Annotated in this window: 85 protein-coding genes, 2 pseudogenes, 3 riboswitches and 1 other annotated feature (1 of these 91 running past the window's edge); of the genes and pseudogenes, 54 read left to right on the top strand and 33 right to left on the bottom strand. The window is 39.8% G+C overall.

The features are described from left to right. Positions 1–124: 124 nt before the first annotated feature. Together FAR12_RS10860 and mscL are read right to left on the bottom strand one after the other, a co-directional pair. On the bottom strand, positions 125–763 hold the full coding sequence (locus FAR12_RS10860) for a Bax inhibitor-1/YccA family protein (RefSeq protein WP_126408688.1): 639 nt from the start codon (positions 761–763) through the stop codon (positions 125–127). A 64-nt stretch (positions 764–827) separates the two neighbouring features. After that, the gene (gene mscL / locus FAR12_RS10855; RefSeq protein ID WP_126408687.1) at positions 828–1,199 is read right to left on the bottom strand and encodes a large conductance mechanosensitive channel protein MscL; all 372 of its coding nucleotides are present in this window, start codon (positions 1,197–1,199) and stop codon (positions 828–830) included. Positions 1,200–1,307: 108 nt separating this feature from the next. Between mscL and FAR12_RS10850 the strand changes: the two genes are divergently transcribed. Genes FAR12_RS10850 through FAR12_RS10840 form a run of 4 tightly spaced genes read left to right on the top strand, consistent with a single transcriptional unit; the run spans position 1,308 to position 3,410 of the window. Continuing rightward, positions 1,308–1,592 carry a YhdT family protein gene (locus tag FAR12_RS10850; RefSeq protein ID WP_126408686.1) on the top strand — a complete coding sequence of 95 codons (285 nt, stop codon included), beginning with the start codon at positions 1,308–1,310 and terminating at the stop codon, positions 1,590–1,592. Continuing rightward, entirely contained in the window at positions 1,589–3,022 is a 1,434-nt protein-coding gene (gene panF / locus FAR12_RS10845) for a sodium/pantothenate symporter (protein WP_126408685.1), read from the top strand. The genes FAR12_RS10850 and panF overlap by 4 nt, the downstream gene beginning before the upstream one ends. Before the next feature lie 15 nt (positions 3,023–3,037). Continuing rightward, positions 3,038–3,172 carry a hypothetical protein gene (locus tag FAR12_RS23970; protein WP_281275661.1) on the top strand — a complete coding sequence of 45 codons (135 nt, stop codon included), beginning with the start codon at positions 3,038–3,040 and terminating at the stop codon, positions 3,170–3,172. Further along, positions 3,159–3,410: a hypothetical protein gene (locus FAR12_RS10840; RefSeq protein WP_170972167.1), complete on the top strand. Its 252-nt coding sequence runs from the start codon at positions 3,159–3,161 to the stop codon at positions 3,408–3,410. Before FAR12_RS23970 ends, FAR12_RS10840 begins: the two co-directional genes overlap by 14 nt. A 44-nt stretch (positions 3,411–3,454) precedes the next feature. Here the strand turns inward: FAR12_RS10840 and FAR12_RS10835 are convergent, their stop codons facing one another. The 5 genes from FAR12_RS10835 to FAR12_RS10815 all read right to left on the bottom strand — a co-directional run bounded on the left by FAR12_RS10835 (position 3,455) and on the right by FAR12_RS10815 (position 9,486). After that, positions 3,455–3,730: an acylphosphatase gene (locus FAR12_RS10835; protein WP_126408683.1), complete on the bottom strand. Its 276-nt coding sequence runs from the start codon at positions 3,728–3,730 to the stop codon at positions 3,455–3,457. A gap of 156 nt (positions 3,731–3,886) precedes the next feature. After that, on the bottom strand, positions 3,887–5,119 hold the full coding sequence (locus FAR12_RS10830) for an aminopeptidase (protein WP_126408682.1): 1,233 nt from the start codon (positions 5,117–5,119) through the stop codon (positions 3,887–3,889). Between the two features lie 127 nt (positions 5,120–5,246). Continuing rightward, a complete protein-coding gene (locus FAR12_RS10825) occupies positions 5,247–5,966 on the bottom strand; it encodes a YebC/PmpR family DNA-binding transcriptional regulator (protein WP_126408681.1) in 720 nt (239 codons plus the stop codon). 89 nt (positions 5,967–6,055) lie between these two features. After that, positions 6,056–7,297, bottom strand: coding sequence for an MDR family MFS transporter (locus FAR12_RS10820; protein ID WP_126408680.1), 1,242 nt, complete (start codon positions 7,295–7,297; stop codon positions 6,056–6,058). A gap of 101 nt (positions 7,298–7,398) precedes the next feature. Next, on the bottom strand, positions 7,399–9,486 hold the full coding sequence (locus FAR12_RS10815) for a DNA topoisomerase III (RefSeq protein ID WP_126408679.1): 2,088 nt from the start codon (positions 9,484–9,486) through the stop codon (positions 7,399–7,401). A gap of 120 nt (positions 9,487–9,606) precedes the next feature. On the opposite strand from FAR12_RS10815, the gene FAR12_RS10810 reads away from it, so the two are divergent. Then, a complete protein-coding gene (locus tag FAR12_RS10810) occupies positions 9,607–10,062 on the top strand; it encodes a GNAT family N-acetyltransferase (RefSeq protein ID WP_126408678.1) in 456 nt (151 codons plus the stop codon). A 27-nt stretch (positions 10,063–10,089) separates the two neighbouring features. Here the strand turns inward: FAR12_RS10810 and FAR12_RS10805 are convergent, their stop codons facing one another. The 3 genes from FAR12_RS10805 to FAR12_RS24165 all read right to left on the bottom strand — a co-directional run bounded on the left by FAR12_RS10805 (position 10,090) and on the right by FAR12_RS24165 (position 11,576). Further along, positions 10,090–10,413 (bottom strand): YbjQ family protein, encoded by a 324-nt coding sequence (locus tag FAR12_RS10805; RefSeq protein WP_126408677.1) that lies wholly within the window; start codon positions 10,411–10,413, stop codon positions 10,090–10,092. A 99-nt stretch (positions 10,414–10,512) separates the two neighbouring features. Next, the gene (locus tag FAR12_RS23420; protein ID WP_170972166.1) at positions 10,513–10,677 is read right to left on the bottom strand and encodes a hypothetical protein; all 165 of its coding nucleotides are present in this window, start codon (positions 10,675–10,677) and stop codon (positions 10,513–10,515) included. Between the two features lie 191 nt (positions 10,678–10,868). After that, a complete protein-coding gene (locus tag FAR12_RS24165) occupies positions 10,869–11,576 on the bottom strand; it encodes a methyl-accepting chemotaxis protein (protein ID WP_425456158.1) in 708 nt (235 codons plus the stop codon). A gap of 1,011 nt (positions 11,577–12,587) precedes the next feature. Here FAR12_RS24165 and motA point away from each other — a divergent pair. The 3 genes from motA (at position 12,588) to FAR12_RS10780 (ending at position 15,313) form a co-directional block, all read left to right on the top strand. Then, the gene (gene motA, locus FAR12_RS10795) at positions 12,588–13,382 is read left to right on the top strand and encodes a flagellar motor stator protein MotA (RefSeq protein WP_126408675.1); all 795 of its coding nucleotides are present in this window, start codon (positions 12,588–12,590) and stop codon (positions 13,380–13,382) included. Beyond that, positions 13,375–14,151 carry a flagellar motor protein MotB gene (gene motB / locus FAR12_RS10790; protein ID WP_170972164.1) on the top strand — a complete coding sequence of 259 codons (777 nt, stop codon included), beginning with the start codon at positions 13,375–13,377 and terminating at the stop codon, positions 14,149–14,151. The genes motA and motB overlap by 8 nt, the downstream gene beginning before the upstream one ends. Before the next feature lie 918 nt (positions 14,152–15,069). Beyond that, positions 15,070–15,158, top strand: a riboswitch (cyclic di-GMP riboswitch). 26 nt (positions 15,159–15,184) lie between these two features. Then, entirely contained in the window at positions 15,185–15,313 is a 129-nt protein-coding gene (locus FAR12_RS10780) for an anti-repressor SinI family protein (protein ID WP_126408672.1), read from the top strand. Positions 15,314–15,372: 59 nt separating this feature from the next. On the opposite strand, the gene FAR12_RS10775 is transcribed toward FAR12_RS10780, so the two are convergent. Further along, positions 15,373–15,696 carry a helix-turn-helix domain-containing protein gene (locus FAR12_RS10775; RefSeq protein WP_126408671.1) on the bottom strand — a complete coding sequence of 108 codons (324 nt, stop codon included), beginning with the start codon at positions 15,694–15,696 and terminating at the stop codon, positions 15,373–15,375. A 298-nt stretch (positions 15,697–15,994) separates the two neighbouring features. Between FAR12_RS10775 and map the strand changes: the two genes are divergently transcribed. Continuing rightward, the gene (gene map, locus FAR12_RS10770) at positions 15,995–16,744 is read left to right on the top strand and encodes a type I methionyl aminopeptidase (RefSeq protein ID WP_126408670.1); all 750 of its coding nucleotides are present in this window, start codon (positions 15,995–15,997) and stop codon (positions 16,742–16,744) included. Positions 16,745–16,805: 61 nt separating this feature from the next. Continuing rightward, on the top strand, positions 16,806–17,795 hold the full coding sequence (locus FAR12_RS10765) for an HD-GYP domain-containing protein (RefSeq protein ID WP_126408669.1): 990 nt from the start codon (positions 16,806–16,808) through the stop codon (positions 17,793–17,795). Positions 17,796–17,857: 62 nt separating this feature from the next. Here the strand turns inward: FAR12_RS10765 and FAR12_RS10760 are convergent, their stop codons facing one another. Then, entirely contained in the window at positions 17,858–18,082 is a 225-nt protein-coding gene (locus FAR12_RS10760) for a DUF1128 domain-containing protein (protein ID WP_126408668.1), read from the bottom strand. A gap of 167 nt (positions 18,083–18,249) precedes the next feature. Here FAR12_RS10760 and FAR12_RS10755 point away from each other — a divergent pair, with 167 nt between their 5' ends. The 4 genes from FAR12_RS10755 (at position 18,250) to FAR12_RS10740 (ending at position 20,524) form a co-directional block, all read left to right on the top strand. After that, entirely contained in the window at positions 18,250–18,741 is a 492-nt protein-coding gene (locus FAR12_RS10755; protein WP_126408667.1) for a low molecular weight protein-tyrosine-phosphatase, read from the top strand. Then, positions 18,738–19,079: a YtxH domain-containing protein gene (locus FAR12_RS10750; RefSeq protein ID WP_126408666.1), complete on the top strand. Its 342-nt coding sequence runs from the start codon at positions 18,738–18,740 to the stop codon at positions 19,077–19,079. The genes FAR12_RS10755 and FAR12_RS10750 overlap by 4 nt, the downstream gene beginning before the upstream one ends. Positions 19,080–19,134: 55 nt before the next feature. Further along, positions 19,135–19,935 carry a YihY/virulence factor BrkB family protein gene (locus FAR12_RS10745; protein ID WP_246010371.1) on the top strand — a complete coding sequence of 267 codons (801 nt, stop codon included), beginning with the start codon at positions 19,135–19,137 and terminating at the stop codon, positions 19,933–19,935. 130 nt (positions 19,936–20,065) lie between these two features. Next, positions 20,066–20,524: a GNAT family N-acetyltransferase gene (locus FAR12_RS10740; protein ID WP_126408664.1), complete on the top strand. Its 459-nt coding sequence runs from the start codon at positions 20,066–20,068 to the stop codon at positions 20,522–20,524. Positions 20,525–20,918: 394 nt separating this feature from the next. Here the strand turns inward: FAR12_RS10740 and FAR12_RS10735 are convergent, their stop codons facing one another. Then, entirely contained in the window at positions 20,919–22,841 is a 1,923-nt protein-coding gene (locus FAR12_RS10735; RefSeq protein WP_126408663.1) for a heavy metal translocating P-type ATPase, read from the bottom strand. A 191-nt stretch (positions 22,842–23,032) separates the two neighbouring features. Beyond that, complete coding sequence (locus FAR12_RS10730) at positions 23,033–24,199, bottom strand: MFS transporter (RefSeq protein WP_170972163.1); 1,167 nt, start codon at positions 24,197–24,199, stop codon at positions 23,033–23,035. A 128-nt stretch (positions 24,200–24,327) separates the two neighbouring features. Here FAR12_RS10730 and FAR12_RS10725 point away from each other — a divergent pair, with 128 nt between their 5' ends. Together FAR12_RS10725 and FAR12_RS10720 are read left to right on the top strand one after the other, a co-directional pair. Continuing rightward, complete coding sequence (locus tag FAR12_RS10725; RefSeq protein WP_126408661.1) at positions 24,328–24,711, top strand: OsmC family protein; 384 nt, start codon at positions 24,328–24,330, stop codon at positions 24,709–24,711. 113 nt (positions 24,712–24,824) lie between these two features. Then, positions 24,825–25,622, top strand: coding sequence for a YfkD famly protein (locus FAR12_RS10720; RefSeq protein WP_126408660.1), 798 nt, complete (start codon positions 24,825–24,827; stop codon positions 25,620–25,622). A gap of 40 nt (positions 25,623–25,662) precedes the next feature. On the opposite strand, the gene yfkAB is transcribed toward FAR12_RS10720, so the two are convergent. Continuing rightward, positions 25,663–26,784, bottom strand: coding sequence for a radical SAM/CxCxxxxC motif protein YfkAB (gene yfkAB / locus FAR12_RS10715; protein WP_126408659.1), 1,122 nt, complete (start codon positions 26,782–26,784; stop codon positions 25,663–25,665). 209 nt (positions 26,785–26,993) lie between these two features. Between yfkAB and FAR12_RS10710 the strand changes: the two genes are divergently transcribed. The 10 genes from FAR12_RS10710 (at position 26,994) to FAR12_RS10670 (ending at position 35,800) form a co-directional block, all read left to right on the top strand. Then, a complete protein-coding gene (locus FAR12_RS10710) occupies positions 26,994–27,179 on the top strand; it encodes an SE1561 family protein (RefSeq protein ID WP_126408658.1) in 186 nt (61 codons plus the stop codon). 224 nt (positions 27,180–27,403) lie between these two features. Beyond that, complete coding sequence (locus FAR12_RS10705; protein WP_126408657.1) at positions 27,404–28,948, top strand: fumarate hydratase; 1,545 nt, start codon at positions 27,404–27,406, stop codon at positions 28,946–28,948. Between the two features lie 108 nt (positions 28,949–29,056). Then, positions 29,057–30,304: an MFS transporter gene (locus FAR12_RS10700; RefSeq protein ID WP_126408656.1), complete on the top strand. Its 1,248-nt coding sequence runs from the start codon at positions 29,057–29,059 to the stop codon at positions 30,302–30,304. Positions 30,305–30,394: 90 nt separating this feature from the next. Further along, entirely contained in the window at positions 30,395–30,919 is a 525-nt protein-coding gene (locus FAR12_RS10695; RefSeq protein ID WP_126408655.1) for a CueP family metal-binding protein, read from the top strand. Positions 30,920–31,040: 121 nt separating this feature from the next. After that, on the top strand, positions 31,041–31,262 hold the full coding sequence (locus FAR12_RS10690) for a hypothetical protein (protein WP_126408654.1): 222 nt from the start codon (positions 31,041–31,043) through the stop codon (positions 31,260–31,262). A 69-nt stretch (positions 31,263–31,331) separates the two neighbouring features. Then, positions 31,332–32,126, top strand: a complete 795-nt coding sequence (gene pdaA / locus FAR12_RS10685) for a delta-lactam-biosynthetic de-N-acetylase (RefSeq protein WP_126408653.1) — start codon at positions 31,332–31,334, stop codon at positions 32,124–32,126. 91 nt (positions 32,127–32,217) lie between these two features. After that, positions 32,218–33,066, top strand: coding sequence for a DNA-3-methyladenine glycosylase family protein (locus FAR12_RS10680; RefSeq protein ID WP_126408652.1), 849 nt, complete (start codon positions 32,218–32,220; stop codon positions 33,064–33,066). A 24-nt stretch (positions 33,067–33,090) separates the two neighbouring features. Next, complete coding sequence (rlmD, locus tag FAR12_RS10675; protein WP_126408651.1) at positions 33,091–34,473, top strand: 23S rRNA (uracil(1939)-C(5))-methyltransferase RlmD; 1,383 nt, start codon at positions 33,091–33,093, stop codon at positions 34,471–34,473. Between the two features lie 167 nt (positions 34,474–34,640). Continuing rightward, entirely contained in the window at positions 34,641–34,802 is a 162-nt protein-coding gene (locus tag FAR12_RS23415; RefSeq protein WP_170972162.1) for a hypothetical protein, read from the top strand. A 23-nt stretch (positions 34,803–34,825) separates the two neighbouring features. Then, positions 34,826–35,800: a tRNA dihydrouridine synthase gene (locus FAR12_RS10670; protein WP_126408650.1), complete on the top strand. Its 975-nt coding sequence runs from the start codon at positions 34,826–34,828 to the stop codon at positions 35,798–35,800. A 50-nt stretch (positions 35,801–35,850) separates the two neighbouring features. Here FAR12_RS10670 and FAR12_RS10665 read toward each other — a convergent pair whose 3' ends face one another. Beyond that, entirely contained in the window at positions 35,851–36,702 is an 852-nt protein-coding gene (locus tag FAR12_RS10665) for an AraC family transcriptional regulator (protein WP_126408649.1), read from the bottom strand. A gap of 235 nt (positions 36,703–36,937) precedes the next feature. On the opposite strand from FAR12_RS10665, the gene FAR12_RS10660 reads away from it, so the two are divergent. Continuing rightward, positions 36,938–38,281, top strand: coding sequence for a sulfatase family protein (locus tag FAR12_RS10660; protein WP_126408648.1), 1,344 nt, complete (start codon positions 36,938–36,940; stop codon positions 38,279–38,281). Between the two features lie 21 nt (positions 38,282–38,302). After that, positions 38,303–39,460: an anaerobic sulfatase maturase gene (locus FAR12_RS10655; RefSeq protein WP_342772308.1), complete on the top strand. Its 1,158-nt coding sequence runs from the start codon at positions 38,303–38,305 to the stop codon at positions 39,458–39,460. A gap of 68 nt (positions 39,461–39,528) precedes the next feature. Here the strand turns inward: FAR12_RS10655 and FAR12_RS10650 are convergent, their stop codons facing one another. The 3 genes and pseudogenes from FAR12_RS10650 to FAR12_RS10645 form a co-directional block, all read right to left on the bottom strand. Then, positions 39,529–40,203: a L,D-transpeptidase family protein gene (locus tag FAR12_RS10650; protein WP_246010370.1), complete on the bottom strand. Its 675-nt coding sequence runs from the start codon at positions 40,201–40,203 to the stop codon at positions 39,529–39,531. Between the two features lie 27 nt (positions 40,204–40,230). Next, positions 40,231–40,377 (bottom strand): annotated as a pseudogene (locus FAR12_RS23810) (SH3 domain-containing protein); the annotation flags it as partial. Between the two features lie 14 nt (positions 40,378–40,391). Next, on the bottom strand, positions 40,392–40,718 hold the full coding sequence (locus FAR12_RS10645; RefSeq protein WP_126408646.1) for a hypothetical protein: 327 nt from the start codon (positions 40,716–40,718) through the stop codon (positions 40,392–40,394). 256 nt (positions 40,719–40,974) lie between these two features. On the opposite strand from FAR12_RS10645, the gene FAR12_RS10640 reads away from it, so the two are divergent. After that, positions 40,975–41,388 (top strand): transcriptional regulator, encoded by a 414-nt coding sequence (locus FAR12_RS10640; protein WP_126408645.1) that lies wholly within the window; start codon positions 40,975–40,977, stop codon positions 41,386–41,388. Positions 41,389–41,545: 157 nt separating this feature from the next. Here FAR12_RS10640 and katG read toward each other — a convergent pair whose 3' ends face one another. The 5 genes from katG to FAR12_RS10615 form a co-directional block, all read right to left on the bottom strand. Next, positions 41,546–43,750 carry a catalase/peroxidase HPI gene (katG, locus tag FAR12_RS10635; protein WP_126408644.1) on the bottom strand — a complete coding sequence of 735 codons (2,205 nt, stop codon included), beginning with the start codon at positions 43,748–43,750 and terminating at the stop codon, positions 41,546–41,548. Positions 43,751–44,256: 506 nt separating this feature from the next. Further along, complete coding sequence (locus FAR12_RS10630; protein ID WP_170972170.1) at positions 44,257–44,979, bottom strand: amino acid ABC transporter ATP-binding protein; 723 nt, start codon at positions 44,977–44,979, stop codon at positions 44,257–44,259. A 70-nt stretch (positions 44,980–45,049) separates the two neighbouring features. Then, positions 45,050–46,252, bottom strand: a complete 1,203-nt coding sequence (locus FAR12_RS10625) for an amino acid ABC transporter permease (protein ID WP_126408642.1) — start codon at positions 46,250–46,252, stop codon at positions 45,050–45,052. Positions 46,253–46,262: 10 nt separating this feature from the next. After that, positions 46,263–47,429 carry an amino acid ABC transporter permease gene (locus tag FAR12_RS10620; protein ID WP_126408641.1) on the bottom strand — a complete coding sequence of 389 codons (1,167 nt, stop codon included), beginning with the start codon at positions 47,427–47,429 and terminating at the stop codon, positions 46,263–46,265. A gap of 129 nt (positions 47,430–47,558) precedes the next feature. After that, a complete protein-coding gene (locus FAR12_RS10615) occupies positions 47,559–48,656 on the bottom strand; it encodes an amino acid ABC transporter substrate-binding protein (protein WP_126408640.1) in 1,098 nt (365 codons plus the stop codon). Between the two features lie 268 nt (positions 48,657–48,924). Here FAR12_RS10615 and FAR12_RS10610 point away from each other — a divergent pair, with 268 nt between their 5' ends. The 4 genes from FAR12_RS10610 (at position 48,925) to FAR12_RS10595 (ending at position 51,368) form a co-directional block, all read left to right on the top strand. Further along, positions 48,925–49,257, top strand: coding sequence for a hypothetical protein (locus FAR12_RS10610; protein ID WP_126408639.1), 333 nt, complete (start codon positions 48,925–48,927; stop codon positions 49,255–49,257). Next, on the top strand, positions 49,254–49,754 hold the full coding sequence (locus tag FAR12_RS10605; RefSeq protein WP_246010369.1) for a hypothetical protein: 501 nt from the start codon (positions 49,254–49,256) through the stop codon (positions 49,752–49,754). Before FAR12_RS10610 ends, FAR12_RS10605 begins: the two co-directional genes overlap by 4 nt. 100 nt (positions 49,755–49,854) lie before the next feature. Continuing rightward, a complete protein-coding gene (locus tag FAR12_RS10600) occupies positions 49,855–50,451 on the top strand; it encodes a TetR/AcrR family transcriptional regulator (protein WP_126408637.1) in 597 nt (198 codons plus the stop codon). 11 nt (positions 50,452–50,462) lie between these two features. Beyond that, the gene (locus FAR12_RS10595; RefSeq protein ID WP_126408636.1) at positions 50,463–51,368 is read left to right on the top strand and encodes a macrolide 2'-phosphotransferase; all 906 of its coding nucleotides are present in this window, start codon (positions 50,463–50,465) and stop codon (positions 51,366–51,368) included. 65 nt (positions 51,369–51,433) lie between these two features. Here the strand turns inward: FAR12_RS10595 and FAR12_RS10590 are convergent, their stop codons facing one another. From FAR12_RS10590 to FAR12_RS10565, 6 genes are all read right to left on the bottom strand, one after another. Further along, on the bottom strand, positions 51,434–51,748 hold the full coding sequence (locus FAR12_RS10590; RefSeq protein ID WP_126408635.1) for a DMT family transporter: 315 nt from the start codon (positions 51,746–51,748) through the stop codon (positions 51,434–51,436). Then, positions 51,748–52,089 carry a DMT family transporter gene (locus FAR12_RS10585; RefSeq protein WP_126408634.1) on the bottom strand — a complete coding sequence of 114 codons (342 nt, stop codon included), beginning with the start codon at positions 52,087–52,089 and terminating at the stop codon, positions 51,748–51,750. The genes FAR12_RS10590 and FAR12_RS10585 overlap by 1 nt, the downstream gene beginning before the upstream one ends. Positions 52,090–52,142: 53 nt before the next feature. Continuing rightward, a riboswitch (guanidine-I (ykkC/yxkD leader) is annotated at positions 52,143–52,244 on the bottom strand. 56 nt (positions 52,245–52,300) lie between these two features. Beyond that, positions 52,301–53,494 (bottom strand): M20 family metallopeptidase, encoded by a 1,194-nt coding sequence (locus FAR12_RS10580; protein WP_246010368.1) that lies wholly within the window; start codon positions 53,492–53,494, stop codon positions 52,301–52,303. Positions 53,495–53,554: 60 nt separating this feature from the next. Further along, a complete protein-coding gene (locus FAR12_RS10575) occupies positions 53,555–54,382 on the bottom strand; it encodes a MetQ/NlpA family ABC transporter substrate-binding protein (protein ID WP_126408632.1) in 828 nt (275 codons plus the stop codon). 16 nt (positions 54,383–54,398) lie between these two features. After that, on the bottom strand, positions 54,399–55,049 hold the full coding sequence (locus FAR12_RS10570) for a methionine ABC transporter permease (protein ID WP_126408631.1): 651 nt from the start codon (positions 55,047–55,049) through the stop codon (positions 54,399–54,401). Next, on the bottom strand, positions 55,039–56,070 hold the full coding sequence (locus FAR12_RS10565) for a methionine ABC transporter ATP-binding protein (RefSeq protein WP_126408630.1): 1,032 nt from the start codon (positions 56,068–56,070) through the stop codon (positions 55,039–55,041). The genes FAR12_RS10570 and FAR12_RS10565 overlap by 11 nt, the downstream gene beginning before the upstream one ends. Before the next feature lie 90 nt (positions 56,071–56,160). Continuing rightward, positions 56,161–56,266: riboswitch (SAM riboswitch) on the bottom strand. 288 nt (positions 56,267–56,554) lie between these two features. Here FAR12_RS10565 and FAR12_RS23805 point away from each other — a divergent pair. The 4 genes and pseudogenes from FAR12_RS23805 (at position 56,555) to FAR12_RS10545 (ending at position 58,975) form a co-directional block, all read left to right on the top strand. Beyond that, positions 56,555–57,088, top strand: a pseudogene (locus tag FAR12_RS23805) (general stress protein). Next, positions 57,085–57,912 (top strand): DUF1835 domain-containing protein, encoded by an 828-nt coding sequence (locus FAR12_RS10555; protein WP_126408629.1) that lies wholly within the window; start codon positions 57,085–57,087, stop codon positions 57,910–57,912. The pseudogene FAR12_RS23805 and the gene FAR12_RS10555 overlap by 4 nt, the downstream one beginning before the upstream one ends. Before the next feature lie 12 nt (positions 57,913–57,924). Next, the gene (locus tag FAR12_RS10550; RefSeq protein ID WP_126408628.1) at positions 57,925–58,251 is read left to right on the top strand and encodes a YnfA family protein; all 327 of its coding nucleotides are present in this window, start codon (positions 57,925–57,927) and stop codon (positions 58,249–58,251) included. Between the two features lie 58 nt (positions 58,252–58,309). After that, a complete protein-coding gene (locus FAR12_RS10545) occupies positions 58,310–58,975 on the top strand; it encodes an HAD family hydrolase (protein WP_126408627.1) in 666 nt (221 codons plus the stop codon). 63 nt (positions 58,976–59,038) lie between these two features. Here the strand turns inward: FAR12_RS10545 and FAR12_RS10540 are convergent, their stop codons facing one another. Both FAR12_RS10540 and FAR12_RS10535 read right to left on the bottom strand, forming a co-directional pair. Beyond that, positions 59,039–60,484, bottom strand: coding sequence for a nitrate/nitrite transporter (locus FAR12_RS10540; protein ID WP_126408626.1), 1,446 nt, complete (start codon positions 60,482–60,484; stop codon positions 59,039–59,041). A 146-nt stretch (positions 60,485–60,630) separates the two neighbouring features. Then, positions 60,631–61,020, bottom strand: coding sequence for a MarR family winged helix-turn-helix transcriptional regulator (locus tag FAR12_RS10535; RefSeq protein WP_126408625.1), 390 nt, complete (start codon positions 61,018–61,020; stop codon positions 60,631–60,633). A gap of 351 nt (positions 61,021–61,371) precedes the next feature. Between FAR12_RS10535 and nirB the strand changes: the two genes are divergently transcribed. The 6 genes from nirB (at position 61,372) to FAR12_RS10505 (ending at position 69,178) form a co-directional block, all read left to right on the top strand. After that, positions 61,372–63,780: a nitrite reductase large subunit NirB gene (nirB, locus tag FAR12_RS10530; protein WP_126408624.1), complete on the top strand. Its 2,409-nt coding sequence runs from the start codon at positions 61,372–61,374 to the stop codon at positions 63,778–63,780. A gap of 17 nt (positions 63,781–63,797) precedes the next feature. After that, the gene (gene nirD / locus FAR12_RS10525; protein WP_126408623.1) at positions 63,798–64,112 is read left to right on the top strand and encodes a nitrite reductase small subunit NirD; all 315 of its coding nucleotides are present in this window, start codon (positions 63,798–63,800) and stop codon (positions 64,110–64,112) included. Positions 64,113–64,127: 15 nt separating this feature from the next. After that, on the top strand, positions 64,128–66,302 hold the full coding sequence (gene nasC / locus FAR12_RS10520; RefSeq protein WP_126408622.1) for an assimilatory nitrate reductase catalytic subunit NasC: 2,175 nt from the start codon (positions 64,128–64,130) through the stop codon (positions 66,300–66,302). After that, positions 66,302–67,093: a uroporphyrinogen-III C-methyltransferase gene (gene cobA / locus FAR12_RS10515; RefSeq protein ID WP_246010367.1), complete on the top strand. Its 792-nt coding sequence runs from the start codon at positions 66,302–66,304 to the stop codon at positions 67,091–67,093. The genes nasC and cobA overlap by 1 nt, the downstream gene beginning before the upstream one ends. Positions 67,094–67,171: 78 nt before the next feature. Continuing rightward, on the top strand, positions 67,172–67,981 hold the full coding sequence (locus tag FAR12_RS10510; RefSeq protein ID WP_126408621.1) for a uroporphyrinogen-III synthase: 810 nt from the start codon (positions 67,172–67,174) through the stop codon (positions 67,979–67,981). A gap of 48 nt (positions 67,982–68,029) precedes the next feature. Next, entirely contained in the window at positions 68,030–69,178 is a 1,149-nt protein-coding gene (locus tag FAR12_RS10505; RefSeq protein ID WP_126408620.1) for a glycerate kinase family protein, read from the top strand. A 45-nt stretch (positions 69,179–69,223) separates the two neighbouring features. On the opposite strand, the gene FAR12_RS10500 is transcribed toward FAR12_RS10505, so the two are convergent. Further along, positions 69,224–70,897, bottom strand: coding sequence for an FAD-dependent oxidoreductase (locus FAR12_RS10500; protein WP_126408619.1), 1,674 nt, complete (start codon positions 70,895–70,897; stop codon positions 69,224–69,226). Between the two features lie 172 nt (positions 70,898–71,069). Here FAR12_RS10500 and FAR12_RS10495 point away from each other — a divergent pair, with 172 nt between their 5' ends. The 11 genes from FAR12_RS10495 to FAR12_RS10445 all read left to right on the top strand — a co-directional run. Next, the gene (locus FAR12_RS10495) at positions 71,070–71,633 is read left to right on the top strand and encodes a TetR/AcrR family transcriptional regulator (protein WP_170972161.1); all 564 of its coding nucleotides are present in this window, start codon (positions 71,070–71,072) and stop codon (positions 71,631–71,633) included. 13 nt (positions 71,634–71,646) lie between these two features. After that, positions 71,647–72,591, top strand: coding sequence for a Gfo/Idh/MocA family protein (locus FAR12_RS10490; RefSeq protein WP_126408617.1), 945 nt, complete (start codon positions 71,647–71,649; stop codon positions 72,589–72,591). 101 nt (positions 72,592–72,692) lie between these two features. Then, positions 72,693–73,253, top strand: coding sequence for a hypothetical protein (locus FAR12_RS10485; RefSeq protein WP_126408616.1), 561 nt, complete (start codon positions 72,693–72,695; stop codon positions 73,251–73,253). Between the two features lie 177 nt (positions 73,254–73,430). Then, on the top strand, positions 73,431–74,678 hold the full coding sequence (locus tag FAR12_RS10480) for a peptidoglycan-binding domain-containing protein (protein WP_126408615.1): 1,248 nt from the start codon (positions 73,431–73,433) through the stop codon (positions 74,676–74,678). Between the two features lie 117 nt (positions 74,679–74,795). Continuing rightward, positions 74,796–75,072: a binding site (T-box leader), on the top strand. Positions 75,073–75,424: 352 nt separating this feature from the next. Then, a complete protein-coding gene (locus FAR12_RS10475) occupies positions 75,425–76,282 on the top strand; it encodes an SAM hydrolase/SAM-dependent halogenase family protein (protein WP_126408614.1) in 858 nt (285 codons plus the stop codon). Between the two features lie 40 nt (positions 76,283–76,322). Next, on the top strand, positions 76,323–76,880 hold the full coding sequence (locus FAR12_RS10470; RefSeq protein WP_126408613.1) for an ECF-type riboflavin transporter substrate-binding protein: 558 nt from the start codon (positions 76,323–76,325) through the stop codon (positions 76,878–76,880). A 17-nt stretch (positions 76,881–76,897) separates the two neighbouring features. Beyond that, complete coding sequence (locus tag FAR12_RS10465; RefSeq protein ID WP_126408612.1) at positions 76,898–78,604, top strand: ABC transporter ATP-binding protein; 1,707 nt, start codon at positions 76,898–76,900, stop codon at positions 78,602–78,604. Then, complete coding sequence (locus tag FAR12_RS10460) at positions 78,595–79,425, top strand: energy-coupling factor transporter transmembrane component T family protein (RefSeq protein WP_126408611.1); 831 nt, start codon at positions 78,595–78,597, stop codon at positions 79,423–79,425. Before FAR12_RS10465 ends, FAR12_RS10460 begins: the two co-directional genes overlap by 10 nt. A gap of 198 nt (positions 79,426–79,623) precedes the next feature. Continuing rightward, complete coding sequence (rlmD, locus tag FAR12_RS10455) at positions 79,624–81,039, top strand: 23S rRNA (uracil(1939)-C(5))-methyltransferase RlmD (RefSeq protein ID WP_126408610.1); 1,416 nt, start codon at positions 79,624–79,626, stop codon at positions 81,037–81,039. A gap of 323 nt (positions 81,040–81,362) precedes the next feature. Next, positions 81,363–82,046 carry a helix-turn-helix domain-containing protein gene (locus tag FAR12_RS10450; protein ID WP_019155151.1) on the top strand — a complete coding sequence of 228 codons (684 nt, stop codon included), beginning with the start codon at positions 81,363–81,365 and terminating at the stop codon, positions 82,044–82,046. Positions 82,047–82,663: 617 nt separating this feature from the next. After that, a protein-coding gene (locus FAR12_RS10445) for a tRNA dihydrouridine synthase (protein WP_028988130.1) crosses the window boundary here: on the top strand, positions 82,664–83,425 show its 5' portion. The gene runs 201 nt beyond the window's last position; the window shows 762 of its 963 coding nt (coding positions 1–762); it begins with the start codon at positions 82,664–82,666; its stop codon lies beyond the right edge, outside the window.

Below are 83,425 nucleotides of genomic sequence, written 5' to 3'. Positions count from 1 at the left end.
AAAATTCACTGCCATTAACTAAAGTAATAGAAAAATTAACACACAAAAATAGAGAAAGGTGAATTTGAGTACCCTCAAATTCACCTTTCTCATTATTTGAAGCTAGTTATGTCCCAGCCTCTTTCTAGTCTCTGCTTCCAAGGATTCCAAAGATCCGAAGAATGCTAATAAATAGGTTAATAAAATCTAAGTAAAGATTTAGTGCCATTAATGGTACTTCTTCTGCACGTACGCCGTAATGTTTCATACGATTGAAGTCAAATAATACGTAACCGCTAAATACTAATACACCGATAAAGGAGAATGCTAGCATACCAGTTGAGCTTAATGGCCAGAAAATGTTAAAGATTGAGATCGCAATAAGCGCGATGAGGGCAGCCATTAGCATTCCGCCTAAGAATGATAAATCTCTTTTAGTTGTTGAAGCGTAAATAGCTAAGCCTGAAAATACAGCAGTAGTTGTACCAAGTGCCATAATGACTGTATTAGCACCAATTGTCGCCACATAATGCGACACGATTGGATAAGTCGTTAAACCAGAGATGAAGGTGAACACATACAAGAATGTATAAGACATTGCCTTTTTACGTCTTAGGAAAAACGCACCTAGAAGCATCGCGAATTCTAAAATCATAAGTGGCAAGAATAAAGCAGGTGGGACAAATACACCTGTCATTGTGCCAGCAAAGGCGATTGCAAGTGAAATCGCAAACGTTCTTAAGACAGATGGTAAATACTGATTCGTTGTTGGATATGAATACATAGTAACCTTTCTCCTCTTAAATAAATTGGTTTTATACTATTACGGATAGCTTAGACAAGAAGTTTCAATTATTTTTTAGCAAGTCACGAATTTCTCTTAAAAGTTCTTCCTTTTGATCGACAACTGGAGCTACCTCTTTTGGCTCTTCCTTACGTTTAAATTTATTCAGGGTTCGTACAAATAAGAAGATCGAAAAAGCGATAATCAAAAAATCTACGATGTTTTGAATAAATAAACCGTATTCTATAATGGCATCCCCAAATGGAATGGAGAGCTTAGAAAAATCAATACCTCCAATTAAAAGTCCAACTAAGGGCGTGATAATATTATCAACTAGGGATGAAACGATTTTACCAAAAGCAGTACCGATGACAACCCCAACGGCAAGGTCGATCACATTGCCTTTCATCGCAAATTTTTTAAATTCATTCCACATCTCTATTTCCTCCTTAAAACAAGCAATTCTACTCTACTATAATTTAAGACAAAAAGGTTGTACAATAAACATGGCTGTAGAGATAACTTGTTACAAAGGAGATTGAATATGAAAAATGGAATAGATGAAAAAGACCCACGCTTTAAAGTGGCGAACAGAGAAGCCTTGATTGGCATCATTCTAGTTATTATTAACTTCTTATGGTGGTTTGGGTTCGCATATGGCATGGGATCTGAATCAGTAGAAAATTATTCATACATAATGGGACTACCAGCATGGTTTTTTTATAGCTGTGTAGGCGGATTTATTTTGATGGTTATACTTGTAATCTTTGTGGTGAAATTCTTTTTCAAAGATGTGCCTTTTGAGGATGAAGGGGGAGAATCAGAATGAATTGGGCAGTGATTCTTCCATTCCTAATTATTCTATTAGCTTTTTTTATCATCGGTATATGGGCGAGTAAGCCTCTTGCTAAAAGCAACTCGTTTTTACAGGATTATTTTCTTGGAGACCGACAGCTTGGTGGCTTCATCCTGGCGATGACCATGGTGGCGACATACGGCAGTGCAAGTAGCTTTATCGGTGGGCCAGGGATTGCGTATACACAAGGTCTCGGATGGGTGCTTCTATCGATGGCACAGCTTGCAACTGGCTATTTTGTTTTAATGATTCTTGGGAAAAAATTTGCTATTGTCGCGCGTAAATACAAGGCAATCACGCTTGTGGACTTTTTAAAAGAACGATATCAAAGCAAATGGGTCGTACTTCTATCGGCTTTTAGCATCATTATTTTCTTATTCTCCTCTATGGGAGCCCAATGGGTTGGAGGAGGGGTTCTGATTGAATCCTTAACGGGGATGTCTTATACAACGAGCTTATTCATTTTCGCACTTTCAGCGATTGTTTATGTAATTCTTGGAGGATTCCGAGCAGTGGCACTTACTGACGTTTTACAAGGAGTTGTCATGTTTATCGGGACTCTCACGCTCTTGATTGCGACAATCATTGCAGGAGGGGGAATTGACAATATCATTGCAGATCTGACTGCGGAAAATCCGAACTTGATTACACCTTATGGATTCGATGGGGGACTTAAACCACTTTATGTTTCCTCCTTCTGGATCTTAGTTGGAATTGGGGTAGTCGGATTGCCACAAATTACGGTAAGAGCAATGTCTTACAAAAATTCGAAAGCGATGCATCAGGCAATCATTGTAAGTACAATTGTTGTTGGCTTTATTATGCTAGGGATGCATTTAATCGGTGTATTTGCCCGACCAATTTTACCGGGAATCGAAAAAGGCGATACTGTTATGCCGTTATTAGCGATGGAAGTTTTACCACCGTGGTTAGCAGGAGTTGTTTTAGCTGCGCCAATGGCAGCGATTATGTCTACCGTGAATGCGTTGCTCTTACTTGTGAGTTCGGCGATAGTTAAAGATGTTTATTCCAATTACATCAAGCCTGATGCAAGTGAAAAGACGATTAAAAACATAAGCTTGATTGTGACAACGGTAATTGGGATCTTAGTATTTATCATGGCACTAAGTCCCCCAGATTTTATTATTTGGCTAAACCTATTTGCATTTGGCGGATTAGAGGCAGCGTTCATTTGGCCGGTTGTACTAGGATTGTATTGGCAAAAAGGGAACAAGTACGGAGCTGTTTTCTCGATGATTATCGGGGTCGGTTCGTATATCTTATTTGATTCCTTTTATCCGAATGCGTTTGGGATGCATACCGTAACGTTGCCAATCTTATTGTCACTAGTAGCTTATGTAGTAGGAAGCCTGGTGACGAGGCAAGAAGTGAAATTGGGATAAATGGTTTGATGGGGTTTGTCGGTTAAGATCGTAGGGAAACTTGGTGGAGCTGGCCGACAAAAGTGGTTTGTACGTCAAGATGGTGGCGAACCTTGTGGAGTTGACCGACAAATATGGTTTGCACGCCAAGATAAAGGTGAAACTGTTTGAGTTGACCGACAAAAGTGGTTTGCACGCCAAGATGGAAGTGAATCTGGTGGAGTTGACCGACAACAGTAGTTTGCACGCCAAGATGGCAGTGAACCTGGTGGAGTTGACCGACAAAAGTGGTTTGCACGCCAAGATGAAGGTGAAACTGTTCAAGTTGACCGACAAGTCCAATTTGTACGCCATGAAGAGAATGAATCTAATCATAGTGACCGACAAATCAAAATCAACTTTCAAGTAGATCAAAAGAAGCTGTTCATACACCATGTACGAACAGCTTCTGCTTTAATATCTAATTTTAAAAGAATGAAAAGGCTCCGTATCCGTTAATTCATTCATGTTTATATCCGTCACTTTGGAAAATGGATTTCCTTGGCGGAGGCTCTTAATGAATTGATCTAGATTGTCTCGATCTCCGACTGCCACAATCTCAACGGCTTCACCATCAGTTGAATTTCTTACCCAACCATTGATGTTAAATTGTACAGCCTTCATTTGTGTAAAATAGCGGAAGCCAACTCCTTGAACAACTCCACTAACTGTAATATGTAATCGAACCAACCCAATTCACCTCTCAAACCTTAGGTCCATAAGCCTAAAAGTCTTCTCTATACTGTTATCCTCCCATAAACTTAAAAACAATGCAACAATGAAAAAGTGCAAATGAAACAAAAAAAGGATAGCTCACCATCATGGTGAACCATCCTTGCAATCTATTTAAAACGCCCAATCACCTTTACGGAAGACAGGTTCGACTGTTCCGTCAGCGGTGATACCATCAATGTCCATTTCAGCAGAGCCGATCATGAAGTCCACATGTGTGATACTTTCGTTAATTCCAGCTGCAGCAAGCTCTTCACTCGACATTTTCTTTCCGCCTTCAATACAGAATGCATATGCACTTCCGATAGCAAGGTGGTTTGATGCATTTTCGTCAAATAGTGTATTGTAGAACAAAATATTTGACTGAGAAATAGGAGAGTTATGTGGAACTAGAGCAACTTCCCCTAAGTAATGAGAGCCTTCATCTGTATCTACAAGGTCCTTTAGGATTTCTTCTCCTTCTTCAGCCTTCACACCTACAATACGACCATTCTCAAAAGTAACCGAAAACTTATCAATTAAGTTTCCACCATAGCTTAACGGCTTTGAACTAGCTACCGTTCCATTCACACCTGTTTTATGAGGAACGGTGAAGACTTCCTCTGTTGGCATGTTCGCCATGAATTCATGGCCTTTTTCATTAACACTACCAGCGCCAACCCATAAATGTCCTTCAGGAAGCTCGATTGTTAGATCTGTACCAGGAGCCTTGTAATGAAGCGTCTTATAGCGTTTTGCATTTAAATAATCAACCTTTTCATGCAATGTTTCATCATGCTTTTTCCATGCTTCAACAGGGTTGTCTAGGTCAGAACGAGTGGCTTTAAAAATTGCATCCCAAAGCTTTTGTACACTTGTTTCAGGAGCTTCGTTCGGGAATACCATTTCTGCCCATTTTACAGATGGTGCTGCAACAACTGTCCAGCTCACTTTATCTGATTGAATATATTTGCGGTATGTACTTAGGGCTGTTCCAGCAGCCTTTTGGAAGTTTGAAATACGTGCTGGATTCACGCCTTTAAAAAGGTCTGGGCTAGAAGAAACAACGGACATAAATGCAGCGCCACTCTCTGCCAGAGCTACTGTTTCTTTAGCACGAAATTCTGGATATTCATTAAATGCTTCATCTGGAGCAAGATCATATTTCAAGCGAGAAACAGTATCATCATTCCAGTTCACGACAACATTATGAGCCCCTACTTCATAGGCTTTCTTTACAACAAGGCGAACAAACTCAGCTGCATCAAGTGTAGCGTTTACAACTAAAGTTTGCCCTTTCCGGATGTTGACGCCGACTTTAACAGCAAGCTCAGCGTATTTTTCTAAGTTCTTTTGGAAATCGCTCATGGATTATATCTCCTTTTTGTTTGATAATTCATATTTTAACTTTAATTCAAAGAATAAACTAGTCAAAGCAAATCGGTCAAATAAAAAAATCGGTGTTATCGCCGATTTTTAAGATATTGATAATATTCTATTCGCCTAAGTCTACATTATGGTAAACTTGCTGAACGTCTTCTAAATCTTCTAATGCATCAATCATTTTTTCAAATTGTGCAACAGCGTCTTCTGGAAGAGTTACATCGTTTTGAGCAAGCATTGTAAGCTCAGCTACTGTAAATTCAGTTATGCCAGCATTTTTGAATGCTTCTTGAACAAGATGGAATTGGTCAGGCTCAGCGTAAACGATAACAGAGTCATCTTCTTCGATTATATCACGTACATCTAAGTCAGCTTCCATTAATAATTCAAGAACTTCTTCTTCAGATTTACCTTCTACACCAATAACTGCAGTTTTATCAAACATGTAAGCAACAGAACCGCTGACACCCATGTTTCCACCGTTTTTACCGAATGCAGCACGAACTTCAGATGCTGTACGATTCACGTTATTTGTTAACGCATCGACAATGACCATTGAGCCACTTGGTCCAAATCCTTCATAGCGTAGCTCATCGTAGCTTTCTTCACCGCCGCCTTTTGCCTTTTCAATCGCACGGTCAATGATATGTCTTGGTACACTGTACGTTTTTGCACGTTCAAGGACAAAACGTAATGCCTGATTTGATTCAGGATCCGGTTCACCTTGTCTAGCTGCCACATAAATCTCACGGCCAAACTTTGCATATATACGACTTGTATTAGCGTCTTTTGCCGCTTTTTTATCCTTAATATTATTCCATTTACGGCCCATTACTGAACACTCACTTTCAACTTTTGTAGATGTCTATTTTTCACAAATAATATTATAGCAAAAAATAGGCTATCCGGTCACATTCGAAATCAAATAGTCTTGTCTTTTAAGGAAACTTTTTGTAAAACGGCAAACATCATCCAATATAGGAATGAGCTCAACAAAGCTAGTAGACATAGGATGAAAAAAGTCCATTCATAGCCAACCCACACTGTTAAAGGAATGGATATTGGAGCAATTGTTTTCCCGAATGTGTAACGAAGACTCGCTGCTGCAAAGTATTGACCTCTCATATGTTCGGGAGAAATTCTTGAAATAAAAGTTTGCTGGAGTCCAGCGACCATTAATTCTCCAAAGGTAAACAATGCCATTGCCACTAGCAGTCCCCAAATCCAATTGGTCTGCCCGAAAAAGAGGATGGCCATTGCGTACATGACTGATGATAAAACAAACACATTTCTTTCCTTGTATTTCGTCATCCATTTCGTCACAGCAACGGTTAATAAGGCGACAAGCAACCCGTTAAAGGCAAGGATGATTCCGTAGGCTTGTTCTCCACCGACTTTAAAGCTCCCAATCAAGGTCTGGTTGTGGACGACATCCTTGACGTAAACAGGGAAAAGCAAATCTAGCTGCATAAATGTTTGAGAAGCTAGAACACCTCCAATGATAAAAAGGAGGAAGACTTTATCCTTGAAGATAACACCATAATCTTTAATCTGTTCAAGTAAGAAGGAGTACCATTTTGCATCAGTATTATGTCGCTTTACATTTGGTGATGTTTCTCTAGTCCATTTTGCCAATACGAGAGCCAACCCGACGCAAATCGCTCCACAAATAAACAGAAGTTCAGAGAAGTAATTTGTGTAAAAAACAGCACCTAATAATGGACCGATGACGACTGCAATATTAATAGAAGTATAGAAAATCGCAAACACATGACTACGATCTTTTTCCTCCACCACATCTGCCACCATCGCCTGGCTTGCTGGCCAGTAAATCGAGCTAAAGAACCCGACAAAAGCGAAGGCAATGAATCCTATCCATGGCGAGCTTGTCATGGCAAAGAGCAGGAAGCATATTCCTTGTCCAAGGGAAGAGAGGACCATCATTCTTTTTCGACCAAATCGGTCTGCACAATAGCCGCCTAGTAAATTAGCAAAGACGGAAAAGGCTTGCGAGAAAATGAGCATAATTCCAGCCTGTCCTTTGCCAAACTCCTCAGCGAAATAGATTGTTAAGAAGGGGAAGAACATCCAAAATGTGATATTCATTAATGCTTCCCCAAACAATCGAATCTTTAAATTTGTATCCCAATCTCTAATTCTCATGTTGAATATCCTCGATTCTTGATTCTACAAGATATCATACTCTTAACTGTTAATCTTTTACAAGGAAAAAACCAAGCGTGGATGCTTGGTTTTGGTAAAATCTATTCTTTTTCTTCTAACGCTGCCTTCAGTAAATCACCTAAGCTTGTTCCAAAATCATCCTTCTGGGAGTACTTTTGAACGAGCTTTCGTTCTTCACGTTTGGTAACTGCTTTTTTCTTTCCTTCAGCTTTTTCAACCTTGTTACAGGTACGGCATTGGAAGTAGAGTCCAGCTTTGCCTTCGTGCATTTCCATTTTTTTATGACAAGTTGGACAACGACGATTCGAAAGCTTCGGATCCTTTCGCTTGCGATACTTACATTCTAAACTTGAGCACACAAGAACTTTTCCTTCTTTTGTGTTTCGTTCTTTTAAGAAGGAACCACATTCCGGACACTTTGAGCCTGTGAGATTATGAGCACGATATTTCTGATTGCTCTTCTTAATTTCAGAGATAAGCTCTTTTGTTTGTTTACGAATGTTTTCGCGGAACACTTTCGGATCACTTTTTCCACGAGAGATTTGCTCGAGATCTTTTTCCCACTTAGCCGTGAGCTCTGGAGATTTCAATTCATCATTCACAATTTCAATCAACTGTTTACCTTTGGCGGTTGTATAGAAGCGGCCGTTCTTTCGCTCTACAACTTCGGTTTGAATTAAACGTTCGATAATTTCTGCTCTTGTAGCAGGTGTCCCTAGGCCATACTTCTCCATTTGAGTGAGCACATCTGCCTCTGAATAGCGGTTTGGTGGCTCAGTCATTTTGGATTCAACGGCAATGTTTTGGACAGACAAGCTTTGACCCTTTGTGATATTTGCGAGGCTTTGTGCTACCGGTTCAGCTTCTTTTCCAGTGACTTTTTTAAAACCTGGATCAACAACCACCGTTTCATTTACGGTAAAAGTTTCACCTGCTACTTCGATCACTGCTTTAATCCCTTCATAGCGATAAGGCTCATGGAAAAGTGCTAAGAATCGCTTAACAATCATGTCATAAAGCTTTCTTTCATCTGATTCTAGATCGCTTAAATGGGATCGTTCTTCCGTTGGAATAATCGCATGGTGGTCCGTCACTTTTTCATTATTGAACACTCGTTTTGCTAAAACCTTGCCTTTATTCGCAATAAGAGGCTTAACTTCATCTCGGTAGCTTGATGCTAGACCATGAAGGCGATCAAGCATCGTTGCTTCCATATCCTTCGTTAAATAACGGGAATCCGTTCTCGGATAGGTCACTAGCTTATGTTGCTCATATAATTTTTGTAAAACAGACAAAGTCTTTTTCGCCGAAAATCCAAAGCGATTACTCGCATCACGTTGTAATTCGGTTAAGTCATAAGGGAGAGGTTGTTGCTCGCTTTTTTCTTTGCGTTGAATGGCTTGCACAGTTCCTTTTTGTCCATTAACTTTTTCAGAGATTTTTTGTGCTGTTTCAGAAGAGAAGATTCTCTTTTCTCCATTCTGTTCCCAGCTTGTTTTCAGTGGACCAATTTGCGCTTCAATTGTCCAATATTCCTTCGGTACAAAGCTTTGAATCGCTTTTTCTCGTTCTAAAATAAGTGATAGAGAAGGAGTCTGCACTCTTCCTGCAGAAAGAGGATCTTGGTATTTTGTTGTTAACGCACGTGTCACGTTTAATCCAATGAGCCAGTCGGCTTCTGCACGACAGACGGCAGATTGATAGAGGGCTTCAAACTCTTTTCCTGGACGAAGCTTTTGAAAGCCTTCCTTAATGGAACGGTCTGTATGGGATGAAATCCATAAACGTTTAAGTGGTTTATTCCATTTAATTTTTTCTAAAATCCAGCGTGCGACTAGTTCACCCTCACGCCCTGCATCAGTTGCAATAATGCAGTCTTTAACGTCTTTTCTTTTCGCAAGGTTTTCAATTGCCTTGAATTGATGGCTTGTTTGCTTCATGACCTTTGTTCCCATATGGTCTGGGATAATCGGAAGGTCTTCTAAGTTCCAGTTTTGAAATTTTTTGTCGTAATGCTCAGGCATTTTTAATTCGATTAAATGGCCAAGTGCCCAAGTGACAATGTATTGGTTTCCTTCAATATAGCTTTTATGTGATTGATTGCACCCAAGAACGCGCGCAATTTCGCGTGCCACACTCGGTTTTTCTGCAAGTACAAGAGATTTCATGCTTTCACCTCGGGGTTAGATTCCTTTACAGTATAACGGAATTCAGGGGAGATTGGTAACGAAGGCAATTACTTGAGAGATGGGATAATATAAGGGTAGTAATTTTTTCAGGAGGCATTTATGATAAGAGAATTTATGATTGGGGAAAAAGGGGAAGAGGTTCTTCAGTTGCAGATGCAATCGTACAAAGTGGAAGCGGCGTACATCGGTACAGAGGATATTCCACCTTTGAAGGAAACTTTGGATGAGTTATTGCATTGTGGAGAAGAGTTCATTGGCTATTTTCTCGATGATACTCTTGCTGGAGTTTTATCCTATAAGCTAAAAAAAGGGGTCATCGATATTCATCGTGTGATGGTGCATCCTAACTTTTTTAGAAGGGGTATTGCAGGGAGCTTGATTCAATATGTTGAAGATAAAATGAATTCCGCAGAATATGTAATTGTTTCAACTGGTGCTGAAAATGTGCCCGCCGTTAAGCTTTATCAGAGATTAGGATTTGAAGTGCTCGATCAAAGTGTGTTTGGGGATTTAGTAGTGACAAATTTTAAAAAGAAGTTAGAAAAAGACAGGTGATTGTTGTGGGCACCTGTCTTTTGACGTTTAAAGTTTATTCTTAATCGTTACAGCCGTACCAGTCGCGATACACATCATCATGCCATCACGTAAGGTTTCAAAGTCGAGGTCAACACCAACAACCGCATTGGCTCCAAGTCTTCTTGCTTTGTCTTCCATTTCGCGAATGGCGATTTCGCGGCCCTCAGACAATTTGTTTTCATAAGCACTGCTACGGCCACCAATAATATCTGTAATTCCTGCTAAAAAGTCGCGTACGACATTGGCGCCCATGATGGCTTCGCCTGTTACGATTCCCATATAACGTTCAATTTCTTGTCCCTCTACAGTTGGAGTTGTTGTTACTAACATTAAATAGCCTCCTCATTAAGTGCATTAGGTGCACCCGGTAAAATTAATTTCTATATGGTAATACGTATTGAGTTAATGGGAGGTTTCACTAAAATGATGTTATTCCACATCCTCCTGTTCTACCCGGTTTTTAAAGGCTTCTTGAACGACAATGAACTCTTCATCGCCAATTGCCTCTTTCGATTTTTTCTCAACTAACGTATTTTCAGGAAAATCTCCAGGATGTCCTTTGCGTTTGTGGTTAAATTCTTTTCCTCTTGCCATTTTCTACACTCCTTTCGTACTTTTCATAGAATGCCCGAAAAAAGAAAATTTTATGGATAGGATTTTTTGTTTCTAAAAGACCAAAAGCCAAGCTGAAGCAATAGAATGGTAAATAATCCTAAGCCCTGACCAAACCAATACAAAAGCCCTCACGGTAATTAATCGTGAGGGCCAAACTATACAACTACGCATCAAGCGTTCTTAATCTTTTCTGCAGACTGCGCAGTTTCGCCTACATAGCTCGCAATCCTTTGGTTGTCTTCGTTAAGGGTTTCGATGGTCGCGTTCATTTCTTCAAGCCCGGCCGTTGCTTCTTCAATGACGGCTGCAAGCTCCTTTGTCGCAGCTTCAACTGCAAAAGATTGGGATTTCACGTTCTCGACAGTACCACTGAACGAACTGAAGTTTTCATTAAGTGTATCAAGAATCGTACCGACCTCATGAAATAATCCAGACACATGGCCGACCGCCAATAAGCTTTCGTTAAACTTGGTACTACTTTCATTCATTTGGACAAAGGCACTTTGATTCGTTGAATTCACTTCCCACAGATTTTTCGTAATCTGTACGGCGGTCTCTCTTGTCATTTCCGCTAGCTTGCGTATCTCTTCAGCGACAACGGAGAAACCTTTGCCAGCTTCACCAGCACGTGCAGCTTCAATCGATGCATTAAGTGCTAGGAGATTTGTTTGCTCCGTAATCCCTTGAATGTTCACGATAAATCCATTTGTTTCTTCAATTTTCTTTGTTAAATTGGAAAAAATATTCCCCAATTCCTGAATGGAATCCGCTAATTCTTTCATATCCGACTGTAAATCAGTTACCTTAGAAAGACCATTTTTAGAAGCTGTACTCGCTGAAGCAGCATCCGTTGAAAGATTTGATGAAATTAATGCCATGCTGTTCATCATCGTTCTTGTCGCTTCTGCATTTTCCGAAATATGATTGATTTGCTCTGTTTGAACTTGGCTTCCTGCAGAAATTTCGGATACGGCAATTTGCATTTCATTTTGTGAAGCAACATGATTTTGAATCTGTTCATTTATTTTGTTGAGGCTATCTGTAATGACCGAAATCTCACTATGTAAAAATTCGCTGCGGGCAGCTTTTTCTTGCTGTTCTGATTCGGAGTCCATCAAGAATTGCTCAATCTTTTTAAACTGAGCCTGATTTAGTTTAATAAGCACAAATAAGACAATTCCCATTAAGACATAAACAAGAATCGATGCGGAAAAGATTTCGTTCAAAAATTTTTCCGACTCAGGTGCTAATAGAGTATTAAGAATAAGATTCACAAAACCAAGTATATAACCGAGGATGAATAATTTTTGGTCAAAGTGAATGGCTGAAATAATTGTTAGAAATATAATGACCAAAAAGATCGCGCTGGCTCCACCAAAAAGACCAATATTCGTGAAGTTACATGCAAAAACGACAGGAATTGCTAGATAGGGGAACAGCTTTTCTTTTTTTAACCATACTTGTAGGGTTAGGAACAATCCGACAAACAAGACTAACTCACTTGCGTAAAGAATTGTTTTGTTAAAAGAATGTTGTTCAAGCGCGGTAAAAATAGTCGTACAAATTAAGGCGATTGAAAAAGTTGTAAACATCAAGGAGTTTTTCTTTTTCAAATCACTTCTTCTAAGGTCTATAATGGCCTGCAAATCAATCAACTCCATATATTTATATAATTTCAATTTAATTATAAATGATATTTAAACTTTGACTAGATGTTTATTTTTTTGAATAGAAAATATTTTTTGTCAACTTTTAAAAATGTATCCCTTTCTTAAAAACTATAATGGATCGACTAAAAATTCGAAGAATCTTGTCGAAATAAATAATATGATAGATTAAAACAATGATACTTTTATAAATAAAGAAGCTAAGGGATAGGTGGACTATAAATGGATAAAACGTCGTTATTTGGGATTCTGATTGCAGTTATAGGTGTTGGAGTAGGGATGGTTCTTAAAGGAGTAGAACCAGGTGTATTGTTAAATCCAGCTGCAATTCTAATTATTATTATGGGAACGATTGGTACGGTAACGATTGCATTCCCGACAAGCGAAATCAAGAAGGTTCCTAAGCTATTTGGAATCCTATTTAAAGAAAAGAAATTAATGAACCCTACTGAGTTGATCAGCATGTTCTCTGAGTGGGCCCAGCTTGCTCGTAAGGAAGGACTTCTTGCGCTAGAAGCCAAAACGAGTGAAATTGATGATGACTTTTTAAAAAATGGACTTTCATTAGCGGTAGATGGACAAAGTGCAGATTACATTCGCGATGTATTATCGGAAGAGATTGAAGCAATGGAAGAGAGACATCAACAAGGTGCTTTGATTTTCACTCAGGCAGGAACATACGCGCCAACATTGGGAGTTCTTGGTGCCGTTGTCGGATTAATTGCAGCTTTAAAAGATATGAGTGATATTGATGCACTTGGTCATGCCATTAGTGCCGCTTTCGTCGCAACATTATTAGGGATCTTTACGGGGTATGCTCTTTGGCACCCGTTTGCAAATAAGCTAAAACGAAAATCAAAGCAAGAATCGAAATTAAAATATATGATGATTGAAGGTGTATTATCCATTCTTGAGGGGGAAGCACCACGAGTAATTGAGCAAAAGCTGGCTTCCTACTTACCAGCAAGTGACAGGAAGAAGTTCCTAGAAGAAAGCGGTGAGAAGAAGAGTGAGTAGACGAAGAAGGAAAAAGGAGCACCATGAAGAGCATGTCGATGAATCATGGCTCATTCCTTATGCAGATATTTTAACGCTTTTATTGGCATTATTCATCGTATTGTTTTCTATGAGCACCGTTGATGCGCAAAAATTGCAAGCCATGTCGCAGGCATTTAACGAAGCCTTCTCAAGTGGAACCGGAATATTCGAATATCCTAGTCCAATGCCCGAGGAAGAGGCACAGGCTCTTGATGACGTGAAGAGTGAGGATGAGGAAGAAAAGGAAGAACAAAGTGAAGAGAAGGCTAAGCAAATTGAAAAGCTTGAGTTAGAAAACATACAAAAGAAGGTAGAAGCTTATATTGCAGAGAAAAATCTGACAGACAAGCTTGATACCTCGTTAACAGATGAAGGCCTTTTACTAACGATTCGAGACAACGTATTGTTTCCATCGGGAAGCTCAGAAGTGAGACCTGAGGATTTAAAAACGGCAAGTGAAATTTCAGATCTACTCGTCATGAGCCCACCAAGAAATATCGTGATTAGTGGTCATACAGATAATGTTCCGATTAAGAATCCCCAGTTCGAATCCAACTGGGAATTAAGTGTCATGAGAGCGATCAATTTTATGAAGATCCTTTTGAAAAATGACAAGCTCGACCCAGCTTGGTTTAGCGCAAAAGGATTTGGTGAATTCCAACCAGTTGCAAGCAATGATACAGCTGAAGGAAAAGCAAAAAATCGCCGTGTAGAAATATTGATATTACCAAGAACATCGTCGAATTAAGCATACAAAGGAGAGGGAGCCATTAATAGGGTTTCTGTAGGTAGGACATCTATCTACAGGACCGTATTAAACCCCTCTCCTTTTTTATTCATTCGAATCGTCCTGCTTAGCTGTTGGTTTACACATCCTATCTAAGAGAAAGCCGATAGCAATCATCGATGCAATGGGAATCGCAAAATTGAGAACATGAAAGAATGTCATTGCATTACCACCTTTCGTCCTATACTTATAGTAATTATATTCTCTTTGTCACCGATTAGACAAATGATTTTAACAGAATATTCAAAACTTATAACCGGCATAATATAGAAAGAGAAATGAGAGAAAAAGGCGAATTTCCAAGAAAATTGTTCTTTAAAAAGAAAAAATATGACGATTTATCTCTGTGTTAAAACTGTTAGAAAAGTACTAAAATAGAGATATATTCTTTATAAAGAACAAGTCGTCGGTTTATAGAACAATAGAAAAGGGGATTCGCATGTATCGGAAAAATTGTGAGAAATGTAATAGGCCCTCTTTTGGCAGTAGTGAGTTTGGTAAATGGTTTTGTCCTTTATGTGGCAACGATTTAACCGAACGGCCCTTTTTTGACGCTAACACGCTTGAACGGATTCATGTGAAAACCTTCCCAAGAAAGAGAATCCTACAAAACTACCAGAAAATATAGTATTCGGAACATCTCAGATTTTAAGTCCGTAGCAGCAAAAAAATCTTCTCATGCATTTTCGACAGAAAGAAACAGAAATAGTTGTAGTCCTACATAGAAAAGGAGGCATTGATAAAAATTAATTAGTTTTTCTGTTAGGGATTGACGATTTTTGTAGGAAAATAATATTCGAAAAATTCAATCTAATGACAAATACCTACACTTTTATTGCAAGAAAGGAAGTAGACTAAGTTTGGGATAAAAAATATAGGACGCTAAAAAGGCAAACTTATTGAAAAATAGGGGCGCAAAGTCTCAGGTCTAAGGTAGGGATTAATGCTATGACGGCTGGACTGCTGAAATTCGATCCGAATTTTAGGGGGAAATATGGTGATAGAAGTGAGAACGAGCATTGAAGGATTAGACACGGAATGGCTGGAATTAATCAAAGAAGCCAAAAAACTAGGGATAGAGAAAGAAGAAATTCGGGAGTTTCTTAACAAAAAAGAGAATTAAGATAGATTGTTGCTCACTCCTAAATGACCATAAAAAAGCCTGTTCAAAAAATGAACAGGCTATTTGCTTTGATTAATTTTCCATTTGTTAAATTCAAGATACTCTCTAAATTGATCTTTCGTTACACCTGAATCCATCGCTTCTTTTACGATTTTAATCCACTCAGAGTCAAGATCGTCGTCGTTTAAGTGTTCGTGAATAAGGTAATCAACTGGGACACGCAAAACACCTGCAATTTTCTCAAGAAACTGAATGGATGGGTTGCTTTGAAGATTCCTTTCTAAGGAACTTAAATATGACTTTGCCACTCCAGCTTGTTCAGCGAGTTCTGAGAGAGACATCTTTTTTTCTTGTCGGAGTTTTTTTACGCGATCACCAATCATTCAAGTCACACACCTTATCAATATGAATAATTTTATCATAACAAATATTTAGAAATAGTTCCATATTCAGAACGAAAAAGTTTTCTAATATTTTATCACATCTGATAACTGAAAGCCTATATAAGTTTTCGGAGTTATAGCAATTGTTAGAACAATATTTCATCTACATAATAGTATAATTATTTCATTGTGACAATGCTAAAGAATGGATGAGTGGAAAAATTTATTTTGATTGTGAGTTGAAAAGTATTACAATTATGGAGGGTGCTATTTGTACTCGTAATAAGGAGGGTCATAAATGATTGTTTTAAAATCACCAAGAGAGATTGAAATGATGCAAAAAGCTGGTGAATTACTTGCTTCTGTTCATAAAGAAATTGCGAAAATGATCAAGCCGGGAATTACTACTTGGGAAATAGAAAAGTTTGTTGATGCTTATCTTGAAAAGCATGGTGCAACAGCAGAACAAAAGGGTTATAAAGGATATGAGTATGCTACTTGTGCAAGTATAAATGATGAAATATGCCATGGTTTCCCTCGTAAAGAGCCGCTCAAAGAAGGCGATATCGTCACGATTGATATGGTTGTGAATTTAAACGGAGCTCTTGCCGATTCAGCATGGAGCTATGCGGTTGGAAAGGTTTCTGATGAGACAGCGAAGCTTTTAGAAGTTACCAAAGAAGCTCTGTATAAAGGTATTGAGCAAGCACAGGTTGGCAATCGAATCGGCGATATTGGTCATGCAATTCAGACCTATGTCGAAGGAGAAGGCTTCTCTGTTGTCCGTGATTTTATCGGTCATGGGATTGGTGCATCGATTCATGAAAAGCCAGATGTTCCTCATTATGGTTTACCAGGAAAAGGGGCGAGAATTAAAGAAGGAATGGTCTTTACGATTGAACCGATGGTAAACATTGGCGAGTTTTACATGAAGATGGATGATAACGGCTGGACAGCTAGAACCGTGGATGGAACTTATTCAGCACAGTACGAGCATACAATTGCTATTACAAAGGATGGTCCAATCATTCTTACTGAGCAAAAATAAACTTTATCTGAAATTGGCCTGAAATGGTCCCATAGAAAATATGGATTAAAAGGGGAAGTACATGAGACTTATTAGTATTGATGATTATAATCCAAAACTAATGCAGCTGGCACGGCCAATTTATGATAAACACCGACGAGTTTTACTTGGAGCAGGGAGATCTATTCATCCAACGTATTTGCAAAGAATAAAGGAGTTGGACATCCGATACTTATTCGTTGAGGATGCCGTTTCTTACGGGATTACGATGGAGGAAATGGTCGATATTCCAAACTGGATGGATGCTATTGATGTGTTAAAAAAGGCTTATGATGCTGTTGTTGAAAAAAAGGAACTTCCAATTCGGGAGCTTCAAAGACAAGTGCTTTTACTTGTCGATGAGGTCTCGAAACGAAAGGCGATTTTCTTGGTTCCAACCTCTTCCTTAGCAGAGGAGCTAAGAGAATATGCGCATTCTATTAATGTGACTCTTTTGGCGCTCCAATTAGCGAAAAAATTAGGGATCTCCCAAATTCAAATTAAGGATTTTGCGATGGGCTGCCTTCTACACGATATTGGAAAGGTTTTAACGGTTTCCGATGAGTCAGAGCATCATGCAAGGGTTGGCTTTGAATACTTAAGAAAGATACGCGAAGTGAGTCTTTTGTCTGCACATGTGGCCTATCAACATCATGAAGCAGTTGATGGAAGTGGGGAGCCTCGAGGGCTTGATGCAAAAGAAATCCATGAATTCGCACAAGTGTGTGCCTTGGCAAATTTTTATGAAAACAGTCTTTCGAAAGAAGGATTATCGCCACATGAGGCAATGGAGTATGTGATGACCAAAAGCAATACGATGTTTCGAGCCGATTTAATTAGTCTTTTTGTACAACAAGTACCTAGTTATATTCCGGGAACAAAAGTAAGACTTAATAATGGTCGAGAAGGAATTGTAACGAAGATTCTTGGAAATTTACAGCGTCCATATATCCGCTATTTGGATACAAGTGAAGAACTTTCATTAGCGGAGCACCATACACTGCTTATTACCGAGGTTTTACAAGAGGTATAAAATCATGAACATACAAAAGTCCAATTCGCAATGAATTGGACTTTCATTCTAATCTTTGGTTACTATAGCTTGCGTAAGTTTCCTAATTCTTCGGCAAGGGCCTGCATTTCGTTCGGACTGAAGGAATCCTTCTTCATCACTAGCTCATAGATTTCTTTTAATTCTTCATACATATTTTCATCAAAATGAGATGGTTTAATCGCGCCAAAGTTTAGCACTTTTAGCTTTTCTTTGATTTTTTCAATCATAAATTCCACATTTTCAACCGAAGCAACTGATAGATTCATGTTGATCCCCTGCCTTTACCTTATATTCGTTTTAGTATATGCACAGTCCATAGGTGAATATTAACATCTTTCAGGCATTAAATATATGATAATGGCAGAGATTTTTTTAAGAAGTTTTGATGTTGTCTAGAATTTTAAAGAAAATGGAAACAAGGAGGGAATGTCACATGGTTAAAGTATTATTTGTTTGTCTCGGGAATATTTGTCGTTCGCCAATGGCGGAGGCGATGTTTCGTCATGAAGTAAAGAGGGAAGGCTTAGAGAAGAAGATCCAGGTGGATTCAGCTGGAACAGGAGACTGGCATGTTGGACAACCTCCTCATCATGGTACTTTAAAGATACTTGAAAAATATAGCATTAGTGCTGAAGGATTGAAGGCTAGGCAGATCCAAGAGAGGGATCTAGATGAATTTGATTATATTATCGCCATGGATTCAGATAATAAAAGGAATATTGAAATGCTCAAAACAGCTTATCCGAAAGCAAAAATAGAAGTATTGCTGGACTTTGTCCCAGATGTTCAGGTGAAAAATGTTCCAGACCCATATTATACGGGAAATTTTCAAGAGGTTTTTGATTTAGTTGAACAAGGTTGCAAGAATTTATTGGATCATATCAAAACAACTGATTTAATTGGAAAGGAAGGACATGCTAAATGAGTACCAATAAGTTTTGGCAGGGCATTTTGCTTGGAGCTTTAGCTGGAGGCGTGATTAGCCTACTAGATCGACAAACAAGAACGTCTGTTGTAGAAAGCTGTAAAAAAGGAACAAAAGAGGTATCCCATTATATTAGTCATCCTGCTGAGATGGCGGAAAAAATTAAGGCGAAGACTTCTAAACTTCGTTCAGCGGTAGAACAAGTCAGTGAGGATGTATCGTTTATTGCAGAAAAGGTAGAAGAGTTGAGAGATGTAACTCCAACTGTAGTGGGCATCGTCAAAGATACGAAGGAAGCTTTTAGTCATGATGAAGAGGAAATTCCCTATTCACGATAAACCATAAACCATATACCGAGGTGGTGGAATGGAGCTTTTCAGTATAAGAGGGCTGATGTTTTTATGGAAAAGGGTGGAAGAGGATGATGTCTTCGGATTAGCCGCACAGCTGGCGTATTTTTTCCTTTTGTCTCTATTTCCACTTTTGATTGTACTTGTCTCACTGATTCCCTATTTACCAATTACACAGGAAGAAATGCTTGGAGTGGTTGCAGATTTCGCGCCAGGAGAGACGATGGCTTTTATCAATACCAACCTAACAGAAATCATGAGTCACCAAAGTGGTACGTTACTATCATTCGGGATTATCGCAACGATTTGGTCTGCCTCCAATGGCTTGAATGCAATTATACGTGCTTTTAACAAAGCGTATGAGGTGAAGGAGAATCGCTCTTTTATTGTCTCAAGGGGGATTGCCGTTCTATTTACCTTAGCGATGATCTTTGTGTTTATCGTTGCCTTGCTACTCCCTGTGTTCGGTAAGCAAATCGGACTGTATTTGTTTGACACTTTCGGGTATACAAACCTCTTTCTTGCGTTTTGGAATATGTTTCGCTGGTTAGTCAGTGCCATTATCATTTTTATTGTTTTTCTTGTTCTATACTGGCTTGCCCCGAATAAAAAGTTTAAATGTATTGATGCTTTGCCAGGAGCAATTTTTTCAACGATTAGCTGGTTACTCGTTTCAGGTGGATTTTCGTATTATGTCAGTAATTTTGGCAATTACTCGGCGATGTACGGAAGTATAGGAGCCGTGATTGTCCTATTGATTTGGTTTTATCTGTCTGGGATTATTATTATTCTCGGAGGAGAAATCAATGCTTTGTCGAGTTATTTAAAGGATGATAGCTGTTGAAATGACGTATGTGATCTCCATACGTCATTTTGTTGTTATTTGGAGGGGACGTGTATGAACTTTGAATCTTGCAAATTAATCTTTATGTCGATTATTTGGAAAAATACTATACAAATTGGGAAGTGTGATAATGGACCAACACAAAATCTTATTCGCTCCATACGATCCTAAGTATGCTGAGCAAACAGTGAAAATGTGGAGAGAAAGTAAAGAGAGAGCAATTGGTCAGAAAGAAAAGCATAGCTTCGAGAGTCATTTGTATTTTTTAGATCAAATATTACTAGAGCGATTTCAAATAGACTTAGCATTGATTAATGAAAGTGTAGTAGGAATGGTTGCCTACAATAAAACGGAAATAAGCCAGCTTTATGTTCATAAAGATTATCAAGGAATAGGTATTGGTCAAGCATTACTAGAGAGAGCGAAAGCACAATCAGACGGAGTATTAACCTTATACACTTTTGAAATAAATAAAAACGCACAGAGATTTTATGAAAAGAATGGATTTGAAATAATAGGTAGAGGCCATGAAAATGAAGAAAATTTACCTGATATTCAGTATGAGTGGAAGAACGAAAATAACATTTAAAAGGATTTAGATTTAAGAACCGAACCGGATAAACGCCGATACAAAGTGCTTTTGAGTGGCAGAAAATAAATAATATGCAAAAAGCAAACCCACCATTTAAGGAGAGTTTGCTTTTTCAATTAGCTCTGTTAAAGGTGGGGGTTGATTTTATTACATTGAAAAATAGAAGGAAAAATTCCGGCTAAATCAAGAAAATCCTCTTTCTTCCCTATAAATAAGCGGAATTTTTCCTGTTAGGGCTATACATGTTATCTGATTTTAAGGCTTTTTATGTTATTAAGCTGAAAATCTCCGCCTATTTCACTTAATATCCACTAATTTTTCAAAAATAAAAGGAATTTCTCCGGTTAAGTGGGTACAACTGTAGAAAATCAACAATAACAGAGCCTTCCTATTAGTTAGACTTCAATAGCCGTAATCCATTTAAAATAACAAGAATTGTACTACCTTCGTGGCCAATGACACCGAATGGAAGGTCGATAAATTGAAGGAAATTCGTGATGATAAGTAGCATGATGACACTAATCGAGAAAATCACATTTTGCTTGACGATTCGATTCATTTTCTCTGATAGTTTAATAGCCTCGGCAATGCGTGGCAATTCGTTTTTCATTAAAACGACATCGGCCGTTTCGAGTGCCACGCCAGACCCTTCACCCATGGCAATTCCCACATTAGCTGTTGCAAGAGCGGGTGCGTCATTGATACCGTCTCCGACCATTGCCACTTGTCCGAATCGTTCCTTCAGTTTTTTCAATTCATCCACTTTATTTTCTGGCAAGCATTCTGCGATAAATTCATCCACATAGCTTTCTGCTGCGATTGCGCTAGCTGTACTCTGGCTGTCTCCTGTCAGCATGACCGTGTAAATGCCTTTTTTTCTTAATGTCTTGATTGCTTCCTTCGTTTCGTCACGGACGACATCCTTCAAAGCAACAACGCCAACAATGACGTCATTCTTCTTCGCAAAAACAACGGTTTTCCCTTCGTTTGATAATTTCGTTGCAACCCCATTTAAGAATGCATCGGCTTCCGCTTTTCCAACAAAATTGGCTTTTCCAATTTTCCAATTATCCTGTTTAATAGATGCTTGAACCCCATAACCTGAAACGTCTTCAATACTGTCCAGTGTCATAAGAGGTTTTTGAAGTTCCTTTTTTGCATACAGTACGATGGCGTTCGCTAATGGATGGGTTGAATGACTTTCAATCGATGCGGTGATCAATAGAATTTCAACTTTTTCTAATCCTTCTAAAACGAAAACATCCGTAACTTCAGGCTTTCCTTTTGTTAATGTACCTGTTTTATCAAAAGCGATTGCTTTTAAATGACCGAGATTTTCTAAATGGACACCACCTTTAAAAAGAATTCCATGTCTTGCCCCATTTGAAATCGCCGACAAACTTGCTGGCATAATGGATGCCACAAGGGCGCAAGGTGAAGCGACAACGAGTAAAATCATTGCGCGATAAAAGGTTTCCGTCCAAGTCCAGTCTAGTAAGAAATGAGGTAAAAACATCATTAAAGCTACAACGGCAAGAACGACCTTTACATAAGTCCCTTCAAATTTCTCAATGAAAAGCTGTGAAGGGGATTTCTCGCTTTGCGCAGATTGGACGAGCTGAATAATTTTTTGAAAAAGGGTTTCCGTACTCGCTTTTGTAATTTCAACTGTAATTGATCCGTTCAGGTTCACCGTTCCAGCAAAAACATCTTCATCAATCCCTTTTGAAACGGGAATCGATTCACCTGTAATGGCAGCCTCATCCACATGTGTTTGTCCCTTAACGATTCGACCATCTGAAGGAACGCGCTCCCCAGGCTTAACAAGAATCAAATCACCAATTTTTAAATCCGAAACGGCTGTGATTTTTTCAATCCCGTTTGTGACAACTAAAGCTTCCTCAGGTTGTAGCTCCATAAGAGCGGAGATTTCTTTATGGCTCTTGTTCATTGTGTATGTTTCTAAGGCACCACTCATTGCGAAAATAAAGATTAAGATCGCTCCTTCAGTCCAATAGCCAATGATGGCAGAGCCAATCGCGGCAAAAATCATTAACATTTCCACATTGAGTTCTTTGTTTTCAATCGTATCCTCAATGCCTTCTTTTGCTTTTGCAAATCCTCCGATCACAAAGGCGAAAAGAAAGAAGACAATCGATGCTGTCGTTAAATCATTTTTTTCTAATATCCAACCAATTAAAATTAAAACACCACTTAAAATTGCTGCAATTAATTCGGCATGTGGTTTGATTTTTTCAAGTCTACTTTCTTTAGGTGTGTGAACTTCTGCTACTCTGTTCATTTCTGCTTCCATTTCTATGTCCTCCCCTTGTAGTGAGAATTAATATCAATTAAATACTCTAATTGAGAAAAATAATCATCATCAGTACCCTTGAAAAACACGAAAGCTGTCATCAAATGGATGACAGCGGGTTTATTTCTAAAAACTATTAATTTATATTTATTCTAATTATATCAGAAGGTGTTCGTTTCGTGAAGCATTTTTTACAGTGTTAGTCCTTTCATTTCCTTGCGTGGTTTAAAGAAGAATAACGCAATAAAAATGCTAATAAGCATTAGTCCGATCAAATAAAAAAAGCTAACCCCTTCTAAGTATTGAATCATCAAGCCACCGATAAATGGTCCTGTCATACTGCCAATTCCATAAAAAACACTGCACATAATATTCCCAGCAGGGAGAAATTGTCTTGGAAGAAGGTCCGCCATATAGGTGATGCCAAGAGAGAATGTAGAGCCAACTAACATCCCACCAATAAAAAAGCAGATAAACAGTGCTGTTTCAGATGCTTCGAATATTCCAGCCGCGATAAAGGTCAGAAAACCAGCACTCATAACAAAGCTTAATATCTTTTTTCTACCATAACGATCACTTAAATAACCAAGTGGCATTTGAAAAACGATTGTTCCAATGGCAAAAGCAGGCAATATGATCGATACGGAATCGACGTCAATGCCAATTCTTAACGCATACACAGGAAAGTTTCCGTTTAAAGAACCCTCCAAAAATCCGTAGCAGAATGGCGGGAGGAAGGCAATCCAAGCAAATTTCCAAACTTGTCCAAAACGCTTAAAGGTGTTAAAAAAGGATGTATCTTGGATTGAATCTTGAGCAGGAAATTCGTTTTTTAGCAAAAAGATGGTCACCCAAGCGAGCAAGCTTAAAACAGCTGATAGGATAAACGGCAAGCTTTCATTTATTTCGAGTAGTCGTGTCATCATTGGTCCACCAGCAAATCCTAAACTGAAAAATACCCCATAGAGTGCTATGTTTCGCCCTCTGTTGGCCGCAGTGGAGAAGGAGGTAATCCAAGTTTGGGTTCCAAAGTGGAGGAGACTATCCCCGATTCCAATCAATAGTCGCAAAATAAACCAAAACCATAATGATTTCCATACAGGAAAAAGTGCCATCGATAGAATAACAATTATTCCTCCTATAATGATTGTTGGCTTGAAGCCAAGCCTTTGCAATGGCTTTTCCATAAAAGGTGAGATGCCTAATATTCCGATGTAAATGGCTGTTGCATGTAATCCGTTGATGGACGACGAAAGTCCATCCTGTTCAAAAATAATCGCGATAAGTGGCATGAGCATTCCTTGAGAAAATCCAGAAATCGCAACAATACCAACGAGAATCCAAAGCCTTATGTTCATTTTGTGTATACCCCATGATTTCTATATTCTTCCTGATGTTAACTGATAATAGGGAATTTTGGCAAGAAGGAATCTTTGTCAAAAAGAACAACTCTTTGTATTATTAGGGATAAGAAAGGGTGAACAACATGGAGTTTAAAATTAAAGAAGTAGGATTTTATACAGAAACAGCGAATGGAAGATTGAATATTGCTGGTGATGAGAATCATGGGTTCCGCCCATTTCAGTTGCTTGTCTCATCCATTGCTGTTTGTAGTGGTGGCGTCATGAGAAAAATTCTAGAGAAAAAGCGAATTAGCTATGATGATATTCATATAAAGGCGGATGTGGAAAGAAATCCTGAAAAGGCAGACAGAGTGGAGAAGGTACATTTGCATTTTACCATTTCAGGTGCACAGATCGAAGAACATCAAATGGAGAAAATCATGGTGTTAACGCGGAAAAATTGTTCGATGGTTCAATCGGTGATCGATAGCATCGAGATTGAAGAGTCCTTCGAATTAGTAAATTAAATTTTGGATAAGATGGTAGAACTCTGAAAAAACTATGTGTACGAGTTGATTTCTAAAGGATACGTGACGAATGGAATTGACTCCTACATATTGTGAAGGGAGTTCTACTCATTATGAAAAAAATGATACCCTTTTTAGTAGTTGGACTATTCATTTTGCAATTGTCCATACCGAATGCGTTAGCAGCGAAAAAGGTTGAGGATATAAAGGTCCCAGATTCGGTACTCAATATTACGAAGGAAAATACGTACCCAAATCCAACGCAGGATTTGCCAAGATTGCAGCCAAGTGAGCTGACAGCGGATTTAATTGCAACGACAAAAGTGAAAATTGAGAATCCAAATTTAATCCGAATGCTTAATGAGACAAATGTGAATAGCACGCCATTTGCGATCGGTTACCGTGCCGTGATTTATTTAGGCCATTGGCCTTTAAACTATGAATCAACCGAAACGGCTCCTAACTGGGAGTATCAAAAAGTGAATACGAATTATTATGATAATCGTGGCGGAAAGGCGAATTATCAAATTCACTATGTTCAAGAAGCGCAAAAGATTGTGGAGGGTGGCTTAACGGCGAAAGTGCCACAAGCGGATGATGTGAAAAAAATGATGCTCCTAAGAGCAGCGGAAAAAACAAATCTACCTCTAGCATTCCAAACCGTAGTTGGAGCAGGAACGAAGAAAGGTCATATTTATAACATCGCTCCAAAAAGACTTGGATACTTGTATGGCTATGCACCTGCGGTCAATGAAAAAGGCAAGGTAACTTACGGAGAGGTTTATTTAATGCTCAAAGGCAATAAAAAAATGATTGTTGTCAAGAACGTGACTTCACAAGGAATCGGCGCATGGATCCCAATTCAGGATTACATTTCATTTCAGTTTATTGCGTCGGACAAACCTGTATAAAAAAGAACGTCGGCCAGTTCATTGGTCGACGTTTTCTCTATCATAGAGTGATCTTCGCTTTGCGATTTTGGAAATCGATATCTGGATAGTAACTATTTTTCACCAAGACGTTCGGGCCAAGGCATTTGACAGCAGGACAATGGCAATTCAAGCTTCTTGCTAAGTCAGACTGCATCCACTTTTCATAAGCTGCAGGAAGTGTGTCCGTTTGAATATTGCCAAGTGGAGGTGTATCGCCAAAATCAGTCACGATCACATCGCCTGTGAAAATATTGATATTTAAGCGTGAGCGTCCATCGGGATCATTGCGGACAGTTACCTTCTTACTATTGTAAAGGCGTTGCTGAAGCTCCAAATCTTTCTCATTGCTACTACAAGGGTAAAATGGCAATGTGCCAAACAGCATCCATGTATTTTCATCGCGGATATCAAGCAAATGATGAATTGCATCGCGAATCTCATCAAGGCTCAATACCTCTAGGGCCGAGGCGAAATCTGATGGGTACATAGGGTGCACTTCATGCCTTCCACACTTCATTTCTTCCACAATTTGATGATGAATATGCTCAAGGTGAGGCAATGTCCGCTTGCTTAGCATCGTCTCTGCTGATACCATCACGCCTTCTTCTGATAAAGCACGGCTATTTTCAATCATTCGTTGAAAAAGAATAGCACGTTGCTCCACGGTCGGCTTTCGTTCCATCATTGCGAATCCACCTTCGACGAAATCCTCGAGGGTACCCCAGTTATGTGAAATATGTAATACATCTAGGTAAGGTGCTATTTTTAAATAACGCTCCAAATCTAGCGTTAAATTTGAGTTGATTTGAGTACGAACTCCTCGAGAATGGGCATACTGAAGTAAAGGGAGCACGTAATTCTCAACGGACTTTTTCGATAACATCGGCTCTCCACCCGTAATACTTAATGAGCGAAGGGTCGGGATTTCGTCCAATCGTTTGACAAGTAAATCGAAGGGAAGGGCATTCGGGTCCTTTGGCTGCAATGTATATCCGACTGCGCAGTGTTCGCAGCGCATATTGCACAAAGTGGTTGTGGTAAATTCGACATTCGTTAATGTCATCTTCCCGTATTGCTCTACATCCAAATAGGCTTCCCAAGGATCAAAGCTGGGAGTTATTTGTCTTTTAGTTATATTCATGAAGAAAACTCCTTTTTTACTCTTTTCGATCATTATGCGAAAACAGTCTATAGCTAACACAAAATACCTTTATTATCAATTTCTATGTGCGTTATGTCAATGTATTTCTCTTATTTTTCGTTCGATACATGTTGCCTATATGAAAAGGGTATTGTACGATGGAAGACGATGTTTATAGGAAAGTGTTTTATTGGAAGGAGCAAACAACAATGGGTAATCCGATTAAAGAAAAAGGCGACCAGGTCGTTTTCTTAAAGCAACGTTTAGGTATGTTTTTAGACCTCTTAGATGCGATTGAGCCTGAAAGCACAGAGCTAGAGGATATTGATCGTCTAATTTCAATCATTGATGATTTAGAATCAAAATGCCGTGAATTCAAAAACCGAGATGAGTAAATTAAGGAGAGCCGACGGGCTCTTTTTTAATTTCTGAAAAAGGTGAGGAAATTCCGAAATTCTTGCTAAGATTTCCGAAATAAGCTTCTCAAGATGCCCCACTTTCAATCAAAAGCCGATAGGAGTATAATAAAAATCGAAGAATTATTGTAATTTTCACAAACAAAGGTTAAGCGTTTACTTTTTTACAGGCAAAAGGGGATAAAGGGAAAGGGGAAACTTCCATGGACATTCAAAAATTTCAAGACAGTATGTACAAGCTGATTGTTGAAACTTCAACTAACTTACCAAAAGATGTGCGCCGTGCGGTCAAAGCTGCCAAGGAAAAAGAAAGCGCTGGTACACGTGCGGCAATGAGCTTAGCGACGATTACGAACAACATCAAAATGGCGGATGATAATGTGTCACCGATTTGTCAGGACACAGGACTTCCAACTTTTAAAATCAAAACACCAGTTGGGGTTAACCAAATAGAATTGAAAAAAGCCATTCAAAACGCGATTGCGGAAGCGACTAAGGACGGGAAGCTTCGTCCAAACTCAGTAGACTCACTAACAGGGGAGAATAGTGGGGACAACCTGGGACTTGGTCTTCCAGTTGTGAAGTTTGAGCAATGGGAAAAGGATTATATTGATGCGCGCCTGATTTTAAAAGGTGGCGGTTGTGAAAATAAAAACATCCAGTACAGCTTACCTTGTGAGCTTGATGGCTTAGGTCGTGCTGGCCGTGATTTAGACGGGATTCGTAAATGTATTATGCACTCTGTTTATCAAGCGCAGGGTCAAGGATGTAGTGCCGGTTTCATTGGGGTAGGAATCGGTGGTGACCGTTCTTCAGGTTATGATTTAGCGAAGGAACAGCTTTTCCGTTCGAATGATGACGTGAATCCGCATGAAGACCTTCGTAAACTAGAGGAATATATTATGGTAAATGCCAACGAGCTTGGCATTGGAACGATGGGATTTGGTGGAGAAACAACTCTTTTAGGTTGTAAAATTGGCGTTATGAACCGTATTCCAGCAAGCTTCTTCGTTTCTGTAGCTTACAACTGTTGGGCATTCCGTCGCCTTGGGGTCGTCGTTGATGCAGCAACAGGTGAAATCAATGAATGGTTATACCAAGAGGGAGATAAAATTGATTTTGCACCGGAGACTGAAAAAGAATCAGCAGCTGCTATTGAAGCTGAGCCTGAAGTAATCACGTTAAAAGCGCCAATTACGGAAGAGCAGATTCGTGAGCTAAAAGTGGGAGATGTCGTCCGTATTGATGGCAGAATGTACACAGGACGTGACGCGATTCACAAGTATTTATCAGAAAATGACGCACCAGTAGATCTAAATGGTCAAATCATTTACCACTGTGGTCCGGTTATGTTGAAGGATTCAGAAGGCAATTGGCATGTAAAAGCAGCGGGTCCAACGACAAGTATTCGTGAAGAGCCTTATCAAGGGGATATCATGAAGAAATTTGGAATCCGCGCAGTCATCGGCAAAGGTGGTATGGGTCCGAAAACTTTAGCAGCCTTAGAAGAACATGGTGGCGTGTACTTGAATGCCATTGGTGGAGCTGCTCAATATTATGCTGATTGTATTAAGTCCGTTGATGGTGTTGATTTAATGCAATTTGGAATTCCAGAAGCGATGTGGCATCTAAGTGTTGAAGGCTTTACGGCGGTTGTGACGATGGATGCTCACGGAAACAGCCTGCATAAAGATGTAGATAAATCTTCATTAGAAAAACTAGCTCAATTTATAGAACGAGTATTTTAAGTCTCGGCAGGAAGTCGCAAAAAAGAAGAGAATTTAAGTAAATACAGATATTTTTACAGACGCTTGAATATACAATTTCAAGCGTTTGTTGTGTTTAAGGGGGACGAGATGAAGGAATTATTCAAGGATAGAAAGTTTGTGTTTCTTTGGCTCGCACAAGCGGCTTCTGGATTAGGAAGTACGTTTGCTACCTTTTCATTATCTTGGCTCGTGTATGAAATGACTGGTTCGAAGATGGCGATGGGAAGTATTTGGCTAAGCTTCATGCTTCCGAATATCATTATGCAAATGTTTGCTGGTCCTTATTTGGATCGATGGGATCGAAAAAAAGTCATGATTTTTTCAGAATGGTTCCGTGCTGCAGTCTTTCTTATTCCGGCCATTTTATTGCCTTTTGAGTTTTTAGAATCCTGGCATTTATACATCATATCCGTTGCGATTGGACTCGCTCAACCTTTGTTTTATCCTGCCAGCATGGCCTATATTGCGGATATATTGCCAAAGGACAAATTAACAAAAGGGAATTCTATATTAGAGGGAACTGGGCAGTTAATGACTCTTTTGGGACCGACCTTAGGGGGGATTTTGATTTCTGCATTTAGTGTAGAGTTAGTGCTCTATATCCTGATTCTTGCTTTGGGTATAGCAGGACTTCTGTTGATGATGAATCCAAGCTCGAAAACACAACGTGTAGAACAAAAGGAAAGTTGGTTTTTTCAATTTAAAGAGGGACTGCAATTCTATCGTGTCTATCCCGTATTGTTCTGGGTCGGCATCATGATGATGTTCATTAACTTTAGTTCTGGTGCGGCTCAACCAATGTTTCTCCCTTATATTACGGATGAATTAGGTGGAACAGCTTTTCAATATGGATTATTTACTTCAGCTTTTTCTCTTGGCATGTTGGGTGGTTCATTGCTGACAGGAATCCTCAAAGAACCGAAGAATCGAAAAAGAGTGATGTTAGGTTCTTTATTCATAGACGGAGTATTATTTATTGGCCTAGCTTGGACCCCTTATTATTGGCTCGCCCTCGTGTTTTCATTTGGCCAAGGCTTATTTGCAATTATTTTTAACATCAATAATACGACTTTATATCAGCGCAGAGTTCCTGAACATTTACGTGGCAGAGTTTTTTCAGTGAGAATATTGCTTGCACAGGCAGGCATTCCATTTGGGGCAGCATTAGGTGGTATGTTTGCCGAAGCCTTTTCCATTCCTCTATTATTTGTCGTTCTAGGGGGCCTGATGGTCTTAACGAATTTAATCTGCTGGATGCACCCTATTTTTGAGAAGTTGAACGACCAAGAAATTAAATTGGACGTGGATAATAGAGATTTTATGGCGAAAAAATGAAAATATTGTGTCTAGTATCGGAAATCGATTTTCATCTAGGACAGAAATAGTATAATTTTAAAATAAGGGAATGCGAATTGAGGTGACTATATGAAATCAAAGATTTTGACCCTTATTTTGTTTGCTAGTATGTTGTTGGCTGCTTGTAGTGGTGAGGAGAGTACTCCTAGTAATGATGAATCGGTGGACATTAAGCAATTGGTTCATGATTATAGTACATGGAGTATTGAAGACGAAACTGCATCCATTACATCAACGCAATTGATTGTTACCGATCTAGACAAGAAAGAGACATTGTATGACCTTCCGGAAGATGAATTTTTTGTTTCCATCGCACCTTATATCAATGAAACTCATCCTTGTACGAATCATAGCTTGACTGGCTGTCAAGGAGAATTGGTAGAAAAAGAATTCGATGTACATATTGAAAATGAAGATGGCGATGTTGTAGTAGACGAAAAGATGATGTCTCAAGCAAACGGATTTTTCGATTTATGGCTTCCTCGTGATGAAACTTATAAAATTACGATTGCTTATGACGGAAAAACCGTATCATCGGAGTTATCGACTTTTGAAAAGGATGGGACTTGTGTCACCACGATGAAGTTGAGCTAAAAATGAACTGTATCTCAATCAATTTGAGATGCAGTTTTTTGATCCAATTTAGTTCCAGAAGTAGTCTCCACTTGTACAAAACCTGAATATACTAAAGAAAAATGATTCGGAGGAATTCACAATGGATTTCTTATTAGTGGGAATCGGTCTATGGGGATTATTGATTTTGGGTGGATTGTTGTTTCTTTTTGGCCTTTGGAAAAAGTCTTGGCTCGCGCACTTTTTTAGCGGGTTAGCACTGCTCGTGCCAGCCATTATTCTTGCGACGCAAAAAGGAATTTTTATCTTATTTATACTTTTGCCATTTATAGCTTTTGGATTTGCTGTTTCAGCGAAAAGGTAATCATTGTAAATCATCTTTTCCCTCCAATTAACGAAAAATAAGGAAAAAGTGTTAGTAGGAGGAGAAGGAATGAAACTTAAACGAAGTATTTGTTTCCTATTTACTTTTATGCTCGTTACCACCACTGCTTCAGCAAGTGTTAGCAATACAGCTATTCACTGGGGTTTTAAAAAAGGTAGAGATGAGCAGCCTGCTGAAGCGGGGCCAGAGTTAGACCAGCTACTCGAAAAATATGATGCCGTATACAAAGGGGACCCAGAAAGAAAAGATATTTATTTAACCTTTGATAATGGATACGAAAACGGCTATACGGAACAGTTTTTAGACATTCTGAAAAAAGAAAAGGTCCCTGCAGCATTTTTTCTAACAGGACACTATTTGGAAAGCCAGCCTGATTTGGTTCGAAGAATGGCGGAGGATGGTCATATTATTGGCAATCACTCGTATTATCACCCTGATTTAACAAAGGTTGATGATGGTCGGCTGGAGAGGGAATTAGAAAAAGTTCGAAAGAAAACAGAAGAGATCACGGGAATTAGAAATATGGTGTATTTACGTCCACCTCGAGGCGTGCTTAGCGAAAGAACCCTTAAGCTTGCGAAGGAACAAGGCTATACCCATATCATGTGGTCGGTTGCTTTTGTCGATTGGAAGGTCAATGAGCAAAGAGGCTGGCAATACGCCTACGACAATATTATGAGACAAGTTCATCCTGGTGCCGTGATTCTGCTTCATAGCGTATCCAAGGATAATGCCGATGCTCTCGAAAAAGCCATTAAAGACTTAAAGAAGAGAGGGTATACGTTTAAGACTCTCGATGATTTGATGAAAAGTAAAGCAATGAAGAACCCAATCCTTTTTTAAGTGATAAGGCCCATGTCTCGTAAAGTTCGGGAATGGGCTTTTTTTCGTAATTAATGCTATAATATCGGCAAATTGACTAGGTGGGATAACGGTGAAAATTACGGGACCTTATAATTTTGATTTGGTGTTGGACAGGCTTGCTCTTGATCCACTTCATGCGATTGATAGAGTCAATAGAAGTGTCAAAGTTCCGCTTATGGTGAATGAGAGACGACAGGTGGTTGAAGTGAAAGCGATCGGGAGTACGGATGATCCAGAGTTCAGCATTTCTTCAGATAATCCCGAAGTCATCGAAAAACTTGCCCATATTTTTCAATGGAACAAACCGTTAACGGACATTCATGATCATTTTCAAATGACCGATCTATATCCGATTTTTGAAAAACATCGAGGAACACCACTGGTCCTTGATTTTGATGCTTATGGCTGTCTATTAAAATGTATTGTTCATCAGCAGTTAAACTTGAGTTTTGCGCATACGTTAACGGAGCGGTTTGTGAAGACATTCGGCTCTGAAGTAGAAGGCGTATTCTTTTACCCACAGCCTGAAAAAGTAGCGAGTCTTGCTGTCGAGGATTTAAGGGAGCTGCAATTTAGCGGTAGAAAAGCGGAGTATGTCATCGGCATTGCTCAAGCCATTGTAGATGGGACTCTAGATATAGATAGTCTTCATAAGAAAACAGATGAAGAGATTATGAAGGAATTAATCAAGCTTCGTGGTGTCGGACCGTGGACTGTCCAGAATCTATTGATGTTTGGATTAGGTCGTCCGAATCTTTTTCCAGTGGCAGATATTGGTCTCCAAAATGCATTGAAAAAACTATATAATCTTGAGAGTAAGCCAACTCTAAAAGAGATGGAAGAATATAAAAAGGCGTGGGAGCCTTATTTAAGCTATGCTTCCCTATATTTATGGAGAAGTCTTGAGGAAGCAATGTAGAACGAATAGATGGAGTGAAGCATCATGAAAAAAGAACAAACAGTGAAAATCGAACTGAAGCAAACCTTTCCTTTAACGATCAAGCGACTAGGGATCAATGGGGAAGGTGTCGGTTATTTTAAAAAGCAGGTAGTCTTTGTACCAGGTGCTCTGCCGGGGGAAGAAGTCGTAGTAGAAGCAACAAAGGTTCATCCGAAATTTGCGGAAGGAAAGATTAAAAAAATCCGCAAGAAGTCAGAATACCGAGTTCAGCCGCCGTGTCCGGTGTATGAGGAGTGTGGAGGTTGCCAGCTTCAGCATTTGCGCTATGACCAGCAGCTAAGAGAGAAACGAGATATTGTCATTCAGTCTCTGGAACGACATACGAAGTTAAAAGTGGATGCGCTAGAAATTCGAGAAACGATTGGAATGGAAGACCCGTGGAATTATCGTAATAAGAGTCAGTTCCAGGTTGGAAGCCGTGATGGTCAAGTGTTAGCTGGCTTGTATGGAATCAATTCGCACAAGCTGATCAATATTCAGCAATGTGCGGTTCAACATCCATTAACAAATAAAGCGACTGAAGCAGTCAAACGAATTTTACAGGAACTCAATATTTCGATTTATAATGAAAAAACGAGAAAAGGCATTGTTCGGACAATTGTAGCGAGAGTTGGGATCCAGACTGGCGAACTGCAAATCGTTTTAATTACCTCACAAAAAGAATTGCCGAAAAAGAATATTCTTGTTGAGAAGATTAAGACTCACGTTCCTGAAGTGAAGTCGATTGTGCAAAACGTCAATGGACAGAAAACGTCACTTATTTTTGGCGATGAATCGGTCACATTAGAAGGAAACGATTTTATCCAGGAGACGCTGGGTGATTTGCAATTTGAGCTTTCTGCGCGAACATTTTTCCAATTGAACCCTGAGCAAACAATCAGACTCTATAATGAGGTTAAGGACTCAGCAGGATTAACAGGAACGGAAAAGGTTGTCGATGCTTATTGTGGTGTCGGTACGATTGGTTTGTGGGTGGCTGATAAAGCTGGTGAAATTCGCGGTATGGATGTCATTCGTGAATCGATTGAAGATGCTAAGAAAAATGCGGCTCGTCATGGGATTAAGCATGCTAAATATGAGGTTGGAAAAACAGAAGAGGTCATGCCGAAATGGGCGAAGGAAGGCTGGAAGCCGGATGTGGTTATTGTTGACCCGCCACGTACAGGGCTTGACCAGCAATTACTGAAAACCATTTTACAGGTGAAACCGAAAAAAGTAGTATACGTATCATGTAACCCATCAACTTTGGCGAAGGATATCGCCGTATTGTCACCAAAATACAAGGTTGAATTCATGCAGCCAGTCGATATGTTTCCACAGACGGCGCACGTAGAAGTAGTGACGAAGTTAGTATTGAAATTGTAACTAATCAATAATTCTTTCTTACGTCATAATAATCCTTTCCGATTTCTCCTTCGAGTGAGAAAAAAGATTTCGTAAAAAAGCATGAGAAACATAGGGCTATCCCTTACGGGATAAGCCTTTTTGTTTTTTGTGGACTCGGTAAACTTTATTCTAACTGGAGGAAAAGAGTGGGAAAAAGCGTGAAAAAAGAGCGTGGGAAAGTGAGAAAACGAAGGAAAAGAGCGGGAAAAACAGGTGATTTCGGAAAACTTTATTATGACAGCGAACGGTGCAATGCGGGTTTGAGTGTGGTAAAATCGGAAGAGATTTTTAGTGATGTACAGAAATAGGAACGAGAGGATTTGAGTTTGAAGTGATAGAGAATTTTTGGCGTGAATTGCCACGACCGTTTTTTGTACTTGCACCAATGGAAGATGTGACGGATGTTGTATTTCGCCATGTAGTAAGTAAAGCAGGTCGACCGGATGTGTTTTTTACAGAGTTCGCAAACACGGAGAGTTATTGCCATCCTGAGGGAAACCGAAGTGTGCGTGGGCGTTTACTTTTTACAGAAGATGAACAACCGATTGTGGCACATATATGGGGGGATAAGCCCGAATATTTTCGGCAAATGAGTATTGGTATGGCGGAGCTTGGATATAAGGGCATCGATATTAATATGGGCTGTCCAGTCCCTAATGTGACATCCAAAGGGAAGGGGAGCGGCCTTATCCTACGTCCAGAAGTCGCTGCTGAAATCGTCCAAGCGGCAAAAGCAGGAGGATTGCCTGTAAGCGTAAAAACAAGACTTGGTTACACGGAAGTTGGCGAGTGGAAGGAATGGCTGACCCATATATTGAAACAGGATATCGCGAACCTTTCTATTCATTTGCGTACTAGAAAGGAAATGAGCCAAGTAGATGCGCATTGGGAGCTGATTCCGGAGATTAAGAAACTCCGTGACGAGATAGCGCCAGATACACTTTTGACGATCAATGGGGATATTCTTGATCGTGAAATGGGCTTAAAGCTTGTGGAACAATATGGTGTTGATGGAGTTATGATAGGCCGTGGTATTTTTAAAAATCCATTTGCCTTTGAAAAAGAACCGAAAGAACATGGTAGTGAGGAACTGCTTAATCTGTTAAGATTGCATCTCGATCTCCATGATAAATATTCACAAGAGTTAGAGCCACGTCCATTCACTGCTCTGCATCGCTTTTTCAAGATCTATGTAAAAGGATTTCGAGGAGCAGGAGAATTGAGAAATCAATTGATGAGCACAAAGTCAACGGACGAAGTGCGTGCTATGCTTGATAGTTTTGGGAAAGAAAGTGCGGAAGAGTAGTATGGTATAAGGAAAAGGCTGACATGAACGCGGATCGAACCCGACTCATGTCAGCCCTTTTTTTTCGCCAAAAATTGTTTTGGCGAAACACCTGTATATTTTTTAAAAACTTTTGAAAAGGAATACAGGTCGGAATATCCAAGGGAAAAGGCGATTTCTGTAATCGTGAATGAACGATCTGAAATCATGGCTGAAGCTTTTTTCATTTTTAAAGCTAATAGATAGTGACTTGGGCTAACGCCAATTTCGGATGTGAATCTAGTGGTAAAATGTGAACGGTGAATACCGATGTATTTCGCAACGTCATTCACTGTTATACCGTCTGCAAAGTGCATATCCATATATTGTTTGCTCAGTTGAATCCATTTCCCACTCGTTATCGGAGTCAGGTTCTTTTCCTTTGCTCGGATGGAAAGACTATGGAACAGTTTATAGATTAAACTGAGTCGAATGAACTCATCGTCCTTTCCCATTTCTTTGAATTGTTTAATGAGTTCATCTATAACGTTTGTAATTTCTATAGTAATGAAATCTGGAATATGATAGGAGTGCTCTGTTAAACCAATTCGATTTAAAAGGGAAGAAGCCTGTTTTCCATCAATAGCCAGCCAAAATAATTCTAATGAATTGTCAGGATCTGTTATGTATTGGTGTGTTTGATTTGGAAAAAGGCAAAACAAATCTCCGGATCTGAGCCGATTTTTTGATTCTCCAAGAGTGATTTCTCCTTCTCCACCTAAAACAAAATGCAAGCTATAGTAATTGATGATGCGCGGACCAATTTTAAAATTCGGTTTTGCCACGTTGCAACCAGATCGAATCGGCCAAATCCCCCCTCCTTTTTCTATTGAAGTCGGGTAAAAAAACCAATGATATGCGTATTCATGGGAAAATTCCTGCACTAGTGACCCTCCTATTCATCAAAGCTAGAATCTAACAAACTATCAAATAAATACTTTTTATAAAAACGCTTACTACAATCATTATATCTTAGAAAATAATTGGTTTAGCAATTAATTGCTAAAAAGAAAAGACAACAAATTGACAACCCTTCACCGAACATTTTGATATTCTTCCCATGGTCACGTTCCATTAAAATGAATGATAAATAGTTGAAGTGAAAAAGGAGTGGTGAAAGTGAAGAAGAATATGAATGTTATTTTTATCATGACTGACCAACAACGAGAAGATTCTATCGGACCCGAACGGCAGCCGTATGCCAATTATCCACATATGGAACAGCTTCGAAGTGAATCTGTTACTTTTGGAAATTTTTTTACGGCCGCATCTCCATGTGTGCCATCTAGACATACATTTTTAACAGGAAGACATCCATGGAAAATAGGGGTAAGTGGTAATGTTAAATTTAGTACGGAAGGTGAGACGACTTGGATGTCGTTGTTAAGGGATTATGGATATAGATGTGTATCTGTAGGTAAAACACATATGATCCATGCTGGTAGTTTTCATATTCAGGTTCCGGTGGGAAAATCATTTGGTGATCAAGATGGCTGGAATCATTTTGAACCTGCCGCTACGCCAGAGCAAGAAGAAAACTATTTTGATATTCATGTAGCGAGACGTGCCTGCGACGCTCTAGAAAGATTGAATGTTGATGAAGACCCTTTTGCTTTGTTCATAGGGTTCCATGCTCCACATGAACCATATGTGATGCCAGAGAAATACTTGGATTATTGTAAACCAGAGGATGTCTCACTACCGGAAAACAGGAAGCAAGAAGAATACGAGACAAAATCCGAAGCGTATCGTAGACGATACGATCTATTTAGAAGTAAATTCGGTGAGATTACGGATGAAATGATGAAGAAAGGGATTGCAGGGCATTATTGTTTACTTAAGATGGTTGATGACTGTCTAGGGATGATCACAGACAAGTTGAAGGAAAAAAATCTATTAGAGAATACCCTCATTGTATTTGCTGCTGACCATGGGGAATTACTTGGTGAACACGGAATTTTTAATAAGGCTGCAACGGCCTATGAATCCGAGGTTCGAGTCCCTTTTATGATCCGATTCCCAGATGGATACAAAGCGGGTGAAACGGTTGATACTCTTGCTTCCAGTATTGACTTTGTACCGACACTTTTTGAATTAATGGGGCTTAATCCTGATGCCAGGTTACCGGGGCATTCATTAGTTCCGTCTATTAAAGAAGGATTGCCTGTAAGAGATTATGTTACTCTCGCTGATGGCCATGGCACGATGGGAATTCGAACGAAAGACTATAAGCTCTGGTATAACTCCCATTTTAAAGATGGAGAGTTGTATGACTTAAATGAGGACCCTCAGGAATTAAATAATTTATATCATAAACCAGAGGCATTAGAGTTGCGCAGTAAGTTATTTGAGTTGATGCTTCATGCTCGAGTAGCAGACGATGAACGTGATAATCTACCAACCAAACGGGAAAGATTACTGCATTCTGAGGTAAAAGCATCCTATGAACCCGAAGTAGTCTAATTTTAATTAGGAGTGGAATTTGTGACAGTAGACTGTATATCAAGTAATTCAATAAGTAATCCAATAAGTAATCTCAGCGTGATGTGGAAAACCGTATCAGAAGCATGTAATTTAGCCTGTGATTACTGTTACTATAGTCGGTGTGGTGGTCAGCCAGATAGAATAGAGCGAATCGATTCTAGCATTCTAGAAAAATTTATCAAAGAATATATGGCGATTACAAATGGATTTGCCTCCTTTGCTTGGCAGGGAGGTGAACCTCTACTTGCAGGTATTGATTTTTTTAAAGAGGTCGTTCGTCTTCAAGCTCAATATGCTCCTAAAAATACGATGATAAGTAATGCGCTGCAAACAAATGCCACATTACTAAATGACGAGTGGGCTCAATTCTTCAAACACTATCATTTCTTAATTGGCGTAAGTCTAGATGGACCCAAGCAAATCAATGATGCAAGAAGGGTAACTGGGTCTGGCTTTGGTAGCTTTGACCGGATTATGAAGGGAATCAATTATTTACGGAAACATCAGGTTGATTTTAATATTTTAACGGTTATTCACGAAAATAATGTTGGAAAAGCAAAAGAGCTGATGGAGTTCTATGAAGAAGAGGGCTTTTCCTATGTTCAATTTATTCCATGTATGGACTTTTGCTCACAGGAAACTGATAAACCAGGAAAGTATTTGATTACTCCCGAAGAATATGGAGATTTTTTATGTGAGGCTTTTGATATTTGGTACAACGATGGTCATCCTAAAATGTCGATTCGTTTTTTCGATAATATGGCTAGTGTCTATTTAGGGAGTGAGGCTGAGCTATGTACTCATCGTCCATCATGTCCTAAAACGTTAATTTTAGAACAAAACGGGGATGCATACCCGTGTGATTTTTACATAAGTGAGGATTATAAACTTGGGAATGTAGGAACGGACTTCTTAATGGATATTCTTAATCATGAGAAGTTTTCAAAGTTCCAGGGGATGAAGCCAGATTTACCAGAAAAATGTAGAAGCTGTCCCTATTTAAGTTTATGTTACGGTGGTTGTCCAAGAAATAGAGCCATAGATGAGGAATCTGAAACGCACGACAGGGATTACTTCTGTCAGAGTTATCTACAAATCTATGAGTATGCTCATGAGCGGATGGTACAACTTGCGGAGAGGGTTAGAGCTAACTGGTAAGGTAATGTGAAAATGAAGGTTTGTCTGGAAAATGCAAAAAGCCCGCAAAGGCGGGCTTTCAACGAGACTTAGTAATTTGCTAACTGTTGTGTAGGAGTCATAATGATGACTGGACTTTTCGCAGGATCTAACCATTTTAAAATTGAGACTACATTTGATTGTGATGTAGCAACACAACCTAATGTATAGCTACTTCCAGTGTGGAAAAAAATCGCACTTCCTTTGTTTGGCGTACGAGCTGTGTTGTAATTGATAACAAACCCGTATACATATAGTCTGTGAGTCATATCTTCTGCGCTTGTCCATTGACCTTGAGTGGCACTTCTTGACTGCCAAGTGTTGTACAGAGGAGAGCTAGAATCATCCACCCAAACATCATCTGAGGTGATATTTCTCCAAGGTAGTTTCGTTCCAGGATTCCCATTTTGCCCAAAGGCTGTACCAATGGAGAATTTTCCAATTGGTGATTTACCATCGCCTTCTTTGGTTTTACCAAATCCATTCTTTCCAATAAAACCTGAAACATTCATTACACGGTTCCATTTTCCGTTTCCGTCTTTCTCGAACGTTTGGATCGTTGCATTCCTTGTACTAGTCCCATTTGCTGTAACAAGAATAAGTTGGCTATTTCCACTTATTGATTTCAATTTATCAGCATCGTTTTGAGGAGCTGTATTTGGAGCAGTATTAGATGGTGTACTTGAAGTAGTTGTAGACTGTTTTGGAGCTTCAACAGATTTCACAACCGGTTTTGAAACTGATAGATATTTGCTGGAAACCCAACCTGTTTTTCCATTTACATTGACCTTGCTCCAAGAGTCACTTAGCTCAGTAATGGTAACAGCTTGACCTTGCGAAACACTGGTGAGAACAGCATGATTTGTACCTGGACCGCTTCGAACATTTAATGAACTAATATTTATATATTTGGTTACAGGCTCAATAGCCTTAGTTGCAGGAGTTTGAGATTCTGTTTTTTGTTCTGCAGTAGTAGTTTTTGCTTCTTCTTTGGCATCATCAGGTTCACCCCTTTTTCTTCAACGCCTTCTTCTTTTGGTTCTTCCTTCTTGGCTTCAACTTTATCGTACTTTTTGACTCCGTCTTTCTTTGCATCAGTTTTTTCTGTCGCATTTGTCTGATGAGTTGAGGCTACTTCTGAACCGTTGTTTGTGACAATTTGAAGTAAACCAAATCCCAATGCTGCGACTACCAGAATAGTAGAGAAACCAATTAATAGTTTTTTCTTGGTGTTTTTCATTTGTGCGTTTGTCCCTTCCTGTTGTAAAGTTGTACAACTTTCCGATTTTTGGTAATGCTACGCCCTTTATATCAAAAATATTCTATTCTATTCAATGGTAAATTGAACCAGTGTAAATAGAACCCAATAAATAGGGAATTATGTAGAGGTCGTTTTTTCGTTCTACATTATCGTGCACTTAAAGTCGGGTAGATTGACTTAAATTTTGTTATCCTTATTTCCTAGAGTGAATTTTTATGTCAAGGAGGTTGGACAAATGGAAACGGTCGTTATTGAACAAGATATTAAAGTGTTATATGTAACTGCAGTATCCTTTCCAGAAGGTATTGAGGCGGCTCATGAGAGACTTCACGAGATTATTCCATATTCAAAAGAAAGAAGATACTTTGGTCTATCAAGACCAGAAAATGGGTTGATTGTTTATAGGGCAGCCGCAGAACAATTTGAACAAGAGAAAGATATTAATTGTGAATCTCTTATTATTAAAAAAGGAAAATACAGAACCATCACGGTCCCGAATTATAAAAATGATCTCCAAAAGATTACGAAAGTATTTGATGAGCTTATTTCCTATTCTGACATTGATCCAAATGGCTATTGTGTCGAATGGTATGTCGGGAATGAAGACATGAAGTGCATGGTAAGACTAAAGGATGATAATCTTATTTAAGGTTACATACGCTTTTAATTGACTTCTGAAAGAGGGATATTGGAATTTAAAAGAGGTGTCGATCTTCAGATAGGTCTACACCTCTTTTTTGAAAACTGGTGTAGACAAAATAGAAACCGCCGTTCATTAAGCTGACGGCGGTTTCTATTAATCTATCTTATTTTGCTAATTGACCTTCTTTAAGTTCTTGACGCTTAAGGTCGAAACGATCTGCATTCATAACTTTAACCCATGCAGCGATGAAGTCATTTACAAACTTCTCTTTATTATCATCTTGAGCATAAACTTCGGCAATCGCACGTAGGATGGAGTTTGAACCAAATACTAGGTCAACTCCAGTAGCTGTACGAACTACTTTTCCAGTCTTACGATCGTGAGCTTCAAACACATCTCCACCTACAGGGGCCCAAGCTACACCCATGTCAAGCAAGTTAACGAAGAAGTCGTTTGTAAGTGCTCCAACACGGTCAGTGAATACACCATGAGCAGTACCACCGTAGTTTGTACCTAGAACACGTAGACCACCGATAAGGACAGTCATTTCTGGTGCAGTTAGACCTAAAAGCTGTGCCTTGTCGATTAGTAATTCTGCTGAGCTTACACTAAATTGCTTCTTCTGATAGTTACGGAAACCATCAGCTACTGGCTCAAGTACTGCAAAGCTTTCAACATCTGTTTGCTCTTGTGTAGCATCGCCACGTCCAGGAGCAAATGGAACTGTTACATCAAAGCCAGCTTCTTTAGCAGCTTTTTCAACTGCAGCAGTACCACCAAGTACAATCAAGTCAGCCAAGCTAACTTTGTTATCTAAATGACTTTGAATACCTTCTAATACAGCAAGAACTTTTTCAAGTTGTTCTGGCTGATTTACTTCCCAGTTCTTTTGTGGCTCGAGACGGATGCGAGAACCGTTAGCTCCTCCACGCATATCAGATCCGCGGAATGTGCTTGCTGAAGCCCAAGCAGTTGTCACAAGTTCACTGATTGTAAGTTCAGAGTCTAGAATTAATGTCTTAATCTTAGCTACTTCATCTTCACTTAGATCATAATTACCAGCTGGTACTGGATCTTGCCAGATGAAGTCCTCTTCTGGAACTTCTGGACCATAGTATCTTGCTTTAGGACCCATGTCGCGGTGGGTTAATTTGAACCATGCACGAGCAAATGCATCTGCAAACTCTTCTGGATTCTCATGGAAACGACGAGAAATTTTTTCGTAAGCTGGATCATGACGTAATGCAAGGTCAGTTGTAAACATGACTGTTGGAACTTTAACAGATGGATCCTCTGCATCCGGTGCAAGGTCTTTCTCAGCAGGATCAACAGCCTGCCATTGATATGCACCCGCTGGACTCTTTGTTAGCCACCATTCATATCCGAATAATAAATCAAAGTAGCCATTATCCCATTGTGTAGGGTTAGCTGTCCAAGAACCTTCAAGACCACTCGTGATTGTGTCACGGCCTTTACCAGTACCATGAGAGCTTATCCAACCTAATCCTTGTGCTTCAAGAGGAGCAGCTTCTGGTTCAGGACCTACTTGAGAGGCATCTCCAGCACCGTGAGCTTTACCAAATGTATGTCCACCCGCAATAAGGGCAACAGTTTCTTCATCGTTCATTCCCATACGTGCGAATGTTTCACGAATGTCGTGAGCAGCTGCGATTGGATCTGGCTTTCCGTTTGGACCTTCTGGGTTTACATAGATAAGACCCATTTGAACGGCAGCAAGTGGATTTTCAAGGTCACGTTCACCTGTGTAACGATTATCCCCTAACCATTCTGTTTCTTTACCCCAGTAAATATCTTCTTCTGGATGCCAAACGTCTGGGCGACCTGCACCAAAACCAACAGTTTTTAAGCCCATGTCTTCAATTGCAACAGTACCTGCTAATACAAGTAAGTCTGCCCAAGAGATTTTGTTACCATATTTTTGTTTGATTGGCCATAGTAGGCGACGTGCTTTATCAAGGCTAGCGTTATCTGGCCAGCTATTAAGAGGAGCAAAACGTTGGTTACCACTGTTGCCACCTCCGCGGCCATCACCAGTACGGTATGTACCTGCAGCATGCCAAGACATACGAATAAAGAATGGTCCATAATGACCGTAGTCAGCTGGCCACCAATCTTGACTGTCCTTCATTAGGACTTTTAGATCCTGCTTAAGAGCATCGTAGTCTAGTTTCTTAAATTCTTCTAGATAGTCAAAGTCTTCCCCCATAGGGTTAGATTTTTTATCATGCTGACGTAGAATGTTTAAGTTTAATGCATTTGGCCACCAGTCTTTATTTGTCGTACCACTAGTTTTTGCACTAGTCGCACCACCATGAAATGGGCAACCTTGGATGTCTTTAGTATCCATAATATTTTTCCTCCTCAGTAAACATTTATTAGTTAATAATTACGCTTCTAGTTGGAGAAAACTCAAACAACTAGAATTATAATTATTCTTAATATGTAATTATTATAATAAAGAATGAAGAAAAATGAAAGAAATATAGTCTAATTGATAATAATTTTATTTTAACACTTGGGGAACGTGAAATGTTGATAAAAGAAGCACAATATTATGAATTTTGAAGGAGAGAGAGTGATATAAGTCTGAAAAAATACCAGAACCATAGAAAGACCAGTAAAAACAAACTTTTTAAAGTGAATGTTAAAGGCTAGTAATATTTTTGAAGAATGAGGAACGGGAAAAATGATTAAGTTTTAGTAGAAGATTACCTTGTACAGTCCAGTTCTCATTCTCATTATAATGAAAATCAATGATATTAGGCAAGGAAAACGATTATTCCTAAATTTAAGCAAGCAGAGAGAAAGCATGCTTTCTCTCATTGGAAAAAGCATGCCTTCATTTGTATCTATTTAAAGTATCTGCGATAAGAACAGCTTCGTTCGATCATGCTGTGGATGATCAAAGATTTGTTCTGGGGGACCTTCTTCGATTATTTCGCCGTAATCAAATAGAACAATTCGGTCGGCGACCTGGCGCGCAAAGCCCATTTCATGCGTGACAACGAGCATCGTCATACCTGACTCAGCTAGAGTCTTCATCACATCAAGCACTTCTTTAACCATTTCTGGATCGAGAGCGGAGGTAGGTTCGTCAAACAGCATGATTTTTGGCCTCATTGCTAAGGCTCTGGCAATAGCCACCCGCTGCTGCTGGCCACCTGATAATTGTCCCGGGAATTTATGGGCTTGTTCAGGAATCCCAACTCGTTCTAATAGTTCTAATGCAATTTGTTCTGCCCTTTGCTTTTTCCATTTACGGACCCAAATGGGGGCAAGAGAGATATTCTTTAAAATCGTCATATGAGGGAAGAGATTAAAAGATTGAAAGACCATTCCGGTTTCCATCCGAATCTCTTCAATATTTTTCAAATCATTTGTTAAACTGATTCCATCAACAACAATCTCGCCAGTCTGAAATTCTTCAAGTGCGTTGAGTGTGCGGATAAAAGTCGATTTTCCAGAGCCAGATGGGCCCAAAATAACGACGACTTCACCTTGCTTTACGGTAAGATCCACATTTTTGAGGACATGCAAATCTCCAAACCATTTATTTAATCCTTTTACCGTGATCATGTCATCACGCTCTTCAAGAGGCGTGGACAATCGTTCCACTGCAAAGAGACTCTCCATCTGTTATTCCTCCTTATCTTTCGCCAACTCCTAGTGTCACTTCTAAGCGACGACTCACATGTGCCATTAAAAAACAGAAGATAAAGTAAATGAACCCGACAAATAGAAAAACTTCCATCTGTTTCCCGAGAAACTCCGGGTTCGCGACTAGCTTTTGTCCCATCCCTAGTAGATCGGTTAATCCTACAATGGCGACTAAGGATGTATCCTTAAAGATGGATATAAATTGTCCGACACAAGCCGGAATTACTGCCTTTAATGCCTGTGGTAAAATGACGAAGCTCATCATATGGGCTTTGCTCAAACCTAAGCTTTGAGCAGCTTCATACTGTCCTCTTGGAATCGACTGCAGCCCACCACGAATATTTTCGGCTAAATAAGCGGCACTGAAGAGGGTCATCCCGATCATTGCTCGCATGACATTGCTTATTTCAATGCCATTTCCTAAAAATAGAGGAATCATTAATTGCCCAATGAATAGAACGGTGATAAGCGGAATGCCACGAATAAACTCGATGTAAATCACACAAAAATATTTTACAACCGGGAGTGTACTTCTTCTTCCGAGAGCCAGTAACAAGCCGATAGGGAAAGAAACTACGATCGAAACACTTGCGATTAACATGGTTAGTAAAAAGCCACCCCAAATATTCGATGATACAGGTTCAAATACCCCGAATCCATTTAAGATGAAAATCGTGACCGGGATGAATAGTAGCCATACTAGAAGTACCGGCACTTTTATCTTCGGCAACTTTGTACCGACAAAAAAGGTAAGGAATAGAAGAACGATATTTGCTCCAAGAATCAACCTTGTATTCATTTGAATAAACGGCATTACTAGCATGACTACCATAATGGCTAAAATGGAGACCGCAACGTGTGCCATGGAACCTTTCCAAAGTCCCCATGACAAACCGAGTAAAACAGTCATTAGACCAAACGCTGTCCAAATGCGCCATACCTCTTCAATAGGAAATTGTCCAATCATGAGTAGGCGGAAATTGACAGAGATGACTGACCAATCCGCTGTAAAAATGAATTGAATTGTATGAAATAGGATGTATCCTGCAACAAGTGCTGAAGCAATTGTTAAAAGTGCATTGAACCAACTGCTAAAAAGATTTTCCCTCAGCCATCTGAGAGCTCTTGATTGTGTCTTTGGAGGCAATAAAATGTCTGGCTCCTTATTTGTTTCAAAACTAATCTCTTCCATCTCTCATCACCTACCTTTCCACCAACTGGACTTTTCGATTGAAGAGATTCATTAAACCTGAGGTGATTAAACTAAATATTAAATAGAAGGCAATCATAATCACGATGGATTCTACAGCTCTTCCTGTTTGGTTCATCACCGTTCCACCAACACTGACGATATCTTGAAACCCGACTGCGACGGCTAAACTTGAATTTTTTACTAAGTTCAAGTATTGGCTCGTTAAAGGAGGGATGATGATCCGAATCGCTTGCGGAAAAATAACTAAGCGTAATGTTGTTGAATTTTTTAAGCCTAATGCTTTGGCTGCTTCAATTTGACCCTTTGGAACACCCAAGATTCCTGCACGAATGATTTCAGCGATATAGGTAGACGTATAAATCACTAGACCAATTAAGATGGCCGAATATCCAGGGGATAAAGTGTAGCCCCCGACAAAGCCTCGTCCTTCTACTGCAGGGGTGTGAATGGTAATAGGGCCGGATCCTGTGAAAATAATGGAGAAAATGATGATTGCGGCAAATACACCAATTGCCGACATAAAAGGATATCTCCTTTTTCCAGACTCCATTTCCATTTTCATCAGGACCTTCGCCAATAGATAAGCAAGGATGAGCCCCAATACAATCGTAACGATCCAAAAAACGGTGTTTGAATGTGTTTCAAACCAAGGAATGGCAATCCCGCGATTAGATAAATAGATGGGACCTAGTGTTACTGCCTCTTGAATTTTTGGAAGCGGAAGGAAGACTGCAAAAAACCAAATGAAAATTTGTACAAGAAGAGGGGTGTTACGAAATATTTCGATATAAACGGTTGCCAATTTACTTAAAAGCCAGTTATTTGATAGCTTTGCAATTCCAACAAACAAACCAATGATGCTTGTAAGGATGATTCCGAAAAAGGCAATCCGCAATGTATTGATGATCCCAACAAGAAGGGCTTTCCCATAGGTATCTGTTGGTTGAAAATCAATCATCGATTCAGATATGGTAAATCCAGCTGTGTTCTTTAAAAAATCAAATCCCAATTTAATTCCTATTTGTTGAAGCCCTGAAATAGCATTTGTAATAAAGTAATACCCCGCAATTAACACCAATGCTGAAAACAGGACTTGTAAGAGGATAGGGACAATCCTTTTATCACGCCAAAAAGGTGTTGTAACAGCTTTCTTCATGTTTTGTCACCTCTTTTTTAAAAAATAGGTCTGCTATTGAGAAGAAGCCTCCCAAAAGCAGACCTTGTTTCTTTAGTATAGAGTAAGTAAATTTAACTTTGGGAATTGTCTAGCTGCAGCTTTTCGCTTTTAACGGAATGGAGCAGCGTACAATAACCCACCATTTGTATAAAGGTCGTTTAGTCCACGATCGAGCTTGAAGACTGTATCTGGACCAAGGTGACGATCATAAATTTCTCCATAGTTTCCAACTTGCTTGATCACTTGGTAGCCGAAATCAGCAGGTAATCCAAGCTGTTCTCCAAGATTTCCTTCAGTTCCAAGTAAACGTTTAATATCTGGGTTCTCGTCATCTAAAAAGTCATCTACATTTTCTGAAGTGATGCCGAACTCTTCTGCTTGAATTGTCGCGAACACAATCCAAGTGACCGCATCGAACCACTTATCATCTCCACCTTTAACAGCAGGGGCTAAAGGTTCTTTGGAAATTGTTTCAGATAAGATTTTGTGTGCAGCTGGGTCAGCCATAATGGATTGGCGTGATACTAATCCCGATTTGTCGGTTGTCCATGCATCGATACTGCCAGCTTCATAGGCAGCAACAACAGCATCGGCACTATCAAATACAACCGCCTCAAAGTTAATTCCACGTGCACGCATTTGGTCGGCTAAGTTCAACTCGGTAGTCGTACCCGTTTCAACCCCGATACGAGTTCCTTCTAAATCTTCTAAACTATTAATGCCGCTATCAGCTGGCACCATGATACCCTGACCATCATAGAAGGTAACTGGGGCAAAATTTAATCCGACTTCAGAATCGCGGTTGGTTGTCCAGGTTGTATTCCTCACTAACACATCGACTTCTCCCGTTTGTACGGCAGTAAAACGTTCTTGAGCGGATAATGGGCGATATTCCACAGCCTCTGCATCCCCAAGGACACCAGCTGCGATTGCTTTTGCAAAATCAATATCGAAACCAGCGTTTTTTCCATCTGTTCCAACATAACCAAAACCGGGTAATGCATCATTAATCCCTGCAACTAATTTTCCTCGACTTAACACTGTTTCCATAACAGATGTTGCGGATGCAGTATCGGTTGCTGTCGTGTCAGTAGTTGAATCATCTGTTTTCTCCGTACCAGCTTCTTCATCCTTTGTACACCCAACTAATGCCAAGACAAAAACCAATAACAAGCTAACTAACCATAACGATGACTTCTTCTTCATTCTTTTCCCCCTTATTATTGGTATCCAATGAGGGATACCAATTTATTATGTATGTTATGATAAATGACATAGAAGTTCTGATATTTCAGAAATGTCAATTTATATAACATATTATGTTACTAATTATACCTATTTTCCTAATTGATTCAATATCATTATTAAAAAATTCTGAATATTCACGTTAGAAAATCTGACAAGTTATGATTTGGGATGCCAGTTGAAGCAACATGTTATAATTAAGAAAATATTGGAAATACGAGGTGGGAGTATGTTTGTCAAAATGTATCAATACCATATACGGCCAGACAAAGTAGAAGAGTATCTTCATATACAAGAACAATCATTTGAAATATATAGTAGATATTTGCAGATCAACACCATCTATTTTCGAAGCAACGAAGATGAAACAAAATGGGTAGAAATCTCGAGGTATAAAGATGAAGCAGAGTATAAAAAGAGCATTGGGCTCATCAATGAACACGCAGAGATCCAAGATTTATTCGCTCAATTTCAATCTCTTTTGGTCCCGGAAAAAGGGGAGATTAGAGAAGAAGACTTTGTGGAAATAAAAGAATTTAGTCAATTTGGGGGATGGATATGAACGGAACGATTTCTTCATTATTATCAAGAAAAATCATTTCTGCTTCAATAGCAGGTACCTTTTTTGCAATACTTTGTGGGCTAGTGTTTCCGAGCTTCGCAGGTGAAGATGCGGACACAATTCGAGAGTATTTGTGGGGCGTTGTTTCGATGATACCAGTTTATCTTTTATATAGTTTTCCAGTTATTTTGGTATATGGATCTGCAACTTCTATAATCAGTGATTTCCTTGCGGGCTTGATTTCGAGAGGAAAGCTTAAGAAACTAGAAATCTATGTCTCAGCATTGTTCCATTTGCTCTTTGGTTCGGTCTTGTTTTGGTTTAGTTTACTTGCTTCTATTATATATTTCGTTGTAGATCAATTTTTTGTGAAAAAGAAAGTCAATCACAAATGGAGCCTGGCTTTGTTAAGTCTGGCAGTGCCTTTATTATTGTGGATTATATGTATGGGTATTATCTGGGTTGTAGATTTCTCCAAAAATGGATGGATTATTTGATGAATTAGGACGGAACGTTTCCTTGACAGTTGGATTCGTTTTTTTTATTATAAAAACAAATCAACAAATTGTTTTTATGTTTGTGAGAGGTGATGTTTCAATGCCAAAGTTTACGGATGCAGAAAAGGAAAGCATTAAGCAAGATATGATAATTGCTGCACATCAGTGCTTTATTGCAAAAGGATTAAAAAATACATCGATTGAAGAAATAACCTCTTCAGTCTCGATTGCTAAAAGTAGTTTCTATGTCTTCTTCGAGTCAAAGGAAAAGCTTTACTTAGAATTATTAGTTTTAGAAGGAGAAGAAATAGAAAGAAGAATTTGGCCAATGGTGGAACAAGCAAAGGATTTGCATGAAGCAATAAAAGTCTACCTTCAGGAAATGTCTGCTGCGTTGGAATCCAATGTCTTAACACAAAGACTGATTACCAATCTTGAAGAATATAACCTGGTGTCTCGGAAGATAGGTCCAGAGTTTTCGGCAACGAAGACGTTGAGAAGTATTGTTCCATTAATGGAATTTATCGAGAAAAATCAAAAGCATTTAATAGATGAAGATGTTGAAGTCATTGCTGGTGTGATTCGAGCTTCTTTAGCGATGATGATTCATAAAAAGGATATAGGTGAGGAGATTTATCCACGAGTTCAAGACATTCTATTTAATGGAGTCGCGAACGAACTGACAAAAAACGATTAGGAAGTGATGAAATGAGCAATACGAAAAATGAAGTTTTAGAAATTGCAGCAAAAAACGGATTAATTTTAAAAGAAGAGTCTTTGGTATTTAATGAATCTGGTTTAGATTTTCGAGCTGTTTTCGCAAGTGATGAACAGGAAAATGAATGGGTGCTCCGCATTCCTAGACGTGAAGATGTTATGCCAAGAACGAAGGATGAGAAGAAAGCTTTAGACTTGGTGAATGAGAATATCACTGTTTTTCAAGCACCAAATTGGTCGATCTATACAAACGAATTGATTGCTTATAAGAAGTTAAATGGGGTACCAGCAGGAACGATTGATCACGAGATCCAGAATTATGTGTGGGAGCTCGATCTGAACAATGTGCCAGATAACTTTTACAAGACACTTGGAAAAGCGCTGGCAGTTTTGCACAATGTTCCACAGGAAAAAGCACTTGCAGCTGGATTGACGGTTCATACTGCTGAAGAGGCAAGAAGGTCCATGAAGGAACGTATGGATGCTGTAAAAGAAAAAGTGGGTGTTGGTGATGAATTGTGGAATCGCTGGCAGACATGGCTTAAAAATGATCAAATATGGCCGAAAGAAACAGGTCTCATTCATGGGGATGTACATGCTGGGCATATTCTGATTGATGAAGCCAGAAATGTAACAGGTTTGATCGATTGGACCGAAGCAAAAGTAACCGATGTGGCTACTGATTTTGTAGTGCTTTATAAGACTTTTGGAGAAGGTGGGCTCGATTTACTCATTGAAGCTTATAAAGAAGCTGGTGGAAATGCTTGGCCAAAAATGAAAGAACATATTATTGAAGTAGAAGCAGCGTATCCAGTGGGGATTGCAGAATTTGCGATGATTTCTGGTAGTGATGAGTATATGCAAATGGCTATGCAAGCATTGCAGGTGAAAGATTGAGAACTTTTGAGAGAGTTGATTATCTTAAATAATAGGCTCCCATTGAATTTGGGAGCCTATTTAAATTAGGAAACTAGCTTTAATCCCACGACAGCACATAGAACCAAGGCAATAAAAAACAATCTTCTCCAGTCCTTCGATTCACCATAAAAAATCATCCCAATCAGTGTACCACCGACAACACCAATTCCTGTCCAAATGGCATAAGCTGTGCCCATAGGTAAAAATCTCAGTGAGTAACCAAGTAACAAGAGGCTAGCACCAAATCCAATCACTAATAGAACGATGGTTTGCCAGTTTCGTTTTACTTGCAATTGATTGATCATCGCAACTCCAAATGCTTCGAGTAATCCTGCCAAAATTAAAGATAACCACGCCATTAGATTTTCGCTCCTTCCTCAGACTTGTTGGTTGTGACCAATTTCAAGCCGACAACACCAAGTAATAATAGAAGAATTAAAAAGATTTTTTCCCATTTAAAAGCTTCTCCAAAGAAAAGAATTTCCGAAATAACCGTACCTGCCGTGCCTAAACCAACAAAAAAGGCGTAAACGGTTCCTGCAGGTAGAACTTGCCCGACTGTGATCATAAAATAGTTGCTGATAATAAGGGCAATAATGGTTCCAGTCCATGTCCATACGTCATGTGAGTGGGCTAATCCAATCACCCAGAACACTTCCAAAATAGATGCGAAAATTAGCTTTATCCAGTTTCGATTCATCGAAAACACCTCCAAAAAATAAAAAAGCCCTGAGAGAATACTGGTAATCCAGCTTCTCCCGGGCTTTTATCCCTCCGTGACACAGCTTGATGCTGTGAGTTTTCTCTCGGACCAGACCAAAGATGAGTCTTTGCGGAACCCTAGAAAACATTTAAGGTATCAAATTGCTTCTATTATATAAGAATTTTTTCTATTGGGATACTAAAAATACTCATTTTTCCTCTGCCACTTTTTTCTCCTGAAATTCAGCTTTGATTTCTTCAAGGGTACTAGGTTCTGTTACAAGCCTTAATGCAGTCAGTGCAAGTGCTTTTGCTCCAGTAATTAAAGCTTGGTCCCCTCTAGAAGAAGCAGCTGCTTCTCTAAATGGAACTGTATGTGGAATAAGGTCGCTTGTACCAATTTTGATATAAGGGTGGATGGTTGGTACAACTTGGCTGATATTTCCTGCATCCGTTGAGCCGATTCCTTTTCGGTCTTCCAATACGTTTTCTCCTAATTCTGAGACCACTTCTTTAAAAATCGCATCATATCTTTTATTAAGAAGGAGATTATCCACTTCGTTTTGGAAAGCGATGATGTTTAGTTTAGCACCTGTTGCCAATGCTGCACCTTTTGCGACCGCTTTTACCTTTTGTGTAACTTCGTTCAAGCCTGCTCTCGTTGCAGCGCGAATGAAAAATCTCGCTTTTGCATATTCAGGGATAATGTTTGGTGCATCCCCACCATGGGTAATGATTCCGTGGATGCGGACATCATCTGTTAGTTGCTGTCTAAGAGCATTAATTCCATTAAATAATTGAATGACCGCATCTAACGCGTTGATGCCTTCGTGTGGAGAAGCTGCGGCATGTGCTGGCTTTCCGATATATTCAAAATCAAGAGGGTCAACAGCTAGTGATGGACTAGTCAATCTTGTTTCGCTGTTTGGATGCACCATGAGGGCAGCATCGATTCCTTCTACTAAACCATGTTTGACAAAGCTTCCTTTTGCACTGCCGTTTGGTCCACCTTCTTCTGCAGGAGTACCAAACACAACTGCCTCACCGCCAGTTTCATCTAGGACTTTGCTTAATGCGATTGCAGCTGCCACACTAGTTGTTCCAATGATGTTATGTCCGCAAGCATGGCCAATACCAGGAAGAGCGTCGTATTCTGCTAAAAAAGCAATCGATGGGCCCGGCTTATCCGATCTTTTACGAGCGACAAAGGAAGTTTCATGTCCTGCTACTGCTTTTTCTAATGCAAAGCCTTCTTTTTCAAGGAGTTCTGTTAGAAGGGAAGAAGCAAAGAACTCTTCATTACCGATTTCAGGATTTTCGTGGATTTTATGACTAGTTTCTAAATATAACTCTTTGTTATCTTCAACGTTGGCGATAATCGTTTCTTTTAATGATGCTGTCATTGGTTTCTCCTCCATTTATAGAGAGGTCTTTGCTCTAGGAGCAAAAACCTCTAAAATTCATTACCAACCGATATTTTCTAATGGAACAAATGTCGGAATTAAATTACCATCATATTCTTTCTCGATAAATTCAGCCGTATCTTCCTCTTGGTAAAGCTCTGTGATACGCTTAAGCGTTTTGTTATCCTTGTCTTCTGCTCTTGTAGCGATGATATTGATGTATGGAGTTGCTGTTTCGCCTTCATAGTAAATAGCATCTTTTAGAGGTGTAAGCCCCGCATCTTGTGCAATTCCGTTGTTGATTAGAGAAGCAGCAACATCTGGCAATACTCTTGGTGTTTGTGCTGGTACGACTTCAACAAACTCAAAGTTATGCGGATTATCTGTCACTTGTTTCACATTGCCATTTGGATCGAAGTCTTCTGGTAAACCGATTAGCCCTGCTTCTTGAAGAAGTAATAGAGCGCGTCCTTGGTTAGATGCATCATTCGGGAGGGCAATTTTTGAACCATCAGGAATGTCTTTTACATCTTTGTACTTGTCAGAGTAAATACCCATTGGTGCTAAAACGGTTGTGGCAATTGGCACTAAGTCAAGATTATGTTCTTTAATAAACACGTCAAAGTAGGCAACCGTTTGGAATGCATTTACATCTAATTCGCCTTCTGCCAGTGCAGTGTTTGGAGCGACGTAATCAGAGAATTTGACCAGTTCAATTTCAATGCCTTCTTTTTCAGCTTTTTCAGAGATAAAATCCCAGATGCGTGTATCTGTACCGCTAATTCCTAATTTCACTTTTGTTGTGTCTTTACCTGCTGCGTCAGATGAGCATCCGACTGCAAATGCTGCTAATGCAAAAATAATGATGGATAATAATAGCTTTTTCATGTTGTTTTCCTCCTAATTATCTTCTTCTAATTTTTTTTGCTAATATATTGCCTAATGATTGTAGACCTTGCACGATGACAATCAGAATAGCTACGGTAATGAACATCGTAATCGTATCGAAACGTTGGTAGCCATAAGTGATGGCCAAATCACCAATTCCGCCGCCACCAACTGCCCCTGCCATCGCTGATGCTCCAACAAGACCGATTGTTGCTATCGTAAGTGCAAGGACAAGGGAGCTAAGAGCTTCTGGTAAAAGGAACTTTGAAATAACTTGCCATGGTGTTGCACCCATTGCTTCGGCTGCTTCAAGTACACCAGGATCGACCTCTAGTAGAGAGTTTTCTACTAATCTTGCAATATAAGGACCTGCATAAAAGACAAGTGGGACAACTGCTGCTGCCGTTCCAATAGATGAACCAACGATGAATCTCGTGACCGGAATCATCGCCACCAATAAAATGATGAACGGGACAGAACGGAAGATATTGATAATACCGTTTAGTACATTGAAAATTACTACATTCTCAAGTAAGTGTCCCTTTCTTGTCACAACCAGCAAAATTCCTAATGGAATGCCAAGGATGGCTGAGAATAAGAGTGAGAAGGAGACCATTTGGATGGTTTCGATTATGGCTTCAATTATTTGCTCGGAGTTAACTAGCATGTGCGATCACTTCCTTTATGCTGATATTCTTCTCGTTGACATATGCCAGTACTTTTTTGATTTCTTCATCTGTTCCTTGGAACTCAACAATGAGATTTCCAAAAGGGGTACCCTGTAGCTCTGTAATATTGCCAAACAGTACATTGATATCGATATCAAATTTCTTTGCTAATTCTGAGAGCAAAGGCTGACCAGCAGAGTTGCCGACAAAATTAATTCGGAAAATCTTTTGCTTGCCTTTATGTTTCTGAATCAATTCGTTGATGGAGTCAGGAAGCTGGTCATTCATGACCGTGCTAACAAAGTTTTTGGCTGTTTGTGTTTTTGGAGAAGAAAAGACATCAAATACGGAGCCTTCTTCGATAATCTCTCCACCTTCGATAACCGCTACTTTGTCGCAGATTTCTCGAATCACGGACATTTCGTGCGTGATGATTAAAATCGTGATGTTGTATTCTTTATTGATTTTTTTCAATAGCTGTAAAATTGAACTTGTCGTCTGTGGGTCTAATGCAGAGGTTGCCTCATCACAAAGTAGGATAGAGGGTTGAGTCGCTAGGGCTCTGGCGATTCCAATTCGCTGCTTTTGTCCACCAGATAGTTGGTCTGGATAATTGTCTGCTTTATCTTCTAATCCAACAAACTCAAGTAACTCGAGAACACGCTTTTTGATTTGTTCCTTAGGAAGTTTTGCTAATGTGAGCGGCATTGCCACATTCGCAAAGACTGTTTTTGAGTTTAGTAGATTAAAATGCTGGAAAACCATTCCGATGTTTTTCTTAATCTCACGTACTTCCTTTACCGAAAGGGAAGTAAGTTCGTGCCCATCGACAATGACTTTTCCCGATGTTGGCCGTTCGAGTAAGTTCACGCAGCGAATCAAAGAACTTTTACCAGCGCCGCTGAAGCCGATAACACCAAATATTTCTCCCTTATTGATTTTTAAGTCTATTCCATTGAGTGCGTGAACCTGTTGTCCACCACTCTCGTACACTTTCTTCAAATTCTGAAATTCTATCATGGTTTTCATCTCCTAATTTCAGGCAAATAAAAAGCCCTCTTCTTTGAAAGAAAGAAGAGGGCATGTAATTGCAACCATAAAAGGACTCTCTTCTTATCTTTCAAGCTTTTTTAGCTTGCTGGATTTGGCACAGTCTCCAAAGGATTCCGCTGCCGAGGTGTCATAGGGCCAGTCCCTCAACCTCTCTTGATAAGAAAGTTTTGCGTATTCGGTTTTTAACTTGGTTCTAAATTTATCTCATATCCTGATGTAAGTCAAACACTTTTTTCGAAAAAAATATCTTTTAAGAATAATTAAATTCAAATGAATACTATGGAAAATCCTTATCTTTTCAAGCTTTTTTCACGAAAATCTAGTGTGAATAATTATTATCTTTTAATAAAATGGACCTATTTTTACGATTGATATAAATGGTATATTATTCCTGTGGAACCAATACGGAAAAATGGGGGAATTGCGAGTTCTTATAAATGGGGGAGAGTACATGAAATCAAAAATAGAAAGAAGACTTTCCTACCTTTATACTGGAGAGTTCATGGCCATTTTTGTTTTTATCATTGTAAGTTTCCTATTAAATAGGGCCTATCCTAATTTAAGATTGTATTCCCTTTATTCTTTTTGGTTTTCATTTTTTCTACTAGAGTTTCTACTAACTCAGGGAACCATGTATTGGTATTTATAATGGAAACGGCTAAAAAACGAGAATAATTCTGTTACTCCACGCAGGCTCGTTCAGTACTTAAGAATAATGAAAAAATGGAATATTGAATTGATAATTATTACACCAATGGTTTTTGTTCTTGATTTTCTACTATGGGCTACGTCACTTCCTATAGTAGGGTTATCCATGACATGTTTTATTTATGTTTTTTCAGTACTTGAGTACATAAACTATTATCATATTCAACTTTCATATGATAATTTTTCCGATATTGAATATTTCATAAAGACAAGAAGACTCAAACAAGCATGTATCCGAAAAGATTTTGAGCGGTTGAAAGGGGAAGTGCATAAATGAGCCATATTCTATTTGATGCGTTAGCTTCAGGGAGCCTTAGTTGGGTTTTAAGGGAAAAGGGGTTGGATAAAAAGGAAAGAGTTATTTCTTTTTGGGATACATTTTCTATTGGGCAGATCTATGAGTTACATGAGAAAAAGGGGAGAGAATCCAGATTTGATTGGATGAAAAAATGTCTTTCAGATGAAAATGGTGAATTATACGAGTTTGAACAACAATTTACAAAAACTATACAGCAAATAAATACGCTCCCTGATGGCGCGCATATCACAATATGGACTTCTGAGAACGCACATGAACAAACCGGATTGCGGTTTGTTGTGTATCTACTAAAAGATAAAAATATTGATATCACCATGGTCAATACGGCACAAGCATATGAAGACCTTTTTCAGGTGAAAAAAGTGAAATATACACCATTGAATACAGGAGAGATTCTCCCTGAAAAGCTTCAATCAATTTTTGAACAAGGGCATGGAAAATATTTAACAGACCATGATCGAGAAGCTCTGGAGAAAGAATGGTTAACTTTGTCGGCTAATCAAGAAACATTAAGGATTTGGCGTAATGGGAGAATACATAGTGTTCCTGATGATTATTATGACGAATTTATCATAAGCAAGGCCAAAAAATTACATAGTAAACAAAAGACAAAGGACTTTATGAAATCTGCAAGATTAATTGGAGAGGTGCTCGGCTATTTAGACCAATATGTGGGAGATGTATTCCTAGAATATCGTTTAAGGAAGCTAATTGAAAAGGGCGTTTTCGTAAAGGAAGGTAGTTTAGAAGCAATGAGATACTACAGCATAAAACTAGTTTAGAAAAGGTGAGTCATGACTTATACGATAATTTTATTCATACTTGCAGGAGTCGCAGAAATTGGTGGTGGATATCTAGTATGGCTATGGTTGCGTGAAGGGAAACCATATTGGTATGGAATTATTGGGGGACTTATTTTAGTTCTGTACGGAATCATACCAACTCTGCAAAAATTCCCTTCATTCGGGAGAGTGTATGCTGCTTATGGCGGAGTTTTCATTATTCTTTCAGTTTTGTGGGGCTGGGGAATTGATAAGAAAACACCCGATACATACGATTGGGTAGGGGCGGTTATCTGTCTAATTGGCGTTTCAATTATGCTTTGGGCTCCACGTCAGTAGATGACTGGGGGATAAAACAACCTACTTATCTATTTTTCACTAAAGGAAGGGGAGAAATATGATTAAAGCAGTTGCGTTTGACTTAGATGGTACTTTGCTAGACCGTGACGTTTCCGTACGAAAGTTCATCGTTAAACAGTATGAACGATTGCATACGTTTGTTGGGCATATCACAAAAGAAAAATATGTTTCAAGATTCATAGAGTTAGATTGTCGTGGCTATACGCGGAAAGATAAAGTGTATCAACAAATGATTGAGGAGTTTGAAATTAAGGGTTTACCATGGGAAGAACTGCTTGAAGATTATTTAATTCATTTTAAAAATCATTGTGAACCATTCCCGAATCTAATTGAAACACTGGAAAAGTTAAAAAATAAATCTCTTAAACTCGGAATAATCACAAACGGGAGAGGTCAATTTCAACTTGATAATATTAAGGCGTTGGGGATTGAGAAATATTTTGAGACAATTTTAATATCCGAATGGGAAGGGATGAAAAAGCCTGAACCTGAAATATTCGAACGCTTGCTGGAAAAACTAAATCTCGCCGCTAATGAATGTGTGTTTGTTGGCGATCACCCTGATAACGATGTGAAAGGTGCGCAAAGCATTGGAATGATTGGAATATGGAAGAAAGATCAGAAATGGAACAATGTGAGTGCGGATTATATCATTGATGATTTAGGTGAGATACCTGGCACTATTGAAAAAATAAACCGATAAACGAAGCAGGCAAAGTAGCCTGCTTCATTCATTTCCAATACCTGAGCGAGCGGTCGCTCAAATTCACATGTCCATAACCATTTTTTCCTTAACAGTGACCTGAATGATTGCCTCTTCACTAGGATTCTTGAGGAAGAATGAACAGATAAAGCAAACCAAAGTGGCTATCCCGATCGTGGCAAAAAAAGCAGAAGGACTTACAAAGCTAAATACTGTAAGAAAGATAGTTCCACCAATGTTACCGTACGCACCAACCATCCCTGAAATCTGGCCAGTCATATTTTTCTTCACTGATGGTACCATCGCAAAAACCGCCCCGCATCCAGCATTGACAAAAGCAGCACAAGATATCGTGACAGCAACAGCTAACCAAACCGGCCAACTTGAATTAATTTGGGACATGGCAAGGAATCCAACAGCTACTCCAGCTAAAACCCATATTAATATTTTCTTTCGTCCAAATTTGTCGCTAAGCCAACCACCTCCTGGACGGAAGACGAAGTTGAAAATGGCAAAGCTACTGCCAATAAGTCCAGCTTCTTTTAATCCGAGCTGAAAGGTTTCACCGAAGAACTGGGGAAGCATGGAGATAACAGCGAGCTCTGAACCGAATGTCACAAAATAAGCAAAATCGAGAATGGCTACTTGTTTAAAAGAGTACTTTTCAGCTTCTGGAATTGGTTTGCGCAAATGCTCTTTATTTACATTCCAAATGACAGAGATTTGATAGAGATAGAGACAAGTAAGAACTAAGTAAATGAGGATTCCGATCCATTGGCTGTAAAAATGCAATTCTGCATACATTCGCCAATTCAAGAATCCTAAAATGGCATACATCGGAAACGTCATGACCATTTGCCAAATTAAATCTTGATAGCTCGATACGATCATTGCGCCACTCTTTTTTGGACGATTGTAGGAAACACCAGCAGGAGTGTCCTCGACGAGTAGGTAATAAAGAAAACCGTACACTAGTGAAATCAGACCTGTTAATCCGATGGCATAGCGCCAGCCATCTTCTCCTCCGAAAAAAAGAGCAAGAGTAGGGAGTGCAACCGCTGCAGCAGCTGAACCAAAATTACCCCATCCTCCATAGATTCCTTCCGCTGTTCCTACTTGTTTTGGAGGATACCATTCTGAAACGATTCGAATCCCAACAACAAATCCGGTTCCGATTAACGCCAAGAACAATCTTGAGATCAATAGCTGCCAATATTCGGTCGACAAGGCGAAGGTGAAACATGGAAAGCTCATTGTAATAAGGAGAATGGAATAGATTTTTTTCGCCCCGAACTTATCCACTAGCATCCCGATCACGACGCGTCCCGGAATCGCTAATGCAAGATTGGCCACGAGTAAAGTCGCTAATTGTTCTTTTGACAGTTGGAACGCCTCAACCAAGGTACTGTTAAAGGGCGCCATATTAAACCAAACCATGAATGTAATGAAAAAGGCTAGCGTCGTGAAAAGTAAGATTCTCGTATTTCCCTGATAAATATCTTTCTCCATGTGCGTTCCTCCCTCAAAAAATATCTCAATGCGATAAATTTATGTCCTTTATTACTTTAAAGTAATTTATAAATATGTCATCTTGTCTGTAAGGTTTTCTAACGTACTTTTTAATAAATGGCAAAATAAAAAACGGGTCTGGCCCTTTAATCTTCTTTAAAGAACCCGATCCGTTTTATTTCTTCTAAGTGTATTTCAGATAACGTTCTTAGTACTTCTAAGCCTTTATCTGTAACTTCAATGAGAACACTTCTGCCATCTTCAGGATTTGGTCTACGAGTCACAAGGTTAAGCTGCTCACAGCGATCAATCAAACCAACACATGCGTGATGAGTAATTTGTAGACGTTCCGCTAACTCACTAGGGGTGACATAATCCCGTCCAGGATATCCTTTTACGGACAAGAGTAGCTGATGCTGCTTGGGTGTCAGTCCTTGGCTCCTAGCGGCGGATTCGCTAAATCGAAGGAATTTGCGAATCCGGTATCTGAAATCTGCTAAAAATTCATAAACATCCTTTGATAAAGGTGGTTCCACAACGTTGTCCCCCAATCACTTTTCTATGTTGTTTTCGTTTTGATTGTGTTTTTCGTAAATGTCTAAAAGCCGACATTTACACTTCCTAGATGTTTAGTGCTTCAAATTATTTTTGCACGGCACTTTTCGCTACCAGTTACTGGTGTTGAGAGGGAGTTTGGCTAGTTATTTAATCAATTTTATCAAAAACAACAATCTTTGCGAAAAGAGCCTTTTTCTACGTTCATTTTACCATAATTATAGTAAGAAAACTTTAAATTTTATAAAAACTATGTCAGGTTATCTAACACGATAATAGATTTCTGAATTTACATTCTTTTATAATGAGGACCAAACAAGGAGGCTGAGCCAATGGACAAAAGAAAACTTGTATTAGTCGGAAATGGCATGGCAGGTGTGAACTGTATTGAGCATATTTTGAAGCTCAAAGAGCAATCATATGAAATTACGATCTTTGGAACAGAGCCTCATCCTAATTACAATCGTATTCAGTTGTCATATGTTCTTGGAGGGAGTTCAAAGTTTGAGGATATCGTCCTAAACGATTGGGATTGGTACGAGAAAAACAACATCCATTTGTACACAGGACATACGGTTACGAAGATCAACCATGAAAATCGTGTCGTTCATACCAATAAAGGAGTTGTTGAAAGCTATGATGAGCTTATTCTAGCAACCGGTTCGAATCCTTTTATTCTACCAATTCCAGGTGCTCATTTATCGAATGTTATATCGTATCGAGATATAAAAGATTGCGAAAAAATGATCGAAGCATCCAAAACGTATAAAAAAGCGGCTGTCATTGGAGGAGGGCTACTAGGACTTGAAGCAGCCCGTGGTCTTTTGAATTTATCAATGGATGTCACAGTCATTCACGTGATGGATACATTGATGGAGCGACAGTTGGATCCGACTGCAAGTAAGCTTTTACAAGCGGAACTAGAAGCACAAGGCATGAAGTTTCGCATGAATGCTGCGACAGAGGAACTGATTGGTGAGGACAGAGTAGAAGGCCTTCGATTCAAGGATGGAAGTGTATTAGACGCAGACCTCGTTGTGATGGCAGTTGGGATTCGTCCGAATGTTGAGTTGGCAAAAGAGCACGGCATTGAAGTAAATCGGGGTATCGTCGTGAACGATTATTTAGAGACATCTGTGCCGAATATTTATGCAGTCGGTGAGTGTGCTGAGCATCGTGGCATTGTCTATGGCTTAGTGGCTCCGCTTTATGAACAAGGTCAAGTTCTTGCAAAACGATTGGCGAATGTAGAGACAAAGCCATATGAAGGCTCTGTTTTATCGACAAAATTGAAGGTGTCTGGGGTAGATGTATTTTCGGCAGGGGAATTCATCGATCAGCCTGACACGAAAGCGTACCGTTTTCAGGATGATTTTCAAGGGGTTTATAAAAAGGTGCTTGTGAAGGATGAAACAATTATCGGTGCCGTTCTATTTGGTGAAATTGATGAAGGTGTCCGTTTATTTCAAATGATTCGGAACGGAGCTCATGAAAAAGAGCTGAAGACCATTTTTAGCAGAACGAATACAGAAAAAGAATCAGGTGCCCCACAAGTGATTTCGATGGCGGATGAGGAACTCATTTGTGGATGTAACGGAGTGTCCAAAGGAACGATTGTCCAGGCAATTAATGAATTAGGGTTAGACTCAGTTGAATCGATCAAAGGCTGTACAGGAGCGACCCGTTCTTGTGGGGGCTGTAAACCATTAGTGCAGGATTTATTGCAATGTACTCTGGGAGACAAGTTTCAGAAGGTGGAGAAGGAGCCGATTTGTTCTTGCACAACATTGAGTCGTGACGAGGTTGTCGAAGCGATTCGTGCGATGAAGCTTACATCGACGAAAGAAGTCATGAATGTATTGGAATGGAATCAGGAAAATGGCTGTTCCAAATGCCGTCCAGCACTTAACTATTATTTGGGCATGGCTTGGCCGAAGGAGTACGAGGACGAGCGGACATCTCGCTTTGTTAATGAACGATTACATGCCAATATCCAAAAGGATGGAACTTACTCGGTTGTACCAAGAATTTATGGTGGGGTGACGAGTCCAGAGCAAATGCGGAAAATTGCAGATGTCGCCGACAAATATGAAATTCCAATGGTAAAAATTACAGGTGGTCAACGCATCGACCTACTCGGGGTGAAAAAAGAGGATCTGCCAAATGTGTGGGCTGATTTAGATATGCCGTCTGGCTATGCATACGCGAAAGCACTACGTACCGTTAAAACATGCGTCGGTGAAAACTTCTGCCGATTCGGAACTCAGGACTCGATCCAAATGGGGATTGATATGGAGAAGCGGTTTGAACGCCTATGGACTCCACATAAAGTGAAAATGGCTGTATCTGCTTGCCCACGAAATTGTGCCGAATCAGGCATTAAAGATATCGGTGTCGTTGGAGTTGATGGCGGTTGGGAGCTCTATGTAGGTGGAAATGGAGGGGTTCATTTACGTGGAGGCGATTTATTTATCAAGGTGAAAACGAGAGAAGAAGTTCTGGAATGGTCAGCGGCTTTCGTCCAGTACTATCGTGAAACGGCGAAATATTTAGAGCGAACTTCTCATTGGGTGGAACGCGTTGGGTTAGAGCATATCCAAGAAGTGCTTAAGGACGAAGGGACACGTGCTGAGTTGATTAAACGCATGGATGAAGCATTGGAATCAAGCAAGGATCCATGGAAGGAAGCGATTGAAGAACGAAGTGTAAGGCAGATGTTTGAAAAGGTAACCGTCTCATAAAAAAAGGAGGAAATTCTATGAGAGTTTCTACACTCATAAAGATTGGAACGATCGATGAATTTCAAGTCAATGTTGGGAAGCTAGTCGAAATCGAAGATCATGCTATTGCCGTTTTCCGTCTTGCTGAGCGACAGTTCAACGCCGTTGAAAATCGATGTCCTCATAAGGGTGGTCCTTTGGCTGTAGGAATTGTCTCGGGTGACTTTGTTTTTTGCCCACTCCATGATTGGAAAATCGATTTGAAGGATGGAAATGTCCAAGCGCCTGACCATGGTTGTGTAAGGAAGTACGATGTGACGATTGAAGGAGAGGAAGTATTCATCACACTATAAGAAGGAGCGAGAAGGATGTCTGACTTTTTAAAGGGATTTCGAGAACGGGAATATCCACGGCAAAGGGAATACCATTATGAGACACAATGCCCTTTTTGTAGTATGCAATGCAAAATCAATCTGGACGAAGATCGAACAGGTCAAAAACCGCGATACAAAGCGACGCCTTTAAAAAGTGATCCAGTATCGGAAGGAAGACTCTGTCCAAAGGGCATTTACTCTTATTCCCATGCGTTCAGTGCCGCTCGTTTACGCACCCCTTTATTAAAAGTGGGCGAGACGTTTACTCCTGTATCGTGGGAGGAGGCGTTTGACTGGGTCAAGGAGAAAATCACTTCCCTGCAAAAAAACTATGGCAAAAACGCCATGAGTGTTTATGGCAGTGGCGCTTTGACAAATGAAAAAGCCTATCTTCTTGGCAAATTTGCTCGCGTTGCGATAGAAACGAAATACATTGATTACAATGGTCGTTTCTGTATGTCTTCAGCGGCAAGTGCAGCTAATCAAGCGTTTGGTGTCGATCGTGGAATGACGAATCCTTTGAGTGAAATCCCTGAAGCGGAGTGCATCATTTTAGCAGGGACGAATATTGCTGAATGTCAGCCAACGATGATGCCCTATTTCCGTAGGGCAAAAGCAAATGGGTGTAAAATCATTGTGATTGATCCGAGAGAGACGTTGACGTCGAAAATTGCGGATATTCATTTAAAAATAAAGCCTGGGATGGACGCGGCCCTTGTGAACGGAATGCTCAAAGTGATTGTGGATGAGGACTACGTGAATCATACTTTTTTACAAGAATCGGTGAATGGTGGAGGGGAATTGCTTGCCTTTGCTCGCACGATTGATTTAAACAATATCGTGAGCATCACCGGAGTGGAGAAGGAATTGCTTGTGGAAGCAGCCAGACTGTATGGAAGAGCGAAAACCGGGTTTGTTTTTACGGCAAGAGGGGTTGAACAACATGCCAAAGGTGTTAAAAATGTCCGCAATTATATTAATCTCGTTCTTTTAACAGGGAAGATTGGGAAGAGCGGCTGTGGATTTGGAACGATTACCGGACAGGGCAATGGTCAAGGAGGACGAGAGCACGGACAAAAAGCAGACCAGTTAGCAGGTTATCGATCGATTGAAAATCCAGAGCATCGAGCACATATCGCGAAGGTCTGGGGAATTGAAGAAGCTTCCTTACCTAGAAAAGGGGTTTCTGCCTATGAGATGTTTGAAAAAATAAATGAACAAGAGATTCGAGGTTTGCTCGTTCTTGGGTCAAATCCGGCTGTATCGAATCCGAATGCAAGATTTGTTAAAGAAGCGCTCAAAAAACTAGATTTCTTGATTGTGATTGATCCTTTGTTGTCAGAAACAGCTTCGTTAGCAGATTTGATTTTACCAGGATCGACATATTTGGAGGATGAAGGAACAATGACCAATCTGGAAGGAAGAGTAATTTTACGAAGAGCAGTCAAAAAACTTCCTGGTGAAGCCAAATTAGATTGGAAAATTCTTTGTGAAATAGCGTCTGTTCTGGGAAAGGAACCATATTTTTCGTTTAAAACTGCTGAAGAAATTTTTGAAGAACTACGGTTAGCAAGTAGTGGAGGGATTGCAGACTACATGGGCATTTCCTATGAACGAATAGAAAAAGAAAAAGGTGTTTTTTGGCCGTGTCCGAGTGATGAGCATCGAGGGACCCCACGGTTGTTTGGAAAAGGAATTTTTTATCATGAGGATGGGAAGGCGAAAGTTATGTCGGTTCCCCATCATTTTCCTGAGGAAAGAACGGATGAAGAGTTTCCGTTGACCCTTACGACTGGAAGAATTTTAATGCATTATCAAACCGGGGTGCAGACAAGAACTGCACCTGAATTGAATAAAACCTCAGAGCCCTATGTAGAAATTCATCCAGATACGGCGGCTGACCTTGGTCTGACGGACAAAGGGCTTGCACGCATTGTTTCACGACGGGGGGAAATCGTTCTTCCTGTTAAATTTTCAGCGGGGATACGGGAAGATACCGTGTTCGTCCCATTTCATTGGGAGGGGAATATGAATATCAACCAATTAACCTTACCCGAGCTTGACCCTGAGTCACGGATGCCGGAATTTAAGGCTTGTGCTGTCAGAGTAACCACGCTCGAGATGGGAAGTATGGAAAATCAATTGGAGAAAAGGGAGGTGCTCGTATAATGATAGGCAAAGTGTATTTCGTAGGAGCAGGTCCTGGCGATCCGAAATTAATTACCGTACGGGGAATGGAATTGTTACAGAAGGCAGAAGTCGTTTTATATGATCGGTTAGTCAATCCGAAGCTATTAGACTATGTTTCGCAAGAAGCGCTCCTAATCGATTGTGGCAAGGAAAAAGATAATCATTTGATTCCGCAGGAAAACATCAATCAGCTTTTGCTTCGATTTGCCAAGAATGGAAAACAGGTTGTACGGTTAAAGGGTGGAGACCCAAGTGTTTTTGGCCGTGTCGGGGAAGAAGCTGAAGAGTGTGCGGAGCATGAAATTCCTTTTGAAATTGTTCCTGGAGTCACATCGGGCATTGGAGCATCGATTTATGCGGGGATACCTTTGACTCATCGTGATTATGCTTCCTCTGTGACATTCGTGACAGGACATCGACGCGGAGATCAACATACACAGGAGCTGAATTGGGATCATTTAGCGAAGGGTGTAGATACAGTTGTTTTTTATATGGGCATGCACAATCTTCCCTATATTCAAGAGCAACTTATCACCAATGGAAGAGACGCAAGAACACCCGTAGCGCTCATTCGATATGGGACACTCGACAAGCAAGAAGTGCTGACAGGGGAGTTGTGGAATATAGCTCAAGAGGCAGCGAAGGCTTCCTTCAAAGCTCCTGCTATTATTGTCATTGGAGAAGTAGTCCGACTCCGGGATAAATTGAAATGGTGGCAAGGGGAAGCATCTATATCTACTAAAAAAGTGGAGTTTTTCCTTCATAAGTAACTTTCTGAGCACTGATAAAGTGCTTTTTTTAGTTTCCTAGAAAAGTTAAAATAGTAGTTAAAAAGAGGAGGTAGGGGGATGGCAAAAGGTTTAGCAGGAAAACGTGTTGTCATTGGGGCATCGCGTAAAACGGATGAAATGAGTTTGCTTATTGAAAAGCAAGGTGGAATTCCGATTGTTCGTTCACTTCAAGGGACGGTATTTTTAGCAGAGAAGGAAGTAGAGCCGGATCTTCAAAGGCTTATTCAAGAGGGAACAGATTGGTTTATTTTAACGACAGGGATCGGCACAGAGACTCTTTTGAATCTCGCTGAGAAACTAGGTGTTCAAGAACAATTCAAGATTATTCTCCAACAGGCGAAAATTGCAGCAAGAGGCTACAAAACCTTTGCTGTACTGAAAAGATTGGGACTAGAGCCAGTAGCTGTAGATGACGATGGGACGACGAGAGGCCTAATGAAGGCGTTAGAGACGGTCGACTTTGCTGGTAAAAAAGTGGCCGTTCAGCTTCATGGAGAAAAAGCGCCATTGTTAATCAACTTTCTTAAAGAAAAAGGGGCAGAAGTTTTGATGCTACTTCCCTATCAGCATATTCCTGCAGAAACAGAGACCCTCGCTACATTGTATGGAGAGATTTCTGAGGGCAAGGTAGATGCGGTTTGTTTCACGACTGCGATTCAAGTTCGGTCGCTTTTTGATTATGCAAGGGAAACAAATCGTGTAGAGTCTTTGGTTGATTATTTTCAGTCGAACACGCTTGCTGCAGCGGTCGGAAAAGTAACAGCAGAGGCGCTAAGAGAAGAAGGAATCGAGCGGATTGTAATGCCTGAGAACGAAAGAATGGGTGCGATGGTGATTGAGTTGTCACGATATTATTTGGACAGATGAGATAGCTTTTAGAATCGGATAATCCATGGTTTGACTGGAGGAATTGATTTGAATATCTTAATCGCAATGGATTCGTTAAAAGGGAGTCTTTCGTCTATTGAGGCAAACAATGCGATAGCCGAAGGATTATTAAATGCCAATAACAAATTTTCTGTACAAGCGGTTCCTGTAGCTGATGGTGGAGAAGGAACAGTTGAAGCACTTGTTCATGCGACAGATGGTCATTTTATCGAAAAGATTGTGACTGGTCCTGTAGGAGTACCTGTTCAAGCTAGGTACGGGATCTTAGGTGGAAAAAACACTGCCGTTATCGAGGTTGCCGAAGCTTGTGGCCTTCCTTTGCTTACAAAGGAACAACTGAATCCTTTGATAACCACTACATATGGAGTTGGAGAGCTTATCATGGATGCCATCGATAGAGGGTGTCGTGATTTTATTATTGGTCTGGGCGGAAGTGCAACGAACGACGCAGGAGTCGGAATGCTACAGGCGTTAGGGTATCAATTTTTTGTTCAAAATGGAGATTCGGTTGGATTAGGTGGAGAGTTTTTAAAAGTGATCGTAAAAGTGGATTCTAGCAAGGTTCCATCCAAGGTAAAAGAAGCGAGATTCCGTGTGGCATGTGATGTAAACAACCCTCTCTATGGCCCAAATGGCGCAGCATATATTTACGGCCCCCAAAAGGGTGGAACTCCTGAAATGATCAAAGAGCTAGATGAAGGATTGAAGCGTTTTGCCGATGTTTGTTTGGAACAGATGGGAGTAGATTTGCAGCATATTACAGGTGCGGGAGCAGCAGGTGGACTGGGTGCTGCTTTTGCTGGATTCCTAGGTGGTCAGTTAGAATCTGGCGTCAGTTTGATTCTTGCGGAGAACAAGCTAGAAAAGAAACTAGCCGGTGTCGATTTGGTCATAACAGGAGAAGGGAAACTGGATGGACAAACTTCGATGGGAAAAGCCCCTGCTGGAGTTGCAAAAATGGCCCAAAGTCTTGGAATTCCTGTTATTGCTTTGGCTGGAGATGTATCAGAGGGAAATCCGCAACTTTATGATTCTGGAATTACAGCCTATTTTACAATTGTAGGTGGTCCTGTCAGTTTGGAAAAAGCGATGAAACCAGAAGTCGCTCGCGAGAATTTAAAAAGGATAGCGGAGCAGATTGGTAGAGTATGGGGAATGGCACGAATTATAAAATAAATGGTAAAAGGATCGCCAACTAATTTGGTCGATCCTTTTATGCTCTTAACCGATTATGGATGTAGTTTTTTCTAATTGTTTGATGTTTTCTTTTATATGATTTGCTGAAATATAACCAAATACAGTAGTTGGTCCAAGTGTAGAACCTGGTCCAGGATAGACACGCCCCATTACCGATGCGGAGCAATTTCCAGTGGCATATAGGCCTTCAATTGGGGTATTGTAACGTAATGCCTGGCCGTATTCATTTGCTACGATGCCACCCTTTGTTCCAAGATCCCCAGGGAAGATTTTGCATGCGTAAAAAGGTGGTTTTTCAATGGCCCCCAAATTAGGGTTTGGGTAAGTAGGGTCACCGTAATAATTATCATAGGCTGAGTTTCCACGTCCAAAATCTTCATCATGGCCATTTTTAACAAATGTATTAAAACGTGTAACCGTTTCTTTTAAGCCAGGATAATCAATTTGGCATTTTTCTGCTAGTTCTTCAATGGAATCGGCTTTAATTAAGAAACCGCTTTCAATCGCTTCCTTAGGAGTCCGTTTTGGGAGCATATTTCCGAACAAATATTTATTTCGATTTCGACTTTCCATGATCAGCCAAGAAGGGATTGCTTTGCCGTTCATTTCTTGTCTTTCTAATATGGCATGACCTGCATCTGTGTATGATTGCGATTCATTGAAGTAGCGATCTCCCGTTTGATCAACAATGATACAATGTGGCATTGAGCGTTCATAAACCATAAACTTTCGTGCACCGTTCGCATCTAGAGTTGTTGGGCCCCACCAAGCATCATCCAATAATGCGGTATCAATATTGTGTTTTTGAGCAATCAATAAGAGGTCCCCCGTATTATCTGGGTTTGCAGATGTCCAATCGGTACCAACATTATGATATTTTTTCCGGAGTTCTGGATTTCGCTCAAATCCTCCTCCTGCTAAAATAACCGCTTTGCTTTTAATATGAATGGGTTTACCCTTATGCTCTGCTTTTATACCAAGGATCTTATTATCCTCCATGATTAAATCCGTTAAAGGGGTTGAGAGCTTAATCCTTACTTTATGCTCAATTGCAATTTTTAATAGACGGCCGATAAGTCCAGCTCCAATCGAGATAGCGTGACTACCTTTTAACTTATGCTTGAATCCATTTAGAAACATGCCAACGACAGTGCTAAAGTCTTTCACATTGGTAAAAGCCTTCGGCAAAGATGCAACCTTTCCAGAGTATAAAGGCAGTGGTGCTTTAATTTCTCCTGAGCGAATTAAGTTCTCATACTCACCTAGTAATTTAGCATCAAAGATTTCACCTTCAATAGAGCGGCCTATTTTCCCGCCTGGCTTTTCTGGGTAGTAGTCAGGGTAAAGAATACCGGCAACCCATTTCATTCCTAAGCCTTCTAAAAACTTCACCATTTGATGTCCATTTTTCACATAGGCAACTTTACGTTCATACGTTGAGGCTGGCCCAGTATCTTCAATGACTTCTTGCATATAAGTAAGTGCTTCCTCTTCGCTGTCCTGCAGACCTGCCTTTTTTGAAACATGATTATTTGGTATCCAGAGGCCACCGCCAGAAAGGGCAGAAGAACCACCTAATACTGAACCCTTTTCAACAATGACCGTTTTCAACCCGTGATGAGCAGCTGTAATGGCTGCGACTAGTCCGCCGGCACCACTTCCCACTACTACGACATCGTATTCTTCATCCCAGTTCATATAATCCCTCCTAATAGAAATAACTTATTTACTTTATTTGTTTGAATATTTTGAATAAATAAGTTAACTTTATTATACAAGTGTGTAATATCTTTGTCATTATTTAATCTCAATTTTCTGATGATTTTGTGCGATAATGAAATCATCCACTTGCAGCAAGAGGAGGGTCAAAATGAATAGGAAGGATTTACGTGTAGTTAAAACAAAGCAAAGTCTTCAAAGGGCATTCATAGAATTATTGAAGGACAAGCCACTTGAAAAAATTACCGTGGCGGACCTTTGTCGACAATCAGGAATTACAAGAAAAACTTTTTATCTCCATTATGATAATGTTCCTAAATATTTTGAGGAATTCATTGCGAGGCTCTTGGCCGATCTTGAACAGGCGATGCAAAAATCCTCCAATTATTTAAAGGAGACGAACTATCAATTGGAGCCTAAAATGATTCATCTTTTTGAACATGTTTACAATCACAAGGATTTTTATCAATTTATTTTTAGTAGCAATTCGAATTTTGCTTACTACAAGATGTTTTTTGAACGAATTAAAGCCTTTGTAAAAAGCTCAGTTCAATCGCAGGAACTAATGGATGAGCCGATAGAGTTTATCGATTCATTTCTAGCGAACGCCATATTAGGTGTTATTTTGGAATGGCATAATGAAGGCTTTCAAAAGTCGATAGATGAAATGAATGGCATATTGCTGAAGCTTTTAAAAATTGACGCGTTGAAATAAGGGGGACATCAATATGATACATATTGGAATTGTTGGCTTAGGTGCCATTGGACAACGTTTAATCAAACAATTTATGGAGCATCCTGAAGTTGAAATTGTAGCAGTGTGTGACCAATTTGAGTCACTAGCAAAAGAAACAGCGGCGTCACTTGGAGATGCACGAGCTTACACAGCCTATCCAAGCTTAATTGCAGATGAAAAGGTTGAGCTTGTTTATGTGGCGGTTCCGCCGAAATTTCATCATTCAATCGTAATGGACGTGTTAAGAGCGAAGAAGCATGTCTTATGTGAAAAACCTTTAGCAAATTCTTTGGAAGAGGCGAAGGAAATGCATGAGGCTGCCAAAGAAGCTGGGGTTGTTCACGCGATGAACTTTCCACTTAATTATGGCCCCGCAGCAACGAAATTGACGGATATGATTGGCGAAAATTACATAGGAAAACTAAGAAGATTGCAGTTGACGATGCATTTTCCTCAATGGCCACGAGGCTGGCAGCAAAATGATTGGGTGGGAAAAAGAGAACAGGGGGGATTCGTTCTCGAAGTTGGCGTTCATTTTATCCAACAAACCTTGAAAATATTTGGGGATATCAAGAATATTCAAACGCGATTAGAATTGCCTGCTGATTCGGCAAAAAGTGAGACTGGAATTATTGCGACTGCGGAGCTTGAAGATGGAACTCCGGTTTTAATTGAAGGGTTGAGCCAAGTAGCAGGGGAAGAATATATTGGCTTTACCGCATATGGTTCGGAAGGGACATTATCCCTTGAAAATTGGGGTCATTTAAAAGGTGGAAAAATGGGTGAGGAGCTTAAGCCGATTCTGGCTGAGGATGTAACACCAAACCGATTAATCGATGAGTTGGTGAAGGCAGTTAAAGGAGAAGTCGCGGAACTATACGATTTTGAGGTTGGATATAAGGCGCAAAGAGTGCTTGAAGAATTGAGAAAGATCTAATTGAATATATCTGAAACGGAAAGTAAGTAGAAGGAGTCTAATATAGAGACTCCTTTTTTGCGTGTAAGGAAGAGTCAGTTAGAATTTCAGGAGATGGTCAAATGAAGAAGTTCATATCGATTATCGCATTGTGTTCCAGTTTCTTGTTCTTGATGGTGTCATTTCCTTCAACTTCAAGTGCGTGTTCATGTGCAGAGCAACCAAGTGTGGAGGATGAATTCGAACAATCGAAGGCTGTGTTTAGTGGGAAAGTGATAGAAATAAAAGAAAATCGTAGTATCAATGGAAGTTTGGCAAAATCGGTGCTTTTTGATGTTTCTAAGACATGGAAGGGTGTAAATGAAACCCAAGTTATTATTACAACAGGTGTTAGTGATGGAGATTGCGGAATTGATTTTATAGTAGGAGAAGAATATCTAGTCTACGCGTCCGAATCCACTATGTACGGAGAGAGTGCACTCGTATCCATTATCTGTGATAGAACTGCAGAACTGCAAACGTTACAAGATGATTTGACGATCTTAGGTGGAGGAAAAACTCCAGTCAATAAAGTAGATTTGGCAAATGAGCTTGATAGTAATCAGTTCTATCTTATCGGAGCTATGGTGATTTTGGTGGTTTTGATTGTATTTTTCATTGTTAAAAAGCGAAAAAAAGCATAACTGGGAAAAAGTACCTAAAACAAAGAACCTATTAGAAATTATAGGTTCTTTTTTCATGCTCGGATGGATTCGTTAAGATTTGTTAAAATTCATCCAATTTCTACGCAATAAAGTGAAAAAATATGGGAACAGTAACTTTGTCTAAATAGACAAATAAATTTAAGGATGGTGAATCAAATGGAAAAACCAAAATCTACATATCGCTCATCAAAAAAACGAGCAATAAAGATTTTAGGTAAGAGTATTAGTACTTTTGTACTAACACTTACTCTGTTGTTTTCAATGGCGTCCGTAAGTTTAGCTGTCGGCAAAGGAGCACAGGGACCGGATGTATACGTAATCCAAGGAATGCTGAAATCAGTTGGCAGCTATTCTGGCAAAATCCATGGTAAATATGATGCTCTTACCGTACAGGGAGTAAGATATTTTCAAAAGAAACATGGTTTACCTGTAACAGGATCAGTGGATAGTCGCACATTACAATCCATTGTCTATTCCTATGCAAATCAAAAAGCACCGAGCGGAGGTCCAGGAGCAGGAGGCCCAGGGGCTGGCAAAGCACCTAGTGGAGGTCCAGGAGCAGGTGGAGGCCCAGGAGCTGGCGGAGGAGCAGGAGCAGGTGGAGGCCCAGGAGCTGGCGGAGGAGCAGGAGCTGGTGAAGGTCCAGGAGCAGGAGGCCCAGGGGCTGGCGGAGGCCCAGGAGCTGGTGAAGGTCCAGGAGCAGGAGGCCCAGGGGCTGGCGGAGGTCCAGGAGCCGGTGAAGGTCCAGGAGCTGGTGAAGGTCCAGGAGCTGGTGAAGGTCCAGGAGCAGGCGGAGGAGCAGGAGCTGGCGAAGGTCCAGGAGCCGGTGAAGGTCCAGGAGCAGGCGGAGGAGCAGGAGCTGGTGAAGGTCCAGGAGCCGGTGGCCCAGGGGCTGGCGAAGGCCCAGGGGCTGGTGAAGGTCCAGGAGTCGGACAAGGTGAAGAAGAGGAAGGCGAAGGCCCAGGGGCCGGACCAGGTGAAGAAGAAGAGGAAGGTGAAGGTCCAGGGGCTGGAAAAGGTGAAGAGGAAGAAGAAGAGGGTCCAGGAGTCGGTGAAGAAAAACCGATAAAAGGACCACGTAAAGCACCTTTAAAAGAAGCACCTATTAAAGAGCCAGAAAAAGCACCGGCTGAAGAAGAGCCAGTCAAAGAACCAGAAAAAGCACCAGCAGAAGAAGAGCCAATCAAAGAACCAGAAAAAGCACCAGCTGAAGAAGCACCAATTAAGCAACCAAGCAAAGCGCCTGAACAAGCGCCAATCAAGCAACCAAGTAAGGCACCTGAACAGGCACCAATTAAACAACCAAGTAAAGCACCTGAACAAGCACCAATTAAACAGCCGATCAAAAAACCGGCTGAAGAACAACCAATCAAACAGCCAATCAAACGACCATCCGGAGATTAAGATCCGGATTAATGGATAGATCTAATAGGGTCTATCCATTTTAATGATCTTTTTTACAATTTTTTCTTGCGTTTTCGGTAAAGACCTATTATAATCATTTTTAAATTAAAAATTCTGACAAATACAATGAAGAGAAGAAGTAGGATTATAGTATTTTTCGAAAGAGAGCTTCGGTAGCTGAAAAGAAGCAAAAATACGAATCTGAACAATGGCCTCTGAGTTTCGTGGCTGAACGTGCTACAAGCACTAGTAGGTTCCGACGAGTGTTGGTACTCGTTATCTAAACCACAGTATACAGGGAGAGATTGTCCTACCCTAAGTACTTGTTGAGGCTGTTTGTGTGAGCGAACAGTGAAGTAAGGTGGTACCACGTGATATAAACCACGTCCTTATCCAATTGGATAGAGACGTGGTTTTTTGTATATTTAGCTCTGTTAAAGGTGGGGGTTGAACTTTTTACATTGAAAAATAGGTGAAAAAATTCCGGTTAAATCAAGAAATTAACCTTTTTCCCTATAAATAAGAGGAATTTTTCCGGTTAAGCTCTAAATTTTTCATGATTTTAAGGCTTTTTAAGTCATTTAGCAGAAAATCTCCGCCTATTTCACCTAATATCCATTATTTTTTCAAATTAAGCGGAATTTTTCCGGTTAAGTGGGTGCACCTGTCGAAAATCAAAAAATCAACAAGGAACATTAACAGAACCTTATATTTAAACGAAAACAATTCAGAATGGAGGAGCAATCATGAAAAATTTTTTAGTATTGCAAACAGATTTTGGTATAAGTGATGGTGCAGTAAGTGCCATGTATGGTGTTGCTCTTACCGTCGATCCAACGATACGTATTTTTGATCTGACCCATGATATTCCTCAATACAATATTTGGGAAGGAGGCTATCGTTTGTATCAAACCATTTCTTACTGGCCAGAGGGAACTGTATTCGTCTCAGTAGTTGACCCAGGTGTAGGTTCAGAGCGCCGAAGCATTGTCGCAAAAACTTCAAAAAACCAATACATCGTAACGCCTGATAATGGGACACTCACGCAAATTAAGCAGCAAATCGGGATTGTTGAGGCGAGAATTATTGATGAAAAAGTAAATCGTCTTCCGCATTCGGGAGAATCATATACGTTTCATGGTCGAGACGTGTATGCATTTACTGGTGCAAGGTTAGCCACAGGAATTATTTCTTTTGAACAAGTAGGTCCTGAAATACAAGTTGAATCCATCGTTGAATTGCCGGTTCCTGAAGTAACAATTAGCAAAGGAGCGGTATCAGGCCATATTGATATCCTTGATGTTCGCTTCGGGAATCTATGGACGAATATCGACCGGGAGCTATTTAAACAATTAAATGTTGAGTACGGTGATTCTTTTGAAGTAGTAATTGAAAATGAAACACGCCAAGTCTATAAAAGCATCATGACGTTTGGTCGTTCTTTTGCAGATAGCCATTTAGGTGAGCCTCTCCTGTATATAAACTCACTGGATAAATTAGGAGTGGCCCTTAATCAAGGTTCTTTTGCTAAAGCCTACCATGTTGGCTCAGGTGCAAATTGGAAAATTTCTATACGCAAGGCCCAGAACATCATATATAATTAAATATTATTTATATTCTTAAAATTTAAAAGGGGTTGAAGTTGTGTTTAAAAAGCAATTATCTATTAAAAACATCGTGGCTATTGGGATTGGGGCAGCAGTATTCATTATTTTAGCAAAGTTTGTATCTCTTCCTTCACCGGTTCCAAATACGTCGATTCAAACATCTTATGCCTTTTTAGCATTGATGGCAGTCGTATTTGGTCCAATTGCCGGCGCATTAATCGGTCTAATCGGGCATGCTCTAAATGATGCGATTTCTTATGGTTCCGTGTGGTGGAGCTGGGTGGTCGTATCCTTATTCGTTGGATTCATCATCGGTTTAGTTGCGAAGCGAATCGATATTGAATCAGGAGTATTTAATAAAAGTAAGCTTATTACCTTTAACGTAGTGCAAATCATCGCTCAAGCGATTGGATGGTTCTTGATTGCACCAGTATTAGATATTTTAGTCTATGCTGAACCTGCCAATAAAGTATTCGTACAAGGATTATTTGCTGGGGTATCAAATATGGTTACAGTCGGTGTGATTGGTTCTATTTTATTATTTGCTTATTCTAAAACTCGTACACAAAGCAACAGCCTGCACAGAGAATTATAGATTGCTAGGAGATGAAAATGAAGAAGCCGGTCATAGAGTTTAACAACTATAGTTTTAAGTATCATAGTCAGGTAGATCCTACTCTAAAAGACCTCAGTTTGACCATTCTTGAAGGGGAAAAGGTGTTGATCGTTGGACCATCTGGCTCTGGGAAGAGCACGATTGGTCACTGTATCAACGGGCTTGTCCCCTTTTCCTATAAAGGTGATGTAATAGGAAGTTTGAAAATTAAGGGGGAAGAGGCAAAGGATCTAGATATATTTTCTCTTTCAAAAATAGTAGGGACCGTTTTACAAGATCCCGATGGTCAGTTTATCGGGCTAACCGTAGGAGAGGATATCGCATTTTCTTTGGAAAATGATTGTATAGAGCAAAAAAGCATGGTAGCACTTGTGGAAGAAGTTGCAGAAATGGTCGAGATGGACAGGTTTCTTTCATCATCTGTGCATCATTTATCAGGGGGCCAAAAGCAAAGAGTCTCGTTAGCAGGGGTGATGGTCGATCATGTAGACGTTCTTTTATTTGATGAACCATTAGCAAATCTTGACCCTGCAACAGGAAAATATGCGATGGAATTAATTGATCGGATTCAAAAAGAAACGAATAAGACAGTTATCATTATTGAGCATCGCTTAGAGGATGTATTACATATTGATGTCGATCGAATCATTGTCATGGATGATGGAAGAATTGTAGCAGATATGAATCCAGATGAGCTATTAGCAAGCAATATTTTAGAGGAGATTCATATCCGGGAACCTTTATATGTTAAGGCTGCTAAGTATGCTGGCTGTGAAGTGACTGAGGAAATGAAACCTTCAAAGCCCCTATCATTTGCAGTGGATAAAGAAAAGCTAATTGCCTGGTATGAATCCACTGATTCCATTATTCCTAGGGGAAAATCGGAACCGATCTTGGAACTGAATGAAATAGCATTTCAATATCATGCTGGTCATGAAACCATTCAAGGCGTTTCTTTTTCGATTGAAAAAGGTGAGATGGTTAGTTTAATCGGGAAAAATGGAGCAGGCAAATCAACTATTTCCAAGCTCATTTGTGGGTTTGAAAAACCTAGTTCAGGAACAATCTATTTTGATGGACAAGATATTACGAAGGATACGATAAAAGAACGGTCGGAACGAATCGGGATGGTTTTGCAAAATCCCAACCATATGATTTCCAAGCACATGATTTTTGATGAAGTGGCTTTGGGGTTAGTCATTCGTGGTGTGCCTGAACAGGAGATTAAGGAACGAGTAGAAAGTGTACTTAAAATATGTGGTCTCTATCCATTTCGTAATTGGCCGATTTCAGCATTAAGTTTCGGTCAGAAAAAACGTGTTACGATTGCTTCCGTATTAGTGCTGGATCCCGAAATCATCATTCTTGATGAGCCAACAGCTGGACAAGACCTCCGCCATTTTACAGAGATAATGGATTTTTTAGTGGAGTTAAATCGTAATGGAAAAACGATTATCATCATTACCCACGACATGCATTTAATGCTTGAGTACACACCACGTGCGATTGTGATTGACAGTGGCAAAAAGATTGCCGATGAGTCCGCGACGACGGTTTTAACAGACGCAGAGATCATCAAACAAGCAAACTTAAAGGAAACCTCTTTATTTGAATTAGCAAAACGGGCAGGTATAAGGGAGCCAAAAGAGTTCATTGGACGCTTTATCCGATACGATAAGGAGGTCCGAAAGAATTGGCAGTAGAGATGTTATCATACATAGAACGAAAATCACCGGTACATGAACTGACCGGTGTAACGAAGCTTCTCTGTTTTATTATTTGGTCGACTGCGGCGATGTTAACGTACGATACTAGGATACTCCTGTTTTTGTTTATCTTAAGCATTGTCATTTTTATCGTTTCGAAAATAAAGGTAAAAGAAATCTCATTTATACTCATTTTCATTTTAATATTTTTACTGCTCAACAATATCGCCATCTATCTTTTTTCACCACAAGAAGGAGTAAAGATTTATGGTACGAGTCATATTCTGTTCGAGATTGTGGGCAGATACAATGTCACCATCGAACAAATTTTTTATCAGCTCAATATTACGTTGAAATATTTCACAGTCACCCCTGTGGCCTTGCTATTTATAGTGACGACTCATCCTAGCGAATTTGCGGCTTCCTTGAATAAAATTGGAGTGAGCTATCGAATTTCCTATGCAGTGGCTTTAGCACTTCGTTATATTCCCGATGTGCAACGAGACTTTCGCAACATCGCATTGGCACAACAGGCTCGGGGAGTAGATCTATCTAGTAAAGAAAAATTATCAAAGCGCATAAAAAATGCTGCCTCCATTATGATTCCACTTATATTATCGAGTCTTGATAAAATTGAAACTATCAGCAACGCAATGGAGCTTCGTGGATTCGGAAAAAATAAAGAAAGAACATGGTATAGTGCCCGTCTCTTCCAATCAAAGGATTACATAATACTTGCCGTATTTGTACTGATGCTCGTTGGCACGTTAGTCATCACTTTTCATGATGGCAATCGATTTTACAATCCATTCTTATAAAAATGCGTCTTGAGCTAATGGCTACAGGCGTATTTTTTTATGAAAAAGATATACATGACTAGTGATATTTTGTTAATATCTACTAGGTATGAAAGGTTTCAAATTGGGTTTGAGTCCTTTATACTAATTTAGTATGCAAAAAATGAATCGTAATGAAATTTAAAATAGAGGTTTGAATGGAATATAAGGAGGTACAGCATGACAGTTACGAATGAAGAAATGATTGTTGAGATAAAGAGTTTTGATGAAAAAGGTTCAGGTAAGGGAAGCGTTTGGCGCGAAAATGAAAAAGGGATTCTGAAAAAGCTAAGACTTACAGTTCCGCAAACATTACCTGGGGAAAAAGTGCGTGTACTCGTGGATAAGCCAGACCGTAGAAGAAGAAGAGTTGATGCTTTGGAGATTCTGGAGGCTCACAAAGAAAGAATTGTCGCACCATGTCCACATTTTGAAAAATGTGGTGGCTGTGTATGGCAGCATTGGGAATTCCAAGGTCAATTGAAAGCAAAAACGAACCATGTGAAGAGCGCGATCGAAGCTCAAGGCTTTGATCCAGAGCTTGTTAAAGATACGATTGGCATGGACAATCCATGGCATTATCGTAATAAAATGGAGTTTACTTTTTCACCAGACGGAGCTCTTGGATTGCATGAGCAAGGAAACTTCCGCAAAATCATTTCACTTGAAACATGCTTGATCGCAGGAAAAGAAATGGTCGAAGCGGCAATGGAAGTAGCAGAGTGGGTAAAAGACCATCAATTAAAAGGTTATAACAAGGACCTTCATGAAGGCTTGTTACGTCATTTGATGGTAAGACAATCTTTTGCTACTGGAGAAATGATGCTTGCTCTATTTGCGACAGAGGGACCAACAGGTGAGCATGAAAAGCCTGTGGCAGATTTAATCAAGCGTATCGAAGAAAAGTTCCCACAAGTAAAAAGCTTAATGTGGCTTGAAAATACAGATTGGGCAGACCGTACTCAATCAGAGAAGAGTCATGTGTTAGCTGGTCGTGATTTTATTTATGATGAAATGGACGGCTATCGTTTCCGTCTTTGGTTTGATACTTTCTTCCAAACGAATCCGACACAAGCACAAAAGCTTGTTGACTTAGCTGTTGAGATGGGTGAACCGAAGAAGTCAGAGAAAATGATTGATCTTTTCTGTGGTGTTGGTACATTCTCGCTTCCGTTTGCAAGTCGAGTTGGAAAGCTTGCAGGAATCGAAATTGTCGAAAGCTCAATTGAATCAGCGAAACGTAACGCAACAGATAATGGTTTAACAAACACTTACTTCCTAGCAAAAGATGCAAGAAAAGGAATCGACGAAGTGTTAGAAAGCTTTGGTCGTCCAGAGCTACTTTTACTAGACCCACCACGCTCAGGTGCAGGTGGAAAAGTAATGAGAAGAATTGGCCGTTCACAGCCTGAACGAATTGTTTATGTATCATGTAACCCAGATACATTTGCAACTGATATTAAAGAGCTAGCGCCATTCGGTTATGAACTAAAAACGGTTCAACCAGTGGACTTATTCCCGCATACTGTGCATGTGGAGTGCGTTGCCTTGATGTCAAGGGTAAAAGGGATGACCAACAAAAATTGCCTGAAGTAAAGACTTTTCGGAAGTCTGAGCGTAAGCGCCGCAGGAGGAGGCTTGCTTTGAACGTGAGAATCGAACTATCACTCTAAGAAAACTTATCTACACTTTTCTTCGGAGGGTTTGAGTAGCCGATTGGGATGTTTTTGCGTTAGGATTGAGTTAGTGATTTGGATAACATCGAGCTCGGGCTGTGATTTAGATGTCTGAGCAGAAAATAGAGAAATATAGCAATTAGACAAGGTTGTCTATAGGCATTAACAGGGCATTTCTCGCTTTGTGTCGTGTTAAAAAATGCCTGCTGGTAGTAATCTGGCAGAGAAAAGGAGGTCATCCATATGGATCAAATCAAAATCGGAGTGTTCCTAAAAGAGCTTCGAAAAGAAAAAGATTTGACGCAGGAGCAATTGGCTGAAAAGCTGAATGTCTCTGGCAGAACAGTATCAAGATGGGAGACCGGCAGGAATATGCCAGATATAGGTCTGCTCATCGAGATAGCAGATTTTTATGATGTTAGTATTCCTGAGATTGTCAATGGAGAAAGGAAAAGCGAGAATATGAATCAAGAGACAAGAGATACTGCTATTAAAATGGCAGAATATGGACAAAACGAGATAAAGTACGGAAAACAAAAAGTGATTAGTTATCTGATGTCATTATTCGGTATATTCATCATTATTTCGGCCTTAGCGATATTCCCCAATGATAGCAGCTGGGGAAGTATTTATTCAATTATCGGAAGTATCATTTTAATAATTGGAGCTTACTTCATGATTAAATCTGTATTCGTAAAGAGAAGCTTACGTATATTGAGTGTTGTCGGATGTGCCATTCTATTATTTGCAATTTTTACTATTTCAGATTATCTTGCAGTCACTCAATTCAACCAGGTGCCCAGATTTAGTTATGAGAAATCATACAGTTCACTGAATCCAGATGAAATTGTTCATAAGACTTTATTTTTTAAAGCTGTTCAGAAAAATCCCGGAACGGAGTATGAACGAATTGAAATTGTAAAATAAGTTCAAAAAAAGATAAATCCCAGTTTGTATTAGACAAACCAAGGCTCCTCAACTACCATTATGGCGGCGAGGAGCCTTTTTATGCTTCGATTTTTGTATGGGAGACTTTAATATAAAGAAAAATTAAAGTAAAATACACACGAATTGATACTTCAAATATCATATACATAAAAGCAGTTGATATCGTAAAAAGTCTATACTATCTGCTTTTTCGTTTGTGAAAATACCATTCAGGACTGATTTTCGTTAAAATATACATGGCGATTTTCATAAATGATCCATATTCAAATATACTAGTGTATGATAGTAAGTTAGGAAACATGATGTTAGTGTAAAAAAAGCGGTTTTATCCCGCATTAATGGGTTGTAATGCTTCTACCTCAAAATTTAGCGAAAGCAAAGAAGTTAGGAAAGGAATCAATTGCCCATAAAAACCCAATTGGTTCAGGCTAATAAGATGTTGGTTCTTCAGGTGTCATAGGACATGGCGCCTTTAACCTGAGTTTCTCTAGTTCGGTGGAGGATGAAGAAACCCCAGTGATTAAAAGTTTCACTTTATATTTTTGACTGACAGATAGTTTAAAGTTGTATCAGTAATGAGAGGATTTGAGTTTGCAATGATTGATAATTTTTGGCGTGATTTACCACGACCATTTTTTATACTTGCGCCAATGGAAGATGTGACGGATGTTGTTTTTCGCCATGTAGTAAGTAAAGCAGGTCGACCGGATGTATTTTTTACAGAGTTTACAAACTCGGATAGCTATTGTCATCCTGAGGGAAAGAACAGTGTTCGGGGTCGTTTGTTGTTTACAGAAGATGAACAGCCAATGGTGGCACATATTTGGGGAGATAAGCCCGAATATTTCCGACAAATGAGTATTGGGATGAAAGAGCTAGGATTTAAAGGCCTTGATATTAATATGGGCTGCCCTGTACCGAATGTGGTATCGAGAGGGAAAGGTAGTGGACTTATTCTGCGTCCAGAAGTCGCAGCAGAACTTATTGAAGCAGCAAAAGCGGGTGGACTGCCTGTCAGTGTGAAAACACGACTTGGCTATTCGGATGTAAATGAATGGGAGGAGTGGCTAACGCATATTTTAAAACAGGATATCGCAAATCTTTCTATTCATTTACGTACAAGAAAGGAAATGAGCAAAGTAGAGGCACACTGGGAGCTGATTCCAGAAATCAAGAAATTACGTGATCGTGTGGCACCGAATACGCTACTAACCATCAACGGGGACATTCCTGATCGTGAAACAGGACTGAAACTTGTTCGTCAATATGGTGTGGATGGGGTTATGATTGGGCGCGGAATTTTTAAAAACCCATTTGCCTTTGAAAAAGAGCCGAAAGAGCATAGTAGTATGGAGTAT

Source organism: Bacillus yapensis, assembly GCF_005280205.1.
GTDB lineage: Bacteria > Bacillota > Bacilli > Bacillales > Cytobacillaceae > Robertmurraya > Robertmurraya yapensis.
The sequence above is the reverse complement of the archived record's forward strand: the minus strand, read 5'-3'. Positions and strand labels throughout refer to the sequence as shown.

Excerpts from the sequence above, each read along its gene's own strand:
- FAR12_RS10860 (WP_126408688.1), bottom strand. The coding sequence starts at position 763 with ATGTATTCATATCCAACAACGAATCAGTATTTACCATCTGTCTTAAGA.
- mscL (WP_126408687.1), bottom strand. The coding sequence starts at position 1,199 with ATGTGGAATGAATTTAAAAAATTTGCGATGAAAGGCAATGTGATCGAC.
- FAR12_RS10850 (WP_126408686.1), top strand. The coding sequence starts at position 1,308 with ATGAAAAATGGAATAGATGAAAAAGACCCACGCTTTAAAGTGGCGAAC.
- panF (WP_126408685.1), top strand. The coding sequence starts at position 1,589 with ATGAATTGGGCAGTGATTCTTCCATTCCTAATTATTCTATTAGCTTTT.
- FAR12_RS10830 (WP_126408682.1), bottom strand. The coding sequence starts at position 5,119 with ATGAGCGATTTCCAAAAGAACTTAGAAAAATACGCTGAGCTTGCTGTT.
- FAR12_RS10825 (WP_126408681.1), bottom strand. The coding sequence starts at position 5,966 with ATGGGCCGTAAATGGAATAATATTAAGGATAAAAAAGCGGCAAAAGAC.
- FAR12_RS10820 (WP_126408680.1), bottom strand. The coding sequence starts at position 7,297 with ATGAGAATTAGAGATTGGGATACAAATTTAAAGATTCGATTGTTTGGG.
- FAR12_RS10815 (WP_126408679.1), bottom strand. The coding sequence starts at position 9,486 with ATGAAATCTCTTGTACTTGCAGAAAAACCGAGTGTGGCACGCGAAATT.
- FAR12_RS10810 (WP_126408678.1), top strand. The coding sequence starts at position 9,607 with ATGATAAGAGAATTTATGATTGGGGAAAAAGGGGAAGAGGTTCTTCAG.
- FAR12_RS10805 (WP_126408677.1), bottom strand. The coding sequence starts at position 10,413 with ATGTTAGTAACAACAACTCCAACTGTAGAGGGACAAGAAATTGAACGT.
- FAR12_RS23420 (WP_170972166.1), bottom strand. The coding sequence starts at position 10,677 with ATGGCAAGAGGAAAAGAATTTAACCACAAACGCAAAGGACATCCTGGA.
- FAR12_RS24165 (WP_425456158.1), bottom strand. The coding sequence starts at position 11,576 with ATGGCATTAATTTCATCAAATCTTTCAACGGATGCTGCTTCAGCGAGT.
- motA (WP_126408675.1), top strand. The coding sequence starts at position 12,588 with ATGGATAAAACGTCGTTATTTGGGATTCTGATTGCAGTTATAGGTGTT.
- FAR12_RS10780 (WP_126408672.1), top strand. The coding sequence starts at position 15,185 with ATGGTGATAGAAGTGAGAACGAGCATTGAAGGATTAGACACGGAATGG.
- FAR12_RS10775 (WP_126408671.1), bottom strand. The coding sequence starts at position 15,696 with ATGATTGGTGATCGCGTAAAAAAACTCCGACAAGAAAAAAAGATGTCT.
- map (WP_126408670.1), top strand. The coding sequence starts at position 15,995 with ATGATTGTTTTAAAATCACCAAGAGAGATTGAAATGATGCAAAAAGCT.
- FAR12_RS10765 (WP_126408669.1), top strand. The coding sequence starts at position 16,806 with ATGAGACTTATTAGTATTGATGATTATAATCCAAAACTAATGCAGCTG.
- FAR12_RS10760 (WP_126408668.1), bottom strand. The coding sequence starts at position 18,082 with ATGAATCTATCAGTTGCTTCGGTTGAAAATGTGGAATTTATGATTGAA.
- FAR12_RS10755 (WP_126408667.1), top strand. The coding sequence starts at position 18,250 with ATGGTTAAAGTATTATTTGTTTGTCTCGGGAATATTTGTCGTTCGCCA.
- FAR12_RS10750 (WP_126408666.1), top strand. The coding sequence starts at position 18,738 with ATGAGTACCAATAAGTTTTGGCAGGGCATTTTGCTTGGAGCTTTAGCT.
- FAR12_RS10745 (WP_246010371.1), top strand. The coding sequence starts at position 19,135 with ATGTTTTTATGGAAAAGGGTGGAAGAGGATGATGTCTTCGGATTAGCC.
- FAR12_RS10740 (WP_126408664.1), top strand. The coding sequence starts at position 20,066 with ATGGACCAACACAAAATCTTATTCGCTCCATACGATCCTAAGTATGCT.
- FAR12_RS10735 (WP_126408663.1), bottom strand. The coding sequence starts at position 22,841 with ATGGAAGCAGAAATGAACAGAGTAGCAGAAGTTCACACACCTAAAGAA.
- FAR12_RS10730 (WP_170972163.1), bottom strand. The coding sequence starts at position 24,199 with ATGAACATAAGGCTTTGGATTCTCGTTGGTATTGTTGCGATTTCTGGA.
- FAR12_RS10725 (WP_126408661.1), top strand. The coding sequence starts at position 24,328 with ATGGAGTTTAAAATTAAAGAAGTAGGATTTTATACAGAAACAGCGAAT.
- FAR12_RS10720 (WP_126408660.1), top strand. The coding sequence starts at position 24,825 with ATGAAAAAAATGATACCCTTTTTAGTAGTTGGACTATTCATTTTGCAA.
- yfkAB (WP_126408659.1), bottom strand. The coding sequence starts at position 26,784 with ATGAATATAACTAAAAGACAAATAACTCCCAGCTTTGATCCTTGGGAA.
- FAR12_RS10710 (WP_126408658.1), top strand. The coding sequence starts at position 26,994 with ATGGGTAATCCGATTAAAGAAAAAGGCGACCAGGTCGTTTTCTTAAAG.
- FAR12_RS10705 (WP_126408657.1), top strand. The coding sequence starts at position 27,404 with ATGGACATTCAAAAATTTCAAGACAGTATGTACAAGCTGATTGTTGAA.
- FAR12_RS10700 (WP_126408656.1), top strand. The coding sequence starts at position 29,057 with ATGAAGGAATTATTCAAGGATAGAAAGTTTGTGTTTCTTTGGCTCGCA.
- FAR12_RS10695 (WP_126408655.1), top strand. The coding sequence starts at position 30,395 with ATGAAATCAAAGATTTTGACCCTTATTTTGTTTGCTAGTATGTTGTTG.
- FAR12_RS10690 (WP_126408654.1), top strand. The coding sequence starts at position 31,041 with ATGGATTTCTTATTAGTGGGAATCGGTCTATGGGGATTATTGATTTTG.
- pdaA (WP_126408653.1), top strand. The coding sequence starts at position 31,332 with ATGAAACTTAAACGAAGTATTTGTTTCCTATTTACTTTTATGCTCGTT.
- rlmD (WP_126408651.1), top strand. The coding sequence starts at position 33,091 with ATGAAAAAAGAACAAACAGTGAAAATCGAACTGAAGCAAACCTTTCCT.
- FAR12_RS10645 (WP_126408646.1), bottom strand. The coding sequence starts at position 40,718 with ATGAAAAACACCAAGAAAAAACTATTAATTGGTTTCTCTACTATTCTG.
- FAR12_RS10640 (WP_126408645.1), top strand. The coding sequence starts at position 40,975 with ATGGAAACGGTCGTTATTGAACAAGATATTAAAGTGTTATATGTAACT.
- katG (WP_126408644.1), bottom strand. The coding sequence starts at position 43,750 with ATGGATACTAAAGACATCCAAGGTTGCCCATTTCATGGTGGTGCGACT.
- FAR12_RS10630 (WP_170972170.1), bottom strand. The coding sequence starts at position 44,979 with ATGATCACGGTAAAAGGATTAAATAAATGGTTTGGAGATTTGCATGTC.
- FAR12_RS10625 (WP_126408642.1), bottom strand. The coding sequence starts at position 46,252 with ATGGAAGAGATTAGTTTTGAAACAAATAAGGAGCCAGACATTTTATTG.
- FAR12_RS10620 (WP_126408641.1), bottom strand. The coding sequence starts at position 47,429 with ATGAAGAAAGCTGTTACAACACCTTTTTGGCGTGATAAAAGGATTGTC.
- FAR12_RS10615 (WP_126408640.1), bottom strand. The coding sequence starts at position 48,656 with ATGAAGAAGAAGTCATCGTTATGGTTAGTTAGCTTGTTATTGGTTTTT.
- FAR12_RS10610 (WP_126408639.1), top strand. The coding sequence starts at position 48,925 with ATGTTTGTCAAAATGTATCAATACCATATACGGCCAGACAAAGTAGAA.
- FAR12_RS10605 (WP_246010369.1), top strand. The coding sequence starts at position 49,254 with ATGAACGGAACGATTTCTTCATTATTATCAAGAAAAATCATTTCTGCT.
- FAR12_RS10600 (WP_126408637.1), top strand. The coding sequence starts at position 49,855 with ATGCCAAAGTTTACGGATGCAGAAAAGGAAAGCATTAAGCAAGATATG.
- FAR12_RS10595 (WP_126408636.1), top strand. The coding sequence starts at position 50,463 with ATGAGCAATACGAAAAATGAAGTTTTAGAAATTGCAGCAAAAAACGGA.
- FAR12_RS10590 (WP_126408635.1), bottom strand. The coding sequence starts at position 51,748 with ATGGCGTGGTTATCTTTAATTTTGGCAGGATTACTCGAAGCATTTGGA.
- FAR12_RS10585 (WP_126408634.1), bottom strand. The coding sequence starts at position 52,089 with ATGAATCGAAACTGGATAAAGCTAATTTTCGCATCTATTTTGGAAGTG.
- FAR12_RS10580 (WP_246010368.1), bottom strand. The coding sequence starts at position 53,494 with ATGACAGCATCATTAAAAGAAACGATTATCGCCAACGTTGAAGATAAC.
- FAR12_RS10575 (WP_126408632.1), bottom strand. The coding sequence starts at position 54,382 with ATGAAAAAGCTATTATTATCCATCATTATTTTTGCATTAGCAGCATTT.
- FAR12_RS10570 (WP_126408631.1), bottom strand. The coding sequence starts at position 55,049 with ATGCTAGTTAACTCCGAGCAAATAATTGAAGCCATAATCGAAACCATC.
- FAR12_RS10565 (WP_126408630.1), bottom strand. The coding sequence starts at position 56,070 with ATGATAGAATTTCAGAATTTGAAGAAAGTGTACGAGAGTGGTGGACAA.
- FAR12_RS10555 (WP_126408629.1), top strand. The coding sequence starts at position 57,085 with ATGAGCCATATTCTATTTGATGCGTTAGCTTCAGGGAGCCTTAGTTGG.
- FAR12_RS10550 (WP_126408628.1), top strand. The coding sequence starts at position 57,925 with ATGACTTATACGATAATTTTATTCATACTTGCAGGAGTCGCAGAAATT.
- FAR12_RS10545 (WP_126408627.1), top strand. The coding sequence starts at position 58,310 with ATGATTAAAGCAGTTGCGTTTGACTTAGATGGTACTTTGCTAGACCGT.
- FAR12_RS10540 (WP_126408626.1), bottom strand. The coding sequence starts at position 60,484 with ATGGAGAAAGATATTTATCAGGGAAATACGAGAATCTTACTTTTCACG.
- nirB (WP_126408624.1), top strand. The coding sequence starts at position 61,372 with ATGGACAAAAGAAAACTTGTATTAGTCGGAAATGGCATGGCAGGTGTG.
- nirD (WP_126408623.1), top strand. The coding sequence starts at position 63,798 with ATGAGAGTTTCTACACTCATAAAGATTGGAACGATCGATGAATTTCAA.
- nasC (WP_126408622.1), top strand. The coding sequence starts at position 64,128 with ATGTCTGACTTTTTAAAGGGATTTCGAGAACGGGAATATCCACGGCAA.
- cobA (WP_246010367.1), top strand. The coding sequence starts at position 66,302 with ATGATAGGCAAAGTGTATTTCGTAGGAGCAGGTCCTGGCGATCCGAAA.
- FAR12_RS10510 (WP_126408621.1), top strand. The coding sequence starts at position 67,172 with ATGGCAAAAGGTTTAGCAGGAAAACGTGTTGTCATTGGGGCATCGCGT.
- FAR12_RS10500 (WP_126408619.1), bottom strand. The coding sequence starts at position 70,897 with ATGAACTGGGATGAAGAATACGATGTCGTAGTAGTGGGAAGTGGTGCC.
- FAR12_RS10495 (WP_170972161.1), top strand. The coding sequence starts at position 71,070 with ATGAATAGGAAGGATTTACGTGTAGTTAAAACAAAGCAAAGTCTTCAA.
- FAR12_RS10490 (WP_126408617.1), top strand. The coding sequence starts at position 71,647 with ATGATACATATTGGAATTGTTGGCTTAGGTGCCATTGGACAACGTTTA.
- FAR12_RS10485 (WP_126408616.1), top strand. The coding sequence starts at position 72,693 with ATGAAGAAGTTCATATCGATTATCGCATTGTGTTCCAGTTTCTTGTTC.
- FAR12_RS10480 (WP_126408615.1), top strand. The coding sequence starts at position 73,431 with ATGGAAAAACCAAAATCTACATATCGCTCATCAAAAAAACGAGCAATA.
- FAR12_RS10475 (WP_126408614.1), top strand. The coding sequence starts at position 75,425 with ATGAAAAATTTTTTAGTATTGCAAACAGATTTTGGTATAAGTGATGGT.
- FAR12_RS10465 (WP_126408612.1), top strand. The coding sequence starts at position 76,898 with ATGAAGAAGCCGGTCATAGAGTTTAACAACTATAGTTTTAAGTATCAT.
- rlmD (WP_126408610.1), top strand. The coding sequence starts at position 79,624 with ATGACAGTTACGAATGAAGAAATGATTGTTGAGATAAAGAGTTTTGAT.
- FAR12_RS10450 (WP_019155151.1), top strand. The coding sequence starts at position 81,363 with ATGGATCAAATCAAAATCGGAGTGTTCCTAAAAGAGCTTCGAAAAGAA.